This window comes from Novosphingobium sp. SG707, from assembly GCF_012275515.1.
GTDB lineage: Bacteria > Pseudomonadota > Alphaproteobacteria > Sphingomonadales > Sphingomonadaceae > Novosphingobium.
Genome location: NZ_JAAZQL010000011.1, coordinates 1 through 115,343 on the forward strand (window position 1 = coordinate 1; position 115,343 = coordinate 115,343).

The 115,343-nt window shown below is 60.3% G+C and carries 103 protein-coding genes and 5 pseudogenes (1 of these 108 running past the window's edge); 52 read left to right on the forward strand and 56 right to left on the reverse strand.

Annotation, left to right across the window (positions count from 1 at the left end):
* Window positions 1–98: 98 nt before the first annotated feature.
* A pseudogene (locus tag FHW92_RS22015) lies at window positions 99–303 on the reverse strand (transposase); the annotation flags it as partial.
* 327 nt (window positions 304–630) lie between these two features.
* On the opposite strand from FHW92_RS22015, the gene FHW92_RS22020 reads away from it, so the two are divergent.
* The 4 genes and pseudogenes from FHW92_RS22020 to FHW92_RS22035 all read left to right on the forward strand — a co-directional run.
* The gene (locus tag FHW92_RS22020) at window positions 631–3,636 is read left to right on the forward strand and encodes a TonB-dependent receptor (protein WP_168605447.1); all 3,006 of its coding nucleotides are present in this window, start codon (window positions 631–633) and stop codon (window positions 3,634–3,636) included.
* Window positions 3,637–3,731: 95 nt separating this feature from the next.
* A complete protein-coding gene (locus tag FHW92_RS22025; protein WP_168605448.1) occupies window positions 3,732–5,213 on the forward strand; it encodes a tannase/feruloyl esterase family alpha/beta hydrolase in 1,482 nt (493 codons plus the stop codon).
* Between the two features lie 4 nt (window positions 5,214–5,217).
* Window positions 5,218–6,810, forward strand: a complete 1,593-nt coding sequence (locus tag FHW92_RS22030) for a tannase/feruloyl esterase family alpha/beta hydrolase (protein WP_168605449.1) — start codon at window positions 5,218–5,220, stop codon at window positions 6,808–6,810.
* Between the two features lie 125 nt (window positions 6,811–6,935).
* Window positions 6,936–7,200 (forward strand): annotated as a pseudogene (locus FHW92_RS22035) (transposase); the annotation flags it as partial.
* 1,017 nt (window positions 7,201–8,217) lie between these two features.
* Here FHW92_RS22035 and FHW92_RS22045 read toward each other — a convergent pair.
* Entirely contained in the window at window positions 8,218–10,641 is a 2,424-nt protein-coding gene (locus tag FHW92_RS22045) for a TonB-dependent receptor (protein ID WP_168605451.1), read from the reverse strand.
* 20 nt (window positions 10,642–10,661) lie between these two features.
* Window positions 10,662–11,327 (reverse strand): EthD domain-containing protein, encoded by a 666-nt coding sequence (locus FHW92_RS22050; protein WP_168605452.1) that lies wholly within the window; start codon window positions 11,325–11,327, stop codon window positions 10,662–10,664.
* A gap of 181 nt (window positions 11,328–11,508) precedes the next feature.
* On the opposite strand from FHW92_RS22050, the gene FHW92_RS22055 reads away from it, so the two are divergent.
* From FHW92_RS22055 to FHW92_RS22070, 4 genes are all read left to right on the forward strand, one after another.
* Window positions 11,509–12,444 carry a LysR family transcriptional regulator gene (locus FHW92_RS22055; protein WP_168605453.1) on the forward strand — a complete coding sequence of 312 codons (936 nt, stop codon included), beginning with the start codon at window positions 11,509–11,511 and terminating at the stop codon, window positions 12,442–12,444.
* Between the two features lie 654 nt (window positions 12,445–13,098).
* On the forward strand, window positions 13,099–14,064 hold the full coding sequence (locus FHW92_RS22060; protein ID WP_168605454.1) for an AraC family transcriptional regulator: 966 nt from the start codon (window positions 13,099–13,101) through the stop codon (window positions 14,062–14,064).
* Window positions 14,065–14,185: 121 nt separating this feature from the next.
* Window positions 14,186–15,181 (forward strand): aromatic ring-hydroxylating dioxygenase subunit alpha, encoded by a 996-nt coding sequence (locus tag FHW92_RS22065; protein ID WP_210428652.1) that lies wholly within the window; start codon window positions 14,186–14,188, stop codon window positions 15,179–15,181.
* A 28-nt stretch (window positions 15,182–15,209) separates the two neighbouring features.
* Window positions 15,210–16,016, forward strand: coding sequence for an EthD domain-containing protein (locus FHW92_RS22070; RefSeq protein ID WP_168605455.1), 807 nt, complete (start codon window positions 15,210–15,212; stop codon window positions 16,014–16,016).
* Between the two features lie 145 nt (window positions 16,017–16,161).
* Here the strand turns inward: FHW92_RS22070 and FHW92_RS22075 are convergent, their stop codons facing one another.
* Window positions 16,162–17,166, reverse strand: coding sequence for a zinc-binding dehydrogenase (locus FHW92_RS22075; protein ID WP_168605456.1), 1,005 nt, complete (start codon window positions 17,164–17,166; stop codon window positions 16,162–16,164).
* Between the two features lie 14 nt (window positions 17,167–17,180).
* Window positions 17,181–17,843 carry a TetR/AcrR family transcriptional regulator gene (locus tag FHW92_RS22080; protein WP_168605457.1) on the reverse strand — a complete coding sequence of 221 codons (663 nt, stop codon included), beginning with the start codon at window positions 17,841–17,843 and terminating at the stop codon, window positions 17,181–17,183.
* 136 nt (window positions 17,844–17,979) lie between these two features.
* On the opposite strand from FHW92_RS22080, the gene FHW92_RS22085 reads away from it, so the two are divergent.
* From FHW92_RS22085 to FHW92_RS22105, 5 genes are all read left to right on the forward strand, one after another.
* Window positions 17,980–19,554 carry an NAD(P)/FAD-dependent oxidoreductase gene (locus FHW92_RS22085; RefSeq protein WP_168605458.1) on the forward strand — a complete coding sequence of 525 codons (1,575 nt, stop codon included), beginning with the start codon at window positions 17,980–17,982 and terminating at the stop codon, window positions 19,552–19,554.
* Window positions 19,551–19,763: a hypothetical protein gene (locus FHW92_RS22090; protein WP_172249376.1), complete on the forward strand. Its 213-nt coding sequence runs from the start codon at window positions 19,551–19,553 to the stop codon at window positions 19,761–19,763. The genes FHW92_RS22085 and FHW92_RS22090 overlap by 4 nt, the downstream gene beginning before the upstream one ends.
* Entirely contained in the window at window positions 19,760–20,530 is a 771-nt protein-coding gene (locus tag FHW92_RS22095) for an SDR family oxidoreductase (RefSeq protein WP_168605459.1), read from the forward strand. Before FHW92_RS22090 ends, FHW92_RS22095 begins: the two co-directional genes overlap by 4 nt.
* Before the next feature lie 124 nt (window positions 20,531–20,654).
* Window positions 20,655–21,686: an aromatic ring-hydroxylating dioxygenase subunit alpha gene (locus FHW92_RS22100; RefSeq protein ID WP_172249378.1), complete on the forward strand. Its 1,032-nt coding sequence runs from the start codon at window positions 20,655–20,657 to the stop codon at window positions 21,684–21,686.
* Window positions 21,687–22,147: 461 nt separating this feature from the next.
* Entirely contained in the window at window positions 22,148–23,119 is a 972-nt protein-coding gene (locus tag FHW92_RS22105; protein WP_168605461.1) for a LysR family transcriptional regulator, read from the forward strand.
* Between the two features lie 34 nt (window positions 23,120–23,153).
* On the opposite strand, the gene FHW92_RS22110 is transcribed toward FHW92_RS22105, so the two are convergent.
* On the reverse strand, window positions 23,154–23,297 hold the full coding sequence (locus tag FHW92_RS22110) for a hypothetical protein (protein WP_168605462.1): 144 nt from the start codon (window positions 23,295–23,297) through the stop codon (window positions 23,154–23,156).
* Window positions 23,298–23,348: 51 nt separating this feature from the next.
* Here FHW92_RS22110 and FHW92_RS22115 point away from each other — a divergent pair, with 51 nt between their 5' ends.
* The 8 genes from FHW92_RS22115 to FHW92_RS22150 all read left to right on the forward strand — a co-directional run bounded on the left by FHW92_RS22115 (window position 23,349) and on the right by FHW92_RS22150 (window position 33,411).
* Complete coding sequence (locus FHW92_RS22115; RefSeq protein WP_168605463.1) at window positions 23,349–25,541, forward strand: TonB-dependent receptor; 2,193 nt, start codon at window positions 23,349–23,351, stop codon at window positions 25,539–25,541.
* 256 nt (window positions 25,542–25,797) lie between these two features.
* Window positions 25,798–26,265, forward strand: coding sequence for a hypothetical protein (locus FHW92_RS22120; RefSeq protein ID WP_168605464.1), 468 nt, complete (start codon window positions 25,798–25,800; stop codon window positions 26,263–26,265).
* A 169-nt stretch (window positions 26,266–26,434) separates the two neighbouring features.
* A complete protein-coding gene (locus FHW92_RS26145) occupies window positions 26,435–26,704 on the forward strand; it encodes a hypothetical protein (RefSeq protein ID WP_168605465.1) in 270 nt (89 codons plus the stop codon).
* A gap of 33 nt (window positions 26,705–26,737) precedes the next feature.
* A complete protein-coding gene (locus tag FHW92_RS22130; protein WP_168605466.1) occupies window positions 26,738–27,676 on the forward strand; it encodes a LysR family transcriptional regulator in 939 nt (312 codons plus the stop codon).
* Between the two features lie 211 nt (window positions 27,677–27,887).
* Entirely contained in the window at window positions 27,888–28,361 is a 474-nt protein-coding gene (locus FHW92_RS22135) for a (2Fe-2S)-binding protein (RefSeq protein WP_349237735.1), read from the forward strand.
* Complete coding sequence (locus tag FHW92_RS22140; protein WP_168605467.1) at window positions 28,354–30,600, forward strand: molybdopterin cofactor-binding domain-containing protein; 2,247 nt, start codon at window positions 28,354–28,356, stop codon at window positions 30,598–30,600. The genes FHW92_RS22135 and FHW92_RS22140 overlap by 8 nt, the downstream gene beginning before the upstream one ends.
* Window positions 30,601–30,633: 33 nt before the next feature.
* Window positions 30,634–31,008 (forward strand): c-type cytochrome, encoded by a 375-nt coding sequence (locus tag FHW92_RS22145; protein WP_168605468.1) that lies wholly within the window; start codon window positions 30,634–30,636, stop codon window positions 31,006–31,008.
* A gap of 54 nt (window positions 31,009–31,062) precedes the next feature.
* Window positions 31,063–33,411 (forward strand): TonB-dependent receptor, encoded by a 2,349-nt coding sequence (locus FHW92_RS22150; RefSeq protein WP_168605469.1) that lies wholly within the window; start codon window positions 31,063–31,065, stop codon window positions 33,409–33,411.
* 339 nt (window positions 33,412–33,750) lie between these two features.
* Here the strand turns inward: FHW92_RS22150 and FHW92_RS22155 are convergent, their stop codons facing one another.
* From FHW92_RS22155 to FHW92_RS22275, 25 genes and pseudogenes are all read right to left on the reverse strand, one after another.
* The gene (locus tag FHW92_RS22155) at window positions 33,751–34,287 is read right to left on the reverse strand and encodes a helix-turn-helix domain-containing protein (RefSeq protein ID WP_168605470.1); all 537 of its coding nucleotides are present in this window, start codon (window positions 34,285–34,287) and stop codon (window positions 33,751–33,753) included.
* Window positions 34,288–34,874: 587 nt separating this feature from the next.
* A complete protein-coding gene (gene istB, locus FHW92_RS22160; RefSeq protein ID WP_168605471.1) occupies window positions 34,875–35,711 on the reverse strand; it encodes an IS21-like element helper ATPase IstB in 837 nt (278 codons plus the stop codon).
* Window positions 35,708–37,217 (reverse strand): annotated as a pseudogene (gene istA / locus FHW92_RS22165) (IS21 family transposase). The gene istB and the pseudogene istA overlap by 4 nt, the downstream one beginning before the upstream one ends.
* A gap of 200 nt (window positions 37,218–37,417) precedes the next feature.
* Window positions 37,418–37,776: pseudogene (locus FHW92_RS22170) on the reverse strand (transposase); the annotation flags it as partial.
* 160 nt (window positions 37,777–37,936) lie between these two features.
* Complete coding sequence (locus FHW92_RS22175) at window positions 37,937–41,653, reverse strand: conjugal transfer protein TraG N-terminal domain-containing protein (RefSeq protein ID WP_168605472.1); 3,717 nt, start codon at window positions 41,651–41,653, stop codon at window positions 37,937–37,939.
* A gap of 8 nt (window positions 41,654–41,661) precedes the next feature.
* Window positions 41,662–43,080: a conjugal transfer protein TraH gene (locus FHW92_RS22180; protein WP_168605473.1), complete on the reverse strand. Its 1,419-nt coding sequence runs from the start codon at window positions 43,078–43,080 to the stop codon at window positions 41,662–41,664.
* Window positions 43,081–43,333: 253 nt separating this feature from the next.
* Window positions 43,334–43,912: a conjugal transfer protein TraF gene (locus tag FHW92_RS22185; RefSeq protein ID WP_168605474.1), complete on the reverse strand. Its 579-nt coding sequence runs from the start codon at window positions 43,910–43,912 to the stop codon at window positions 43,334–43,336.
* On the reverse strand, window positions 43,909–44,796 hold the full coding sequence (locus FHW92_RS22190; protein WP_349237736.1) for a conjugal transfer protein TraF: 888 nt from the start codon (window positions 44,794–44,796) through the stop codon (window positions 43,909–43,911). The genes FHW92_RS22185 and FHW92_RS22190 overlap by 4 nt, the downstream gene beginning before the upstream one ends.
* The gene (locus FHW92_RS22195; RefSeq protein ID WP_168605475.1) at window positions 44,793–45,389 is read right to left on the reverse strand and encodes a S26 family signal peptidase; all 597 of its coding nucleotides are present in this window, start codon (window positions 45,387–45,389) and stop codon (window positions 44,793–44,795) included. Before FHW92_RS22195 ends, FHW92_RS22190 begins: the two co-directional genes overlap by 4 nt.
* The gene (locus FHW92_RS22200) at window positions 45,361–46,239 is read right to left on the reverse strand and encodes a type-F conjugative transfer system pilin assembly protein TrbC (RefSeq protein ID WP_246870362.1); all 879 of its coding nucleotides are present in this window, start codon (window positions 46,237–46,239) and stop codon (window positions 45,361–45,363) included. Before FHW92_RS22200 ends, FHW92_RS22195 begins: the two co-directional genes overlap by 29 nt.
* Window positions 46,211–47,305: a conjugal transfer protein TraN gene (gene traN / locus FHW92_RS22205; protein ID WP_168605476.1), complete on the reverse strand. Its 1,095-nt coding sequence runs from the start codon at window positions 47,303–47,305 to the stop codon at window positions 46,211–46,213. Before traN ends, FHW92_RS22200 begins: the two co-directional genes overlap by 29 nt.
* Window positions 47,302–49,230 (reverse strand): hypothetical protein, encoded by a 1,929-nt coding sequence (locus tag FHW92_RS22210; RefSeq protein ID WP_168605477.1) that lies wholly within the window; start codon window positions 49,228–49,230, stop codon window positions 47,302–47,304. Before FHW92_RS22210 ends, traN begins: the two co-directional genes overlap by 4 nt.
* A 313-nt stretch (window positions 49,231–49,543) precedes the next feature.
* Window positions 49,544–50,557, reverse strand: coding sequence for a TraU family protein (locus FHW92_RS22215; protein ID WP_168605478.1), 1,014 nt, complete (start codon window positions 50,555–50,557; stop codon window positions 49,544–49,546).
* Complete coding sequence (locus FHW92_RS22220) at window positions 50,554–51,147, reverse strand: conjugal transfer protein TraW (protein ID WP_168605479.1); 594 nt, start codon at window positions 51,145–51,147, stop codon at window positions 50,554–50,556. Before FHW92_RS22220 ends, FHW92_RS22215 begins: the two co-directional genes overlap by 4 nt.
* A gap of 46 nt (window positions 51,148–51,193) precedes the next feature.
* Window positions 51,194–51,430 (reverse strand): hypothetical protein, encoded by a 237-nt coding sequence (locus tag FHW92_RS22225; protein WP_168605480.1) that lies wholly within the window; start codon window positions 51,428–51,430, stop codon window positions 51,194–51,196.
* Entirely contained in the window at window positions 51,427–51,837 is a 411-nt protein-coding gene (locus FHW92_RS22230; RefSeq protein WP_168605481.1) for a hypothetical protein, read from the reverse strand. Before FHW92_RS22230 ends, FHW92_RS22225 begins: the two co-directional genes overlap by 4 nt.
* Window positions 51,838–51,895: 58 nt before the next feature.
* Entirely contained in the window at window positions 51,896–52,162 is a 267-nt protein-coding gene (locus FHW92_RS22235; protein ID WP_349237737.1) for a hypothetical protein, read from the reverse strand.
* Window positions 52,143–54,674 (reverse strand): TraC family protein, encoded by a 2,532-nt coding sequence (locus FHW92_RS22240; protein ID WP_168605482.1) that lies wholly within the window; start codon window positions 54,672–54,674, stop codon window positions 52,143–52,145. The genes FHW92_RS22235 and FHW92_RS22240 overlap by 20 nt, the downstream gene beginning before the upstream one ends.
* Entirely contained in the window at window positions 54,671–55,345 is a 675-nt protein-coding gene (locus FHW92_RS22245; protein WP_246870363.1) for a TraV family lipoprotein, read from the reverse strand. Before FHW92_RS22245 ends, FHW92_RS22240 begins: the two co-directional genes overlap by 4 nt.
* A 23-nt stretch (window positions 55,346–55,368) precedes the next feature.
* Window positions 55,369–56,697 (reverse strand): TraB/VirB10 family protein, encoded by a 1,329-nt coding sequence (locus FHW92_RS22250; RefSeq protein WP_168605483.1) that lies wholly within the window; start codon window positions 56,695–56,697, stop codon window positions 55,369–55,371.
* Window positions 56,694–57,470 (reverse strand): type-F conjugative transfer system secretin TraK, encoded by a 777-nt coding sequence (locus tag FHW92_RS22255; RefSeq protein WP_168605484.1) that lies wholly within the window; start codon window positions 57,468–57,470, stop codon window positions 56,694–56,696. Before FHW92_RS22255 ends, FHW92_RS22250 begins: the two co-directional genes overlap by 4 nt.
* Entirely contained in the window at window positions 57,454–58,089 is a 636-nt protein-coding gene (locus FHW92_RS22260; RefSeq protein ID WP_168605485.1) for a TraE/TraK family type IV conjugative transfer system protein, read from the reverse strand. Before FHW92_RS22260 ends, FHW92_RS22255 begins: the two co-directional genes overlap by 17 nt.
* Window positions 58,090–58,094: 5 nt before the next feature.
* Window positions 58,095–58,361 (reverse strand): type IV conjugative transfer system protein TraL, encoded by a 267-nt coding sequence (locus tag FHW92_RS22265; protein ID WP_168605486.1) that lies wholly within the window; start codon window positions 58,359–58,361, stop codon window positions 58,095–58,097.
* Between the two features lie 129 nt (window positions 58,362–58,490).
* Window positions 58,491–58,805, reverse strand: a complete 315-nt coding sequence (locus tag FHW92_RS22270; protein ID WP_168605487.1) for a hypothetical protein — start codon at window positions 58,803–58,805, stop codon at window positions 58,491–58,493.
* 205 nt (window positions 58,806–59,010) lie between these two features.
* Window positions 59,011–59,826: a DsbC family protein gene (locus FHW92_RS22275; protein ID WP_246870364.1), complete on the reverse strand. Its 816-nt coding sequence runs from the start codon at window positions 59,824–59,826 to the stop codon at window positions 59,011–59,013.
* A 374-nt stretch (window positions 59,827–60,200) separates the two neighbouring features.
* Between FHW92_RS22275 and FHW92_RS22280 the strand changes: the two genes are divergently transcribed.
* The 6 genes from FHW92_RS22280 to FHW92_RS22305 all read left to right on the forward strand — a co-directional run bounded on the left by FHW92_RS22280 (window position 60,201) and on the right by FHW92_RS22305 (window position 64,654).
* Entirely contained in the window at window positions 60,201–60,605 is a 405-nt protein-coding gene (locus FHW92_RS22280) for a hypothetical protein (protein ID WP_168605488.1), read from the forward strand.
* 150 nt (window positions 60,606–60,755) lie between these two features.
* Window positions 60,756–61,166 (forward strand): transcriptional regulator, encoded by a 411-nt coding sequence (locus FHW92_RS22285; protein ID WP_168605489.1) that lies wholly within the window; start codon window positions 60,756–60,758, stop codon window positions 61,164–61,166.
* A gap of 18 nt (window positions 61,167–61,184) precedes the next feature.
* Window positions 61,185–61,811: a GntR family transcriptional regulator gene (locus FHW92_RS22290; RefSeq protein ID WP_246870369.1), complete on the forward strand. Its 627-nt coding sequence runs from the start codon at window positions 61,185–61,187 to the stop codon at window positions 61,809–61,811.
* A gap of 154 nt (window positions 61,812–61,965) precedes the next feature.
* Entirely contained in the window at window positions 61,966–62,097 is a 132-nt protein-coding gene (locus FHW92_RS22295; RefSeq protein ID WP_168605491.1) for a benenodin family lasso peptide, read from the forward strand.
* Window positions 62,098–62,192: 95 nt separating this feature from the next.
* The gene (locus FHW92_RS22300; RefSeq protein WP_168605492.1) at window positions 62,193–62,864 is read left to right on the forward strand and encodes a lasso peptide biosynthesis B2 protein; all 672 of its coding nucleotides are present in this window, start codon (window positions 62,193–62,195) and stop codon (window positions 62,862–62,864) included.
* Window positions 62,864–64,654 carry an asparagine synthase-related protein gene (locus tag FHW92_RS22305; RefSeq protein ID WP_168605493.1) on the forward strand — a complete coding sequence of 597 codons (1,791 nt, stop codon included), beginning with the start codon at window positions 62,864–62,866 and terminating at the stop codon, window positions 64,652–64,654. The genes FHW92_RS22300 and FHW92_RS22305 overlap by 1 nt, the downstream gene beginning before the upstream one ends.
* Here the strand turns inward: FHW92_RS22305 and FHW92_RS22310 are convergent.
* The 4 genes from FHW92_RS22310 to FHW92_RS22325 form a co-directional block, all read right to left on the reverse strand.
* Window positions 64,642–66,801, reverse strand: coding sequence for a prolyl oligopeptidase family serine peptidase (locus FHW92_RS22310; RefSeq protein ID WP_168605494.1), 2,160 nt, complete (start codon window positions 66,799–66,801; stop codon window positions 64,642–64,644). The genes FHW92_RS22305 and FHW92_RS22310 overlap by 13 nt on opposite strands.
* A gap of 62 nt (window positions 66,802–66,863) precedes the next feature.
* Window positions 66,864–69,248 (reverse strand): TonB-dependent receptor, encoded by a 2,385-nt coding sequence (locus FHW92_RS22315; protein ID WP_168605495.1) that lies wholly within the window; start codon window positions 69,246–69,248, stop codon window positions 66,864–66,866.
* Between the two features lie 238 nt (window positions 69,249–69,486).
* Complete coding sequence (locus tag FHW92_RS22320) at window positions 69,487–70,566, reverse strand: FecR domain-containing protein (protein WP_168605496.1); 1,080 nt, start codon at window positions 70,564–70,566, stop codon at window positions 69,487–69,489.
* Window positions 70,563–71,135, reverse strand: coding sequence for an RNA polymerase sigma factor (locus FHW92_RS22325; RefSeq protein ID WP_168605497.1), 573 nt, complete (start codon window positions 71,133–71,135; stop codon window positions 70,563–70,565). Before FHW92_RS22325 ends, FHW92_RS22320 begins: the two co-directional genes overlap by 4 nt.
* 338 nt (window positions 71,136–71,473) lie before the next feature.
* Here FHW92_RS22325 and FHW92_RS22330 point away from each other — a divergent pair, with 338 nt between their 5' ends.
* Both FHW92_RS22330 and FHW92_RS25910 read left to right on the forward strand, forming a co-directional pair.
* Window positions 71,474–71,752, forward strand: coding sequence for a type II toxin-antitoxin system ParD family antitoxin (locus FHW92_RS22330; protein WP_168605498.1), 279 nt, complete (start codon window positions 71,474–71,476; stop codon window positions 71,750–71,752).
* A 117-nt stretch (window positions 71,753–71,869) separates the two neighbouring features.
* A complete protein-coding gene (locus tag FHW92_RS25910) occupies window positions 71,870–72,073 on the forward strand; it encodes a hypothetical protein (protein ID WP_349237740.1) in 204 nt (67 codons plus the stop codon).
* Window positions 72,074–72,309: 236 nt separating this feature from the next.
* On the opposite strand, the gene FHW92_RS22340 is transcribed toward FHW92_RS25910, so the two are convergent.
* Window positions 72,310–73,368, reverse strand: coding sequence for a MucR family transcriptional regulator (locus FHW92_RS22340; RefSeq protein ID WP_168605499.1), 1,059 nt, complete (start codon window positions 73,366–73,368; stop codon window positions 72,310–72,312).
* A 316-nt stretch (window positions 73,369–73,684) separates the two neighbouring features.
* Between FHW92_RS22340 and FHW92_RS22345 the strand changes: the two genes are divergently transcribed.
* Window positions 73,685–73,930, forward strand: coding sequence for a hypothetical protein (locus FHW92_RS22345; RefSeq protein WP_168605500.1), 246 nt, complete (start codon window positions 73,685–73,687; stop codon window positions 73,928–73,930).
* A gap of 194 nt (window positions 73,931–74,124) precedes the next feature.
* Window positions 74,125–74,319: pseudogene (locus FHW92_RS25915) on the forward strand (hypothetical protein); the annotation flags it as partial.
* Between the two features lie 521 nt (window positions 74,320–74,840).
* Here the strand turns inward: FHW92_RS25915 and FHW92_RS22350 are convergent.
* The 3 genes from FHW92_RS22350 to FHW92_RS22360 form a co-directional block, all read right to left on the reverse strand.
* Window positions 74,841–75,704: an SDR family NAD(P)-dependent oxidoreductase gene (locus FHW92_RS22350; protein ID WP_168605501.1), complete on the reverse strand. Its 864-nt coding sequence runs from the start codon at window positions 75,702–75,704 to the stop codon at window positions 74,841–74,843.
* A gap of 448 nt (window positions 75,705–76,152) precedes the next feature.
* Window positions 76,153–76,968, reverse strand: coding sequence for a hypothetical protein (locus FHW92_RS22355; RefSeq protein ID WP_168605502.1), 816 nt, complete (start codon window positions 76,966–76,968; stop codon window positions 76,153–76,155).
* 231 nt (window positions 76,969–77,199) lie between these two features.
* Window positions 77,200–80,046 (reverse strand): winged helix-turn-helix domain-containing protein, encoded by a 2,847-nt coding sequence (locus FHW92_RS22360; protein WP_168605503.1) that lies wholly within the window; start codon window positions 80,044–80,046, stop codon window positions 77,200–77,202.
* A 445-nt stretch (window positions 80,047–80,491) separates the two neighbouring features.
* On the opposite strand from FHW92_RS22360, the gene FHW92_RS22365 reads away from it, so the two are divergent.
* The 9 genes from FHW92_RS22365 to FHW92_RS22405 all read left to right on the forward strand — a co-directional run bounded on the left by FHW92_RS22365 (window position 80,492) and on the right by FHW92_RS22405 (window position 89,032).
* A complete protein-coding gene (locus FHW92_RS22365) occupies window positions 80,492–81,469 on the forward strand; it encodes a catalase (RefSeq protein WP_168605504.1) in 978 nt (325 codons plus the stop codon).
* Window positions 81,470–81,485: 16 nt separating this feature from the next.
* The gene (locus FHW92_RS22370; protein WP_168605505.1) at window positions 81,486–82,001 is read left to right on the forward strand and encodes a hypothetical protein; all 516 of its coding nucleotides are present in this window, start codon (window positions 81,486–81,488) and stop codon (window positions 81,999–82,001) included.
* 2 nt (window positions 82,002–82,003) lie between these two features.
* The gene (locus FHW92_RS22375) at window positions 82,004–83,350 is read left to right on the forward strand and encodes a peroxidase (protein WP_168605506.1); all 1,347 of its coding nucleotides are present in this window, start codon (window positions 82,004–82,006) and stop codon (window positions 83,348–83,350) included.
* Window positions 83,347–84,960, forward strand: a complete 1,614-nt coding sequence (locus FHW92_RS22380) for an MFS transporter (protein WP_168605507.1) — start codon at window positions 83,347–83,349, stop codon at window positions 84,958–84,960. Before FHW92_RS22375 ends, FHW92_RS22380 begins: the two co-directional genes overlap by 4 nt.
* Window positions 84,957–86,066, forward strand: a complete 1,110-nt coding sequence (locus FHW92_RS22385) for an HlyD family secretion protein (RefSeq protein ID WP_168605508.1) — start codon at window positions 84,957–84,959, stop codon at window positions 86,064–86,066. Before FHW92_RS22380 ends, FHW92_RS22385 begins: the two co-directional genes overlap by 4 nt.
* On the forward strand, window positions 86,063–87,448 hold the full coding sequence (locus tag FHW92_RS22390; protein WP_349237738.1) for an efflux transporter outer membrane subunit: 1,386 nt from the start codon (window positions 86,063–86,065) through the stop codon (window positions 87,446–87,448). Before FHW92_RS22385 ends, FHW92_RS22390 begins: the two co-directional genes overlap by 4 nt.
* Before the next feature lie 61 nt (window positions 87,449–87,509).
* Window positions 87,510–88,019: a hypothetical protein gene (locus FHW92_RS22395; protein WP_210428653.1), complete on the forward strand. Its 510-nt coding sequence runs from the start codon at window positions 87,510–87,512 to the stop codon at window positions 88,017–88,019.
* A 6-nt stretch (window positions 88,020–88,025) separates the two neighbouring features.
* On the forward strand, window positions 88,026–88,403 hold the full coding sequence (locus FHW92_RS22400; protein WP_168605509.1) for a hypothetical protein: 378 nt from the start codon (window positions 88,026–88,028) through the stop codon (window positions 88,401–88,403).
* A 221-nt stretch (window positions 88,404–88,624) separates the two neighbouring features.
* Window positions 88,625–89,032, forward strand: a complete 408-nt coding sequence (locus FHW92_RS22405; RefSeq protein ID WP_168605510.1) for a DUF2147 domain-containing protein — start codon at window positions 88,625–88,627, stop codon at window positions 89,030–89,032.
* Between the two features lie 322 nt (window positions 89,033–89,354).
* On the opposite strand, the gene FHW92_RS22410 is transcribed toward FHW92_RS22405, so the two are convergent.
* The 3 genes from FHW92_RS22410 to FHW92_RS22420 form a co-directional block, all read right to left on the reverse strand.
* Window positions 89,355–90,359 (reverse strand): aldo/keto reductase, encoded by a 1,005-nt coding sequence (locus FHW92_RS22410; protein ID WP_168605511.1) that lies wholly within the window; start codon window positions 90,357–90,359, stop codon window positions 89,355–89,357.
* A gap of 28 nt (window positions 90,360–90,387) precedes the next feature.
* Window positions 90,388–90,684 carry a putative quinol monooxygenase gene (locus FHW92_RS22415; RefSeq protein WP_168605512.1) on the reverse strand — a complete coding sequence of 99 codons (297 nt, stop codon included), beginning with the start codon at window positions 90,682–90,684 and terminating at the stop codon, window positions 90,388–90,390.
* 77 nt (window positions 90,685–90,761) lie between these two features.
* A complete protein-coding gene (locus tag FHW92_RS22420) occupies window positions 90,762–91,556 on the reverse strand; it encodes a type 1 glutamine amidotransferase domain-containing protein (RefSeq protein ID WP_168605513.1) in 795 nt (264 codons plus the stop codon).
* 118 nt (window positions 91,557–91,674) lie between these two features.
* Here FHW92_RS22420 and FHW92_RS22425 point away from each other — a divergent pair, with 118 nt between their 5' ends.
* Window positions 91,675–92,604 carry a LysR substrate-binding domain-containing protein gene (locus FHW92_RS22425; protein ID WP_168605514.1) on the forward strand — a complete coding sequence of 310 codons (930 nt, stop codon included), beginning with the start codon at window positions 91,675–91,677 and terminating at the stop codon, window positions 92,602–92,604.
* A gap of 304 nt (window positions 92,605–92,908) precedes the next feature.
* Here FHW92_RS22425 and FHW92_RS22430 read toward each other — a convergent pair whose 3' ends face one another.
* Both FHW92_RS22430 and FHW92_RS22435 read right to left on the reverse strand, forming a co-directional pair.
* Entirely contained in the window at window positions 92,909–93,718 is an 810-nt protein-coding gene (locus FHW92_RS22430) for a glycoside hydrolase family 75 protein (protein ID WP_168605515.1), read from the reverse strand.
* 121 nt (window positions 93,719–93,839) lie between these two features.
* The gene (locus tag FHW92_RS22435) at window positions 93,840–94,736 is read right to left on the reverse strand and encodes a hypothetical protein (protein WP_168605516.1); all 897 of its coding nucleotides are present in this window, start codon (window positions 94,734–94,736) and stop codon (window positions 93,840–93,842) included.
* A gap of 264 nt (window positions 94,737–95,000) precedes the next feature.
* On the opposite strand from FHW92_RS22435, the gene FHW92_RS22440 reads away from it, so the two are divergent.
* Window positions 95,001–96,113 (forward strand): DUF3800 domain-containing protein, encoded by a 1,113-nt coding sequence (locus tag FHW92_RS22440; RefSeq protein ID WP_168605517.1) that lies wholly within the window; start codon window positions 95,001–95,003, stop codon window positions 96,111–96,113.
* A gap of 15 nt (window positions 96,114–96,128) precedes the next feature.
* On the opposite strand, the gene FHW92_RS22445 is transcribed toward FHW92_RS22440, so the two are convergent.
* On the reverse strand, window positions 96,129–96,782 hold the full coding sequence (locus tag FHW92_RS22445; RefSeq protein ID WP_168605518.1) for a hypothetical protein: 654 nt from the start codon (window positions 96,780–96,782) through the stop codon (window positions 96,129–96,131).
* Window positions 96,783–97,108: 326 nt separating this feature from the next.
* Here FHW92_RS22445 and FHW92_RS22450 point away from each other — a divergent pair, with 326 nt between their 5' ends.
* From FHW92_RS22450 to FHW92_RS22470, 5 genes are read left to right on the forward strand one after another with little or no spacing between them, the layout of a single operon-like run.
* On the forward strand, window positions 97,109–98,272 hold the full coding sequence (locus FHW92_RS22450; RefSeq protein WP_246870365.1) for a hypothetical protein: 1,164 nt from the start codon (window positions 97,109–97,111) through the stop codon (window positions 98,270–98,272).
* Window positions 98,272–100,191 carry a hypothetical protein gene (locus FHW92_RS22455; RefSeq protein WP_168605520.1) on the forward strand — a complete coding sequence of 640 codons (1,920 nt, stop codon included), beginning with the start codon at window positions 98,272–98,274 and terminating at the stop codon, window positions 100,189–100,191. The genes FHW92_RS22450 and FHW92_RS22455 overlap by 1 nt, the downstream gene beginning before the upstream one ends.
* The gene (locus tag FHW92_RS22460) at window positions 100,184–101,284 is read left to right on the forward strand and encodes a hypothetical protein (RefSeq protein WP_168605521.1); all 1,101 of its coding nucleotides are present in this window, start codon (window positions 100,184–100,186) and stop codon (window positions 101,282–101,284) included. The genes FHW92_RS22455 and FHW92_RS22460 overlap by 8 nt, the downstream gene beginning before the upstream one ends.
* The gene (locus FHW92_RS22465) at window positions 101,281–103,218 is read left to right on the forward strand and encodes a hypothetical protein (RefSeq protein WP_168605522.1); all 1,938 of its coding nucleotides are present in this window, start codon (window positions 101,281–101,283) and stop codon (window positions 103,216–103,218) included. Before FHW92_RS22460 ends, FHW92_RS22465 begins: the two co-directional genes overlap by 4 nt.
* Window positions 103,219–103,243: 25 nt before the next feature.
* A complete protein-coding gene (locus tag FHW92_RS22470) occupies window positions 103,244–104,209 on the forward strand; it encodes a PfkB family carbohydrate kinase (RefSeq protein ID WP_168605523.1) in 966 nt (321 codons plus the stop codon).
* Here the strand turns inward: FHW92_RS22470 and FHW92_RS22475 are convergent.
* On the reverse strand, window positions 104,188–104,679 hold the full coding sequence (locus tag FHW92_RS22475) for an NADAR family protein (protein WP_168605524.1): 492 nt from the start codon (window positions 104,677–104,679) through the stop codon (window positions 104,188–104,190). The genes FHW92_RS22470 and FHW92_RS22475 overlap by 22 nt on opposite strands.
* 46 nt (window positions 104,680–104,725) lie before the next feature.
* On the opposite strand from FHW92_RS22475, the gene FHW92_RS22480 reads away from it, so the two are divergent.
* Window positions 104,726–105,109 (forward strand): hypothetical protein, encoded by a 384-nt coding sequence (locus FHW92_RS22480; protein ID WP_168605525.1) that lies wholly within the window; start codon window positions 104,726–104,728, stop codon window positions 105,107–105,109.
* A gap of 45 nt (window positions 105,110–105,154) precedes the next feature.
* Here FHW92_RS22480 and FHW92_RS22485 read toward each other — a convergent pair whose 3' ends face one another.
* From FHW92_RS22485 to FHW92_RS22525, 9 genes are all read right to left on the reverse strand, one after another.
* On the reverse strand, window positions 105,155–105,688 hold the full coding sequence (locus FHW92_RS22485; protein WP_168605526.1) for a hypothetical protein: 534 nt from the start codon (window positions 105,686–105,688) through the stop codon (window positions 105,155–105,157).
* Between the two features lie 185 nt (window positions 105,689–105,873).
* The gene (locus FHW92_RS22490) at window positions 105,874–106,290 is read right to left on the reverse strand and encodes a type II toxin-antitoxin system VapC family toxin (RefSeq protein WP_168605527.1); all 417 of its coding nucleotides are present in this window, start codon (window positions 106,288–106,290) and stop codon (window positions 105,874–105,876) included.
* A complete protein-coding gene (locus tag FHW92_RS22495; protein WP_168605528.1) occupies window positions 106,290–106,544 on the reverse strand; it encodes a type II toxin-antitoxin system prevent-host-death family antitoxin in 255 nt (84 codons plus the stop codon). The genes FHW92_RS22490 and FHW92_RS22495 overlap by 1 nt, the downstream gene beginning before the upstream one ends.
* Window positions 106,545–106,843: 299 nt before the next feature.
* Window positions 106,844–107,764: a nucleotidyltransferase domain-containing protein gene (locus FHW92_RS22500; protein ID WP_168605529.1), complete on the reverse strand. Its 921-nt coding sequence runs from the start codon at window positions 107,762–107,764 to the stop codon at window positions 106,844–106,846.
* Between the two features lie 41 nt (window positions 107,765–107,805).
* The gene (locus tag FHW92_RS22505) at window positions 107,806–108,207 is read right to left on the reverse strand and encodes a type II toxin-antitoxin system VapC family toxin (protein WP_168605530.1); all 402 of its coding nucleotides are present in this window, start codon (window positions 108,205–108,207) and stop codon (window positions 107,806–107,808) included.
* Complete coding sequence (locus FHW92_RS25590; RefSeq protein ID WP_210428655.1) at window positions 108,197–108,940, reverse strand: AbrB/MazE/SpoVT family DNA-binding domain-containing protein; 744 nt, start codon at window positions 108,938–108,940, stop codon at window positions 108,197–108,199. The genes FHW92_RS22505 and FHW92_RS25590 overlap by 11 nt, the downstream gene beginning before the upstream one ends.
* Before the next feature lie 48 nt (window positions 108,941–108,988).
* Entirely contained in the window at window positions 108,989–109,462 is a 474-nt protein-coding gene (locus FHW92_RS22515; protein WP_168605531.1) for a hypothetical protein, read from the reverse strand.
* A 50-nt stretch (window positions 109,463–109,512) separates the two neighbouring features.
* The gene (locus tag FHW92_RS22520; protein ID WP_168605532.1) at window positions 109,513–109,857 is read right to left on the reverse strand and encodes a hypothetical protein; all 345 of its coding nucleotides are present in this window, start codon (window positions 109,855–109,857) and stop codon (window positions 109,513–109,515) included.
* Window positions 109,858–109,920: 63 nt separating this feature from the next.
* Window positions 109,921–110,496: a helix-turn-helix transcriptional regulator gene (locus FHW92_RS22525; RefSeq protein ID WP_168605533.1), complete on the reverse strand. Its 576-nt coding sequence runs from the start codon at window positions 110,494–110,496 to the stop codon at window positions 109,921–109,923.
* Window positions 110,497–110,765: 269 nt separating this feature from the next.
* Between FHW92_RS22525 and FHW92_RS22530 the strand changes: the two genes are divergently transcribed.
* A complete protein-coding gene (locus FHW92_RS22530; protein WP_168605534.1) occupies window positions 110,766–111,260 on the forward strand; it encodes a sigma factor-like helix-turn-helix DNA-binding protein in 495 nt (164 codons plus the stop codon).
* A gap of 10 nt (window positions 111,261–111,270) precedes the next feature.
* Window positions 111,271–112,152 (forward strand): toprim domain-containing protein, encoded by an 882-nt coding sequence (locus FHW92_RS22535; RefSeq protein ID WP_168605535.1) that lies wholly within the window; start codon window positions 111,271–111,273, stop codon window positions 112,150–112,152.
* 52 nt (window positions 112,153–112,204) lie between these two features.
* Here the strand turns inward: FHW92_RS22535 and FHW92_RS22540 are convergent, their stop codons facing one another.
* Window positions 112,205–112,480 carry an HU family DNA-binding protein gene (locus FHW92_RS22540; RefSeq protein ID WP_168605536.1) on the reverse strand — a complete coding sequence of 92 codons (276 nt, stop codon included), beginning with the start codon at window positions 112,478–112,480 and terminating at the stop codon, window positions 112,205–112,207.
* Window positions 112,481–112,625: 145 nt separating this feature from the next.
* Between FHW92_RS22540 and FHW92_RS22545 the strand changes: the two genes are divergently transcribed.
* Entirely contained in the window at window positions 112,626–114,713 is a 2,088-nt protein-coding gene (locus FHW92_RS22545) for a ParB/RepB/Spo0J family partition protein (protein ID WP_168605537.1), read from the forward strand.
* Between the two features lie 364 nt (window positions 114,714–115,077).
* Window positions 115,078–115,343 carry the start of a strawberry notch family protein gene (locus FHW92_RS22550; protein ID WP_246870366.1) on the forward strand. The gene runs 3,886 nt beyond the window's last position, so 266 of the gene's 4,152 nt are visible here — the first part of the coding sequence; it begins with the start codon at window positions 115,078–115,080; its stop codon lies beyond the right edge, outside the window.

The window sequence follows — 115,343 nt, forward strand, 5'->3', positions numbered from 1 at the left end:
TATCTGACTTGAAAGTTCGTTGAAGCACTTTAACCTGTTGAAATTCGAAGGGTTAGCATACGGATTGAGGCTATGGTGGCCCAAGCCGCTGAGCTTTAGATGGATTGTTCCCAGTCCTTGGCGAGCTGACGGCATCGACCGAGCCATGCGAATGTGCGTTCAATGACCCATCGCCTTGGGAGCACTTCGAAACCTCGGGTCTTTTCGGATCGCTTGATGATTTCGAGGCTCCAGTCGCGGTTGCCTTGCGAGGCGTTTGCGGAGTTTGTCGTCCGCATAGCCGCCATCGGCAAAGACATGGCGCCGTACACCTCCCTGCGTCCGCCCGCCTTCCTCAAGGATCGACTTCAACCAGCGAGCCAGCGAAGTGCTCGTGGCCCGTCTCGCGATAGAGCATGCCCCAATGAGCGAAAAGATCATGCGGCAAGTCTTCAGACGCAATCCGTTTAGGAATTCCCGATCTGGTGGAAAAGTAGGCTGGTTCAGGGCGATCAGACCTTTGAACCATTGCAGGGCAGGGAAGGGCCCGATGGCAAGTTCCATATACGTCAAACAACGCACTAGGTGACTCAATAGTTTGATGCAAAACTATATGGCGAGTTAGGCAGGTGTCATAAAGGGGGAGGCGTAATGCGTAAGGAAAAGCAATCAAACTTCGCGAATTTGTATTGGTATAAAAATTATATAAAGACATCGGTTGGTACTATCCTTGTTTCATCAACAATCTTCGTGTCGAATGCTTCTGCCCAATCGGAAGGCGGCTCAAACATCGGTATTCAATCCCGAGAAGTATCTCAGGGCAGCGATGCAATCGTCGTAACCGGGTCAAGAATTTCACGGCGGGATTACACGGCCACAAGCCCAATCGTCACGGTTTCGGCGGAAGCCCTGTCGAAAAATGCGAACGCCGAGCTCGAAGCATCACTTAACAAAATGCCCCAGTTCAATGCCGGCCAGACAGCATTCTCGGCCTCCTTCAATTCCCCGGGCATCGCTACTCTTAACCTGCGCGGATTGGGGGCATCGCGCAATCTGGTCCTGCTCGATGGCAAGCGGCTGCAACCGGCTACTGCCGCCGTCGAGATTGACGTCAACACCATTCCATCAGTGCTCATCGGCAACATCGAGGTGATTACGGGAGGCGCATCCGCTGTTTACGGGTCCGACGCCATTTCAGGCGTCGTTAATTTTCAGTTAAGGCGCGATCTGAAGGGTTTTGTTGGGTCGCTTCGGTCGGGTGTCACCTCACGGGGAGATGGGCGTAATACCGATGTCTCTCTGGGCGGCGGCTTCAATTTCGCTGAAGGCAGGGGCAAGTTCATCGGCGCGGTCGAATATTACAAGCGTGATGGTATCTATCGCCGCGATCGTCCGTTCTTCCGGTCCGGCTTCAATGGCGGCGGGGGGGCCTCTTCCAACGTCACACCTTTGGGCACGCTGATCACGGATTCGAGCAATTTACCCTCTGCTGCCGCGCTCTCAGGTGTCTTTGCACGATATGGCTATTCAGGATCGTTTCCGGGTTCCGCATCCTATGGTTTTAACCCGGATGGCACACTGTTCAAGGCGAGCGGCGGGATCGTCAATTACCGAGGGCCGGGGGTTGATTCCGGCTACTCGACCAATGCTGCGGGATCGCTTTATTACAATCCGGATGCCGAGCAGATCCTTCAGTCGCCAATGGAACGCTTTGCCGCCTTTGGCCGGGCCGAATTCGATGTTGGCGGAGACATAACGGCTTATGCGCAAGGACAGTTCACCTATTACACGACGACCGTGAACGGTTCGGGTGCCTTGTCCATATCGCCGACAAACCCGATCCTGCCGGTGACCAATCCCTTCATTCCTAAGGACCTGGCGGCAGTGCTTGCCTCGCGCCCAAGGCCGACAGCCGATTTCGGTATCACAAAGCGCTTTACCGATATTTTGGGGCAGAGAACAGCGAAGAATGACACCTATACCTATCAGGTGATCGCAGGTCTGCGCGGCAAGATCAATGGCGGTGCGCTGACCTGGGATGTCTACGGTTCGCATGGCCATACGTCGATGACGGCGAACATGTACAATGGCGCCTTCAGCCTGCCGGCGCTCGAGATTTTGCTGAGGGCGCCCGATGGCGGTGCTTCGATCTGCAGCGGTGGATTTAACATTTTTGGTTCGGCAAGCGTTTCCCAGTCGTGCAAGGATTATATCCGCCGCTCTCTTATCAGTCGTACCAGCCTTACCCAAGACGTTGTGGAGGGCACCATTCAGGGCGGTCTCTTTAAGCTGCCCGCCGGCAATATGCGTTTCGCCGCCGGTGCAAGCTATCGGCGCAATAGTTACGCGATCGATCCCGATCCGGCGCTTCTGGACAATCCGCCGCTGGTGGTGGCTTCCTTGTCGATGGCCCCGACCAGGGGAAGCACTGCGGTCAAGGAAATCTATGGGGAACTACTGGTCCCGGTATTTGCGGACATGCCGGGGGTCAAATCGCTCGAACTGGATCTGGCCGGCCGCTACTCGCATTACGATACCAGCGGCACGATCTGGACTTATAAGGGTGATGTGAATTGGGCTGTCGCAGGCGGGTTCGCGCTACGGGCGGGGTATCAGCGCGCGGTTCGCGCGCCCAATGTCGGCGAGTTGTTCCTGGGGCGCCAGGCTGGCTCTGTGGGCACGAACCTTGGCAGCCCCACCAGCGGTGGTGGTGACCCTTGCGACGTGCGGTCATCCTATCGCCGGGGAACGAATGCCTCGCAGGTTCGCGCCTTGTGTCTTGCGCAAGGCGTGCCGGCCAGCTCGGTCGATAGCTATATTCTTGAGTACAACCAGATTACCGCTGTTGCCCAAGGCAATAAGGCTCTCAAACCTGAAAGTGCCGATACCTATACGGCAGGAATTACTTGGCAGTCGCCGTTCCACAGTGTGGGACTTAAAAACCTCCAGCTCTCGATTGATTACTATAATATCAAGTTGAAGGATGCCATCGGTGTCATCGGTGCGAACACCACGCTCTATAACTGCTTCAATGCTAACAACAGCAATCCGACCTATTCATCTGACAATGTCTATTGTCGTCTTGTGCCTCGTTATGCGGATGGAAGTGTCGCGGAAGTTAGCCAGACCTACCTCAACCTGGGTGGCTATCAGGTGAGTGGCGTCGATGGGCAGGTTAATTGGGCTCTCAACCTTGCCGATGCAGGGATTGCGAGTGCAGGTAAAATTCGGATTGGTTCTGTCATTTCCTATCTCGACAGATTCATCATCAGAGACCTGCCCACCGGACCGGGGCTCAATTATGCGGGAACGATACGAAGCGGCATTGGCAATCTTGCCAGATGGCGTGCCACCAGCACCTTCTCTTATGACCTCGAACAATTCGGCATCGGTGCGCGCTGGCGATATCTGTCGGGCATGAAGGATGTGACTGCGGTCACGACGCCGCAGAATGTGCAGCCTGGAGTTTCCGCCTATAGCATCTTCGATGTCTTCGGCAGCGTTACTGTCAATAAAAAGTTCAAGATCAGCGCGGGCATCGACAACATCACCGACAGAAGTCCCGAAGCACTGGCCGGGGTGTCCGGCTCCACTGACTCGGGTACCTACGATCCGCTAGGTCGGCGGTTCTATATCGATTTGCGATTGAATTTTTGATGCGCTGGCGCACCGTTTTCATCGCAATCTCTGGCGGCTCTCTTCTGGGGGCCGCCAGTCCTTGCTGGGCCAAAGGAGGGTCAGCGGCGCAGGAGGTGATCAATCCAGCGGACAAATGCTCGGCGCTTGCCGTCCTGACTCTGCGCGATGGCCGCGTCACGCAGGTTTCGCACCGCGCCGCCTCGGCGGGGCAAGCTGGGTTCTGCGAAGTACATGCCACTGTCGCGCCCGAGCATGATGTGATCGTGCGGCTGCCCGACCGCTGGCGGGGCCGCTATGTCCAGTTCGGCGGCGGCGGCTTTGATGGCTTCATCCCCTCGGTCTCCACACCCAGCAGCGGGATCATTGCCAGCGGGCATAATTTGGCGGAGGAGGGCTATGCTGTGGCAGTCTCCAACGGCGGGCATCGGCGCGAACATTTCGCGCAGGGCAGCTTTTCCTCGGATCGCGGCCTCTCGCTCAGCTATGCCACGGCCAAGATTTTTGACACCGATCAGGTCAGCCAGCAGTTGATCGAAGCTTACTATGGCTCGGCGGCGTCCTACCGCTATTTCGCGGGCTGTTCCAACGGAGGGAAGAATGCTTCGGTGGCGGCGGCTTATTTCTCCGGCCAATATGACGGGGTCATCGGCGGGGACGGTCCGTTGGGGCTGGCAGGAGACGAGGCGGGCGGGGGCGATCTGACGGGCTACACCGTCAAATGGATCGATACATTCCAGCAGGGCATGACCATCTCCCCTGCCATAGGCAATCTGATCTACGCCGAGCAATTGCGTCAATGCGATGGCCTTGATGGGCTGAAGGACGGGATCATCGCCGATCCGGCGCGCTGTGCCCGCCAGCTGGATCTGTCGGTCCTTTCCTGCAAGCCGGGCGGCGGCTCCGCTCTGTGTCTTTCGCCTCAGGATCTTGCGGTGATCGCGCGCAGACGGCAGCCCTACAGGCTGAACGGCAAGGTGGTCGGCGCGCCATGGGGCATTGATAATCCGGGCGAAACCGGCGGGCCCGAGGTTGCCGCAGCCAATGTGGCGATCGCCTTTCATCTAGCCAGTCCTGTCGAGTTGGATCGCTTCCCTGTCGCGGAGAGCTATGCTGACATAGCGGCAGGCCTTGACGGGGTCTATCACATGACCGGCGGTCTGGACGCGGTGGCGCGCTATATCGACCAGGGCGGCAAGCTGATGCTCTTCCACGGCTGGGAAGACACCGGTGTTCCACCACAGGGCAGCGTGGATTTCTACCGGAAACTGCGTCAGGTTGCCACCGTGAAGGGGCGTGACAATGCCCGCCTCTACATGGTTCCAGGCATGAAACACTGCCGCGGGGGTAATGGCGCGGATTCCGCCGAACTGCTGCCTGTCATGGCGCGCTGGGTCGAAGAGGTCATAGCGCCCGGCTCGCCGAATAATCCGATGCTGGCATGGAAGCGGCAGGAGGGCGTCGCTTCGGGCGATGTAGTGCGCAACCGGCTCGAACAGTCCGTCATGTCACGCCCGCTCTGTGCCTATCCACTCGTGGCCATCTACAAGGGGGGCGCCGTGATGTCCCATCACAGTTTTGTCTGCAGAAAGGACTGACGTCATGAGTTTATTCAAGATCATCAAACTGGGTATGGCGGTCAGCCTTGGCGCTATCGCGTGGAGCGGGGCGCAATCCTCAGTCGATGCACCAACCTCCGATCAGTTCAGACAGCGTTGCGAAACATTGTCGTCGCTGAAGCTTCGACACGGTACGCTCACATCGACCAGATACGTGCCAGCAAAAGGGGAAGCGGGCGGCTATTGCGACGTAGCGGCGACTGTAGCTCCTTCAACCGACATTGTGGTGCGGCTGCCCGATCGTTGGGCCGGACGCTATCTCCATCTCGGCGGTGGGGGGATGGACGGCTTTCTGCCCAAGCTCGATGTGCCGAGCAGCCCGATGGTATCGAGCGGGCGCAATCTCGCAGATTCCGGCTATGCGGTGATTGCCTCGAATGGTGGTCATCGGAGGGAGGATTTTCCGGACGCCAGCTTCGCAGGAGACCGCGGGCTGCTGCTGAGCTATGCCAACGGCAAGATTTATGACACTGATATGGTCGGCTCCGAGGTCGTGAAGGCTATTTACGGCGAAGACCCCAGATATCGCTATTTCGCAGGATGTTCAAATGGCGGGCGAAATGCCTCCACGGTGGCAGCCGATTATGGCGATTTCTATGATGGCATCATCGGCGGTGATGGCATATGGGGTGAAGCGGCTGACGATGTTGGGGGAGCTGACCTTGCTGGCGCGGTAACAAAATGGGTGCAGACAGCTCAAATCGGCAAGGTCTTCTCGGCGGCACAGGGCGCGGCGGTGGTACAGGAGCAACTGCGCCTGTGTGATCCGTCCGATGGGCTGAAGGATGGCATCATCGCAGATCCCGAGTCATGTCGCATCGATATGAGGCGCTTGCAGTGCAAGCCCGGAGAAGCTGGCGCCTGTCTGGGCGATGCACAGATCGAGGCCTTGAAGCTCTATAGGACGGATCTTGTCCTCAATGGCAAGATTACCGGCGCCCGCTTCGGACTCGTCGACCCCTCTTTTCTCAATGATGGGCTTGCCCGCTCACATCTCTCGATGATTTCTCAGGGCGGCGCCGGTTCTCGACCGGGCGACGTGGATCTGGCTAGGGAGTATCCCAATTTCAAGCGCTTTTTCGAAGGGATGCTGCATATGAGCGGCAGCTTGCCTAAGATTGCGCATTACCTCGATCGCGGCGGCAAGTTGATGATCTTTCATGGCTGGGATGACGCAGAAGTTCCACCCTATACCAGCGTGAACGCGTTCAAGGCCTTGAACAGAAGTTATCGAAAAGCGGCTGGGAATGCCCGACTCTACATGGTTCCATCGATGGCTCATTGCCGCGGCGGAGACGGTGCGGATGCTTCCGATCTGATCGGCGCCATGACGCTCTGGGTGGAAAAGGGTATCGCGCCTGGGACTGCTGCCAATCCCTTGGTGGCCTGGAAGCGCCCTCCGGCAGGGGCTACTCCGCGCCCGGGTATGGTCGGAGATCCGCTATTCCAGTCCCGCAGGACCGCAGTTTTGGAGCGGCCTCTTTGCGAGTACCCGAGGACCCCGCGCTACATTAAAGGCGACCACAATCAGGCCGCGAGCTTCAGCTGCGTCATGCCAAAGGGAACCGCGACTTGACAATGGCTTGTGCGATCTAATGCACCGGAATGTAGCGGCCCAAGCCACGGCCACCCTAAGGGTGAGGTGGTGCCGCTTTTCTGGCCAGGGTGATAAGCTCAGCCTGACCTGAGGAATGGATTGGAATAAAGACGACGAGAAAGCGCTACAGTGCGGAGTTCAAGGCCAAGGTAGCGATGGAGGCGATCCGCGGCGATCTGACGCTGGCGGAACTGGCGGCAAGCATGGCTACACCATACCATGATCGGCACGTGGAAACGGCAGGCGATAGAAGGCATGGCCAGCCTGTTTGACGGTGGCGACCAGGCGGCCAAGGCTGCTGGCGAGGCCGAGATCGAGAAATTGCATGCCAAGATCGGTCAGTTGCTGGTGGAGCGAGATTTATATGTGGGCTGTTTTGTCAATGAGGACGTAGCCGAATAAACAGCGGTCCCGACGGGGCCGCTTTGCCCGTGTGATGGAAATCAGCGGGGCGATCATCGGTGTGCAGTCGCGCGCCGGGCGCATCAACTTATATCCGGCAGTTCCATGACGGCTTGCCACAATCCTGTATGCACAGCACAGACGATCAAGGGAACGGTCTCATACTTTTTGCCGGTGCATGGCACCAATCGCGCTCTCGGGTCCCGTCTCCCCCGCATTCAGGCCCTGGCCAGGGCCCGAAACTCCAAAGCTCTCGTGTCCAATTCGACGCCGTCTGGTACCACACCGGCTTCAACGTATCGCCATAAGGCAATTGCCAACTTTCGGGCCATAGCTACCAGCATGATACGACGGATCCTTGGCGACTGCACTTTCGTGCGCGCCTTGTACCATTGTGTGAGTGGACTGTCCGGATGTCGGCTTTGCCATATCCATGCAATCTCGATGAAAATGCGCCGCGCCCAACTGTTCCCGGCTTTGGAAATGCCCTGACATCGAGATGTTGATCCTCTGTCAAACGCGCTGGGGGTCATCCCAAGGTAAGATCCCAGATGTGATCGGCTTTTGAACGTCCTGGCCAAAACCTCGCGAGCCATAACTGCGGCAGTTGTACCGCCAATGCCTGGTATCAAGCGGAGCATCTGGCGATTGGCTTCCACTCGGGGGGCCTGTGCGTCGGCAAGATCCCGTTCTTTCTCTACAGAACGGATTTGATCTTCCACACGGCAAGGCGGTCGTATTCGCGCTCAAATTCCTTGCGCAATCGGTCAGGTAAAGGCTGGCCTTCAGCGGTGATGAAGCATTTACACTCGCGGCATGATAACATCGGCCTGAGCTTAACTTCGCCGCAAATCTGTCCAGAAAGACGAGACCACCCCAGATGGACACATGGCGATCGTCGTTCATGAGCCCACCCCAATTTCGTCAAGCGGGACCATAAGCTCGGGAAAGGAAGCCATGATCGCCGCTTGACGATAGAAAAGATCAGAACTTGTAGCTCAAACGAACACCATAGGTACGCGGAGCCGAATTGATACCGGTGACGGTTGAGGTCGGCGAATTGTAGTAGCTAAGCACCCCGCGCCGCTTGTTCTCGATGTTGTTGGCGAAAGCCGAGATGCTCCATGCTCCGCCAGTTGGCTGGAAGGTCAGCCCGGCATTCGTTGTCCAATAGGCACTCTGGGTCTGCGAGGGCAGGTACTCGAAGCCGATGAAGCTCTTGCTCTGATAATGTGTGGAGGCCCTCGCGATCAGCTCATAATCGCCGATTTTGACGTTTTGCTCGCCGCCAAAGTTGATTGTCCATTGCGGCGCCTGAAACGCCGATTGGCCAGAGCAATCAATGGTGTAATTGGAGCCTGCGGTAAAGGCTGCCGGGGGCGTAACGCCGCATGCCACATAGGGCGGTGGGTTCGCGGTGCCGTTGGTGACGGCCGGAGATGTATATTTGAACGAATCGAGCTTGGTTTCGAGATATTGCACATCGGCAAACAGGCGTGTTCCCTGCGCGGGCTTGACCTGCAATTCAACCTCGATGCCCTTGTTGGTCGAACGACCGATGTTCTCGGTGTAGAAGGTTGAGCCCAGTTGCGGGTCGGGGCCGAGGTGTGAAACCTGCTGGTCTGTGTATTTCCACAGGAAGGCCTCGACATTGAGCTGGACGCGGTTGTTGAAGAAGCGGTTCTTCGAACCCAATGTCCATGCCCGAATGTTTTCAGGGCCGAACGTGGGGCGGAAGCCGGAAAAGGCAAAGCCGCCCGAACGGAACCCAGTATCATACGAGAGATAGAGCAAGGAGCTGGGCGCAAGATCATACTCAGCGCCAAGATGGTAGGTGAACCTGCCATCGGTGCGAGACTGGTCAAGCGTAGTCGTGCCTTGCAGAAAGATTGTGTTCGCAGCAGCTGCACTGGGTTGGATGTAAACCGCCGGGGAATTGGCCGTCGGCGGCGCGACCTGGATCAGCCCCAGTTGCGCAACCGTGTCAGCCACCGATGAGGCAAAAGGCAGCAAGGGCGCGTTTGCGCAGACATGGGTGGGCGAAGCGCAAACATCGAGCAAGACGTTCGCCGTCCCCGCGAAGGAGCGATGATCGTTGGTGTATCGGCCGGACGCAACCAGTCGGAAGCGGTCGGTAACCTTGAAGCCGAGGCGGCCAAATGCGGCCAGTGATTCGGTTTCGAGCTTATACTTCTGGAAGGAGTCGAGCACCTGCATGGTAACCCGGAAGTCGGGTGCGTCGACGGTGTCCTTGAAATAGAACCCGCCCACCAGCCAGGACAGCCGCGCGCTGGGGTCGCCCGACAGGCGCGTTTCGAGGCTGAATTGTTTGTCCGAATCGCGCGTATAATTGGTGAAGCCACCGCCACCTGTCGTGGCTTCCTGTTTGAATTGGCGATAGGACGGGATGACCGTCAGGGTGCCAATCCCGGTCTTCCACGTCAATTCGGCATTGAGGCCCCAGTTTTCATTGTTGACGCGTGGCGAGGATAGCAGCGGGCCAAGCGTCCGGCCCGAGACGCCGGAAAATGCCGTGCCCAGAAAAGCCGCCGCGCGGCTGTCAAACGTGCCGACCGAGCTGTCCAGTCCTGATGGAATGGCTGTATAGCTGTTATTGGCAGGATTGAAGGCAACGGCGTGGGTGAAGGTTCCGCCGCCGCCTTTACCGCGCTGCTGATAATAGTCCGCGGCGATGCGCAGGCTGAAGTCATCGGAGGGCTGGAACAGCAACTGGGGCCGAATTGCCCAGCCTTTGTCATCGTCAGTCCCGTCCGAATTATAGCCTTTGCGATCAATGCCCATGGCGGCGATGCGAAGCGCGGTTATCTGGCCAAGCGGCACGTTGATGGCACCTTGTACATTGAGCGCGTCGTAGTTGCCATAGCTTAGGTCGACGAAGCCACTCGTTTTGCCCAGTTCGGGGCGTTGCGGCAGCACGTTGATGGCGCCGCCCGTCGAGTTGCGGCCATAAAGGGTGCCCTGCGGGCCCTTGAGCACTTCCACCCGCCCTAGGTCGTAAAATACGCCCGATGTGGATGCGGGACGGGCCAGATACACGCCGTCATAGTTGAACGATACAGCTCCGTCCGTGTAAGAATTGGCGACAAAGGCGCCAACGCCACGAACATAAAAGCTCGCCGTTGTGCCGCCGGCGCTTGACGCTTGCAGAGCCGGAACGAGGGCCGCTAGATCTGTCGCCTTGGTTACCCCGGCGCGGACAATATCTTCACTGCTGACCACAGACACGGCGACGGCTGCACGTTGCAGCGGCTCGGGCCGCCGCTGAGCTGTCACGATGATATCAGTTAAACCCTGGCCTGGCGCCGTTGCGGGGTTTTCCTGCGCCAACGCAGGAAAGGAGCCAAGCGCGCTAATTAAGCCGGTTCCCAGGAAAAGGGACTTCTTCATTTTAATCCTCCCTATTGTTCTTATTTGAATATTACGGTGTTGCAGACGATGAGATTTTCGACCGGCTTGCCACCCGAACTGTCGTTGGCCGCAGCAATGGCACCAAGAAACGCGCGCAGATCCTCACGGTTGGCAAAGCTGATTTCGTCAAACTGGTTGAAGTCGCACGTAACCTTGTCCGAAGCCGCAGAGTTGATCACCAGTCTGTCGGGCTTGGGGATGGCGCCGGTTTTGATGACGTCATGAAGCCGGGCCGCATGTTCTGCGGCGAACGCCTTGGGGTCGCCAGCCACTTCGCGCAGGACGAATGCCTTATGCGTCTCGGCCTCGATACCATCGATAATGACGTTTTCGTCGACCATGAGCGCCTGCGAGCCCGCCTCATCTCGGAAGTTGTCTTCGTCGGGGCCCACAACTTCGATATAGGCGGTTGATTGCTTACTGGCGACCAAACCAGCCATGTCGGCGAAGCTGATCAGAGTGACCGCGCCTCTTTCCAGAGGGGTATAGCCGTCCGGAAGCGGAAAAGTTTCGTCGACATAATGATGGATGTAACGCTGGAACGGGCCTGAAACGTCCGGGTGTGCAAGGCACAGCGGTCCATGATGACGTTCAAGGTATTCACGCAATTGTGCATGCGACATGCCGCTGCGGTTCTGCGGTATGATTGCCAGTTTGATCGGCATCGAACTCCCCTTGTTTGGCCCTTCGACGGGACGATAGGCTGTGGCCCAAGGTCGTCACGGTGGCTTGTGGAGTCCGCATAGTTCGAATTATAGCATAACGGTAATGTATTTAAATTATACAATGCAATGAAAATTTGTGATACAGCATCGACGATGCAATAGGGTGTTGGGGATTAAGGGCATGCGTTTCAAGGGGCTGGACCTCAACTTGCTGCAAGCGCTGGACGTGCTGCTGACCGACCGCAGCGTCTCTTCCGCCGCCCGGAAGCTGGCGGTGACTCAGCCGGCAATGAGCGCGATCCTGGCACGTCTGCGCGAGTTTTTTGGCGACGACCTGCTAACCGTTCACAATCGGCGGATGTATCCCACCGCATTCGCGCAAAGCATTTGGCCGCGCGTTCGCGAATTTCTGTTGGTGGCGGATAGCCTGGTTTCGGACACGTCGCTTTTTGATCCGGCGACTTCTGAGCGAGCCTTTATAATAGGCGCCTCAGATTATCTCCAGCACACGCTTGTTTTTGAATGGATTCGTTCGATACGAGCTTCGGCACCTAATGTTCGCTTCGAGCTTTCCAGCATCGACGAGATGCTGCTGCGAAAATTCGAACTCGCCGAAGCCGACCTCATGGTTCTTCCCGAAGAGTACGCATCGGAACGGCATCCACTGCAACCTCTCTTTGAGGAGACCCATGTCGTGTTGGGCAGGTGCGACGATCCGCGGTTTGCTCATCCCATTACCGAAGAAGTTCTGTTGGAGGCGCAGCATGTTTCGTGCATGATTGGGCCATGGAGAAGGCCGTCGTTTGCCGACCGGAATTTGGAACACCTTCATAAAGTTCGGCGCATTGGGGTGGTCGTGGATACTTTCATGGCCGTGGCCCCAGCGGTGCTCGCGACGAATTGTCTCGCTATTGTACAGCGACGCCTTGCAGAGCGAATTTGCGAAATCTACCCGACCCTCTGGGTGCCATTACCATTCAAATTTCCCAGAATGCGCGAGGTCTTGCAGTTCCACCATAGCCGCGTCGACGACGAGGGTATTACTTGGCTGCGCCAGAGTCTCAAAGACGCAGCCGATAAGACAAGAATCGCGTCAGCCCATGTTAAGCTAGGGTGACAACCCATGCATAGATCTGATTTGGCTCTGGGTTGATCTGATCAAAGATCGCTCTTCCCATCAGATTATGTGATGAGCTAACGCCTTTATAATAATTTTAAATTTCTCGTTTGCCGACAGTGCGGGCAAAAACGCGGCGATTGGGAGGGGAGTGGATCGCATAAACACAGCCGTGCGGTGCCGCAGTATGAAGACCGGACACGGTCGGCGATGACGCGTCTATCAAACGCCGCAGCTGACGTCCAAGCCGAAACGGGAATCAGCGTCATTGCAAAAGCCATTATGTCGCTGTCGGTCTGTGTTGCGGTGTTCAGTGCCGATCGGCCGGCCCTGTTCTGGGCCATGGCACGGCGGGTATTCGATTTTTGCTGCAATGCTTCTCGAGGTTTTATACGGCGCTAGTCTCGCCCTTATCGTGACAATGCTTTCGCTCCGACAGGACTGGACTGCACGGAGCCACGTTTGCCATGTTTCAAAGACTTCTCCAAATCAAAATGGCCACTCTGCTATCGATATAGGCTCTAGAAGTGTCCATCTCGAATAGTCCGTTTTGTAATGAACTTTAACTCAACCGATGGAAGGGGTGCTTGCTGCACGCCGCTGATCGGTTAAGATTGTGCTTCTCATGCCAGGTCAGGAAATTGGCGGCGCAAGATGGATTTGCTTGGTAACGCTCTGCTGTCGATCAAGGTGCTTTCCAATTCGATTGGGGTGTTTGATTTCGGTGGCCAATGGGGCTTTGGTCTGACGCAGGTCATGCCTGATTTCGCCTGTAGCCTGACTGTGCTCGAAGGTCGTTGCTGGTTATGCACCGCGGGTTCGCCGGGCACGTGGCTGGGGGCGGGCGAAACCGCCATTGTGCTCAACGGCACGCCCCACAGCTTTGCCAGCGATCCTGATGCGCCGGTTCTGGCGCTGCTCGACTTGCTCTCGCGAAATGGTGCGGCGACGTTTAATCCCGCGACGCGCCGCGATGCGCCTTTGCACCTCACGATGGGGGATGGTACGCCGCGCACACGTATTTTGGCGTTAGCCTATCTGCTGCGAGAACCTGACCGTAACCCTGTACTTTCCGACCTGCCGCCCTCATTTGTTATCCGGCAAGAAGCGGAGACAATCTTCCCATGGCTGTCCAGCCTTTCCGCCTATCTTGTTGAGCAGAAGGGGGGGCATCTGCCCGGCTATACGGCGACTGCATCGCATCTGGCCGATCTGATGTTCACCAGCTTTTTGCGGTCCTGGATCGCCAGCGATTCGGGGGCGGGCACAGGCTGGCTCAAAGGCCTCTCCGATCCGCAGATCGGGCGCGTCCTGTCGCTGGTGAATGCACAGCCGATGGCGAAATGGACCGTGGCTACCATGGCACGCGAGGCCAACATGGCACGATCAACCTTTGCGCGCCGCTTTTCCGAACTGTTGTCTCAGCCTCCCATGGATTACGTGCTGGGCGTCCGGCTGAGTGCTGCGCGCGATATGATGCTGAGCCAGCGTCTGCCGATCGCGCAATTGGCCGAGAATGCCGGTTATCAGTCTGAACGGGCCTTTCGCTCCGCCTTTGTCCGGTGTTATGGCATGTCGCCCCGCGACTATCTGAAGGCACAGCATAAAGCGCAGGGTTGAGCGAATTGAGCCGATTTTAGAAAGTTTCGGGTATATAAGCCACCGAAGAACTGTGGCTATCTTCACCCCCAGCATAAAGTTTGGGAGAGTGAAAATGAGTTTTTTGCAAAATGCCTGGTATATGGCGGCCTGGGCAGATGAAGTGGGCCCAGATGCGCTGCTGTCGCGCACGATTCTGTCACAGCGCATCGTGTTTTATCGCGGTACGGATGGGGCGGTGCTTGCACTGGCTGATCGGTGCAGCCACCGTTTTGTGCCGCTCAGCATGGGCCAGCGCCACGGGGATGAACTGCAATGTCCCTATCACGGGTTGCGCTTTGGCCCTGGCGGGCAATGCACGCGCAATCCTCATGGCGACGGGCGCATCGCACCTAACGCTGCCATCCGTGCTTTTCCCACCCAAGAGGCGGGCTTGATGATCTGGGTGTGGATGGGCGATGCCGCTTTGGCCGATCCGGCTTTGATCCCGGACTATACGCTGCTGGCTGCCGCGCCAGAGACCGGACGCATGCGTGGTATGTTGCACGTCGCGGCCAATTACCAATTGCTTAGTGACAACATTATGGACCTCAGCCATGTCGATTATCTGCATGCCGACACACTGGGGGGAGGTTCGATCTCACGGTCCAACGCCGGGGTGAAGGAGGAGGATCGCACAGTAACGATCACTTGGCAGGTGGACAGCGACAGTGTGCCCCCCGCCTTCGCTCGGGAAATGCCCGACCCGGCAACGCCTGCCCGTCAGCGTACGCAGGTGACCTGGACCGCCCCCAGCGCCATGGCCCTGACCATCGAGATCGAGCGACCAGATGACAGTCCCGTGGGAGCCACGGCATTTCACATCATGACGCCCGAAACGCCCACCACCACCCATTATTTCTACGCCAATTGCCGCAGCTTTCGGCAGCATGATGCTGAATACAACGCCATCGTGACAAAGGTGATTACCCATGTCTTCATGGAAGAAGACAAGCCCATGGTCGAGGCACAACAGCACGCTATCGGCAGTGCCGAACTGATGGATCTTAAGCCGTTGGTTCTGTCGCCCGACACAGGAGCGATCCGCGCAAGGCGTAAGCTGGCCGCGATGATCCGCGCCGAGCAGGCTGCGGCCTGAAGGCGACTCTTCACCAACACCCGCTTTCTTGAGCCCATCCCACCCGATCCCAACCGCACCGGAATCATATCTGGCCGGTGGGAGCATTTATCAGGATCAACAAATGCTGAAAATCATCATTGGCGGTCGTCGCCGGGCTGGTATGACCCATGCCGAGTATTCGTACTACGCTGAACATTGCCACGGTGCGACCGTTGCGCACAATCCGGGCAGCATGGAGACATATATGCAAAACCACATCCTTGATGCCGCGTTTGGCACCAAGGAGGATGGCTGGATCTCTGGTGCCGATTTCGACTCATTTAGCGAGATCAGCTTTGCCGATGGCACGGCCTTCGCCCAATCGCTTGCCGATCCCTATTACCACGATACCATTCAGCCCGATGAGTTGAACTTCGTGTGCCAAAGCCGGGTTATCCTGTTGGCAACGCGGGTGGAGGAACAACCGGTGGCCCATCCCGGCACCGCGCGGTTGAAGTTGATGCGTTTTATCGCCAGCAATGGCAGGGCTGACGCGAAAAGCTTTGAGGCGCAGTGGCAAGCCGAGGCAAAGCGGATTGCCGACCATTCCGCCCTGAAACCGATGCTGCGTAGGATGACGCGCAGCATCAGCCTCGACGGCTTTGCCGCCCAACTTCCTGCCGGTTTCATCGCTAACGCCCCGCTCAGCTCCTATGTGGGCGTGGACAGCCTGTGGCTTGATGCACAGGATGCCGGTCAGGCTATCGCGGCCTATCGCTCGGCGATCGAGGAAGCCGAATCCACGCTGTTGCCGCTTTTGGAGCGCCGTTCGGAGATCCTTTTCATCGTGGAGGAACGCAGCATCGTTGCGTAATTCTCGCTGCGGCTAAATGGAAAGGGGCGCAAAGTTCAACCTTTGCGCCCCTCTTTTTGTCATGATAAAACGGATCGGCCACATCGTCGAACGCGCCCGGCGAAGAACCGAGGCGCGCCTCTACGTCATCTCGCGGTGGCCCGGATCACTGCGATGACACTTTCAGAACTATTTTGCCCGATGTGGTCCGGCTTTCCAGCAAGGCGTGAGCTGCTGCTGCCTCACCCAAGGCGAAAGAGGGGCCCAGCAGCGGTTTTACGCGGCCTTCCCGCCAGCGCTGGACGAGCCCGGCCAGCGCAGCACCCAGAACGTGGGGACGATGGGCGAAATAGGTGGCCAGAAAGAAGCCGGTAACGCTGATGCTGCGTTCCAAAAGACCACCGACAGGCACATCCAGCAGTTGGCCATCGGAAGAGCCGAACACAACCAATCGACCAAACGGCCCAAGCAGTGAAAGGCCAGCCAACATCGACTTTCCGCCGCCGCGGTCGAGGACGATATCCAGCGCTCGCCCATCAAGCATCCGAGTGATTTCGTCTGACCAGTCAGATTGAGATGAGTCGATCACGGCAGTAGCGCCCGCTGTCTGTGCATAATGACGATTCTGCTCGGAACTTGCCAATGCCACGATATGGCCTGCGCCAAGATCAGCGGCGATCTGCACGGCCAAAGAGCCGACCCCACCTCCTGCGCTTGGGATCAGCACCGCTTCCCCGGAGGCCAATTTCGCGGCTTCTGTGAGCATGAACCACGCCGTCAGGCCTTGGATAAACAGTGCGAGCGCAACCGCCGCGGGCAAATCCTCGGGGACAGATGCCAGTTGCACGGCGGGCACCGCGACATATTCGGCGTAACCGGCCCCCGGACAGGAGCCGATGACCCGAGTTCCCGTTTGAAGCGTGACGCCCGGGCCTACGCTATCGATCCAGCCTATGAACTCGCTGCCCGCGATAGCGGGCAAAGTGATGGATGCCGGATAATAGCCATGGCCGCGCTGCACGACGTCCGCAAAATTTACCCCCGCTGCCTCGACCCGGATCAGCGCCTGACCCGGACCGGCAATAGGGCGCTGGACTTCCTCCAGAATGAGGACATCAGGTGTTCCGCGTCGGTGGTAGCGAACGGCGCGCATATCTTTGCTCAAGGTCATTGGTTTCCATCCTTTTAGTCGGAAGGCGGGGCCGCAGCTGCCAGCCCGCCGGTAATGAAGGCCAAGAGATGATCACTCAATCGATCAGTGGCATGCTTGCTGCTGGTGGCGCCGGCAAAAAGTTGATCGATGAGTTCTGGATGGCCCAGTGTGAGTGAGTAGGCACCCAGCGCACCGAACATGCGCCAGGCAATTACATCGCGTGAGAGATCGGGACGGATCTGGGCGAGGACCTCAATGTAGCGTTGATCCACGACAGCGAGCGACTTGGACATCGTCTCTCTGATTTTGTCGTTGACGTCGGACCAGAGAACGAGCCCCATGAGATGGGTGAAAATGATTCTGTTTTCGGTGATCGCGTGATTTTCGAAAACCGGATCGAGCCATGCTCGCACAACGTCTTCGAGCATGGGGGCTGTATTCGCCCGGAGCAACGCTTCCAGCCGATCCGACCGAGCCGTCGCCACCTTCTCGCATTCAGCGGTAAAGATGTCGGCGAACAGGCTTTCCTTGCTTCCGAAGTGATAGTTGATCGAGGCGATATTGCTGTGAGCGGCAGCTGCGATCTCGGCTATTCGCACGTCGTTATAGCCTCGTGAAAAGAACAGCTTGGTAGCCGCTTCGACAATACGGGCGCGTGTGGTTCCTGGGCCTTTCTTCAGCCGATTGGCGGTCATGCTATCTCCCCCTTGGCGCAACCGATGTATCGTCCAACCTGCTCCCCGGCAATCTGAGATCGCGAAGTTGTTGCCTCGATTTAAACCATCATTTAAAGTGAGTCAACGAATCGATAGTGAACGGAGAGAAATGTCCATGGCGCAATATGATATCGTTGTTGTAGGGGGCGGGCATAATGGCCTGGTCGCTGCGGCTTACCTCGCCAAGGCGGGAAAGCAGGTCATCGTCCTTGAGGCGAAACCCTTCTTCGGCGGCGGCGTGGTCACACGGGAGTTGACGGTTCCCGGCTTCAAGCACGACCAGCACAGCATGAGCCACATCATGCTTCAGGCCAATCCGCTGATTGTGAATGATGAGTTGGGGCTAAAGTCGAAATTCGGCCTGAAATACAATTTCCCCAAGCGCCCGTTCGTGTCGATCTTCGAGGACGGTTCCTCAATCAGCATGTTCACGGACCCGGCCGCCAATGTGGCGGAGATCGCCCGTTTCTCTGCCGAAGACGCGCAGGCCTACGCGGAAGTTTCTGCTCTTGGCGCCAAGCTCCTGCCCATGCTTACGGCTGGCATGTTCGTCCCGCCGGCACCTTTTGGTGCGACGTTTGCGATGCTGGATCAAAGCCTTGAAGGCCGCGTGATGCTGGACATCCTGCAGCGCAGTGCCTGGGATCTGGTGAGCGATCGCTTCAAGAATGAAAAAGTCCGCATGCATTTCCTCAAATTGCTGAGCGAGAATCTGGCGGCGCCCTTCGAGCGTGGCACCGGGATTGGCCTGCTGTTTTTTGTCGCGGCCATCGAACGCTACGGGTGCGGCGCGGCGGTGGGCGGAAGCGGCGAATTGTCGCGGGCGCTTGCCGATTGCATCAAGAGCCATGGCGGCGAGATCCGCTGCGATACACCGGTTACCAAACTCATCGTCAGCGGCGGACGCGCAACCGGCGTGCGGACGGCCGATAATGAAGAAATCATGGCGCGCGATGCCGTCATCGGCGCGATCCACCCGCATCTGCTCGGTCGGTTCATCGATGGGCTCGACACAGGCGTTGTTCAGCGCGCCGAGCGTGTGCAGCAGGCGGCCTACAGTGCCTTCGCCGTCCATGCCGCGCTCAATGAACCGCTGCGATTCAAGAGCGACGAGAATGTCGACGATGGTTACGTGGTCGAACTGCACTCGGGTGGGATGGAGGATTTCCTGCGCAAGTTTGACGACATGAAATATGGTCACTTGCCCAAAAAACCTCTGATCGGGGCATCCTCACCATCGGTGGCGGATACTACCCGCGTTCCCGAAGGCAAGGCGACCTTCTATGCCTTTTCCTATGCACCATATGAGCTTGCCGATGGCGGCGCTGCGGCGTGGGATCGCATCAAGGAGCAGCATCAGCAGCATATCATTGAAGAAATTGGGCTGTTCTGTCACAACCTTGATGCTGACAACATCATTGCCGTGCATTCTGATTCGCCGCTCGATCTTGAACGCAGCTCGCCCAGCTTCCAGCGTGGCGATATCCATGGCTGCGCCCCCTATCTCAATCAGTTCGCAGCGCACCGCCCAACCCCTGACCTTGGCAATTACACCGTGCCTGGGGTTGAACGGATGTATCTTGTCGGTCCCTTCCTCCATCCCGGGGGCGGTGTGTTCGGCGCGGGCCGCGGTACGGCGATCCGCATGTTTGACGATCTGGGCATGGATTTCGACAAGGTGATCTCGTGAAGATACTCTCGCAGGACCGAAGCAGCCTCATGGAGGTGACGGCGCTCGATATTGCCTCGGGCGAGCTTGTGATCAAGGGCAAGGTTTTCGGCACCATGCCGATGTCTGCTCGCCTGTCGCCGGATGAGGCGCGGAAGGGTTTGAAGCTCCTCAGCCCCCGCATCCTCATCTTCTTGCTCACGTTCCTCTTTCGGAGTGGCAAGTCGTGACGGCCCCGGTATCAAGCCGGGTCGCGGCTATCACTGGGGCGGGTTCCGGGGTAGGGCGGGCGACCGCGCTGCGCTTTGCACGCGAGGGATATAGCGTGCTCCTGTGTGACCGCGTATCCTGCGATGGCGTTCTTGAGGAGATTGGCAGCTCCGGAGGCCGGGCCGAGGCCATAATGATCGATCTTGCGGATGCGCGTTGCGGAGAGATGATTGTAGGGCAGGCGTCCAAGCTGTTCGGTGGTCTGGATGTTCTGATCCACAATGCCGCAATCGGGACATCTGGCACGGTCGAGACGGTGCCAGATGTTGATTTCGAGCGCGTGCTGGATGTCAATCTTATGGCGGGCATTCGACTGGCACGCGAAGCGGTGCCGATTATGCGGGAGCGTGGCGGCGGGGCAATTCTGTTTACCGCGGCGCTCGCGGGACACCGCTACGTGCCCAATGCGGTTGCTTATGCGGTGAGCAAGGCGGCGTTGATCCACCTAACCCGTTGCATGGCAATCGATCATGGACCCGATGGTATCCGCACCAATTGCGTCACTCCGGGGCCCATTAACACGCCTATGTTGCACGAGGCGTCGGCGGTTTTTGGTATCCCGGTGGAAGCGATGCGCGCCGGAATGCCGACCGGACATATCCCGGAACCCGATGAGATTGCGGCGACCTTTGCGTTTCTGGCAAGCCCGGCCGCGCGGTCAATCAACGGCCAGGCGATCGGCATGGATGGGGGGATGTCAGTAGGATTCTTTTCGCCCAAGCCATAGTTTACGCATTAGGTCATTATAAAAAAGGCTGGCGCCGTCCCGCGGTGCAATGGCGACCATTCTGCCTTCTGGTGCAGTGGTCTTGTATCCGTCAACGAGCGCCAGCCAACTGGGAGAGAGCATCATGAACCCCAACTATATTCGTGAGGCGTGGTACCCGGTTGCCTTGGTGAGCGAGATTGAACCGGGCAAAATGATCTCGCGCGAGGTGATGGACGAGCCTCTGGTCTTGTTCCGAAATTCTCAGAATGGCATCAGTGTGCTGTCTGATGTTTGCCCGCACCGGTTTGCTCCATTGAGTATGGGGCGGATCGATAAGGGTATCATCACGTGTCCTTATCATGGGCTGGAATTTGACAGCAAAGGGCATTGTGTCCGCAACCCCCATGGTGAAGGGGTCATACCCAAAGCGGCGCCATTGCGAAGCTATCCCGTTAAGGCCGATCGCGGCATTGTCTGGTTGTGGACGGGCCTTGGCGATCCCACCAAGGACATTCCTGAACTGGATTTCCTCGATCTGCCGGCAAGCGCCGTTGCGGAAGGTTTGTTCAACTCGTCAGGCCATTATCAGCTTGTGATCGATAACTTGCTCGATCTGAGCCACGCCGATTTTCTGCACCCCGGCCTGCTTGGAACCGGCGGGGCGGTTACAGGGCAAACCCCTAAAATCACACGCGAAGGCAATAAAATCACCAGCCTTTGGACCTGGGAGGATAGTCAGGCGATGGCTCTGTTCGCCCCTTTCCTGCCAGAAGGCGGTGCGCATACAGATGGCTGGCTCAAGGTCGAATGGTCGCCCCCGGCGCGTTTGGTCATTTCATCGGGGGCATCATCGCGGCTTGATCGGACAACCAAAGAGCTGAAGATCGAGGCCATCCACGCCTTGACCCCGGCAACCCCCGATTCGACCCATTACTTGTTCCGGGCCGTTCGCAATTGGGCCCTTGAGGACCAGGCGATGACGGACATCACGACCCGTGCCGTGATGGCGGCTTTCACAACCGAGGACGGGCCAATGATAAGGGCCGTGCAAGACAATATGCGGGGCCGGGACTTTTGGAAACTTCGCCCTTGGTTACTGTCAGGCGACGGTGGCGCTGTGATGGCACGACGGGCGATCGAACGGTTGGTCAAGGAGGAGCAGGCGGCGCCTTGAACGCTCTGGCGCGGGGCAGGCGGCGAAGGGGCAAACTGGGCATGGAGTGCTTGGGACGCTTTCATTGTCGATGCTTGCCGGAGGTGGGAAATGGGCATGGCTCAGGCTCAAACTCGAAATTGATTTTGAAAACTCTCGAGCCCGTTGAATTTGGGATTCTCTGCTGATGCCGGAGGCTGTTTGGGATGTTGTGTTTGCTGTTTTGGTTGTCGGATCGGGCGTGCGCAGTGATCGGACCACTTTTGACTGATCGCCCGCCCGAAGCACCGCGGTTTGATGGCCGACATGTGATATCTGGTGTTATCCGCTTGCGCAGGCGTGTTGGCCGCTGGACCGACTGTCCAGTCAATGATGGCTCTCCGACGAGATGGAATTGCCTGGGCATCTGGACCCGCATTCTGACGGTTTTGACTGAAGAAGGCTGGATCGCACAGATCAGCCGTCTCAAGATCGCATAAATCATGTCTGCACCAGTCAATCTAGCGGGCGTTGACCTGAACCTGCTGCTCGCGTTCGAAGCCTTGCTGAAGCACGGGAGTGTAACACATGCCGGAGCCGCGATCGGTTTGAGCCAGCCAAGCATGAGCCATGCGCTCAAACGGTTGCGGCATCTCTTGGATGATGAGTTATTCTGTCGTGACGGTTCAGGGATGCAGCCGACCCCGCGCGCGCAGGAATTGGCCCCCTATATCGTAGAGGGGCTCGCGCTATTGCGCGCCGCAGTGAACCAAAGGATCGAATTCGTTCCCACCGAGTCTGATCGCCGTTTTATCCTGGGTATGTCGGATGTGGCGGCCTTTGGTGTGCTCCCTTTGCTGATGCCTGCATTAAGGCGGCTGGCGCCCAAGATGGACCTGATCGTCGTTGACCTCGCAGCGGCTGAGGCAACAGAAGAATTGCGGCTCGGAAAGATCGACCTTGCCCTGAACGCCTTCGTTGAAATTCCAGCCGAACTGCAAAGTCGTACGCTTTTCACCATTCCCATGACCTGCGTGGTGGATCGGCGCAATCCGCGATTGAAGGACGGGGCGCTGAGTCTGGAGGCCTTCAAGGAACTGCCACATGTTCAGGTCGCGGGGGCGCGGTCAGGTCTCGTTACCGATTATGAGGTGCAGGCGATCGGTATTCGCAGGAGGGTCGCGCTTCAGGTCCCCCATAGCCTTGCAGTGCCCGCCGCCGTGCTGGGCACGGATCTCATCGCGGTCCTCGATAGTCTCACCGCCAGTGCATTTCAGGATTGGCCTGACTTATGTTTTGTGCCGCCGCCCATCCCGATGGCGCCCGTTGGCGCGCTGGCCTTGTGGCATTCCCGCAATCAGTACGACTCTGGCCACAAATGGCTCAGGGAGCTAATATTTGAACTGCAAATGTGCAAGAGCGAGGAGCCGGGATGGTCACGTCACCAGCTGCAGCCCTTCCCATTAACTCGATGAATAGGGCCATACGGAATATCGATTTCCAGTATAGTCATCGCTGCCGTATGACAATTTTGAAAACAAGAGAGAAGACCGACCTGATGAACAGGCGGCCATTGTAAAGCGCCCCCTTTTTGATCGACTGCCCTTGCATCCATGGGATCAGGGCCGCGGCGGCAATGTCGGTGGCCGTCAACGCGGCCAACGTCAAAGAGCGGGCGGTTTATAACCATGGGAGGGAACCAGAATGAAAACTTATCTTTCACTGTCCACATGCGTGCTCGCATCGGCTCTGGCTGTTCCGGCACATGCCCAGACGGCGGCCTCAGCCAGGCCGGATACCAACGCCAAGCCAGCGACTGTGGAAGAAATTGTGGTCACGGCGCAGCGCCGTGCGGAAAACCTGCAAAACGTGCCTATCTCGGTCACCGCAGTAAGCGCAACGAGGTTGTCGAGCGCTGGTATCACCAATGCGCAGGCTTTGGCGACTGTCACTCCGGCGCTGACAGTCAATAACGCCTCGGGCTATTTCCTGCCCAAAATCCGCGGGATAGGCGCCTCCACATTTGGGCCGGGTCTTGAAAATTCCATCGCGGTCTATGTCGACAACGTATATTATGCCGCTTCCTCGGCCTCCCTGTTCTCATTCAACAATATCGAGCGAGTTGAAGTGTTGAAGGGACCGCAAGGCACGTTGTTCGGGCGCAACGCCACGGGTGGTCTCATCAACATCCTCACGAAAGATCCTTCCAGGACGCCTGGCGGCTCGGCCAGTTTGTCTTATGGAAATTATCAGACACTTTCAGGAAGCCTCTATCTCACAACCGGGCTCTCCGATAATGCTGCCATCGATATTTCGTTTGTGGGCAGCCATCAGGGCAAGGGCTTTGGAACGAATCTGGCAACCGGGCGCGACGTTAACAAGACCGACAGCGACATTGGCCTGCGCTCCAAGCTGTTGTGGGAGCCTGGACCCAATACGGCCATTCGATTGAGCGGCGACTATTCACAGACGCGCGGAAATAATCCCGCATTTCGGGATTTCCCGGGTGAACAACCACTATTTGGTCTGGCTAGAACAGGTTCGCCGTGGGATGCCAACACCAATGTCGAACCGAAACAGAATAGCAGCAGCGGCGGCGCGGCGCTGAGGATCGACCAAGGTCTGGGCAACATCCAACTCGTCAGTATCTCGGCCTATCGCAGCTCAACCACCAATTTTGCTTTTGATTTCGATCTCACTCCGGTCCCGGCGCTAGGCATTTTTGTCAAGCAGAACGATCGGCAGTTTAGCCAGGAGCTGCAGCTTCAATCGAATAAATCATCCCATATCAAGTGGGTCTTGGGTGGCTTCTATTTCCACGGGTACAGCGCCTATGCCCCCAGCGATCTCGTTATTGGTTTTCCATTAGACCAGCCGGGTTCTCCCTTCTTTCCATTTTCCCGGATGCGGACCACTGGGACTGTGAAGACCGATTCCTACGCGGGATATGGTCAGGTGACCGTACCGGTCGGACCTTCGACAAACATTACAGGTGGCTTGCGCTATACGTCAGAGCGGCGCAGCATTGACGGTATGAGTTCTGCACAGCTGCCTGACGGCTCCTTCATCGACCTCCTGCCCTCTGGTGCTGGCACTCAGTCCAAGCAGTTCAACAAGCTTACGTGGCGCGTGAGTGTCGATCACAAGATCGATGATGTCCTGCTTTACGCCTCGTACAATCGCGGGTTCAAGGCTGGCGGGTTTAATCTGGGCACGCCTGAGCAGCCTGCATTTGAGCCGGAAGTTCTCGATGCCTATGAGGCGGGGCTGAAAATGGATCTGCTGGACAGGCGGCTGCGTGTCAATCCCGCGATCTTCTATTATAATTACACCAATATTCAAGTGCCCAAGCCCCTTCCCACCGGAACCGTCGGCATTGTCAACGGGCCATCGGCGAAAATCTACGGCCTCGACATTGACGGTGAGGTTATCATTAGTTCGCGCCTGAAGCTGAACTTTGGCGCGACCGTGATCCATGACCGTTTTGGCGATTTCCCCAATGCACTGATGAATGCGCCCAATCCGGCGGGTGGTGTAATTCAGACCCTCTTCAATGCGCGTGGAAATCGGATCCCGGTCACGGCTGACTTCAGCACGAGCCTTGGCGGGCTCTACACCTTGCCTGTCGGCGCCGGGGACATGGTTTTCTCCGTCGATTGGAATCATAACGATGGATATTTTACCAATGTCGATAATCTGCGCAGGCAGAAGTCTTTCGACATGGTGAACGCATCGATCGCCTTCAACACGGCGGACGAAAGGTTTAGCCTTCGCGGCTGGGTCAGAAATATCGGAAACGAAGCGGTTCTACTCTATTCCAATTCCAGCAATACCAGCTCGGCGGCATCTTATGGGGCGCCGCGTACATATGGGCTGACTTTTCAAACTAAATTCTGATAATTTATAATTATCAACAAAATTTGAAATGTAGTTGTCGATAAATATTTGATAATCGTATGATTACTATTTTTGTACATATATTTTTCTAAAAAATATTTCTAGCATAAATGTAATTTAATTGAGAATAATTATATTGTGGAGAATATGATGGTGTGTCGTGCAACAAGAAATAGGTTGGGCGGTTTTCACGCGTGTCGTGGGTGCGACTTTGGCGAAGCGCTGTGCTGCGCATGTCGGACTGGAGTGTGAAACGATGACCAGTCTCCCTGCCATAGAAGCCTATGTTCGCAATGAAACCCGCATCAGTGTCGTGATAAACGCCGTTATCTCTGCGGTTCTATTTCTTGTCGTATTTGGTTTGGATGGGCCGGTGCAGCTTTGGGGTTTCGGGCAATGGATAGCCGATTTTCTGCCGCAAAGCTTCATGACCACATTTATGAGTGTTCTCGTTCCCGGCGCGCTCGCCCGTCGAAAGTTGAAGGCAGGGGCGCTGACGCGGATTGGTCATCGCTCTTTCCTGCCCGCCAAATTGCTGCCGCGGGGGCTGATCCTGGCGGTGGGATCCGCATTCATTGGCACGGCGTCGATCGCCGTCTTTGTCTGGCTGGTGGGAGCACCCTCGATCGCGCCGGTGCCTGCACTCGTTCTCAAGGCGATATATGGTGCGGGTCTGGCGTTAATTGTAACGCCTCTTTCGCTCCGCGCAGAACTGGCGTCGTGATGCGATCCTTCCCCGCTTTTGCCAAGGATTATCACTTGGGGATGATCGATGTTGCCTTGGTCGGCGGTTATTCACCTTAAGGTGGATCGATCAGGGGGGGGGCACGAGAGGCACTCTGGGGGCTTTTGTGGTTTATTGTGATGCTCGATCTGCCCTTCAAAGATCCCTCATGATGATCAAGGAGCAAGAGGCGGGGCTGCCAACTGAAGGTTTGCCGGCAGCACGGGCCGACTATCGCAACCTTTTACAAGCTGAAGGTCAAATATGGTGGTTCGAGCTGTCCAATGCCCGTCGTCTTTGTCAGGCATTGAGCCAGCCTATGCCACGCCAAGGTAACAACCCATGCGCGCGCCTTCGTCCCATCGGTTCTGACGCTTTTGACGCCGAGCCGCTTATCGGTAAAGCCAATAGAAATGGATTTTTATATAAGTCTTCATAAACGACACCGCGAAAATTATAAACGGAATTCGTGATGGCTGACCCTCTGCTCCGGATGGATCTAAATCTTCTGTTGGTGCTTGAAGCGATGTTCGAGGAACGCAGCGTATCGCGCGTTGCCGTGCGGCTTGGGCGCAGCCAACCGGCAATTAGCGCCTCTCTTACACGATTGAGAACTTTGTTCGACGATCCGCTCTTCATTCGCAGTCGTGCAGGCATGTCGCCAACGCCGCGCGCATTGGAACTCTCAGATAGTATCCGGCCTCTGCTGCCTAGGCTGCGCAGCGCCATCGAAGTCTCTTCCGACTTCGATCCTGCTCAGTCGACCCGCACCTTTACCATTGCCACGGTGGATGACCTTGAACCGTTTATGGGGCCGGCGATCATCAAACGTCTTTCGCACGAAGCGCCATTGGCTCGGCTGCGGCTGGTCAACAGCGATGGCTCGCCGCTCCCCTACAAGGATCGCGAAGACATTGACGTGATGCTCACGGTGCTGCCGGGCCAAGCCCCGAGCTGGCTGCATACTCAAAAGCTGGCTGATGCCGATTATGTCATGGTCTATGATCAGTCGATCATGCCCGGCAGATCAGGTGCGCTCGACGACTATATTAATGCGCGGCATTTGCTGGTCTCGTTCCGCGGCGATTTCCGTGGGGTTGCCGACAATGCACTAGCCTCAATGGGTTTAAAACGCCAGGTAACCATGGTGACGCCGCGATTTTCGTCTGTCTACTTCATGCTGCATGGCACCGATCTTGTCGCCACCCTGCCGGCCTATGTCGCCAAGGTCATCCCGGCGTCCTTCTCGCTGACGTCGCGTCCTTTGCCCTTTTATATCCCGCCTGTGGAATTCTTCATGTGCTGGCATAGGCGTACCGATGCAGATCCAGGCAATCGATGGTTCCGCAATCTGCTCGCAGAAATTTTTGTACAAAATTGGCAAGCGCACATGTCGGACGGCCCAAAATAAGAAAACAATCGCATCGGGGCGTGGGCCAGCGCGGGAGTAGAGGCGCGCGTCCTGCCGCGGCGTCATCTCTCTCCCAAAGAATGCGGGTGTGCCGATCGACGAGCGGCTTTGAGGACATAAAATAAACCTGATGGATATTGTAATATACTATATATAAATTTGTCTTATCTTTTTCACGATTTATGATGCCGCCTCAGGGAGGACGACGGAGGTGGCAGACATTATTACGGTGATCGTCAATGGTGAGCCTAGAGAGCTACGCGTTCCGCCGGAAATGCCGTTGGTGTGGGCGCTGCGCGAAGAGCTGGGGCTGACCGGAACCAAATTGTCATGCGGTATTGGCCTATGTGGCGCCTGTACGGTCCATGTTTCGGGCAAGGCCGTGCGTAGCTGTGTGACGCCGATTGGCGAAGTCTCGGGGCCTGTCACCACCATTGAGGGATTGTCTTCGCCCGGCGGTCTCCATCCGGTTCAGAAGGCATGGATCGAGAACGCTGTCGCCCAATGCGGCTTTTGTCAGTCCGGCTTCATCATGGCGGCTGCCGCGATGGTGGGCGAAACCCCGGGCGCGCAGCCTGCTGAGCTATTGCAGCAGATGACGAACATTTGCCGCTGCAGCACATTTTCCCGAGTTCGCCTTGCGATGATGGCGGCGGCCGGACATGGGGTGAAGAGCCATGACTGAAGCGCTGCAGGTTGATCGTCGGCGGTTTCTGGGCGGGGCGGGCGCTGTCGTTCTGACATTGGCCTGCGGCGATCGCGGGATCGCCCGGACTTTCGGTGTGCCAGAACCGGTTGCGACCGAACAGGTCTTTTCCGCATGGCTGAGCATCGACGCGCGAGGCATGGTTACGCTGGTCAACGCCGAGGCGGAGATGGGGCAGGGGACCAACACCGCCATGGCGATGCTGGTTGCCGAGGAACTGGAAATCCCCTGGGGCAGGATAACGACAGTCCCGATGACCGCCCGCCCGATCTATACCAACCCCGCCTTTGGCATGCTCAAGACCGGGGCATCGTTAAGCCTCAAGGGGCGCTATCTGCAATTGCGTCAATTGGGCGCGGCGGCGCGGCAGATGCTGGTGGAAGCGGCGGCTCAGGAGTGGAAAGTGCCATCGCAGGCATGCAAGGCGGTGGCAGGCGAAGTTCATGCTCCAGACGGGCGCTCAATGCCCTATTCCAGTCTTGTGGCGGGCGCCGCCAGTCTTCCCGTGCCGCAGGATGTTCCGCTCAAGCCGCGTGCCGACTGGGCCATACTGGGCAAACCGCAGGCCCGGATCGATATGGCCGACAAATGCACCGGCAAAGCCCGCTACGGCTTTGACAAGACCGTACTTGGCATGGTGCAGGCCGCGCTTGTTCACGCACCGCAGTTTGGTGCGCGGGTAAAGGCCGTGGATAGCAAGGCGGCGCTGGCCGTAGCCGGGGTGACGCGGGTGATCGCGCTCGACCATGCGGTTGCTTGCATCGCCTCGACAAGCTGGAGCGCGCTGCAAGGGGCTGATGCGCTGGTCATCGAATGGGAAAACCCGGATCCGGCGGCGGTGATCGATGACGCCAAGATCGATGCCATGCTTCGCGACGGCGTGGCGGGCAAGGGGCAGGGACGGAACGGCTTGATTCCCGCCCACAAGGTGGGTGATCCTGCCGCTGGTTTTGCCCAGCCTGGCGTCCTCGCGGTTTCGGCCGAATATTCCACCCCTTACCTCGATCATGCCTGCATGGAGCCCACCAGTGCGATTGCCCATGTGCGCCCGGATGGCATCGACATCTGGTCAAGCACGCAATCGCCAGCGATGATCTATCACGCCGCCAAGCTGCTTTACGGTTTCGAGGCCGACAAGGTGCGGGTGCATCAGCAGCCTATCGGGTCCAGCTTTGGCCGCAGGGCGCAGATCGACGGCGAGCTGGAAGCCATGGTCCTCTCGCGCATCATTGGCGGTCCGGTCAGAGCCATCCGCTCGCGTTCCGAAGACATTCAACACGGCTTCTATCGCCCCGCATCGCGCTCCGCCCTGCGCGGAGCGGTCAAGGATGGCAAGATTGTGGCGTGGAGCCATCGCTGCGCCAGCCAGTCCTTGCTCGACAATTACGCGCGCTATTTCCGTGAGTATGGCATCGATCTGAAAGAACTGGACAAGCTGACCGGCCCTGCCGGCGCATCCGGTTTCAATTTCGCGCCTTTCGACTTGATGAGCGTGGACGGGACGCCGTCCAACGCCGTCTATGCGATTCCCAATGTGGAGGTGGCGTCAGCGAAGATCGATGTTCCCATCCCGACGGGCTGGTTCCGTGGGGTAGGGCAGACCAACAACCTGTTTGCAACCGAGTGCTTTGTCGATGAACTGGCGTATGCCGCAGGGCAGGACCCCCTCGCGTTCCGCAAAACGTTGTTGAGCGGGCAGCCGCGCTTCCTTGCCGCTCTTGATTGTGCCGCGCGGGAGATCGGTTGGGACAAGAAAGCGGCCAAGGGTATCGGTCGTGGCATTGCCATAACCAATATGTCAGATGCGGTTACGGTGGCCATTGTCGAAGTTGCGGCAAGCAAGAGCGGCTTTGAGATACGCCGCGTTGTGCTGGCCGTCGACAATGGCATCGTCATCAACCCCGACGTTGTGGAAGCGCAGACTCAGGGAGGGTTCCTGTTCGGACTGGGCGCCGCGCTTTGGGGCCGGATCTCGATCGCCGAAGGGCGGGTGGAGCAGACCGGCTTTGCTGATTACCGATTGCTAACGTTGCAGCATTGTCCGGCGCTTACCGTCATCCAGATGCCGAGCGATGATCCACCCAGCACCATTTCCGAAGCGGCGGCGACCGTTGCCGCTCCCGCGCTGGCCAACGCGATCTTTGCGGCTAACGGGCGGCGTCTGCGTGATCTGCCTATCGCGCGTAACGATTTCGAGTGTCGAGCGACGGTGGCCTGAAATCAGTGAATGCGAGAGGAAGGGTAGAGGCAGATGAAAAAGCGGATGCGTCTGCAATTGTTTTTTGCGGCACTGCCGTTCTCTTCAACGGCCTTTGCGCAGACGCCGCCGCCTGAAGGTCGCGCTGTCTATCAATCCCACTGTGCATCCTGTCATGGAGGCGACAATGCTCAGGCAAGCTTTGGTCCTTCATTGGTCGGCGTATTTGGCAAGCTGGCCGCCAGTGTACCCGGCTTTGCATATTCTTCGGCGATGCGGAACGCCAAGCTGGTCTGGGACGCGGAGACGCTCGATCGTTTTCTAGCCGCTCCGACGAAACTCGTTCCAGGCACAAAGATGCCGGTGGCGCTGTCCCGCCCCGCAGATCGTGCCGAGGTTATCGCGTATCTCAAGCAACAAGCAAAATAACATACTCGGGCGCAGATTCAAAAATCGCGCTGAAAGAATCATGGGGGAGTTATCATGAAAAAGAGAGCATTACTTCTTGGTTGCGCGATGTTTTTGTTCATCGACGGCGTAGCATGGGCGCAGGATGCAAATGGTGCCAAAGCAGCTGCCACCGGCACGGCCAATCAGGGCATTCAGGACATTGTCGTAACCGCGCAACGCCGATCGGAAAACCTGCAACGCGCAGCTGTGGCCATCAGTGCGGTTTCAGGAGAATCGCTGAGAGCCGCAGGCATCTCGAAGCCTACAGAGCTGAGCAACATCGTTCCGGCCTTGGAGGTGATATCGGCAGGGGGCCCCTATTCGCTGTTCTATCTGCGCGGCGTCGGCAATTTCTCGGGTACGGCGCTTGCGGATGGAGCTGTCGCTTTCAATGTGGACGGGGTCTATTTGGGCCGTCCATCTTCGACGACCGGTTTCTTTTACGATCTTGAACGGGTGGAAGTGCTGAAAGGTCCTCAGGGAACGCTTTACGGCCGCAACGCAACCGGCGGTGCCGTAAACGTCATTACGAAAAAGCCCGTGTTGGGGGCGTTCGAGGGCTACGCTGACGCAGATTATGGCAATTATAATGCCCTTTCGGCAAACGGCGCCATCAATGCGCCCTTGGGAGAAAATGCGGCGTTGCGCGTTGCCGGCACATTTGTCCGCCATAATGGCTATATGAAGGACGGCAGCGACGATCAGAATGACCTGGGAGGCCGCGCGTCTTTGTTGTTGAAGCCGGTGAACAACTTGAGCATCACCATTACGGGTGATTATTTCCGCCAGCATAACATTGGCGTTGGCGCGATCCCGGTCCAGTTGGGCATCGATAACCGCTACGGTATCCAATCGCCGGAGGCGAGCGCCTACTATGCGTCCCAGCCGAGCCCCATACTGGGCCGAGTGTTCGATCCGATCTCGGCTGACCGCTTTCAGCGCAACAGTTTCTGGGGGATTGCATCCACCATCGAATACAAGGCCCCCATCGGGACGTTCACTCTCGTTCCGGCATACCGGCGCAGCAATATCGATCAATTGTCGGACGCCCCCGGCTTCTATCTGCGGCAGGTGGAGCACGACAGACAATTCAGCATGGAAGGCCGGCTGGCTCTGAATGATATCGGGCCTCTTCGGGCGATCGTGGGCCTATTCTATTATAACGAGAAGAATGACATTCCTCTGTTCAGCGTCAATGAGCAGGCGAATGCCACTTTCGAAAGCTACACGCAGAATATTTCGAGTATGGCTGCATTCGGTCGACTGACATGGGCTGTGCGAGAAAATCTTCGTCTGGGTGTCGGTGGCCGCTATACGACCGAAGACAAGAAATATAATGCGGTTTCTTACGGCACAACGCGTATCTGCCTCAACCCCACCAGCTATTTCCCCACTTATGTCCCGGGATGCCCGACGGCGCCGACTATTCCGTATAGTCTGACGCCACCCGCCGTGGATTTTAATCCGGCGCCGGATGGCACGATCACCGTTCCCACAGACATCAATTTGACCGGCGCGAACGCCAGGCGCGCCAGCTTTGACCGAGTAACATACCGTCTGTCGGCGGATTGGGACATGACGCCATCGAATCTGTTCTATGTGAGTTACGAGACAGGCTTCAAATCGGGGGGCTTTTTTACAACCACCGATGCCGGAGTTTTCCGCCCTGAATCAATCGGTGCCCTGACGTTCGGGTCCAAGAACCGATTTTTCAGGAACCGGCTGCAAATCAATCTGGAATTGTTCGACTGGCTTTACAAGGATCAACAGATTTCGCATCTGACGTATGATTCACAGGGCCACTCGATATTCGGGACAGAGAACGTCGGGCGCGCCAGAATGAGGGGCGCAGAGGTCGAGATGCGGCTGCGGCCCACTGCGAACACGCTGCTGAGCGCCGATGTGCAGTTTCTCGATGCCGTGTATAACAGCTTCGTTTATAATACGCCCAATTCGAACGGCGGCATCAACAACGGGACAGGATGTAGCACGGTTGGTGCGCCGACGACCGTCTATGTGGTTGACTGCTCGAACAAGCGGCCGCCCAACGCGCCCAAATGGAAGCTTGTTCTGGGTTTGCAGGAAACCATTCCCTTCGCCAGTGGAGCGCGTCTGGTTTTTGATGGCTCCGCGCGTTATCAGTCCGACACGCTCACCGGCCTGCAGTTCTTGGCGGAGCAATATCAGAAAGCCTATTGGATGGCCGATGTCCAAGGCATCTATCATGCTGCCGGCGATCGCTTCTCGATTGGCGGGTATGTCAACAATATATTCGATAAGACCGTTATGAATTCCACTTTTCCTGTGCCGTTCGGCCTCTTCAACACCGCCAATCTGCGCCCGCCGCGCACCTATGGTGTCAGGGTCGGCATGAAGTTTTGAGCCGGATGGGGGCTGCGGAGGCGAGGGTTCCTGGCCAAAGCTCCCATCCATTCTATTGTCCCCGAAATAGCGGATCACGTCCCCGCACGCGGGGTAGTATCCGAGGTTAGCGCTGCTGGCGGGCTGAGCGCATTCCATAGTAGGCTGTAGCGGCCAGCTGGCAGTGCGGGTTTTACCGTGATTTTCGGATAGGTATCTCTCGCAGTTCGGCGCGACGCGCCAACTGGATGGCACCTTGACCGATTACAGAAGCCGTCCAGGCTTTACAAAGCATGTGAACTGAGGTGGTCCCGCTTTGCTGGACAGGTTTGCGGCGGAGTTAAGCTCAAACCGGTGTCGTCATGCAGCGAGTTTGGTCATCAGACATGGGGGCATGCCCCCCATGATCTGATGTGCCGATGTGCCCATATGCCTCTGCTGGTGTTCTACCGGCGAGCGCGAAATGGGGCCGATGGTGGTTATAGTAGTGAACCAGGCGCGCCGCCGCGCGAGAACGTCGGGCCGCTCCTGCTCGCTGGCGTGCGCCGTTTTTTTTACGGTCATCGAGTGACGATCGAGAAAACGCCAGATCGTGCTCGGGGCGAACACGACACCATGTTCGGAACGGAGCAGTTCGGCCAACTCAACGAGCGTGATGTCCACCTGCGCTTCGATCGCGCCAAGTATGAAGTCGTAATACGCTTCAATCCGCCGCGAACGCATATCGCCGCCTTGAGGCTTAGCCCGCGTCGACCCTGTCTCCTGCCATTCGCGAACCCAGCGGACCGCGCTGGCTACAGCAATGCCAAAGCGCTCGGCTGCCGCGCGTCGTGAGAGCCCCCCATCAACCGCTGCAATCACACGAGAACGCAGATCCTCCGAGATGGACTTCGTCATGCCGCGCTGCCTCCTCATCCAGCAGGCATGATCAATCAAATTTGTACGCACAAGGGAATCCCCAGCGATTCCGTCAGGTCGGATTATGCTCTAGCTCCGCGATGGCGATTTAAATTGGTTTGGTATCAAAAAAATACTGCCGGTAGAAAGCCGCGTCTTGGCGGGGCTTGTAGAGGAGAAACTGCGCTCTCCATCCCGGATAACGTATCACAAATGTGTAATTATCATTAATTTTCAAAGAGAAATCATTTCCTGCAGTGATGGATCGACGATGCTATCAAAAGGTTGACATAAAACTAAAATAGTTTGATATCTAACTATAAGACTCACATGGTGCATGTGATCGAGACTCTTCGCCATGTAGCAACAGTCCGAAAGTCGAGGAGGAGGAAGGCATGAAGAAAAAGCTTTTGATCGAGGGGTCGATGATCGGCCTTCTCTATAGCGGAGCGGCGTCCGCTCAGGTTTGTCAACGGCGGAGCAAAAACCGGCCACTGTGGCGGAGTAAAAGTAGGCCACTGCCGTTGCGGCAGATGCAAAGCAAAGGGCCCCGATCGGGGCCCTTTGCTTTTGGCCGCTTTGAAGTGTCAGTTTTCGTCGGGGGTGGCCTGGTTTTGCTCCGCCCCACCGGCGGTGCGGCGGCGACTGGCTGACTGTTTGAGGCGGTAGCTGTCGCCAATCATGGTCAGGATACTGACGTGGTGTGTCAAACGATCCAGCAATGCGCCAGTTAGGCGCTCGGACCCCAGCACCTGCGTCCAGTCCTCAAACGGCAGGTTGGAGGTGACGATGGTGGAACCGCGTTCGTAGCGTTGGGAGAAGGTCTCGAACAACAGCTCCGCGCCCGTGGGCGAGAGCGGGACGTAACCCAATTCATCGATGATCAGCAGCTTCACAGCAGCCAGTTCGCGCTGCATCTTGAGCAGCCGCTTCTCATCGCGGGCCTCCAGCAACTGGTTCGCCAGCGCGGCGGCGGTGGTGAAGACCACGGTGAAACCCTTCTGGCAGGCGGCCAGCCCCAGGGCGAGTGCCACATGGGTTTTGCCCGTGCCGCTATTGCCCAACGCAATAATGTTCTCGCGCCGCAAGATGTACTCACACCGCGCCAGATCCAGTGCCAGCATCTTGTTGAGGCTGGGAATGGCGGTGAAGTCGAAGGTGTCAAAGCTTTTCACGGCCGGGAACCGGGCGGCGCGGATCCGCCGTTCGACGGTAGGCCGTTCACGGTCAATCAGCTCCAGTTCGATCAGGCGCAGTAAATAGCGGGGATGATCAACACCATCGCGTGCGCATTCACGGGCCACTTTCTCGTATTCGCGCAGGACAGTCGGCAGTTTTAGCTGTTTGAGGTGGTGGTTCAGCAGCACCTGTGGCGCGCCAGCGGTGGTGCCGGTGGGCAGGTTATCATCGGGCACCCGGCTCATGCTGCCATCCCCTCGGAGACGTTGGGGACCAAAGCAGCATAATCAGCCGCCTGCGTGACCTTCACATCCAGCCTGGGCAGATGAGGATAGGTCGCCAGGTCCAGCCTGGCTGGCCGCCGCTCAATCCTGGCCAGCGCGATCTGCTTGACCGCATCAAAGCTGGTAGCGCCCATGTGGATCGCCTGAGTGACCGCATGGGTCACCACCGCCATGGGCATCGCCTCCAGCAGGCGGAGAACCTGGATATATTCGCGCTTGCCCTTGCGGCCCATGCGCCCCTCCAACAATTGCCGCAGGTGGGCGAAGAAATCGGGCAAGGCCCAGTTCTGCAATGCCGCCGCCTGATCGAGAGCATTGGGCTTGGTCTCGATCAGCGCCAGATAATGCAGCGGATCGGCCACAAAATCGCCACTGCCATAGCTGCGCACATGGCGGGCGATCTCTTGTGCGCCGGACAGGATCACCACTTCATCCACGAAGCCCTTCACCACCACGTCCTGGAACCCAAACCTTGTGGGTACCGAGTAATCATTGCCGCGATACCGCACCAGCGCCGTCGATGACACACGGGCACTGCGCTTCTCGCAAGGTTCCAATGACACAGGCGGCAGTGGGCCCAGTGCCGCAATATCGGCGGTCAAGCGCTCGCCGATGGTCTGGGCATGGCGGCCGGCACGTTCACCCTGCCGCGCACGGCAGCGGTTCAAAAGGTCGGCGTTCAGCGCGTCATAGCTCGCCGCCTGCGGCTTGGGCGTCATGAAGTTGCGGCGCGCGTACTTGACCAGCCCCTCGACCTTGCCCTTGTCATTGCCTTTTCCGGGACGGCCAAACCGGTCAGAAAACAGGTAATGGCTGACCAACTCGCTGAAGGCCCGTGTCCGCTCACGCTTGCCATCCCCCAGGATCTTGGCCACCGCAATTGTCGTGTTGTCGTACAGGATCGACTGGGGAATGCCCCCAAAGAAATCGAAGGCCGACACATGCCCGTCCAGAAATGCCTCTGTGGTCTCGCGCGGGAAAGCCTTCACAAAACAGGCATCGGACTGCGGCAAATCCATGCACAGAAAGTGGATCTTCTGCTCCACCCCGCCAATCACACCGACGGCTTCACCGAAGTCCACCTGAGCGTGCCCCGCTGGGTGGGCCAGCGGCACAAATGTCTCGCGGCCACGCACCCGGCTCAGCCGGACATAGTCCTTCACCACCGTGTAGCCGCCGCCATAGCCATGCTCGTCGCGCAGGCGTTCGAAAATCCGCTTCGCCGTATGCTGCTGCTTGACCGGCGCCGTCCGGTCATCTTCTAAAATCGTCAACCACCGGCAGCAAAGGCCCAAGCTTGGGCTTCTCCACTGGCTTCGTACGCGTATAGCCCGGTGGCAGTGAAAACCGGCAAATCTTGCCAATTGTCTCCCGGCTTAACCCAAATACCCGCGCCGCCTCCCGCTGGCTGCGCCCCTGCACAAACACAAACTGCCGAACACTCGCATAAACTTCCACGGCATACATCCTGGCCGCCCTCAAAAGGGCAACCTTACCACTGGCCGGCTTTTACGCCGCCACGCTCAGCACCTCGCTGGCGTTCCAGTGGCTGGCTTTGTCAACGCCGTGCACAGAGCGCATCATTGCTCTAAATGCCGTCGTGGGTAACATTCTCGATGAGGCAACGAAATTGCCTGGGAACATTTTCATTGAGGCAATGCGACATTGGGATCGACACCAATCAGCCCGCAGGCCCGGCGTTGCGAGATCTCGTATTCCCGCAACACCCGCAGCACTGCGTCGCGCCGCTGCCCCGGTGTCGTCAGACTTTTCCCAGCAGATCCTTCAGGATGGCGTTGTCGAGCATGCTGTCCGCCAGCAGCCGCTTCAGCTTGCCGTTCTCGTCCTCAAGCTGGCGCAGGCGGCGGGCGTCGGATACCTCCATCCCGCCGTATTTGGCCTTCAGCTTGTAGAACGTCGCCGCGCTCAGCCCGTGCTTGCGGCAAACCTCCACGGTCGGAAGCCCCGCCTCCTGCTCTTTGATCATCCCGATAATCTGCGCCTCGGTGAAACGGCTCTTCCTCATGCGTCTGCTCCTTCTCGTAGACAGACTCTACATCAGAATGAGGGATCTTTCGGGGGGCAGGTCAAGAGCATTATGGTTGGGCGGAAATCGAGGAATGAGTGGTCGACGCCGTTGAGCAAAATACAGCGCTGATTATTTTTTTGATAATTGACACTTTTCATCAAGGATCACGGCGGCTTTTGAAACTGGAATCTCCATCAGTTGCCCCATTATCCCGATCAAGCGGCGGTCGACCGGACTTGAGCAGTTGAGACTGCTCGACAGATGTTATAGGCCCGGTTCCATCCACAGTACCTCGCCCGGCGTCGGCCTGTTCGAGATACCGGTTGCGCAGTCCGTCGTTTCCCAGAACTTTCTCGCTGAATTCCCTGGAAAAAGCCTCTTCCGGATGCGGTGAGCGGGCAGCCGCTTTCTCTGCTGATGCAATTGCCTCCCGGACATCATAGTTCACAATATCGATTGATGACCGCGCAACAACCGCTGAAATTCCTCGATCCGAAATCTCCGCGCTCAATCTGCCGCTCAAAGAGCCCTTGGCACTGCCTTTGCCATCCGAGCCAACCCCCCGCGTCGCTGAAGCCGTGAGATCACCGGAGATGCTTTGGCTGTTTGCTGTTGAATGCTCTGCGGACCTTGACAGCGATCTTTGCCATCCTGTCTGTACCATGATCGCCATGACGTCGCGTTCAAGCGTATCGGCCACCTGTGGCTTCAGCCGCCAGTGACCCCGGCGATCCATTTCAAACCCGCCCCTGAGCCAGTTTGCCATCATTGCCTGCCCCTGGGCGCCGCTACCAAGAAAATGCTCAATCGTGTCCGGTCCCGCCTGCTTGCCGGCTTCGAACCGAGTGCTGGTGTCACTCCGGCCAGACTGACTGAAACCGGTGCTGCTGGAAACCAGAAGATCGTTGTGGGCAAAGCTGAACCGCGCATGCCCGCCATTGGCGACGGCCCCAAGCTGGTTCTGATTGATCAGCCCGCCGCGCCACATTTCGGCGGCAAGTTGAGGGGTGAGATTGAGGCTGACATCGCCGTTCTGATCCATCGCGATCTGGCGTTTCGACATGGCAATGCCATGGTCTTGCAGTAGGGTTTGAATTCGCGACAGCCGCTCTTTATCGACAATGCCCGTCAGACGTTCATTGCGCGCGCGGTCAGCAATGCCTGTTGCCCCTCCTTCTGCCATGTCGAGCTTGTTTCCGGCGGTGCCTGCCAGCGCGCGGAGGAAGGAATCCAGCCGCGCGGCTTCGCGCACAGACGTACCTTCTGCTGCCGCGCCTTGCGCAAAGCCCGCATTATCAGCCTGACGGCGCTGTTCCCCGATCCGCGCTGAGCTGCGCGTGCCATCCGGCCCGACCTCGCGCTGGGCATCAAGCTTCCCCGATCTTTCAGCAAAATCATAACCGGCTGCCACTCGCGTCCGACCATAGACGCTGCTGCCTTCACGTCGCGCCTCCGCCGTCACGCCATCAGCCGTGCCGACCTGGCTCGCGACATTGTAAGCCTCCAGCGCACGAAAGACCTGCCCCTCGCTGCGTCTTGTGGCATGCGCAAGCTGGCTGACAGCGCTCGAACGTGCTTCGCCCGAAAGCGCGTTGATGAACCCGATACGCCGACTGGTTTCAGTTACGGAAAGGCCAAGCATTGAGGCGGCTTGCCTTTGCCCCTGATTGTGCCCCGTACGATGCGCCTGCTCGGTCGCAATATTGTCGCGCTCGACACTGGCCACGCTTTCGCCCGCATAATCGCGCCTGCCTTCCATTGCGCCGACCTGAATCTGCGCCCCTGTAAGATCGTTGCGCAGCATCTGCTCCTGATCGAAGGCATTGGCGGTCAGCTTGGCAAAAGTCGTATCGGCCGAGGCCTGCGCAATGACGGTCGAGGCCTTGAGGTTCGCATCTCTGGCGGAATAGCCAGTTCGTTCAAAATGCCGCTGGGCGCCAATAAGCATCATGTCATAGGCCCGATTGTCGCCAAACGCTTTCCACTGCACCATGTTTTGCGCAAAGGCGGCAAAGGCCCGTTCTCCCGCTTGCCCTTCGCCGAAGTAACTGGTGCCCAGTTTGCGCAGCGCGTCGCCGTGCGCGAAATTATGGATCGCCGATGTCGCGGCATTGGCGCGAATGGCGTGGGCCGTTGCCGGATCGCTCAGATCACGACCGGCAAGGGCTGGGGCAAGACCGCCCAATTCCCGCGCGGCATCGGCCCGCCCGAGGCCGGAGGCCGCTGTGCCGGGCGCGCCGCCGCCATGCTCGCCCAGCACCGAGCCCGAGGAGGCAAATGCCCGATCCAGCCCAAAACTGCTGCGCTCGCCAAAATCCCCGAAGCTGGAAGCTCCAGAGCGACGCGCCATGGTGCCTGTCGCCGAACCCTGCGCCTCAAGAGCATTGGCATAGCCTTCACTGGTCCCAGCTGTTGCGGCTGCCATGCTGCCCTGGCTTTGAACCTCGAGCGAACCTGAAGTGAAAGCCGTGAACACATTGCCGCTGAAGCGGAACACGGTGAAGACAAAGGCCCCGGCAAGACCGGCCGCGGCGGTGCGGAATGAGCCGAAAATAGCAAGCGCCTTCATCGCTGCCGAAGGCGCCAGAATCCATGTATCAGTCGCGACCTTCGTTGCGTGCAACTCGGCCAGCACCCCCATCGCCCGGCCAAGCGTGAGTTGATAGATCCCGGCATCGATCACGCCCCAAAGCGCTACAAAGACGAACAGACCAAGGGCGAAACTGGCAACCCGAAGGTTGATGGGTGTCAGAATGAACAGCAGCGCGATCGGCAGCATCATGAGCATGATGGCAAAGACGGAAGCTCGAATGCTCGGCAGCCATTCATTGGCCGTCGAAAGCGTCGCCAGACCATTGGACTCGATGGCGCGATTGGCCATTACGCGCGCGGCGGCAGCCGGCGAATCCTCGAACAGGACATCGCCGACTGTCTGGCCAAGAAAGACATTGGTCAGGAACTTCTGACGGCTCATCGACTGATTGAGCATCATGCCGCCCAGCGCATCTATCTGGTGGCGGCACCGGTCACGCTGCGTGGTCTGGGTTACATCAAAGCCGGTGCGCGCGCAGATCTGATCGCTATAGGCGTCGAACAGAGTGGGATCAGCAAGCTTGTCGGCAATATAGGTCCATGCAGCCTGGCAGGACATGGTGGTTCCCGCCTTATCGCTGGCGCTATAGACAGTCGAGAAAGTGGCAGGCCCCGCCATCGCTGAAAAACTTGCGGGCAGGTCGGTCGAGGTACGGAAGAGTTGGTCGTCATCGACGCCATAAGCTGGCGAGACCCGCGCCACCGGATAACATTGCCGGACATAGTCTTTCACCGTCGCGTCGAGAAAGGAATCGACGATGGGGCTGCGCGGCGAGACAGCGTTGAGGAACAGATCGAAACTGTGCCCGCCCGCGCCGAACTCCAGCTTGGCATTGGGATCGCCGGTGTTGTCATCGATCGTCTCGGCCAGCGCGCGTTCCAACAGATTGGTGACACCTGCTACCAGCACGATGAGGTTAGGCACACCGCCGACAGGCTGATAAGCATTGCGGACTCGATCATAGACATGGACGGTGCCGGTGGTGGCGATCATGCCAGCGAACAGACCGATCCCCACGAGCATCTGAAAGCCAAAGGCAACAAGGCCCATGCCGGAACCGCGAATTCCGGCGAGGACGGCTCCGAGCCCAATACCGGCGACAGCGATGATCACCACCAGCGTCTCATAGCGCGGATCGCTGAAGATCAGGGCCACGATCCGGAAAGCATCGATCGTTTCGGAAAAGCCGTCCCAGGTATGATAGCTCGCATCCACCGCCCATGCGGGTGTGGCGATGACCATGCCGAGCAATGCAAGCAGGGTTCGGAGCAATCTGCGCATCAGACACCTCATTGTTTGTGGCTGGCGCCTGCGGCATTGCGGGCATCGTGATCGCGCTCGCGAACCACCCCGGCGTAATTGGCCGAGAGGTTCGCCTGGCTCATGGCGGCCATGTAAGACTGGCGCATCTGCGCGCGCTGGCGCAGCACTTCCTCGCGCAGGTCGCGAAGCTGCTCGATCCCTTTCGAGAGGATCCGCGTCTGGCAGATATTGGCGCTTTCGCTATCGGATGCGCCTGCTGTCGTCGTGCCACGCTCGGCATTCTGGAGCGCGAAGTCGATCGAGCGCGTCAGGTCATTGAGCATCTGATAGGCAAGCGTCAGCGCCACCAACTCATCGGTGTCAGCGATCACACTGTCGATCACGCCCTGCCGCACACCCCATTCGAGCAGGCGGTAGACCGGTAGCGTCCTGACATTGGCGACGAACTGCTTTTCTTCCGCAGAGAGCGCCGAGCGGGTGCGGATCTTGCTGGCAATCGTCTCCATCCTCTCGCGCGCCAGCACGAGCGCACCGCGCCCGGAACCGTTCACGGAACAGTCTGCAGCGGTCGCGGGAATATTGAGCGCCCGCGTGGGCACACGCCCTGTCAGGAAATCATTGGCGCTCTCTGTATCCTGATGCGGGCAGGAGGGGATGGCCGAGAACAGCGGCACTTTGTCACTCGTGTCCCAGCGCATATAGACATCGCCGACCCGGGCACGCATCACCCCGGCCCAGTCCGAGGCGCCGACCCGCGCCGCAGCGTGCTGGAGCAGAGATCCCGTTTTGAAGATGTCCGTGACCTCGGTCGGGCAATTGGCCAGTGCTTCCTTTAAGTCCTCGGTCGGGTTACCCTTGTTCGACTGAATCTTCTCGCGGCTCTGCTGCCAGCTTTTGGCAAAGCCTTCGCGTACCGATTTATAGCCGGTCATCTCCTCGACGATGCCCGACATATTGTCATCACCCTTCGCGATCTGCACCATGCGGTTGGCAAGGCGGCAATCGTTTACCTGGATCGAGTTCAGGAAATTGGTGGCTGCCTCCATCTTCGAAATAATATTGCCCATCTTCTCGTCGAGCGTTTCGAGGAGATACTGGAAGGCGACCGCCGGGGCCGCCTGAAGGATGGTCTCAAGCTTTTGCACCAGATAGTCCGGGTCGAGAAACGACATGCCGCCAAGGAACATGTCGATGCCGCCGCAACCCGCTTTCACCTTGGGCAGGCTCAAGGACATCAAATAATCGTCATGAACATCAACGCGGCCTGACATGCCTCCTGCGGTGACATAGCCGCGGGTCTGGTCGGCAAAGGTGCCGGGCGAGCTATAGGTGACATTGTCGAACCAACTCTCCGCCCAGCTCTGGGCATGGGCCGGCACAGTTGCCCCGCAGGCAGCGAGGATCAGACAAAGCGCGAGGCTGAAACGGCTGGCAATAGGGACCATGACGGGCTTCCTGTTATGGGAAGGCAGGACAGGCGGCCCGTCGCGCGCTTGCCTTGCCGGGTTAAGAGGGGGCAGGGGGCATTGGTACACCCTCTGCGAGGCGACCTGCTGCCATCCCCCGATGGCGCGCCGGTCACAGCAAGTTTGAAGAGCTTGAGATGCTCTTGTAATTTATAAAAATGGCTGGCTAAATTACACATCCAAAAAGGAATTATTGTGCATTTGACTACGCGTTGACGATGCCTGACGCCAGTCATCGGGCAGGGCTCACGATTCCGGTAAATTTTGCCATCGCCCGGACGCCAACAGCAACGCGCACGCCGGTCAGCATTTTTGCGGCCAGATAGGTGTTTCGCGCGAGATTGACGCTATGATCGGTGCCGATGGCGACCGGCACCATGCGATTGAGATCGACGATTGGTCGCACCCATGCAACGGGGTTTCCAACCCAGGGAAGCCCAAGTCGCCCGGAGCGGAGCATGGCCTCCTGCGCGCCAATCGTCCGGACTTGCCAGCCATAGCGCGCTCGTAACGTGAGCAGCTTCCCCCAAAGATCGGCGCAGGCGATGCAGCCGGGCGCCGTGCTCATCTCGATCACGTAAAGCGACGCGTGCCCGCGCAGCACGGCTTCGAAGTCGGGTGGAAAGTCGCGCGTGACCGGAACGCGAGCGAGCCATGCCCGGGCTTCAGCAAGCGTGCCAACCGGATGGATGGCCGCGCGCAAGGCGGCCTCACGGGACATCGGCGGCTGCGCTTTGGCCGATGACGTGAGCAAGGTTCCGGTCAGTAGAAGGCCAGTCCATCCGATGACGAGACTTTCCCGGGGGCTCATGGCTTCCTGCCTCCCCCTGCGATGAAATTGCTTCCGACCACGCGCGGATCGCCTGGCGATACCGGTCCATTGGCGAGGGCATCGAAGAAGCCGTCTTCTTCGCCCGCTCCGGTCAGCCATTGTTCGGGGCGTATGTCGCCAGTGAGCAATTTGATGGCCTGATAAGCCATTTGCAGCAGATTAGGATAAGTCTCGATCCCGGTCGCGATCACCATCCGCTGCTGGCTGCCGCGCCGGATCACCATCGTGGTCGGCGTCACTTCGACGCCGAGGCGCTGGCCAAGGCCGGGGCGCTGTTCGAGATCCATTCGGCTGACCTGCCAGCCCATTTCCTCCTGAAAACGCTGGAGGATTGGCCATTGCACCCGGCAATAGCCGCAGGAGGCCCGGTCGAACATCACCAGCGCGAATTCATTCCCATGCGCGCGCAGATACTGGCGGCGGATATCGTCCTTATGCGCGCCCAGCGCATCGCGCGCCTCGCCGACCAGCGGGTTGGCGGCTCTGGCGTTCAGTTCAGGATGCGCCAGCAGCGCCAGCTGGGTAACGCCGGCAAAGGCGCGGGCCTTGCGCCTTGCAAAATCCTCCAGGCGCCAGAAATCGGCGACCGCATCCACCGTCAGGACGGTTGCTGCATAATCGCGTTGCTGCTCGATCAGTCTGGCGATCCTGGGAGGCGACCATTTGACCAGTTCGGCCATGGGCGGAATGGCGGGTTTGGCAACTGCGTCCATCTCTGCCTTGTCGGGCGATACCAGCTTTGGGGCTTCATACCACCAATAGCCGCGCGCGACGGTGGCGCCCTCGGCAGCGGTGGCAGTCTGGCCCCATGCTGGCGCGGGTGATAGCATCAGACCGATGGAGACGATTGTGCCCAGCCTCACAGCAGTTTCTCCATGCGGGTCAGCCTGTTGATCTCGACCGGCCCATAATAGCGGCTGTCAAAACCATCGGGGGATGCGGAGCCAACGAAGATCATGCCCGCCGGAATGATCTTTGTCGCGGGATGCCAATGGGTGAGGGGCCGTCCGTCCCGGGTCCGAGGCTTGCTGATACCGAGCAGACGGGCGTTGCAGAAATACCAGCCGTCGTAGGTTTCGCCCATGGCGGACGGCTTCTCGACCATGGCGATCCGTTCTCCAGGCAGACAGAGCGCGTATTTGGTGACGCTGACCGGTTTGGGCCCGGCAATCGGATCGGACAGCGTGAAGGAGACGAGGTCGCCGGTTCGGATCTGGTCGGGCGCTTTGTAGATCACGAAGGCATCGATCGAGGGCGTCGCCACTAATGCGAATTGTGGCATAGCCCACCAGACCAGCAGCCCGATCGGCAACACGATCCCGCAAGCCTTGAAGAGCTGCATTGGCTGGGCAGGCTCGCCAAACCCGCCGGCGCCCAGCGCAACCGCTGCGCGAAGCGGCAGGTCTTTGAGTTCCAAGGCGGCGCGTTTACTGGCGCGCCAGATGAGCGAGAGCATCGCGTACCTCCTCTTTACCGCGGAGACGGCGATATTCCTCGAGCAGTCCGGAAAGTGCAGCATCGCCGTAGATGACATGGGCAGCGCCGGGGCTGTTCTCGTCGCGCTCGCAATAGGGCTGTGTGGGATCGCCGGGGATCATCGCCAGCGCGGGGACTTTCGTCACGCCGTGCTGGCGGAAGATGAGCGGATCGACGATGATCTGCACATCGCGCATCGCGCAGGCGGGGCCTTCACAGCCCGGATCGAGCCGCAATACCTGGGCTGACAATTTTGCCATTGGCTCCACTCTGGCCATACCGCCTGGCATGCCGCGAAAGGCCATCACCCCGCCGACGCGAGCCAGACCGGCCGCATAGGTGCGCAGCACTTCGACCGGCATAGCGGAAGACACGAAGAGAACAGGAACCCAGCTTTTTTTGAGGCTTGCGGGAGCGGCACCGGCCAGCGCAATGGCTTCGGGTTGTTCGAGACCTAGCGCCTGCGCTATGCGCTGACTTGCCCTCTCCCGCTCGGCGGCCAGCGCTTGCCGGGCCGCCGCAATATCCATCTCGGCGCGTTTTCCAAGGGCCGGATCGCCCTTTGGGCGGGACAGTCCTTCAAAGGCGCGCCGCTGCAATAGGGGATCTGGTTCGGATCGTGCCGGTATCGCCGGGGCGGGGCCGTCGCTTTGCCGCGCCGCTGTGATCACGCGTTTCAGGCGCTCCATGGCGGCATTGCCTTCGGCTTGCACCTGCCAGCGCGCCTTCTCGGCGGGCGCGGGACTGCCGGCCCAGCCAGGCTTAGGCGCCAGTATCAAGCCGGCAAGGAGCCAGGCGCAGCTATTGGCGGATCGTTTGCTGATAGGCATCGATCTTGTCCTTCATGTCGATCTGGATTTGGGATTGGGCGCGCGCTTCTACCTCCGCGTAATATTCGGTGAGGTCCATTTTCGAGAAATCGAGCGCCTGAAACTCTTCCGGAGTGAGGCCGCGGCAATAGGGCTGTTTGGGCGTTCCCCAGCCCACGGCGTTGAACGATTGAAGCTGCGGTCGGCCCTGTTCCTGAATGATCCTGCCAAGTTTGGTGTTGAAGCAGCAATGGCCGACCGATTTTTGCAGGCAGATGCCGAGGATCTTCGAGCTGCAGTAGCTGCCGACTTCATGGCACATGCCCGAGCCCTTGAGCATGCCGACTTCCATGTCCTGGCTGTCGCAGCCCTGCAGCAGCACCTCGATCATGAAATTGATGGCAAGGCTGATGGCGATGGAGGTCGGATCGAGCCCGACGATGATAGCATTCGCGCCTGCTCCGGCGGCCTGGCTTGCTGTCGCGCCCACCTGAAAGGCTGCATAGGCTGCCTTCATGCCGGTAAACACGCCCTTGGCGATGGCGATCTTGGTCGAGATCGATGAGATCGAGCCGCCCATGCCATCCTTGATGATCTTGCCGCGATCCTTGCAGCAGTTCTGGAAGGTGGTGAGCAGGCCCGCCGGACGGCAGCGCGCGGCGCGGCCCGCAAAGATCTCGATGGATCCGAGGCAATGGCCATCGGCATCGACCGAGCCATCGGCTTCAACGCCCGGATCATCGACGACCGGGTCGGTCTGGATAGGATTGGCGCTGGTGTCGATGCAGGCATTGGGTGAGCAGGAGGCGGGACCTCCGGCAGCAGGCGTGACGCAGGCATATTGGGACCCAAGCGGGCATTGCTGCGCGCCGCCTGGACCGGTGGCGCAAGGCGTTTCTCCGATCGGGCACATCCAGCCTCCACTTGCCGTCAGCTTGCAGCCGGCGGTTTCCCCTTCGTCGGCTGCATCGCCATTGCCGTTAAGATCGGCGGCGCACATCTGCTGGGCGCTGGCAATGCCGGGCATTACAGCCGCGCCGCTGCAAAGCAGGGCCGCAAGGGCAAGGGAAAGCCGACGACCCGTCATCGCACCGTCCTCGTGCAGATGAGGTCGGATCCGCCCAGACGCATCGACTGCATCATCACCACGGCTTCAGGGAAATCGTCGATGCAGCCGCAGCCTTGAACCAGTTCCTCGCCATCGCCGACCGGACAGACATTGTTGTCCTGACACGCATGGTAGAGATAATCCCAGCCCACCGGCGTATTCTGCTTGCTGCCGGTTACGCCATCGAGCGCAGCGGCGGTGTTCCGTTGCGCCTTTCTGGTCTTGCAGACAGGCTCGCAGGCATTGACCGTGCCGCGCTCCGGCAGGGCGAAATTGCGCGTGGTGAGTGAGTAGCTCCCGTCATTCCCGGCTAGTCGGTCAGCCAGCAGCGTTTCGGTCGAATGATCGATTATATAGGCGCCGCGGCTGATGTCGGGATCGGCTATCCCCTTGTCGATCGTGCAGCTGTAGCGCCGGTCCTTTTCGAAGAAGTCGCGCGTCAGTCTAACCGAACAGGTGCTGGCGGTGACAATACGGGTCTGGGCGATCGGTTTGAGCCCGGTGTGGATGCCGTTCAAAACCGTGGTGACGCCATCGACCGTTTCGCCGCTCAGGCTGCAGGCGGCATTGGCGGCATAGCCGACGCAACCATCGACGAGATTTTCCCAGATGCGGCAGCTTGTGTCGAGGGTAGCGTCGATCTGGGCGAAGACTTCGCCATTGCCGCCCACCGCGACCCGCAGCTCGATATCGTGGTCGCCTTTGGTCAGCCATGGTTTGAGATCGAGATTGGCCCAGCCCGACCAGTTGGTCTTGCGATCGCAGCTGGTGGAGGGAACGCCGCTTCCGGACCAATTCGCGGGATCGGCAAAGACAAACTGCCCGTCGATCCAAAGCTGGATCGAGTCGTCGAAACGATATTGGGTGAGCCGCACATCGGTGAGGCGTTCGGGATCGCTGATGCGCAGAGTCATGTGGTAACCAAACAGGCTGCAGCCACCGCCATTGAGACTGTTATCGGCGGGCGACCCCATCATGAAGCTGATCTGATCGCTATTGTTAGCCACCTCGCCATAGCCTCCCGCGATCCGGGAAATGATGTCCTGCTGGGCGGGGCTGGAGAGCGTGATCTGACGCTCGATTTTGCAGGTACGGGTCTCGATGACGCGCGAGGTCGCGGCGGGCGAGGCGGAGAGCATCTGAAAGATCGAACTCGACGCTGCTGCAGAGCTCGCGTCGCCGGCGATGGCGGTCGGGTTGGAACGGTAGGCGACCTGTCCGAGGCTGGCGGAGGAGGCGCAACTGGTGCTTTGCGCTCCGACATAGGCAATGACGGGGCCTTCGATCCTGGCCTGGGTGATGCCGTAGCGCGGATCGCTGGTGGTGAGCGCTGCCACCACGCCGCCGCCAAGATCCTTGAGGACCGTGGGCAGATTGGCCAGCGCCAGCCCGTTGCCGCAACTGTTGTTGATGCAATAGCAGCCGGCCAGATCACTCATGGCAACGGCTTCCAGTTTCGGCGCCTGCGCGGCATCGACCGCCCACCTGTAGAAATGGCAATTGTTCCAGGTGCCCGTGTCGCAAGAAATGACGCCATTGGCGCAGATCCCTGAAACCGGCACCGGCAGGGTGGCGCCGGCATCGAAGGTGCCATCAAGATTGGTGTCCCGGCTGATGCGAACCGCGGTGAGATCACCGCTGGCCGAAGGCTGGGCCAGCACCTCAAGCAAGGTCGCGGTCTTCCGGCAGGCGATATCGGGGGTAAATTGGCGGCTGGCATCGACCGTCGAAACCGGCTGACCGCTCAGGCCCGGCGTCAGGTAGTTGTTGAGCAACGTATCGCTTTCGCCAGATTTGGCGCGCGAGGATTCGGCGGCGACGCGGGCGCGATCTTGCACACTCTGCGCCGCGAGCGGCAGCGGCAGGGTGAGCGCCGCGATCAGCAGGAGAGCCCGGCTTCTCATGGCAGAATCTCCTGCGGGACCACCTGGCGCGAGCCGTTCGCCAGGCGGAGCAGCAGGATCCGATTGTCTGGCGGTGGCAGAATCGCGTGGAACACGGCCTGTCCTTCGAAAACGGTCAGCGTGGCCACAATCGGGCGCCGAGGGGAGAGGAACCCGGCCCTGATGACTGCGGCCACGCCGACCGCCGGAGCGCTCCCATCGGGGGCAATGGGCGCTGCTCCTGCCGCAGGGGAATTGCCGGGGCCAACAGTCTGACGGGTAGGCCATCGGTAGACCGGCTGCATTCCCATGCGGTATGGGGGAAACGATCCGATCATGGCACCGCGATCCCGGCGCAGCAGATCGTTTTTTCAAAAAGCATGAACTGGGCATTGTCCTTGCCCGGCGCGTGTTTGGCGCTGGTCCACAGGGAGCCTGGCCGCCCGACATTGACGCACTGGCCGCCCTTGACCGGTTCCATGAGCTGGAGCTTGTAGCGGCTCTTGGTCCAGATTGGCTGGGGAATGAAGGAGCAGCCATCCGCAGAGCTGATGGTGAGCGAGCCCAGCCGCCCCATCATAAAGATGCCGCGCGCGGCAAGGCCGGCCCAGGCCTCGACGCTGTCGTCGAAATGGATGTCGCCGGCAATCGGATAGGTCGAGCCCCAGGAACCCATGCACCAGAACAGAGGATCGACGACCTTGCCTGCTGCAGCGGCTGCGCTGTCGCTCATACAGGCAAGGCCCGCCGCAGGGTTACCGAAAAGAATGGCTTCGGGCTGGATGATCGCGCTCAGCGTTGCCGATTGCCAGGTCGAGAGCACCTCGGTGATCAGTGCGACATCGAAACCGTCGTCCTCAAAACAGGGAAGGTCGGTGAACATGTCGAGCATCTTCCAGACCGGCGAGATGTAATAATGCATCTGGGCAAACATCTTGCGCGTGTTGGTGCCGTCGGCGATGGAGGACTGGCTGCCCTGCAGCCTGCCATGCGTGGAGAGGATATCGGCGCCGAGCGCCATCATGCAGCCCGGCTCTGTCACCACATCGACCATCCGGTTGGGCGACCAGAAGCTGACCTTGACGCCAAACCAGAACGTCACGCCCTTGCGGCAGGCGCACAAAGGTTTCGAGACCGATTGCGCATCGAGAGCCTTGCCCAGCGGATCATGCGGGCCGATCCTGACCCCGCCGATGGTGATAGGGAAGATGCAGGACCAGCGCACTTTGGTGATCGGATTGAAGATCGTGCCTGCCTCGCATTTGGAGGCGTGGGCGGGCGAGGCAACGGCAAGCGTCAGGCAGGTCGCGGCGAGGGCGAGCGCTTTGGGCAGGGAAAGGCCTTTCATCGGGAAGCCCTCCGTGTGGTTTTTGATGCATCCACTTCGGTCAGCACCAGGTGCTGTCCCGATTGCGCGACGATCACCGGGGCGACGGTCAGACTGAGCCGGGTCTTGATGCGCTCCTCGAGCAGGAAAATCGGGCGTTTCAGCCGCTCGCTGGCCGTAATCGGATCGGTATCGCCGGGGGCACCAGCCGCGATCAGGATGAAGTCGGACGGGCCAGCGTTGCGCATCGCCCAATCGAGTTCAGTGGGATGAACGATCACCAGCCGCTGCGGCAGCGATACATATGCGAGCGGGTTGAAAGTGGTGCCTTTGGCGTAAAGCAGTCGCCCATCAGGCAGCTGAATGTCGGAATCGAGCGTGTAAAAGGGAACCACACTGCGCTCACGGTCGATCCGAGCCTTTCCCAGAGACGCAGGTTTTATGGCCGACCAGCCCGAGCGGGGGCCAAAGGCGGCTTTCATGTCGGGCATATGGGCGCTCCGGCCTTCGATCTCGGTCAGCGCATCCGGCTCGGCGATCGGCCATGTGCGTCCGATGGTGGATGTATCGGCGCGGACGGCCGTCGGCGCCATCAGGGCGGCGAGGAGCATCGCCAGCGCCGAAACCTCACTGCGACGATCAGGGAAGGATGGGGGGCTAGCGCGCATGACGGCGCCTCCACCAGCGCTCACCCGTTTGCGGCTTCTCACCGGCAATGGCGGCGACCAAAGCGGCAAGCGCAAGCAGGCCGGTCACCGCGACCAGCATCCGGAACAGGCCCGGTATGGCAGGCAGATACCAGGCCATCAGCGATTGCATCAGCAGCAAGCCCTGGCTGCCCACGATCAGCCGGATCGGTCTTGGCGCCGGCGTTGAAGAAAAGATGCCGTTCATGGCTTTCCGCCCTCCGCAGCTCGGGTGGCAGGCCATGGCATGCGAACATAGAAGTTCACGGCCATCTGGCTGAAGACCGGCGCCATATAGACCAGGCCGACCCAGACCGCGCAGTCGATAAAGAAGCCGCCAAACCAGATGGCCGGAAAGATCAATGGCGCGACGCCGCAGCAGGTCTGTACAATCGTGCCGACAAGCGGGACGTGTTCGGCGTCACGGAGCATCTTTGCGATGAGGCCATCGGCCACTTCAAGATCACGGTTCAACCGATTGTTCTCGTCTCGCAGGAACCCGACGAGCCGAACAAGATAGTCCTGCGTGCCTTCGCCGGGGTGACGGCAGCATCTGCCGATGAGGGCAAGATCATCGATCAGTGCGGGCGTTATGGTTTTGGTGGTGCCGGTCATTTCGACCTCCACTGACGAAAGCGGGACGCCGCGATGCCGCAGGCCGCCGAAACCCCGATCAGCAAAAGGCCGCTGGCAAAACAGGCCGCTGCAACGATGGTCCCGGCGCGCAGAACCTCGAGCCCGGGGCGGCCAAGCACCAGGCCTCCGGCGATGACCAAGTCCCCATAATGAAAGTCTCGATGATCATCAGGCGAAGGCGCCATTGGAAGGCTTGGCTCTGCGCGCGCTCGGCCACCCTCTGTTCGATCATTGCCTCGATATCCGGGTTCCTGATCCAGTCGAGCTTCAACGGATCGGTATGGTCAACGTGATGGCGTGTCATGCGAACCTCCCATGAGATGAGCGGTGCCAAACACGTCCTGCGGATCGACGCCTGCCAGTTCGCACACCGCTTCGAGCGGACTGCGTCCGGCGCGGACCAAAGCTTCGAAGGCGGCGACCTCATTGGGAGCGGAGGTGTTGATCCAATAGCTGAAGGGATCGACGACCAGCCGCGCGATGCCGAGCCCGAGCGGACTGTCGATGAAGACCTCGGAATAATGAGGCTTGGCGTTGCGGACCGATTTAAGCAGATCGAGGACGAAGCCCGAATAATCGAGAATCTTGTTGTCGACCGCCTTGTCATAGGTCGAGCCCTGGAGCAGGAATTTGGTCGCGGCATTTTCGAGGATCACCTGACCGGTGCCGCCAAAGAGCGCCAGATCGTTCATGCTCTGTAGCACGATGCCGAAGCTGCCCTGATATTTGCGCGCGCGGCGATAGCCCTGCCCGAAAGCTTCAGCGAGCCGTGAAAGATCCTGCCCGTCGCTGCGGGTCATGAATTGGGCGGCCTCGTCGCACAGCACGAAGCGGGGCTTGTCGCGGGCCGAAAGGTACAGCTCCTGGGTGACCGCGTTCACGACCACCATCACGATCACGTTGAAAAGATCGGGCAGGGCTTTGAGGCGCTCGAGTTCGAGCACGACGAACTCGTCGCGGGAGATGTCGAAGGTCGAAGGTCCGTTGAAGAAATGGCCATAGGCGCCATCCGACCCGAAATCGCGGAGATTGAAGGCCAGTTCGCGCGCGACAGGTACGAGATGATCGACGCGGTCGAGGTCGGAACTGGTGTTTTCGGGATAGCGCCCAAGCCAGGCCCGCACCGCATCGATGCCGTCCTCGCCGCGCCCGCCATCGACCGTCCATTGTACGGCCGATTTAAGCAGGTTCCATTCCGAGGTGGTAACCGGCTTGCGGGTCGAGGCATTGGCCATTTCGGAAACAATGGCGACCGCCATGGCAATGGCGGACTGCTTGTCTTCACCATCAAGCGCCAGTCCCATGTCGAAGGGATTGAGGACCAATCTTTCCTCGCCAATGTCGATATAGCGGCCCGAGCAAAGCGTGCAGAGCTTGCGGTAGCTGCCGCCGATATCGATGATGCGGATGAGGGAGCCTTGGGCATAATATTGCTGGCACAGGTTGTTGAGCAGGAAGCTTTTGCCCGCGCCACTTTCGGCTGAAACGATGAAATTGTAATTGTTGATGCGCGGATCGAAGAGGTCGAGCGTGACGAGCTGGCCCTTGCGCCCGACATAGAGCAGGGCTGGGCGTCCGCCCCCGCGAAAATCGGTCTGGACCGGCGCCATCAGCGCGGCGGCTTTGACCGGCATGCGAAAATCGCGTTCCAGCAGTTTGAGCGTGCGCTTTTCCGGGTAAAGGCCGAAGGGCAGACTGGCGGCGAGCAGGACGGGGAGCAGATAGCTTTCCTCCTGCACCATGAAGGGCAGGGGTTCCGACTCCCACAGCCGCTTGGCGCGGGCCGCCATCTCGCGGGCCTGCGCGCTGTCGCGCCCGAATACCCACATGGTCGGGATCACCGAGACAAAACGGCTGTTCGAAGCCTCGTCGAGGATCCAGCCGATTTCCTCGATCTGCTTGCCGACTTCCACGGCAAAGCTGCCGGCGGCCTTTTGCGCAGAGAGAATTTGCGCGCGCTTGTGAATTTCGAACTGGGAATGATCGAACAGGACGGTGAGGCAATAGAGGAAGGGGCCGCCGATCTGATCGCTGTCCTCGGCGCTCCCGCGCATCCCGCCCATCAGCCGATTGGCGCGCTCGGCGGTGATCCTCCGTGCGGGCGCTTTGGGGGTGAGGCAGCGTGCGACCTGATTGCCGAGAAAGACTTCGGGCCCTTCGAAACAGAGATCGGGACCTGCTTCGATGATCTGGCGCGCGATGGGCGGGGCAGGCATGCCCCCGATGCTGTCTCCCAGAAACACGCCGGGTGCAGTGGCAAAGACCCCGTTGAAGATGCGCCGGTAAAAACTCACCAGTTCTTCGGGCGCCAGACGCCGTATCCCCATCTTCGCGAGTTGCTCCTCGACCTGACGGCGAAGATCCGCACCGAGCTTTACCCTCGTCTTGATCGCCAGGAACAGACGGAAATCGCGGACGGGAATGCCATGGAGCGCATCGAGCCCGCCGGTGCCGGCGCGCAGATAATCGGCCATGCGCCGTGCTGATGCCTGCACCAGCGGATCGGGCCGGAATTTGAGATCGAGATAGGCATCGAGCGCCGGGTCGATCAGCGGATCGGCGAAAGTGATGAGCTGGAGGACGGTGCCTTCCGGGAAATGGATATTGAGCAGGCCCTGCAGCGCCTGACTGACATGGGCGAACATATAGGCGGAAGGAACCAGTTCCCATGCCTGCCCCCAGCCATCATCGATGCAAAGGAAGGCTTCCTCCTCCTCGACCCAGGCGACCATCGGCAGGAAATCGGAATAAGCATCGCGCTCGACAGCGGCGCGCAGACGGCGGACTGTCAGGCCCGGGCGACCCGCCGCGCTCACGGGCGGGGCTCCGCCAAAAAGGCAGAGGTCACCTTGTCATCCTGCGGCACCTCGGCGGGCATGGCATCCTTATCCCGCGTCGAGCGCAAGACGGGCGGCGTCGGCACGCGGCCGGCAGGTTCGACCAGATAATCTCCGACCACCCAAGCGGGCTGGTCGATGATCGAATAGACATAGCGCGCCATATAGAGCCGGTCGGGCCGCTGCCGGTCGGCATAGGGCAGAATGAGCGTCCGCAAGGTGCGCGAGGGTTTCAGCATCGGGGTGGCATGACCGGCCGCCAGCCCGCCCATGTCACCGGCCGAGGGTTTTGCCGACAGGCCTGCCACGATTTGCGCAGAGCCCCTGGCTTTGCCTGACGGCTTCAGCGCCTTGTCCGGCATCTGCCCTTTTGCCGGAGCGGCGACGGGCGCTGCAATCTGCTCCGGCGCAAGGAGCTTGCGGTCATTGGTCACCGCCGGATCGGATTTGGACGGGCGACCGGCAACGGCATCGGCCCAAGCCTTCTCGGGATGAATGCATTGGCCATGGTCGCTGTTCTTGCAGGAGAACTTCTCGCTGTAGGGCGACATCATCGAACCTACCGCGGCGCAGCCTGAGAGCGCGATGAGCGGCAGGCCCAGCAGGATCTGGCGGCAGGGTTGCATGAGGGGATGAGGCTGGATCATCATGTTGTCTCCGGTTGAGGCGCGCATCAGAACTTCACTCCCGCGCCGGGTTTGATTTCGAGGGTGACGCCTTCCTGGATCACGACAACGACATCCTTGGCGGCCCCGACTTCGACGATGGGGCTGGCCTGACGCGCGAGGTCGAGATAGAAATCGGTCAGTTTTTCCGAGGATTTGGACAGGCCTCCGGCAATGCCGGTTTTCGCTGCGTCTCCGGCATCAAGCGTTCGCACGCTGCCGAGCGCCGAGGTCGAAGTGCTGCCAAAAGTGCCTTCGACCGATTGCGAGATGCCGCTGACCGTTCCGGCGATGAAGGCGCGCGCAAGCGTTGCCCCGGCCCGCGTCACCACCTTGCCTGAGAGACCCTTCTTGCCGTCGGCATCGACAAAGAAGCCTTTGACGGGTTGATCGACGACCGAATGTTCATCGAAATCGACGCAGGAAATCGAGACGAGCTGGATCTCGACCCGCTCCTTGGCCAGACTTCCGGTGGCGTTGCCGATGACAAAGCAGCCGGCAAGATTGGCCTTTACCTCATTGGGCAGCACGGCGGGCGCCTGAACCCGGGCGATGATCGGTTCGGGGTTGCTCGTCGCGTCCCGACTGGCGAGAGCGTCGATCCCCGTCAGCAGCCGCGCCTTCATGAAACCAGGCGGCAAATAGATCGTCCGATTCTTTTTTTTGGCAAGGGACGCGGCATCGCTTGATGCCTGCGGGACGAGCTGGCTGGTTGCCGAACCGATCGCGCCCACGGTTTTCTCGACAGGGGGAGCGGGCGGCGCGGGCGGTGCCATCGGCCCGGTGGGCGGTGCGGGCAGTTTGTCGGCAGCGGCGCCGATATCGCCTGTCACCGGAGGCGAGGGCAAATGCGGCGCACTGCCGGGAAGAGCAGGGGGCAGATCGCCATCGCCGGCCGAGCTTGCTCCACCTGCGGATCTGGCGCCCGGCGTAACCTTGCCCTCTTCAATCGCGCTGACGCGATCGCCGAGCAATCGCTGGCCATCGAGCACCTTCTTGAGGTCGCCTCGCAGCTTTTCCTCAAGGCTGTCGCCGCGCAGGCCCGCACCCATGTTGAGCGAGGTGGATTTAGCGACCGGCTTGGCCTCTTCCTTGTGGCTGGTCGCGGTATAGAGCCCAAGACCGAGTACACCGACGCTGAGAGCGACAGCCAGTTGCCGTGCGCGCAGTTTTTGGCGCGCGGAGAGGCTTTCCCAACGGGTCTTCCAGTCCTGTGCTGAAGGAGAAGCGTCGCCCTTCCCGGAACTATCCTGCGCTGCCTGACGGGCGAGGTGCGCCTGATAGGTCGAGGGGCGTTCACTTTCCTGGCCCGTGTCCGGATCGACCTCGCCGCTCATTGCGCGGCTTCCCTGCGAATGACGATCAGCCGGGCGCTTTCACCGGCCGCGAGACGGCCACGATCAAAACTGACCGCGAAAATGTGTTCGCCCAATGCCGGATCGATAAAGGTGCGTTCCTCCAGCGTGATGGGCGCGGAGGCGCGAACCCAATATTCCGAAGCGGAAAGGCCCGATCCTTCGATCGCAAGCCGGCGGTGTTCCGCGATTGTGACCGCCGGAACCCCGGAGAGCCGAATGGCCGCTTCGGAAGGCGCGATCTCAGAGAAGGATGCGGGGATACGGTTGCCCAGGATCGCCATAGTGATCGATACCGCACGATCTTCGTCGGCCAGCGGGGCGAGCAAATCGCTATTGGCTTTGGCGCGCTGGCGCGCTCCCGGCGCCAGCGCCACGGTCTGTGCAGGAATGTCGGCGGGTTCGGCATAGAGCGGATAGGTCGCGCCGTTGCAGGTGATGAAGAATTCGGAAGGCTGCGTCACATAGAAGCGCGTCACCTGTCCGGCATCGTCGATCTGCCTCACGAGAAATTTGATCCAGGCATCCGAGCCGCCCTTCTCGACCGCCAGCCCCTTTTCCTGCGAGAATTTGACGTCCTCGATATCGCCGCCCTCGCAGACGACATGGTTGATGTCGTGGTTCGAGAGGCGGATGCGGCTGGTCTGGTCGGGAAGCGCGCGGATGGTCTGGGCGCCCGCCGGCATGGCCATCAGCAAGGCTATGGCTGACAAGATTGCGTGCGACGGCGTGCCGGGCTTAATGGGTTTCGGCATCGAACTGCTCCTCGGAAAGGCGCGTCAGCCAGAAGCGACCGTTCTCGATCGCGTAGCCAATGTGCAGATTGCCCCGGAATTTGCGGATCACGCCGCCGATCACGCGCACCTTCTCGACCGGCACGGTGATCATGCTGGAGGTCCAGATGACGGGCTGGTCGTTGCGGATATAGGTGGCGATCGAAAGCGTCGGATTGTCGGCCAGATCGTCGAGCACGCCATTGAGGCTGTCACGCATCGCATTGTAAGCCGATGGGTGAGCCAGCCCGAGCAGCTCCTGAAACTGCCGGTCGGCTGAATAGCCCGAGTAGGTGCCTGAAAGCCCTACGATGTTGCGAGTCATCGCGACCAGATAGGCCTGCGAAGGCTTGTTGCCCGAGACATAGAGATCGCCGGTGGCGCCGAAGGGCACCACCACGGTCCGCGCATTCTGGTTGGTGGTGTAGATCACCATGCCGAGTACCGCGGTCACGCCGAACATGCCGGCGATGGCCGCTTTGAGCAGACGGTTCTCCTCAAACAGATTGGCGGAGCCCTGCAGGTAGCGGTGGATCCCGAAACTCGCCGGTTTGCCGAGCAGCGGGTCGGTGCCGGCCTCTTTGCGTTGGAACAGTCCCATGGCGCCTACTCGAAGAAACGGGTTTGGGTCGGACCCGGATAGTGAGGGAAGGAGACAAGGCCCCAGCGCCACGCCAGATGGGCTAAAAACCCGCGCGGCTTGCTGCGCTTCCAGGGAATAAAAAGGAGAAGAGCCAGGATGAGCATCCATCCGAGCATTCCGCCCACGATCGCCGCCACGAACACGCTCGAGGTGGCCAGCATGAACTCGTCCGATCCGAACCACAGGATCTGAACCGGTCGATGGAGATATTGCGGAAGGCGCTCGTCCATGGCCCTTCTCCTCCTGCTTCATGACACCTGCGAAGGTGTCGGTTTCCAGGAACCGACCATCGGTCCCCAGCTCGTTGGCGGCAGCGCTGCGCTGATCGGGTCACCCCTGACGCAGGCGCGCCGCATGGGTCAGACGACCATCCCGAAGGTCTGGAGAATGCTGTCGGCCTTGATCAGGCAGACAGCGGCAACAATGGTCGGGATGCCGATCATGATGTTCGAAAACAGGCGGCTGACCCCGAACAGGAAGGCGGCGACACCGCCCACAAAGCCAAGCGGCCCCTTCACGCCCTTGTTCACGACGATATCGTAAATGTCGTAGCCGAGATCGCCCTGAGCCGGTGCCTGGAAGGCATGGGCGGGACCGGCGATCAGGGTCATCACGGCAAAAGGGAGGCCGAAATTGGCCAGTGCAAGCGCGCGCGAACCATATTTGCGCATCATGGTACTACTCCTTGGAAATGGAGCCGCCCGCGATATGCCTGCCGGCATCGATGACAGATCGGTGTCGGCCGGGGCGTCGGTGGACGGCTCCGGGAGCCCGTCGCCTCCGGCATCCTGGTTCATCCGCCCGTGCCGCGCGGCACAGGGCAGGACGCCCGCCAGAAAGAGTGTGTGCGACCGGCTGCAGCCCTGATGCTGCACGCGATCAGCGCGCTGCATCGGAAGCGGCCTTGAGCGCAGGTTTGGCATGCCGGTCGAGAAAGGCTTCGAGTTCGGCCTGCTGAAATCCCGAGATGAGCTTGCCATCGACGATCAGGGTCGGCGTGCCGGAAATGCCGACACGGCCGACCAGCTCGGCATCCTGCGCCACTCTGGTGTGCCCGGCCTCGCATTGCCGCAGGATCGGCGGTGTTTGGCCCGAATAGGCAGCGCGGAAAGCGGCCTCCTTATCCGGCGAGCAAAGGATATGCTCGGCTTTGGCAGCCGCGGTGGGATGGATGCCGCTCACGAAGAAGACGAGGCGGCGCACCGGTTTGCCCTCAGCAGCTTTGGTGTTCCAGAAGCGTTCGAGCGCCTGACAATAGGTGCAGTCGGGATCGGTGAACTCGATCACCGTCGGCGCGCCTTCTGGACCGATCGCCAGGGCTTTGGCCGGGTCGATGGCCTTGAGGCGGCGCGAAGCGCCCTGTTCCTGCGCCAGCGCCGTCAGATTGACCCCGTTCTTATCATAGACCGAGGCGAAGAGCAGATGCTCGCTTTGCGGCGCGTAATAGATGATCCTGCCACCGGCATTGGCCTGATAGATGGGGCCATGGACCGGCGATGGCCCGAAATCCTCGAACTTGAGGTTCGTGAAGGTCTGATGGAGCTGTTGCTGGGCAGCCTGCGCGGCCAAGGCCAGCGCCTTTTCGCGGTCGGCTTTGCCGGCATGCGTGTCTTGCGCCCGGGCCTCAAAGAAAGGCATAGTGCCGATTGCGAAAGCGACGAGCAGGCTCACGCGACGGATGCGCGTTTTTGACATGAGCGAAACCTCCATTGTGGTCCCTCAAGGGACTGCCGGGGTCGAAACGCGTTGAGCTGGATCTGCCGATCGTTTGGGCTGACCGCTCAGGTCTGTCGTTTCGACATGGACTTGAGTGCCGACATCGGCCCCCGCCCCGCAAGAGAGGGGGCAATGGAGTTCCGGTTTGAGGAAATCCATTGCCGGTTATCGGCAATCCATTTCCGAAAACCGGAAATACACTTCCGGTTTCGTCCTTTGTTCTTTTGCAGGATTTTGCGTGGCGGCACAGAATCGCCCTGTGCCGACGAGCGCTGTCTTCGGGAGGCAGGGGCGCGTCGTCAGTTGGAGAGTGAAAATTGGCAAACCCGCGATCGCGAGCCTACAAGCTGCAATTGTCGCAAAGCGGCATTCACTTATTCCTGCGCTGCCATAGCCGACTATGCGGCACAGTCGGGGATTTCCTGCCCTATGGCAGCACGCTGTATGTCGCCGCTTCCTTGCTGCGTCTGTGCCCGGAGCAGGATCTGCCCGGGGAATTGCTCGCCCTGGATATCGAGGCCTATGGGGGCCGCCTTGTCCGTTATGTCGGGACGTCGCCGACCCTGTCCGGCGTGGTCCAGGAGATTGCACGGCGCATTGAGGAAAGCGGGCTCGTTCATCCCGCGCCCCAGACCTGGAAAATCTTCCTCGCCGCCCTCAACCATATGGAAACTGCTTCCGATCAGGAGCTTCTTCGCACCTTTTGCGCCGTTGCCGGTGAGATCGGTCGTCCTCCCGGGCGCATGGGCAATCCATAGGTACGCGCGTACGACCATTTTTCTGGCGTGACGAAAAATGCTGCCGTTTACAGGAGCTTCTCCTCATTGACGGGCGGATTTTAATGCAACACTCTTCACCTATAGGGCAATGCGCTTGGGCCTTTGAGACGCTGTCAGGGGGACCTGCAGATGACGCTTCAAAGTCCGCAAGCGACTGATGTTGAAATATTCGCCTTGATCAAGGAGCTTTCCGGCAAGCTCATCGAACGACGCCGACGCCGCGAGCACGTCTCGCAGCAGTTTCTGGCAAAAATTGTCGGACGCAGCGAAAGATGGCTGCGCGAAATCGAAGGCGGTGTCGCCACATCGAAGTTCGAAGACCATGTCCGCTGCGCTCATGCGTTGCGGATGACGACGCCGCATCTGTTCATTCCTCTCATGGCAATGGAGCACAAGATGGCCGTTCCGCACGAACTTCTGATGCAGGACGATCTATGGGATCTCGAACGCGAGATGCTTGCGGCGGTAGAGCGCCATCAGGTCTCGGCGCTTGCGCGTCTGGCCAGCAAGCCTGTTCAGCCGGGTTCGCGTGAGCGATAAAAGGCGGGACAGGTCATGATGTCACCCAGACCTGTTGCGGCGGAGCGAGCCTACGGCCTTTTGAAGGGCGATGTTCTCTCCGGTCGGTTCGCTCCCGGATCGACGGTGATCGAGCGCCTCATGGCCGAAGAATATGGCGTATCGGTCTCGCCGTTTCGCGATGCGGCGCAGCGTCTGGTCGGCGAGGAGCTTCTCGAGATCGGCACGGGCGGCGGCTACCGGATTCCTGCGATCAGTGCCGATAGTCTGCTCGACCTCTATCACTGGCACAGCCATCTGGTTCGCCTCATCCTCAAGGTGCAAAAGCCGGTTCAGGCCATGCCCATTTCCTCTTCTGACATGGCGCTGGTCGATCTCGCTCAGATCCCTTTGGCGATGACGAATTGCTTCCGCATGCTGGCCAAGGCAGCACCGAATCGCGAATATGCCCGGGCGCTCAGACTGGCGACCGACAGGCTTTATGTCGCCCGGCTCCATGAGGGCGCGGTCCTTACGAATCTTGGGCCTGAGCTGCAGATGGTCGAGACCGCGACCGCTTCGGGTTCGGGTCTCGACCGCTATGAGATCCTGTGGGCCTACCATCGGCGACGGATCAGGCGGGTCGGCCGGATCGCCGAACTGATCAATTCAGCAAAAAACCGATAGATTTCAGAAACTATTCTCTGGCCGGCTGACCGCCAGCGGGCCTGCCGGTCCGAGATAGGCGCTTACGCGGGATCTAATAGATTCGGCGGCGCCAGGCCTTCCACCGTACCTTGATCGGGCTGCAATGGTGCAGCGTTGAATGAAGGAGATGGCAATGGAACGCGAACATCTGAGTGATGAACTCATCGTTCTCGGTGCAGTCACCGAGGAAACCAAGGGCATTTCCAATGTGCCCCAGCTCGACAATCAGGGCAATTTCGGCGGCGGGGGTCTCTCCGACGACTGATCCTTCCGGCGGCGCGTTGTTTTTCGGCGCGTCGCCAACTTCCATGGGCGGCAATTCCTTTGGCGCCCGATCGAAATCCCGATGGGAGAGGATGGATGGGCTTGTCCCTTGGCGAGAAATGGTCGTTCTGCGTGCCCGAGGACCAGGTCATCCTCATGGATATCGCAAGCAACACCTATGTGATGTTGCCGCCCTCGCTGGCCTCTTCCTTTGACCGGTTGCGCATGCATGAACCCCTCGATGGCCGCGATATGCCGGGCATGGCGAAGCTGCTCCAGGCGGGCATCATCGCCCAGCAGGAGGAGCAAGGCGCGATCCTCCCTTGCTCGCTTCCGGTCGAACCAACCTGCGGATTTGACGATCGGGATCTGTCTGGCTGGTCGGCCCACGATCTGCTTCAGGCAATCCTTGCTCTGGGCAGGGCCCGTTATGCGCTGCGACGGCATGATCTTGCGGGAATATTGGCTCAAATACGGGACCGGAAGCAGAGCTTCACCGGCACGGAGGTTGCAAGCGCACATCGCCGCGCGCGAGCCATTGCTGCGGCCTTTTACCGGCTCAATGCCCTGGTCACCCGCTACGATCAGTGCCTGCTGCGATCGCTGGCCATGATGCGCTGCCTGCTTGCCCATAGGGTGCCGGCCAATCTGGTCTTCGGGGTGGCGACGAGGCCCTTTCGCGCCCATTGCTGGTTGCAGCATGGCGGCCTTGTGCTCAATGACACACTTGAGGGAATTGGAAATTACACACCAATTCTGGTGGTCTGATGCGCGCCGACTATCTTGTTGCATGGAGCTTTGCTGCCGGCCGCGGCCATGATGACCTCAACCGGCTTGGCGGAAATCTGGGGCTGGGTCTTGTTCATCAGGGGCGCCAATTATCCCTCTTCGCCAGTCCCGGGCAAGTGCTTCAACTTGATCCCGACAGCGGCCTTCTGGTCATCGGGCGATTGTTCAAGGGAACCAATCCTGTCCAAATCATCGATCGCTTCAGTGCCGGGGAGTGGCAACGCCTATCGTCCACTCGGGGCGAAGCCCTGATCGAGGATTTCTGGGGAGCCTATGTCGGGTTCGTTCCGGACGGCGAGGGGGGCAGCCTGCAGGCGATCCGCGATCCATCCGGGCAATGCCCATGCTTCTATCGGCTTGAGCCGGACCGCATTCTTTTCAGTTCGCGCGCTGATATTCTTGAGGCCGCTTCGGGGCATAAGGCAGACATAGATTGGGAAGCCCTTGCCGCTCATATCGTCTGGCCGATGGTCCGCGCGCAGCAAACGCCTGTTAGCCAGATCCATGAAATCCTGCCCGGGATGCGGCTTACCGCCCAGCGCGGAAACGTATCGAGCAGCCTTGCCTGGTCGCCGTGGAAGTTTACGCGTCAGGCCCGTTCGCTGCCTAGCCGGGAAGAGGCGGTGGCCACGCTTCGCCGTCGCATCATTGCCTGTACCGATGCCTGGGCGTCGGAGGCCCGGCATACACTTCTCGCCGTTTCGGGTGGTTTGGACAGTTCGATCGTTGCGGCAGCGCTCGCAGCTTCGGGCCGGAGTTTTACATGCCTCACGCTTTATACCGGGCAGGCGGCGGGCGATGAACGTCCCTATGCCTGGCAGCTGGCCCGGCACCTCGGCGTCGAATTAAAGGAGGAACCGGAACGCGTCGACTTCGTCGATCTTGCACGCAGCGAAGCCAGACATCTTCCGCGTCCGATATCCCGCGCTTTTGCCCAATCGGGCGACCGCGCGCATCAGGAACTGGCGGCAAGGCTCGGCGCCGACCAGTTCATGACGGGCGGGGGCGGCGATAATGTGTTCTGTTTCCTCCATTCGGTTGCCCCGCTTGCTGATCGCCTGATCGTGGCGGGCTCGCGCCTTGGCAGTCTGCAAACCCTGATGGATGTCGCGCGATTGAATGAGGTCAGCGTCCTTACCGCGCTATCGGGCGCGCGTTCCAAGATCCGGCAGGTTGGCCAACCGCACCGCTGGCCCATGCGAACAGGCTTCCTGTCCCGCGATCTCGTGCGGAGCCTCGCAGGGCCACCGTCGCACCCATGGCTGTCGCCGCCGGGGGATGAAGTCCCCGGGAAGATCATGCATACGGCCTGGCTGGCCGGGATCCAAAATCATCTCGAAGGGTTTGGCCGGGAGTGGCTGCATCCTTTGCGCGCGCCGCTGATGGCGCAGCCGGTGGTCGAACACTGCCTTACTATTCCATCCTGGATGTGGTGCAGCGGCGGGCAGGACCGCGTCCTTGCGCGGGAAGCCTTTGCCGACCTTCTGCCGCCCGCGATCGTAACGCGGCGATCCAAAGGCACTCCGACCGGCTTTGCGATGCAGCTTTTCGAGGCCAACCTGCCGGCGATCAGAGCATTGCTGCTCGAGGGCATGCTGGCAGGACAGGGTATTGTTGATCGCTACGCCCTCGAGGCCTTTCTCGCGCGACCTGATCCGCGCGATGTCGTGGCTTATATGGAAATCATGGCGCTGGTGGACGTCGAGGCATGGCTCAGAGCCTGGGCCATGCCATCGCCGCATATATCGCGCCGCGATCATGTGCCGTGAGGCTTGGGGGCGGGTAGCTCGCTCTTTAGCTCCCTCCAATGCACGATATCGGCGGCGCTTGCTGCATTGTCCGATGCGTGATCGAGCAGCCAGAAGTCGAACCAGTCGATCGAGCGCCGCATGCGGGACAATTGGTGGGCGGGCTCGCGGGTTATCAGGTGGCCCTCATTGGGGTAGATATAGAGGTCCGAAGCGCCGCCGGCATGCTGGATCGCCGAGAACAGTTGCAGGGCCGAAAGATATTCGTTTTCCGGGGTCTGGATCAGGAGCGAGCCTTTGATCTTTTCGGCGTTGAGGGCCGGAGAGATCGCCTTCCACCTTCCATCCTTGTCATCAAGCGGATGGGGCACGTTCAGAACGTCGAGCAGCCCGGTGTTCCAGCCATGGCGAGCCGGATCGATGAACATCATCGTGGCCGGGTCGATGGTGATGCCGGTGCCGATCACGACCGTCTTGAACAGGTCGGTGTGGCTGAGCGCATAAGCGCCGACCATGCTGGTAAAGCTGTGTCCGGCGAGCCCGACCCGCGTGGGATCGATGAGCTTCTCAGCGGCAAGCTGGTCGATGATGGCCTTGTATCCGGCAATAGCGGCGAGATGCGGGGCAAGGGTCTGCAGCTTGCCATCTGGCGTTGCGGTCATTCCGACGGAATTGTTGTGATTGACGCACAGGGCAGCCATTCCTCGCTGCGCCAGCATTTGCTCGGGAGCCAGCGAGGTAAACCCTCCGCGAAGCAGGCCGCGGCAGCGATAGCTGGTGATCACCAGCGGCACCGGCCCATTTTGATGGCGCGGCGTTACAAGAAAACCGGTGAAATTGTCCCCGCCCGCGCTGCGCCAGGTGACAAAACGCGCAGGATTGAACTGGCGCTGCCGCAGGGCAGGATTGGGATCGAACAAGGTTACCGTTTCGCCTCTCGTTGTATCGACGCGGACAAGACGGGGCGGTGAAGTGGGGCCTGCATGGATGCAAAACAGATAGGCGCCTTGTGCCGAGCAAGGCCTGTTGCTGTAGGTCGATCCACCATCGAGCGAGCCGTCGGCAGCGCGAATGACCCGCGTGGTTCCGCTCTCAGGCTTCCAGCCATACAGCGCCGTCCAGGTGGAGTAATCGGCCTCATGCGCGATGACGAGTTCGCGTACAGCCGGGTTCCAGCTGACGCCGCGCAGGGCGGCCGAATGGGTGAAACAGAAGGCTGCGCTGCATGCGCGCTCGCTGCCGTCGGGCAATTGGGCAACCACCTGATAGGTCGGCTCCTGCAGGAATTTTCCGGGCGGCGAGGTTTGAACCAGACGCGCCGTCAGCTTGCCTGACGCGATCGAGATTGTGCGGTCGGCATCGCCTTTGCCCGCCCCCGACAGGACGGGATTGGATTGCGTGCCGGTTGGAGCCACCATCAATGGCGCGCGCTTGAAAGTCCCTCGCAACGGCACCAGTTTCTGCCGTAATTCGCCGGAAAAGGCCTCCCGCGCGCTATTGCCCTGGCCGACATAGCGCATGGTCGACCACCGATGGCCGATGAGGAAATTGCTGGTAAGGCGGCTTCCTTCCAGCGATACGGATCGATCAATGTGAATGCCGTCCCGGTGTTCCTGTGCCTCGGCCTGATCGATTGATTGCCGTGATGCGCGAACGCCGATCTCGGCCTGGCGCTCGCCGGGCAAGATCCTGAATGTCTCAATGTCGGCGCCGTCCGACAGTGCTACCTCGTCCCCTCCTTTGGGCGCGATCCGGTTGATCGTGACCCTATTGCCCCGCAGCGTCTGGACATAGAGGGATTTGCCGTCTTCTGCCCATTGCGCCTGACCATCGAGGATCGTGTCAAACATCGGTTGCCGCAGCGGCAGGCTCGGATGTCCAAGCGGGACCGCTGCCTTGTGGCTTCCACGCAGTTCGACCCAGAACCACTGGACGGTGACGCTGTTGCTTTTGAGGGACGGGGTAATCACCCGGAAGGCCGCCAATCGACCATCAGGCGAGATGGTCACGCTGTCGAGGGTGCGCGTCCCCACCAGATCCTGCAAGGTGACCGGCGCGGCGGTGGGCGCGTCAGTTTTTCCGACTGCCGGCATGGAGCCCATTGCCCAAAAAAGTGCGACGGGCATAAAAGCGATTTTGTGCATTTTAAAAATCCAGATGGCGAGCATAGGCGGCTGCCGCCCAGCGGTACGGCAGCGCGATGGGTGGGGAGCTAAGGTCGTGGGAGGCGTTACCAGTTCTTGCGAATGCCAAGGCCGATGAGCCTGCCGACCGGCGAGTAATTCGTCGTGTCATAAGGGGCGTCATAAGCCGCACGGGTACGGGTGATGTCCGGGCCGGCGTTCGTGATGTTCTGGGCCGAAAGCGCGATGTCAACGCCATCGAGTGCGCCGCCTGCAAGACGCAGACGACCGCTCAAATCCAGCGTTGCCATCCCGCTGACCGGCGTTGCCGGTGTGTAGCGGGTGTCGCTGACTCCGCCGATGTAATTGACGAAACCGGCAAGAGAGGCTCTTGACGAGTCCCAGGCCATACCGACACGGCTGCGGAAATGGGGCGGGTTATAATAGGTTCCTGCCAGGGTAATCGTGCCCGCGCCGGGAAGCAGTTTCTGCTCGCTGTCGAGATAGCTGGCGGTTGCCGACAGCGTGATGCGATCGCCGTTACTCATCGCATGCTGATATTCGGCAGAAAGGTCGATGCCGCGCAGCTTCTGCGTTGCAATGTTGAGATTTCGATCATCGACGATCGCCACCACATTGGCCGGATTGAGGGCCGCGCCCGAGTAATTGTAGACGACCTTGTCGGCGAGCGCATTGGTGACCGCCGATGTCGCGGGATTATAAGTCAGGACGCTGGCATAGGCCGGATTGGAAAGCGACTGCTGCGGCAGGGAAATGGGCATGATGACCCGATTACGATACCTGATATCGAAATAGCCCAGCTCGATTTTGAGGCCGCGCACCCGCGCCGGGTGGAAGGCGAGGCTCGTGGTCCAGGTGTCAGCGCGTTCGGGCGACAGGTCGGGCCGCCCGCCCAGCAGAAAGATCGCGGTCGATCCGGCAGGGTATCCGCTGCCGCCCAATGTACCGACGGCATAGACGCTGGCGCTTTGCGCGGTATATCGCTGAAACAAAGTGGGAACCTTGAAGGATTGACCCCATGATCCGCGCAGGTCAAAATCCCCGCTCGGCGCGTAAGCGAAGCCAAATTTGGGCGTGACGACCTCGTCAACGCCAGGATAGTTGTCATATCGGGCTGCCGCGCTCAGCGCGAGCGAGCGGATGAAGGGAATATTCTGCGAGGCTCCCACCAGCGGAATGTGCAATTCGGCAAAACCATAGCGCTCCGCCTGACTGGCTTTGAAATTGCTGGCGGCATACATGCTGTCCTGTCGGAACCGATCCCGGCGATAGCCGCCGCCCACCGCCAGTTTCGCCATGCCGCCGGGTATTTCGAGGAGCGGGCCGTCGGCCTTCAGCTCAACCGATACGGCGGTGTTGCAGGTGCAGGTCAGTTGCGTTGTCGAGGTGGTTCCGTTGCTCGTCAGTTGCTGAACCAGCCTGGCCCGGTCTTCTCCGTACATGCCTGAGAGAGAAATCAGCCAACTGCTCGAGGCTGCCCATTGCAGCGTAGGGGCTGCAAAAAAGGACGATGACCGGACGCGCGAATTATAGGCCGCGGCATTGGCTGCGGTGCTCAGCGAATAGCCACGCTGATCGGTGCGCCAGTTATAGCCGCCATCGACGCTGAATGTGAGGCTTTTGGCGATATCCTGATGGAGGTTGATGATCGCGCTCTGGTGCTGGATGAAAGGGTAGAGAGTCAGGCCGGGATTGGTCACGGCGGCATAGGAGCGCTGCGAGGCGAGGATGGCGGTGTCTTTGCCATATTCATACGAGACCACCGCGCCGCCATTGCGCCAGCTTTTTCCGGCAACGATATCATACTGCTGCTGCCGGTCACCACCCTCCGTGGCAAGGCCGAAGCGCGCGCTGGTTGAGAGGCCCTGATAGTCGCGCTTGAGGATGACGTTGGCGACGCCCGCCACCGCGTCGGAGCCGTAAAGCGCGGAGGCGCCATCGGTGACGATTTCGATCCTCTCGATGGCATCGATGGGGATCGCGGAAATATCGACGCTCTGGCGATTGCCGCCATTGGCCACGCGGTGCCCATTGACGAGGGTCAGCGTCGCATCCTGCCCGAGGCCGCGAAGATTGATCGAAGTTCCCGAACCAAAATTCTCGCCATTGGCGACCGGAATGCCAATTCCGATGCCCGGATTTTGGCCTCCGGTGAAATTCTGGGGTATCGATCGCACCACATCGCCCAGATTGCCATAGCCCGATGTTGCGATCTGCTGGCTGGAGATCGTGATCAACGGCCCGGTGGCGGCTGTGCCGCGGATCTGGGACCCGGTGACGACAATGGCGGAACTGCCCGCATTCACTTCTTTGGATGTCTGGAGAAATCGCTCCCCGATGAGGATACTTCCATCGCGACTGGTGGCCGTCAGGCCGGAATTGCGCAGCAGGATGTCGACAGCTTCGCCTGGCGTATAGGTGCCATCGAGCGCTGGGGCTCGTTTGCCTTTGACCGATCGCCTCTCGAACATGATTTCCTGATGCGATGCGCGGCCGATGGTCCTGAGCGCGGACCCGAGATCCTGCTCGGGAAGATGGTATTCTTGTCTGTCGTCTGGCCCGGCCATCGTCGGCGAGAGCACCGCGATGGCTGAAAGGGCAATTGTGGAACTCAGGATGTACTTTCGAACATTTGCCATACTAACCCCCATGGCGCCGATTGCCTTGAAATTCGGCGTTCAGGGGGGAGCGACAATCAGCGGGGCATGTTTATGAGGGGGGCTGGCAAATATTTTGCGGGCCCGCCGGACACGAGCGGGCGAGGGACAAGCTGTTGGGAGAGGCAACGAGTGTCAGCCCCAGAAGTCCTGCAAGATTTTGCGCAAGATGCTTCGTATCCGTTACCCGAAATGTACCCGAGACCCGGATTTCGTTCACATCGTCTGAGCCGGCAACAAGAGGCTGGCCGGCGTAGCGATTAGCATCAGCGATCAGATCACCCAGCCGGACATTCTCATAGTCGCGCAAGCCATCCGGCCATTGCGCATCGCCATTGTTCGTGTCCGAAGCCTGCGCCAATTGCAGCACGCCGCCTTCCTCAAGCGAAATTTGCTGACCGGGCGTAAGACGAAGCGGAGGGCCGCCCGATTGCCCTCTGGCGTCAGCCATGGCGACATCGACAGCTCCGCGTAGGAGGTGCACCTTGATCCGGCGATCATCGGCCACGGTCACATCGAAGATGGTGCCGCGCGCGGTCACGGTGCCGCCGCCTGCGGACACGACGAAGGGGCGGGCTTCGTGAGCCACTTCAAAACGGGCATGGCCGCGAACCAGGCGCAGGTCGCGCTCAGCCTTGCTCAGCGAGACCAGCAGCAGGCTTCCTGTATCGAGCGTGACGGTTGAGCCATCGGCAAGTTTGAAGGAGCGAATTTCGCCAATGGCGGTCGCGAGTTTTTGGGGCTGGGCGCCTGACGGAAGTGATACCGCAATCGGCGGCGATGAAACGAGGTTGCTGGCAGGAAAGTCGCTATGCCAGTGAAAGGCCCCGATTGCGGCCAGCCCGACAAGAGCGGTGCCGACAAACGCGAGGTGCATCCCGCGACGGTTTTCTCTTTGGGGTTTCGGCAGATCCGGCTTCTCGGTTTCGCGGGTTTCATTTAGAAATTTGCCCAGGCTGAAAGTCTCGGCAATCCGGTTATACGCCATTCGGTGCAGCGCGCCGCGCGCCAGCCAGGCTTCAAATTCCTGACGGCGGGTCTCGGCCTCGGGACCGCGCATGATGGTGAACCAGTCGGCCGCCTCATCGCGCAATTGCCCGTGAGAAGGCGGTGTTTGAGCTTCTTCCATCATTCCTGTTCCAGGGCAGCGTCAATATGCGCGAGCGCGCGTGCAACATGATATTGCACGGTCGGGATGGAAAGGCCCAGCCTTTCTCCGATTTCCCTATAGGGGAGCTCTTCGACCCGGTGAAGGAGAAAGACTTCTCTGGTCTTGTCAGGAAGTTCGCTCAAGGCCTGCCGATAGATCCGCATCACATCTGCCACCTCGAGACGGTCACCCTGGTCCGGAGGCATTGCGTGCTCATAGCCATCGTCGAAGGACACGCGGAAGCGTCCAAGCCTGTTTTCCAGCCGCCTTGTTCGATTGAAGAGCAGATTGCGCGCGATGCGCTGCAAATAGGCTGCCGGTCGCTCCGGAATATCCTTCGCCATGGCGCCGACCAGTCTGGCAAAGGCTTCCTGCACGAGATCGCTGGCGTCATCTCCGCTGCGCAGGCGCGAGCGAAAATAGCGCCGAAGTCTGGGTGCCTCCACAGCATAGATTTGACTAAGGTCTGTGGTCTCTGCCTCGTGGTCATCACGGCGGACAGGTTCATTCACCTGCCGCGCCCGATCGGGGCGTTCGGTATAGAAAGACATGAAACCACGGATCCTCACGGCACGGCAGAGATCTCCCCGGAAGCAACCGGAGATCATCTTGGGTGAGGTGGGCCGCGTCGTCGCCTGATCGGACGACTGGCGCCCGACCCGTGGGTCGAGCTTCGATATACCTGACAGGACTATCCTGCGGGTGGCTGCCAGCGTTCCGGCCCGCGTGCGTCAATATGTGACCAATCGGGGACTCAATCAAGTCGCTGGTATTGAAGAGCGCTTAATACGTACAAGGGAGCAAACGTCATCGCTGATGATGCACGATCAGGCGCTTGAATTGCACCTTTGATAGGATTAAATCCTATTGACACCTCAAGGATGGTTCCATGCGCACAACTCAGCAACTCAGCATCACACTGCCGATGGAAATGGCCGCGCAGGTCCGTGCCAAGGTTGCTGCGGGCGAGTATGCCAGTGAAAGCGAAGTGATCCGTGACGGCCTGCGGGCCCTGCAAGCCCGAGACAAAGCCATTGAAGCCTGGCTGCGCAATGAAATCGCGCCTGTCTATGATGCGCTTAAATCTGACCCTGCTCGCGTAAGATCGATCAGTGACGTGAAGGCCGCGCTGGCCGCCGAGCATCATAACGACCCCAAACCGCGCTGATCAATGCCGCACCGGGTCGTATTCGCGCCGGAGGCAGAAGCCCAACTGATCGCTCTATATCGCTATATTATGTAAGAAGCGTCGGGAGAAATCGCCGGGCGCTTTGCGAATGCGATCATCGAGCATTGTGAAGGGCTTGCCGCTTTCCAGCATCGCGGGACACCACGCGATGACATTCGCCCAGGCCTGCACACCATTCCGTTTCGTCGCCGAGTCATCATCGCCTATGCGGTGGATGCCCATCAGGTGGCGATACTCGGTGTCTATTATGGTGGTCAGGACTTCGCTGCCGGTTGGGCTGGCGATGAACAGCAGCACTGATCCCAATGTGGTGAGTCCTGCTGAAATAGTCGACTGTCGCGGACCCAATAGAGAGTGACCATTGGCAACTTGATCGTTGAATGACCAAGATCCGGTGCCAAAGGCGTCGAGCTGCAGGCCCCTCGGAAGACACCGTCTAGCACCGGTCGTCGTTCTTGTTTATTCAAGACCTCGAAGCAAAACGGCGCCCGTCCCTTCAGGGGCAGGCGCCGCTCCGTATCCATCCATTCCGCGCGTCACGCTTCCTGTGCGGCAGGAACCTCGGTTTTCGCAGTCGATTTTTTCGTTTTGCCATGGTTGGCGGGGGCAGGAACTGATTCGAGCGTAACTGCCGGTTTCGGATTCGCCACCTTGCCCTTAACCGTTTTCGCGGCGGCGGCCTTCGCCTTGGCTGGCTTAACGGCGTTGCTTCCGGTGGCCTCAACTTCGGTCGACGAGGCAGATTTTGCCTTTGCCGCGCTACGCTTGCGCACGCTCGTGCCGTCCGGGATCGGATCAGCAACAGGCGCATTGGATGCGCGAATGGCGCTTGCAGCGGCCTCGGGTTCACGCGCCATACGCCGCTTTCTGGTCGCCACCGGTTTTACCGGTTCGGCAGGCACAGTCGCATCGACGGGCGCCGAGGCCTCTTCCTTGACTTTCCGAGAGGGACGCGCGGGTTTACCCTTGGTCTCGGCGACAGTTTTTGCCTCGGCAAGCGGCGGCGAGGCCGTAGTTGAGGCAACAGGAAGCTTTTCGGTTCTGGCCTTTGACTTGCGGGCAACGCTCTTTGCCGTCACGCTCGAAGCGGCATCTTCTTCCGTCGCCGGAAGCGCCGCCTCTTGCGTCTCTGCAGGAACGGCGACCGTTCCGGCGGCATCATTGAGGCGAGCGGCACTCTTGCGGCCAAGCCCGATCTTTTCGGCGATCTCGCGGCGCATCGCAGCAAAATTCGCCGCGACCATCGGGTAATCGGGCTTCAAACCATAACGCACGCGATATTCATCGGGCGTCAGTCCGTTGGTCGCAAGATGCCGTTTCAATGTCTTGTATTTGCGTCCATCGATCAGACTGACAAGATAGTCTGGCTTGATCGAGGAACGCACCGGTACCGCTGGTTCGTAAGCAACGACTTCGGGTACAGGCTCGGCTGCGGGCGCTTCGTCCAGCCCGACAATCGCCAGATGCATGGACTTGAGGAAAGCAGGAACATCCTCGGCAGCAGGATTCACATTGGGGTTCTGGAGCCAAGCGATGGTAATATCGCCGGCCAGTTCGATGAAGTTGGGCGCACCTTCGGAATTGTTCTCGGCCATGATCGTCCTCATGCAGATGAGGGCCGCGAGGGTTAGACCTCTTGCAGTATCAGGTCAAATATTTGTCACACAAAACGCTATATAAGCCCCTTGGGGATCGGGATAAGCGATATCAAGCAAACGTAGACCGACTTCTTTGCGTGTACAGGGCATTGGTCAATCCCATGCTAATGCGCAAAGGCGGATGCAAAGGTGGCGCGGCAGTTGAGGACCGTCGGGGATGTATCGCCTCCGCTGCCCTTTTCCTGCTGGTCTTCCACCGAGCGTCGGGTATGGCTGATGCAAGACCCGATCATACCACTGATGGACATTTCCGATGAAAACCAACCGTGCCCTTGAAGCCGCCCGAGCAAGGGAAAATCGGGAGAAATGCCGCGACTGGCTGATCCTGCATATGAGCGACGGCAAGCCCAAACTGCACACCAAGGATAGCTATCGCGATCTGGCCCGTCAGCAGTTCAGCTGCTCGAGCGCAGCCTTCAACGATGCCTGGATCTGGGCGGTGGAGGACACAGGCCGTCAGGACTGGTATGAAAGCAGGGGGCGCAACGAAGAAGCCTGATACGGTCGTCCAGCGCTAACCTAAGGCACCATCATGCGGCGCGGCTGCCTTCCGATCGCCCACCTCCCAGCGCAATAAGTGGGCGATTAGAGACTTGATTAGGCTTACCCATAGCGGTCTCTGGTTCAAAAAGTTGGGGCTATTTCTGCTTAGGTATAGACCCACGAGCGCCTATGAAGGTAGCGGCACAAACCATGAGTATCATAGCAACCATCATGAATTCGTCGACGGGCTTGGTCATTCAGAAGATGAAGTTCGAGCGCATGCCCAAGCCGTGGGTGACGCTCCATCTCGAATCAGGTGAACAGGTTACGGCCGACCGTGTCCATGTCGGCAAACCAGCGCCGGGCAAGTTCAGCACTCCGGTTGGAGTCTGGGTAACGCCAAAGGGAAAATCACGAGCTGCCGTGCTTGGCGGGAAGCATTGCCGTCAAACCGGACATTCAGGGCCCTCAGCCAGCACAACCGGCCATTCATTGGCGCCGCCTTGAATGGCCGGTCCTGGTAAAACGGAGCTCCGGCACCGAGTTGGCAACCTATCATCTCAAATTACCTGTGCGGCAGAGATGCGCCTGGTATCTTACCGGTTACAGGTTCCCTGGCGAGATTTCTTGTGGTGCGCCCGTAAGCCTGGCCTGGATGACACCTCGTGACGAATTGGAAGTATCTCGGAATGAGATTCATCGCCTTTACAATGTCGGTGGCCGGTCAACGGGCGCCGGACTTTCGCACTTCACCTGGCATCGACGCTGCCCACGAGCCATTTAGGCAAGTAGGTCATGTCGCATGGTCTGACCGGCGTTAAATCGATCGGACCGGCAAGGATCACGGCTAGGTGCTGACCTTGCTGGCTAGTCGACGCCTGGATCCCGCAGATCAATTCATATGCAGTCAGTCGCGGGCCTGCACCTCAGGCCGTGTGGACGAAATCCACACCGGTTGCGCTCGTTGCCGTCTGCTCGATGGCGGGATCGACGCTGCTGTGATCCGGATTGCGTTGCTTGACCATTTGATCGACGCGGGCGCGCATTTTGGGTTCGACATGACTGGCGTGAGTGAGAATCCAGAACTGCCCATCGATGATCGCGTCGAACGTGACACGGGCAACGTCTGCCGGGTCCATCGCGTCCGGGGAATCCAGAACGGATACCTTCTTCCCGTCGACCTCGCGAGTCCCGGCGATCGCCGTTCGCACGAGTGCCGGACAAAGAACCGAGATTCCGATGCCGCTCCTGTCGGCCGACAGTTCGCGATAGAGCGTTTCTGACAGACCAACGATTGCGTGCTTGCTCGCAACATAGGCGGCGTTACCGGGCATGCTCAGGAGTCCACCAACCGAAGCCGTGTTCAGGATATACCCCGATTTGCGCGCGCGAAGGCCCGGCAGGAACGTGAGAAGCCCGTTCACGACACCCCACACGTTGATGTCGATCATGCGGCGCCAGTCAGCTTCACCGGTTTCCCAGGTAAGGGCGATCTTGGCGATGCCGGCGTTGTTGCACACGAGCCAGGGCTCGCCGAGCTGATCGATCGTCTCCTGCTCGAGGTGTCGGATCTGGTCGATATCGCGGACATCGGTCTTCACGGCGATGGCCTTGACCTTCAAGGCTTCGACCTGAGCCTTGGCTTCGAGGAGTGCCTCTTCTCCGATATCTGCCAGTGCGACGTGCATGCCGCGGCTCGCAGCTTCCAGCGCAAGTGCGAGGCCGATGCCGTTCGCTGCCCCGGTGATCACAGCGACACGGCCTTCCAGCATGTTGGCATTCGACGTCATCACGCACCTCACTAATTTCGGAACGAGATGCCTATAGACAGCGGATGGCGGCTTGTGAGGTGACGAAAGGTGAGCACGGCGTGGTCACTGTGAGCTCTCCTGCAGTAGAGCAGCCCGATTAGCTTCCGGATCGCGACCACATTTGGTCAGTCGGCTGAAACTGACTGTCTCCCACTTCAGGCCTACTATATTTGAGTCGGGAAGGTATAGGCCGCTAACGCCCAGCTATCCCCCTGTCCCTTCTGCCATTATCCGGGTTCCATTACGACGGGCTTGTCGCCGGACACATCGGCTGACCGCCGGCTGCCACTCCCCCCATATGCCGGTGAGGCAATGCGCCGGCCGCCCGCATCTTCTCCGCCCTCCCCCCGCGCGGCGGTCGGCCATTGCTGGAAAGCGGTGGCTCAACCGTCCGAATATCCATAATTGCAGGCGAGCAATGTGCTGGTCAGGATATGGCCGCGATCATTGGCCTGTCACGGATGTTTGGGCTGATAAGCCAGGACGGCATTCGAGAAATAATTTCGCCGGCCAGCAGTTCCTGAAGGGCGATATCCTCTGCAGTCCGTTGGTCAATCTGGGTGGACCATGTGACGAAACCCTGTTCATCGCACATCTCGACCGTAACCCTCGTGCAACCCCCGTCTGATCGACACGTCCCGTAGAGCATTGCCCCGGCTCCCGTATGCTGCACTGCTTCAGGCACCGTGAATGCGCGATCCTTATATTGGAATACCATCATTCGCGGCGCCAGTTTTAACCTGGTCCGCTTGCTCAGTGCGAATATGAGTTGATCGGTCAGACCATCAGCGAAAGCATTCGCATGTTCGCTCCTCGACAGGGCCCGGAACGGCATGATCGCAAGATCGACCGACAGACGCTTCACCACTTCATCGACTTCATTGGCAGCTTCGGATCGGGCGAACCTGGAAAGGATCTCGAAAGAGGGCACATAGCCGCCGGTCGGAAGGGTCACCCGGACGGGATCGCGCTTTCCCGCCCCTTGATAATGTTCGCTCAGCTTGCGCCTGAGTCGACGAGCCTCGACTCGCACAGCAGAATCGATCCTTGGATCATAGGGCGCGGATCGACCGTAGAGGGCGTCTCCGATCACCAGCTCTTTCAGAGTGTCACCGCGCCCCTCCAAGGTCTCGCTGACCACATATTCCAGCAGCATATACAGGCCACTGCTCTTCGCGAACGCGGCACTGGTGCGCAGATCCTCGAGATGGCCCTGTATAAGGGATTTGTCCTTGTCGGTCATCGCCGCCTCCAGGCATAGGAGTCATACGTGCATGCTAAAAGGCAGCGATCATCACCGACGATTTAATAGTTCCAAAAAATTCCAAATCAGGCCGGCTGCCGCTCACGCAATCGGGTGATCGCTGGGGACGACGCTGACCGCGGTGACAGATTTTCGACTCATTTTGCGAGCCCCGGAGCAACCTCGCGGCAGCGCCATGAGGGCACCTGAGGCGTCAGGCAGCTGAACCGGTTACCATCGGGCGAAGGCTTCCCGCGCAACAAGCTCCGGGGTTACCAGTCTTTCCAGATCGTCCCGTGCCTGGCGGGCCTCCGACGTCCGTTGACGCCCCTCATAGAATGCCGCCAGATCCGTGCCGGCCCGCAAATGCCAAAGCTGCGCGCCTTGACGAATCGCCTCATCGCGGGCGGCGCGAAGTTCGACTTCCGCCGCGGCCGTATTGCCCGTCAAAACGCTCAACAGGGCCTTGCGGCGGCCATATTCCGGTCCGCAAAAGCCGTTCTGCGTCACACGTCGCCGCTCAAATTCAGACATGCTGTCGCGAGCCTCGCCGATCCTGCCGAGTGTCATGAGGCTGCTTGCCATCACGCCGACAAAGAAGGGGTCAAACGGGCCGTAACGCGCATTCTCAAGCTCCGACAGGCCGGCCTTGAGACGTTCCACCGCGCTTTCGTGCCGGCCCGACGCGGCTGCCAGACAGCCCTTAAGGCATAGGGCGACGCCGTAATGGCTGAACAGCGAATGGTTCTTCGAGGTCTTCAACATCTCGTCGACCAGCGGCGTCAGCACGCGAGCCGGCAGATTCATGAGCAATATGCTGAAGCAGGACCATTGGAGCGCCTCGCAGATAGGCAAAGCCTTCCTGGTTAACCGCGCCTCGGTGATGGCTGTCTGCGCGTCGGCCAGCCCCTTGGCGACATCGCCCTGGAGGCACTTTGCGATCGACAGCAAGCCGTAGACATCGGATCGCCGATCAAATCCGGTGATGGTCATGAAAAACGCCCGCATGGCCGGCGTTTCCTCGACAAGGAATTTCTCCAGATGAACGCGCGCCGTGGCGAGATCGCCGATGTGATGCACCGTCGTGCCTCGCGCCCACGATGCCGTCGCCCCCAGATGGGCGCGATCGACCAGGAAGGCGAGGGGCACGTCGTCCGGATTGGCGATCGCGGTCATCTGCGCGAGACTTTCCAGCTCGCGGGCCTGTTGATCTGCCAGTTTATAGTCCGGCATCCGGATGTTGTATGTCCAGCGGCCCAGGAGAAGGCGCACACGCTCGAGCAACTGGTCACGATCCATCGCGTTCTGCTGACGCTCAGTCCAGTCCTGATAACTGGTGTCGCGCGCTCCAACCGTAAAGATCTCTGTCGCCTGGATCGCGATGTCTATCGCCGCGCCGTAGGGCGACTCCCGCAAGGCTGGATCGAGCCCATCCATCAACGCATTCATCCGCGTACCGCATTCGGTCAGAAGCGAGAGACCAAACCAGATGGGAAGCGCACCGGCGCCGATCGCCAGCGCCACGGCGATATCGCCCTCCGCCGAAGTCGCCCAGCGCAAGGCGGCTCGAATGTTGTCCAGCTCAAGCACAAAGGGGAGGTGGTTCTCGCTCGCCGGCGCAAACTCGCCCGACCCATGCAATGCGCGTGCGAAATACTCGGCGTGAAGCCGGTTGGCCCGTGCGGTTTCGCCTGCTCGATCGAGTGCCCCGATGGCGAACGCGCGCGTTGTTTCGAGTAGATGGAACCGCAGTCGGGAATCGCGCAGATCGGGAGTGACAAGCGATTTGCGAACCAGGCGCACTATTATTTCCGCCACCACGGTATCCTCGCCGCCGCCCGCGACGGCAGCGGCTGCCTCTATCGTGAATCCCCCGCTGAAGACTGCGAGCTGCCGGAATATGCGCTGGTCCTCCTGTTCGAGAAGCTGGTAACTCCAGTCGAGGGCGGCCGTCAGGGTGCGGTGTCTTGGCAGGACGTTGCGATGACCGTCAGACAAAAGCCTGAGACGATCATCCAGGCGTGTCGAGAGGCCTTTCAGCCCGAAGATCGGCACCAGCGCGGAGGCGAACTCGATGGCAAGCGGAACTCCGCCGAGCTTGCGGCAGACAAGTGATGCTGCGAGCGCATCATCGTCGGCCAGGGTGAATTCGCTGTCAACGGCCCGCGCGCGCTCACACAGGAGCTGGACCGCCGAATAATGAAGAGCCTCCTGCGCCCCCACCAGCTCATGCTCCGGAGGCACGACAAGCGGCTCCAGGCGCAGCACCGTCTCGCTTGGGATCGTCATCGGCTCCCGACTGGTGGCCAGGATCGACACCGAGCGGGCGGATTGCAGGATACCGTAGGCGATTGTCGCCACGGCCTCGATCACATGCTCGCAATTGTCGAAGAGGAGGAGCATTTGCTTCTCCGACAGTGCGCTGAGGATCGCAGGCATCGGATTGTTGGATCGCACTTCGAGACCCAGCACGGTCGCAACCGCCGATGGAACGAACTCGGCGTCCGTCAGTGCTGCAAAATCTGCGATCCATACGCCGTCGCGCCACCGGCTCAGTTCCCGCTCGGCCACATTGAGCGCGAGCGCGGTCTTACCCACACCTCCGGTCCCGACGATGGTGGTAAGCCGTTGTGCCGGGAGCCTTGCCCGAAGCGCATCGATGACATCTGATCGGCCGATGAGCCGGGTCATGAGCAACGGCAGATTGCTGGGCCGATCGCTTTCTGTGGCAGGATGTGGTGAACGGTCGGCTTCGACGATGATCGGGGCCACGAAACGATAACCGCGGCCCGGCACGGTCGCGATATAGGCAGATGATACGCTGCCGTCATCGAGCGCGCGGCGCAGAGCGCTCATATGGACCGAAAGGTTGGCCTCGACGACGATCGTGTCCGGCCAGACCTTGCCGATGATGTCCGCCTTCGTAACCAGACTGCCTGCATTGCGGACCAAAAGGACCAGGATTTCGGTGGCTCGACTTCCGAGCCGCACCGGTTCGTCGTGTCGAAGAAGAACCCCGCGATCCGGTAACAGACAAAACGGCCCAAATCTGATCTGTTCTGTCGGTGGATGATTCATCGGCGCTCCTGTAGGGTTGGATCCTATCAACTCTTGCCTTTCGTACCCAGAGACGTGCTTTCGCTTATGAACACCATTGAAGCGCGCGTGCGTTGATGATGGCGGGTGATTGGGCATCCGCGCCCCATGTGCGCGACAGGACGGTTTGAAGGACCTCTGGTTCAGCGAAACCCGCCTCGTCATCGCGTCGCTTGGTTACGGTTCGCCCGCTTCTGAATGGCACGCGTACCAGATTATTGACGGCGAACCCATACGAGTGTTTCGAACCCTCCGGCTTGCTCCCGCACCTCCTAGTCAAGGCGGGCGCGGGCGCCAGAGCGCATCAGTGACTGAGGCAGCTTACAGTAAGATCACCCAGGCTCGCTTCGACCGACCTGCTCTTGCTCCTACACGTCACCGTGCTCGGCCCCGGTCTCGAGGCTCCACCATCCCATGGAGGGCACGCATGACGCAACACAGCCAACATCGCCTCGCAGGCGAGATGATAGCCAAGATCCACGCCGTGTTGGGAAAGCATGACGGCTATCGGACGCTGCATGCGGACGGTCGCTTTTACCGGGGCATCTTTCAGGCACTTCCCGCCGCGGCCGCTTACTCCCGCGCCATCCATCTCCGGGGCGATGCCATCCCCATAACGGTCCGCTTCTCCAAAGGCGGAGGCGATCCCCTCGCTCATTTCAGCGCGACCGTCGGTATGGCGACCCGTTTCTATCTCCCGGACGGCCGCGTGACGAACCTCGTCATGCTCAGCCAGAAGCTTTTCGTCGCCCGCTCGATCGACCAGTTCATCGCGCTGGTCGATGCGGCCGCACCCTTGGCGCCGGGAGGCCCGCCCAACTTCGATGGCCTCAAAGCCATCCTGCCTGACCATCCCAATGCCGCAGCCGTGCTGAAAATGCGTGCGGAGTCCCCCGCGCCGGTAAGCTTCGCGCATACGGCTTTCCATGCAGTCCATGCCTTCAATCTCGTCAATGCCAAGGGCAAGGTGACGCCTGTGCGGTTTCATTGGGAGCCGGTCGCCGGCGTCCAGGGACAGGCTGTCGAAAACCTTGCGGCCGCTGACATATCGATTCTGTTCAACGAGCTGGACCTTCGCCTCGCAACCGGCACGGTCGCCTTCGATCTCGTGATCGAATTGGCCGAACCGGGCGACATCCTCGACGACGCGACCCATCTGTGGCCCGAAGGCCGGACCAGAGTCGTGATCGGTCGCCTGACTCTCAAGAGCCGGACGTCCGAAGACGAGATCGGAGATCCGGTCATGAACCATGATCCGAGCATGCTGGTCGATGGCATCGAGGCTACCGACGACCCGATCCTGCAGATCCGCCGCGGTGTCTACGAAGCCTCGGCTGCGCTTCGCAGCGGGGGATGGCGTCGTGGTTCCGCCATCGCGTCGGCGAGCGAACCAAACAATTCGTGATTTCGAGGAGGCCGCTATGACCGCTACATTTACCCCCAACGAGCGCACCCAGGACAACCCTGAGGTTCGCCAGCAGCCTGATGGCCCTGGCCTTCGTTACGGCAAGCGCGCCGAGGTCACGGCCGTCGTGGCGATCATTCCCGGTTCGATCAACCTTTTCCGCGAGCGCATCGCCCAGTTCCAGGCGGAATCGCGCTATTATGAAGGACGCATCGGCACTGTCCATGAACTTCGCATCATACTCATCAACGACAATGCACAGGCGCTCGTGACCGTCACTTACGACGGCGACTTCAAGCCTTATCTCGAGGACATCCTTCGCGAGGGAGGACCCTGGTTCGACGCCCTCTTCGCAGGTGTCTGGGAAGGCTACGGCAAATCCTCCGAACCGGAAACGCGAGGCCTCATTCTGGGCTCGCTGGTCACAGCCTCGATGTTCTATGTCAATCACCACGACCTTTCGGTGAAGGACGTCGCCCGGTTGAAGCGCCAGAGCGCGGCGCTCACCGAATTGCTCGATTCCGTCAACTGACGATGGCCGTCACACTTGATCTCGCGGAGATTCAGGGAACGGTTCTGCGCAACCGCCCCATGCCCTATTATGGCGCCTATCTCCTGTTTCGCGTCGACGACGCCGCGTCTGCACGCGAGGGCGTGAAACGACTGTTACCGCACGTTACCTCCGCGAAAGACTGGGAAGCGCCGGCGGATCAGGCCTGGATCAACATCGTGTTCACAGCCGAGGGGTTGCGCCGCATCGGCGTTCCCTCCGAAATTGTCGATGGCTTCCCGATCCCTTTCGTTCAGGGGATGGCCGCGCGGAGGGTGTTCCTGGGCGATGTCGGGGATGCGGATCCCGCCAACTGGGACTGGCCGCATGGGGGCAACGGCTTCCATCTCGGTCTGTTTCTCATGGGGCAGAGCGAGGAGGCGCGCGCTGCAAAGCTCGCCTTGGGCCATGAGGCGATGCGGGGCCTTCCCGGTCTTCGTCTTCTCGCTCATCTCGATGTAGGGATTCCCCCGACGATGCGGGAGCATTTCGGCTATGTCGACGGCCTGAGCCGGCCCTTCATCGAGGGAGAGGGCGGCGAGCCCCTGCCGGGACAGGATGTTACCAAGGCGGGCGAGTTCATCCTGGGTTACGAAAATGAGCTTGGACATATCGCAACCGGTCCCGGCCCCGAGATTTTCTGGCGCAACGGCACCTTCCTCTCGATCCGCAAGATACGCCAGAACGTCGCCGCTTTCCGGCGCTTTCTGCGGGAGAATGCCCAGACCCCGGAAGGTGAGGAATTCATCGCCGCCAAGATGATGGGCCGCTGGCGGAGCGGGTGCCCGCTCGCACTATCCCCGGACCGGGACGACCCCAGCATCGTCGCGGACCCGCTCCGTCGCAACGATTTCAAATATGCTCAGGACGATCCGGATGGTCATAGAACACCGGTGGGCTGCCACATTCGCCGGATCAATCCGCGCGATGCGCTCGACGGAACCATCTCGGATGCACGAACGCACCGGCTTTTGCGGCGCGGCGCCGCCTACGGCCCCGTGCTGCCGGAAGGCGCGATGGAGGAGGATGGTGAGGATCGAGGGATCGTTCTTGCGCTCATCAATGCCGACCCGGCCCGTCAGTTCGAGTTCGTCCAGTCGCAATGGATCAATGACGGCGATTTTGTCGGCGAGGGGTCGCGCGCCGATCCGATTGTGGGGCGCAGGGATCTTGCCGACGATTACGCCTATCCTGCCAAACCTGTCCGGAAACGCCTCAAAGGCCTGCCGGACTTCACCGTGGTGCGCGGCGGCGAGCACGTCTTTGTCCCCAGCATCTCCAGCCTGCAGTGGATGGCCGGGCTCTCGGGCGGGATCGGCAATTCGCCATGACCGACGGCCACGCCTTTCGCCCGGAAGAGAGGCCCTTGTTCGCGGGTTCGCCCTTTTCTCCTGCCCACACGGGGATAAGGCGGCTCGCCTATTTTGCCTTTGGGCTCTTTCTCGGTGTGACCTCGACCTTCGGGAACGCGCTCACCACCGTCAACACCGGGGTCATCGCGGGTTCGCTCGGCCTTTATGCCGCTCAGGCTGCCGCGCTCCCGGCGATCTATGTCGCCATGAACGCGACCGCCAACCTGACGCTCGTCAAGGCCCGTGCCCAGTTCGGCATCCCCGAAACGACCTGCGCGATGCTCACGCTCTACGCGCTCGCCGGCATCATCCAGTTTTTCCATTCGAGCTTCGTCGCCACGGCGATCCTGCGCGCATGCAGCGGCCTTGCCGCCGGTGCGATGATCACCCTGGGCGTCTACTATCTGATGCAGGCGCTTCCGCCCAAGGCAAAGCCGCTGGGCGCGGTCATCGGCATCGGCCTGCCCCAGATCGGGACGCCGCTCGCCCGTATGGTCCCGGTGGACGTGCTCACCCGGCATGGGCTCTGGGGGCTCCACGCCATCGAGGTTGCGTTGGCGCTGTTCACGATCGCGGTCATCCTGTTCCTGCCGCTCCCGCCGAGCGAGAAGAGCAAGGCGTTCGCGCCCCTTGATGCGCTGACGATCGTCCTGTCGATCGCCGGTCTTTTCCTCCTGTGCCAGGTGCTGGGGCAAGGTCGCACGCTCTGGTGGACCGATACAGCATGGCTGGGAATGGCGCTCGCGCTTGCGATTCCGCTGCTCGCGGCCGCCTTTCTGATCGAGATACACCGAAGGAACCCGCTCGTCCATTTCGAGTGGCTCGGCACATGGGGCATATTGCGCTTTGCTGCGGTTGCGCTGGTCATGCGTCTGGCGCTCGCCGAGCAGACCTACGGCGCGGTCGGGCTGCTCACGCTTGGCGGCCTCAATAACGATCAACTGCGGTTTCTGTTCTTCATCGTCGCGATCGCCATGTTCGCGGGCATCATCACTGCCGCGCTCACCATCTCCCAGCGCAGACTCCCCTGGCAGGTCCTTGTTGCGGCGCTGATCATCGCAAGTGGGGCATGGATCGACAGCGATGCGACCAACCTGACACGCCCCGAGCAGCTCATTCTGAGCCAGGCCATGATCGGCTTCGGCACCACGCTCTTCGTCGGCCCGGCACTGCTCTACGGCTTCCTGCGGATGATTCAGCGGGGAGGTGACCACCTGGTGAGCTTCGTGGTCACCTTCAGCATCACCCAGAATGTCGGCGGACTCATGGGGTCCGCTTTGCTCGGTACGCTTCAAAACATCTGGGCGCGCAATGCCACCAACGTCCTGGCGGCCGATATGTCGACCGGTGACCCGCAGACCGCTGCCCGGATTTCCGGCGGGGCCTTGTCTCTGGCTGGCGCGCTCGTTGACCCAGCGCAGCGTTCGATCCAGAGCGCCGGGCTGCTCGCACAGGCAATGGGGCGCGAAGCGGCGATCATCGCCTTCACGGACACGTTCCGGTTCGTCGCGGTGCTCGCGCTCGCCACCGCCATCTTCATCATGGTGAACATCTGGATGTCACGCCACCGCAAGGGAGATCCCGCTTGACCGTCGCTGCTCAAACCTCGCAGCAGTCCGAGGAGACGCAGGGAACCGCTCCCGGCCACTGGCAGCCCGCGCGCCGCCGCCCGCTGACGATCCTCGTAACCTGCATCCTCGTCGTCATTGCCTTGCTGCTCGTTCTCGCCGCATGGGGTCTGCCGCCCTTTTCGGCTGGGAACGAGAACACCGACAACGCCTATGTCCGGGGACGTACGACCGTCATAGCGCCGCAGGTCAGCGGCTATGTGATGCAAGTCCTGGTCCGCGACTATGAGACGGTGAAACCTGGCCAGCTTCTCGTGAAGATCGATGATCGCATCTATCGCGCACGGGTCGAGCAGGCCCGTGCCAATCTCGCTGCCGCGGAAGCCGCGCTCGCCAATTCGACGCAGGCGCGCGCAGCGCGGACCGCGGGGCTTGAAGGTCAGGTTGCCGGTGTTGCCAGCGCGCAGGCGCAACTCGTTCGCGCCCGTGCGGATATGGACCGTGCCAACGACCTCGTCCGCGATGGCTCGATCTCCTTGCGCGAACGCGATCAGACCCTCGCGGCGCTGGCCCTTGCCCAGGCGCAGGTCCGCCAATCCCGGGCGTCGACTGAAATCGGCCGGCAGGACATCCGTACTGTTGATGTCGGGCGAGGCGGCCTTGAGGCGCAGGTCCAGGCCGCGCGTGCGCAGCTTCACGCGGCCGAGATCGATCTCGAGCATACGGTGATCCGAGCGCCGGAAGGCGGGAGGCTCGGCGAGGTCAGCATCCGGGTCGGGGCCTATGTGACCAATGGTACCCAGCTTCTCGCGGTCGTGCCGCCGGAACGCTGGATCATCGCCAATATGAAGGAGGCCCAGACCGGACATATCCGGCCCGGCCAGTCCGTGAGCTTTACCGTCGATGCACTGGCAGGCGAGACATTCGTCGGTCGTGTCGAGCGGCTTGCGCCCGCAGCAGGCTCCGAGTTCGCCGTGCTCAAGCAGGACAATGCAACCGGCAATTTCGTCAAGATCCCGCAACGGATCGGCGTGCGGATCGCGGTCGATCCCCGTCAGCGCGCCGCCGCCCGTCTGCTGCCTGGCATGTCGGTCGAGGTCAGCATCGACACGGGCTCCTCGTCGTGATCCGGCGCCTGGCCGCAGTTGCCGGCTTCCTGATCCTTGCCGGCTGCGCCGGCCCGCGCCCCGCGATCCCGCCGCGCGCTGCCGTTGCTGCGCCGGGCGCATGGCGCAGCGGCGGGGAAGGGGCAGACGCGGCGATCGATGAGGCATGGTGGACCCAATTCGGGGATCCGGAACTGGCGAGTCTCGTGCGCGATGCGCTGCGCGACAATGACGACCTGGAGATTGCGGCAGCTCGCGTCGAAGAAGCCAGAGCACAGCTTGCCGCCGCGCGGGGCACGCAGCTTCCTGTGCTCCAGGCTGCCATGTCAGGCGGTCGGACGCGGAGCGTCAATCCCTTCGGCATCGACGTGAACCAATGGGCTGCGCAGGGCGAACTCCAATCCTCCTTCGATCTCGATCTGTTCGGTCGATTGAGAAACAGCACGGCCGCCGCCCGCGCCAACCTGCTGGCAACCGGCTACAGCTGCGATACGGTGCGGCTCGCTGTGGTGACGGCCGTCGCCAGCACCTATGTCCAGCTCCGTGCCGCAGATGCACGTCTCGACCTGCTCAGGCGGACGCTCGATGGGCGCGGCGGCACTCTCAGGCTCATCCGCCGGCGAGCCGAGGCGGGCTACGGGTCGCAGCTCGATCTCGCCCAGGCGGAGGCTGAATATGAAGCGACCGCGCAGGCCATCCCGCCGGTCGAACTGGCGATCGCGAAACTGGAAAACGGGCTCAGTATCATTCTCGGCCGCGCACCGGCGCCGATCGTGCGCGGGAAGAGCCTGGATAAGATCACTCTGCCTGTCGTACCGATGCAGTTGCCGGCAGCCATTCTGCGCCGGCGACCCGACCTGGCGGCGTCCGAGCAGCAGATTGTTGCCGCCGATCGATCCCTCGATGCGGCGCGCGCCGCTTTCATGCCCAACATCAGCCTCTCGGCATCGGGCGGCTTCGTATCCTCCTCGCTCCTGCCCGACGACCCGCTGTCGATCTATTCGCTTGGAAGCAGCATCCTCGCGCCCATCTTCAACGGCGGCCGGATCAAGGCGCAGGCCGACAGCGCCGCCGCGCGGCGAGATCAGGCGGCTTTCGCCTATCGTCGGGCAGCCTTGACCGCCTTCCGTGAGGTCGAGGACGGTATGGCCTCGGTTCAGCGGTTGCGGCAGCAAGAGGACGCGCTGGCCCGTCAACGCGATGCTCTCGCCCGCACCCAGAGCCTGGCCTTCCGTCGCTACAAGGAGGGATATTCGCCCTATCTCGAGCAACTTGATGCCGAACGAAGCCTGCTGTCCGCAGACCTCGCTCTGGTCCAGAACCGCAGTGATCGCTTGATCGCGGCAATCTCCCTTTTCCAGGCGCTGGGCGGCGGGTGGCAACCCGCATCGGTGAGCAAGTAGGGTACGATGGGGCGTCTCCTCTTGTTTGCTCTCGTATTGGAACCGATCGTCCCCCACGACAATGTTGTGGGCAGCGCCGGAAATCGGCGCGTCAACCTCACCCCAGGCCGAAAAGCCTGACATGGGCGGATCGGGATCCATCTTGACCGCGATGGTGGGTCTTGCCGGTGCCGCGGTCGGCGGTTTCGGCTCGTTCATGACATCCTGGCTGACGGTTCGCGCGCAGCTCTCACAAAAGGTCAGGTCGGAAGCGCGCAGCCGACGCGAGGAAATCTATACCGACTTCATCAAGGAAGCGACGCGTCTTTTCGGTGATGCTCTGGGCCACGAGCGAGAGGATGTCTCCGATCTCGTGACGCTTTATGCACTCGTCGCCAGAATGCGGCTGATCGCCGCCAATGAGGTCATCGAGCGTGCCGAACACGTCCTTGAAGCGATCGTCAGCGCCTATCTTGGCCCGAACCATACCCTGCATGAACTACGGCAGTTCGCGAGCCAGGGCGGAATGGACCCTCTTCGTCAATTCAGCGAGGCCTGTCGCGCTGAGCTCAAACGCTTTGGCGAAGCCTGAAACATCATGCTGCATGACAGCATCACACCGGGATCCAAGAGTGAATCCTCCAGCGGACAATTATCGCGACTGGAGTTTACAATCATCATGCTCGCCGCGCACCCGCAGGAGTGGCCGCCGCCCGCCGGTCGCATTGCTCGTTTGTTATGGCGAGCGCGCTATGGTTTCAGAGTGAAACCGCTGGCGAATACGCGCCTTGAGGCGCTCCGCGTGTTGGCAGCCTGTCTCCATTCGGGCCGTGACCACGAATGGCTCGTCAGCGCCGAGGCGCTCTTCCTCTGCGCGGGGTGGTATCCAGGTGACATTCCGAGGGTGCGGGCGGCTGTCCATCACTTAAGGCGCGATTTCGCGCAGCCTTGCTCCAATTTTGCAAGCGTCCGGTGATGCGTGTCGATCAGTTTCGCATCTAAGCCCAGGTTCCCTTGAGCCCATTGCATACGCGGTTTTGGGTGTCGGAGGATTCGTTGGTCCGCTTCGCTGCGTATGAATTCGGTGTCTATGCCCTCACAGAAGCGCCACGTAGCCTGCAGCACTAACGGCTAATCACTCTCGAACTTCCGTCCGCTGTGCTAACGTTGCCAATCTCTGTGCCATTGGGGGATAACGTGACTGGCTTCAAGAGCGCGACATTTCTGCTGAGTCTCTGTCTCCCTGCGGCCGTCGGCGGTGCCAGCACGGACGGCACCGGCGGCGTGTGGCGCAATCCCCAGAACAGCGTTCACGTCGAGGTCCAGCGGTGCGGTGCGGGGATGTGCGGAACGGTGGTCTGGGCCAGTGAAAAAGCGATTGCCGACGCGAAAAGAGGAGGCACCGACAATCTCATCGGGCTTCAGTTGTTCAGGGATTTCACCCAGGATCGCAGGGGAATTTGGCACGGGCGTGTGTTCGTTCCGGATATCAATAAGACATTTTCAGGAACTGTTGAGGCTTTGGACGCGAACACACGCCGCGGATCGGGCTGCCTGTTTGGGCGCTTTGCATGCAAATCGCAGGACTGGGTACGAGTTAAATAGCTCATCATTATAGCGGGTCATTCAAGCTGGCGGTTCTGAAACAAGGCGGCTGCGCAGCATCACGGCGAGGAGGCGATTTCTCCCAAGGGCTTTCACATGTGCCGTCACCCTTCTTTCATGTGCACGGAAGCATCGACGCGACGAACCGCTGGTTCGAGAGATGGCGCTCGGCAGAATCCATGGCGCCGATGCCAGGATCGGTCGTCAAGCCCGTTTAGGTTGTCTCAGGTCGGTGCCGCCTGAGCGGACTGAGTCTAGGTCGGATGCAACAGTTCCGATTATCGATTGCCTGAGACCGACAATGTCTCAGGCAATCGAATATTCAGAGCGGCAGCGGGGCTTTCATGCTGACGAGACCTGCTTCACGAAGTTCACGCCAGAAATCGGCGGGGATCGTTTCGTTCAATGCTGCGGTATCCTCGGCGATGCGCTGTGGCCGGCTGGCGCCCGGGATGACGGCCGCCACAGCGGGGTTGGCGAGCGGGAACTGCAACCCGGCCGCCTTCATGCTGATGCCGTAGCGGTCTGCGATCGCCTTGATCGCCGCAACCTTGGCGATGACCGCGGGCGTTGCGGGCGTATATTCGAAGTTCGGACCGCCGACCAGAGCGCCCGAGCTATAGGGACCGCCGACGACGATTCCCAGACCACGTTCGGCGACCTTCGGCATCAACCGTTCGAGGGCCCGGTCATGGTCAAGCAGCGTGTAGCGTCCGGCGAGCAGCGACCCGTCCGGCCGTGGGCCATCGAGATCGAGCAGCAGTTCAACCGCTTCGACCCGGTTCACACCGAGACCCCAGGCCTTGATGGTGCCCTCGTCGCGCAGTCGGTCGAGCGCCTTGAATGCACCAATGCGCGCTTCCTCGAACTTTGCCAGCCATTCGTCGCCATAGAAATCCTGTGCCACGTCATGGACCCAGACGATGTCGATATGGTCGGTCTTGAGGCGCTTCAAACTGTCTTGGATCGAGCGCAGCGTCGCATCGTACGAATAATCGTTGATCACTTTGTTGCGTCGCCCATGGGAGAAAACGTTGCCCTTCTCACCGTTGTCACGGGGGGCCTCCTCGACCTCGTCGAGCACGATGCGGCCGACCTTGGTGCTGATCACATATTGGTCGCGAGGCTTGTCCTTGAGCGCTTCGCCCATGCGGATCTCGGCAAGGCCCGCACCATAGAACGGTGCATTGTCGAAGTAGCGGATGCCGTCATTCCATGCGGCCTCGACAGTCGCCAGCGCTTCCTCTTCAGGGATCGCGCGGAACATATTGCCGAGCGGGGCAGCGCCGAAGCCAAGCTTCGACGGGAGGATGTCCTTGAGTGCCATGATGATGGTCCTTTTTCGGTATTGATGTTCAGGCGACTGCCAGCGCGTCGAGCGTGAACGCGCTGCGTTCGGCAAGGTCGTTGATGGCGGCAAGATAGGTTTGGAAGTGATCGCTCGCACGGTGGGCGGCAACGGCGTCGGCATTTTCATACAGTTCGTCCAGGACGAACCGGCCCTGTACTGCCTGATCGGCCCAAAGATCATAGCGCAGATTGCCGGGTTCGGCGCGCGAAGGCCCGATCATGCCGTCGAGCAGATCGCGCAACGCATCGGTCTTGCCCGATCGGGCTGTAAGGACGGCGATAATCTTGACATGGCTGGTCATGGTGATTGTTCCTGTTTGCAATGGGCGGGTGGAAGGGGCGGAGCGCCTGCGCAGCGCCCCGCCGGTCATCCGGGTTTTCATGCCTGCCGGGCGTCGAGCGCCTGGACCAGCGCCGCAGCGATCGGATGGTCCGAACGCGGGTTCTGCCCGGTGATGAGCTCACGGTCGATGACCACGTTTGGCGCGAAGTCGACCGGCGTGGTCTCCACCCTCCCGCCTGCGGCGGCCAAAGCCCGGGGCATGTCGAAGTACATCCTTGCATGCAGGATGTGATCCTCGACCACCTTCTCCTCGCTCGCGGAGAAGATTGTCATGCGATAGCCGGCATAGGGCCAGTTCTTCGCCCATTCGCTTGCCTTGTCGTCGGCACCGGCGATCAATGCGGCGCGGAAGGCACGGGGATCGTCGATTGCTGCGGCGAGCGCGATCGGGCCGTGGCAGAGCAATGCGGTCGGCTTGCCTGCGTCGTGGAAGTGGCGAAGGATCTCGCCGACTTCAGCGTCCTGCATCAGATCAACCACCGGAGCCTGGCCGCCGGGGAAGAACACGCCGGCGAACCGGTCAAGCCCGTCATCGATCACCGAGCTCAGGGTGCGGGGCGCGTTCATGGCCGGGCTGTTGTCGTAATAGTCCCGGGCCGCGCGGTAGGCGGATTCGTCATTGTCGAAATGGGCCGGCGCGTCAGACGCGGCGTCGATCGTCGGCTTCTCCCCGTTCGGTGTCGCCAGCACGAGTTCGTAGCCAGCCGCTTCGAGCGCCATCGCCGGCACCACGGTTTCGTTGAGATACTGGCCGGTCGCACCCCACTTGTTGCCCTGCACCTCGATGCGGGTGGCGTTGGAGCCGATCACGAGAACCTTGCCTTTGGTCATGGAAACCTCCTGTCGTTGCAGTCGCGTCCGCGTTCCGGACGATCAGAAGATGCGCGTTCAACACTCATTGCAGAAGTTTATTTCTTGGATTTTAGATATACGTATGAGAGTATGACTGATGCGCTACGACCTCAACCTGTTGCCGATCTTCGTGGCGCTCATGGAAGAGCGCAGCGTCACCCGCGCGGCCGAGCGGCTCGGCATGACGCAGCCCGCACTGTCCAACGCGCTGGCGCGGCTGCGGTTGATGCTGAAGGATCAACTGTTCATTCGCGAACGCTACGGTATCCAGCCGACCCCCATTGCGCTGGAGCTGGCGCCGGGGATCGCCGACGCGCTCGCCAGTCTGGACGATGCGGTGTTGGGGCAGCAGGACTTCGATCCCGCTTCTGCGGAGCGGCTCTTCACGATCGCGCCCAATGGCTATGTCGAGTTCGTGATCGTGCCGGCATTGGTGGCCAGGCTCGCCGAGTTAGCACCCGGCATCAAGCTGCGGCTGACGCCCTACGGCAACGACCTGGCCGAGACCGGGGTAGTGTCAGGCACAACTGCGATGGTGCTCGGGCGCATCACCGACCCGCCTGACAATCTGGTGGTCCAGCACCTGATGGACGAGGGTCTCGAATGCGTCGTGCGCGCCGATCACCCGGAAATCGGCAGTTCGATATCCCGCGAGCAGTTCGAAGGCATGCGCCACGTCAATGTGGTGCCGCCGGGCCGTATGCGCGCCGGCTTGTTCAAGGCCCTGGCGCAGCAGAATTTGAAGCGCGAAGTCGCTCTCTCGGTCACCAATTTCTTCGCCGTGGCCGAGATGATCGCGGTTACCGATTACGTCGCGACTTTACCGCGGCTGATCTGCAGGCGGCTCTCACATGATCCGCGCCTGCGCGTCCTGTCCGCGCCGGTCGATCTCGGCAGCTTCCCGGTCGAGATGGCCTGGCATGTCCGCTACCGCCATGACCCTGCGCATCGCTGGCTGCGTTCGCTTGTCGGGCGTGTGGTGGGCGAGCTCACGAATGGAGCAGGGGCCGGCCTCGCGGTCGACTAGAAACAGCACGCCGGGGCGTGTCGGCGGCCGCCATGCTTGCTGCCGAGGGTGACTGCCGAACAATCGGAAAGCACTGCCCGAGGGACCGACGAATCGCGGCAGATTCAGCGCGTCCTCTTTGGATTAGCGGACTGACTGCCCCTGAGTGTCTGAAAATCGGCGCCGAGTGTCCAGTCTGGATCGGTATCGCGGGATGCGAACGCCGGATCGTGGGACAAAACCGACATTCCGCATCGACTGGGCGAATGACAGGGACTGTCAAAAGCATCCTCTTTTAGCCCGGTGTCGGGGTTGGCGAGACCGGTCAAGTCCCGCATTTAGTTAGCGCTTTTTCCCCGCCTACACCTTCCAGCAACCGCCCTGCAAGGTCAGCAACGGCTTTCGGGGTTGCGGGCCACCCCAGAGTTTTGCGCGATCCGGGAAACACGACATAGCGCATCACCCCCGGAGCAACCCCAGCACCATTGCGTGCGTCAAGATTAATGCCGCCAAGCGCTGCGAACAGGGCGATAGATCCTTCCCCGAGGTTGGCGTCGGCCCCTCCACCTGTGTCGCCGATGACAAATGGCGTGCTTTTTCCGTTTGCGAGGTTCCATACTATGCCAACGTCGCCGGGCGCGCCGGTCCCTTTCAATTTCGGGAATGCGCTGCCCGGAAGGACCATATAGGGAATAGTGTTGGAGTCAGTATAAGTCTTTGGATCTGTTGGAACTCCGCCCCTCACGCGAAGGGCGGTTTGCGATACGAAATAGCCGGCAAACGGCCCGCTGCGCTGAACATATGGTCGACTGGGGTGCTCTGGCTCTGCCACCAGAACGTCTGGCCACCAACTTGCGTGGCTGTTCAAGCCCCAACCCGCGTTGGCGGGGTTGTCCAGCCCCAAGTATGGCGCCTTCTTTCGCTGCAGGTCGGCGGGATGATACGCATTGGGCGCGCCATCGGCGTCGATACGGCTATGCTTGGTGGCATAGCAGTAAGCACCTGAATTGGCATCCCGCCTCAGCTTTGTATCTTTGAAACTGGCGTTAGGGAAATCCTGCCAAGGCGTAAATTCCGCCGCAACGGCGCTCTGAGCGCCGATCAGACATATCATTGGTGCAATCAAAGCGCGCATAATTCTTTCCCCCAAGTTCAAATTGATGCCTTTTGACGCCCCCGTGACCTTCCCGTCCCGATTAGCGGGTCCGGAGCCCAATCAAAATGACGATCTTTTGATTTGTTGTTAGCTGCGATTTTCATGTCGAAGGCCGAAGGCACTTGCGAAAGTCGCGAGCAAAGGCTCCTGTTATGTCTGCGTTTGGTGACCCAGGATTTGTCGTTGCACGCGCGGCCGTCCACTGTGGTTGCGTTTGGTCGAGGTAATAAGAGACCGGTTTTCGACTGCCAAACCATCCTTTCAGCATCCCTTCGATCAGGATGCGCGCGGAGGTGGGCGGATCGAGTGCCTTGTCCGGGTCAGCGATAAGATTGCTTCCAACCAAGTCGCCCGCGCGCTTGTAGGACGCCGGTCCAGTGAGCTGATTGAAACCACGCCCGTAATAGCGAAAACCAGTTGTGTCGACCTTTGCGTAATTTGCGCTGACGGGTAACGGAGGAAGTCCTTTCAATTGCCGCTCAGCATTACGCTTATTAGCACGCCCCTGAAGCAACCGGCCGATTGCCCGCTCACGACAATCTTCGTCGCTGCCACATTTCGGCGCCTCACGGATCGGAAAGAACGTGCCCGCCGATTCTCGGCGGGCCGTTGCGAGTACATAGGCTAAATGGTTTGGGTCGCTGTCCCCATAGAGAGACCATGCATCGAGCACGATAGTTGCGCCTTGCTGCCTCTTTGCGTCGAATGTCCAGCCGCCTCGCCGAATGGCAGTCCCATATGGCTTGTCCACTTCATACCCATTCATCTTTGCACAAGTACTGAAGAGATAGTTCCGATCAGGTTGAAATACCTGATTAAGAGAGGATGAGCTGATTATGAGTGCGGCCACAGCAATGATGGACTTCATATCATCCCCCAAGACAATATCGCCGCGCCATGTATCAATTAATATTACGTCAGAGTCCATAGGTTGAATTGCGGCCGTTCTCATCAGGTGGGAGGGTCCGGCGCCTCGATCAAACGGCACGAACGTCATGCTTGTACCAGCAATGATCAAGTGGGGGAGCTAGGGGAAGTGACAAGTGTCAATCTAAGCCGCCGTCCACGACAATGCATCGGAATGACGGCGTGTGGTTGGCAACGCCTATGCAGGAAGGTGGGCGTTGCCGCCCTCAGAGCTGACATTCGAACGCTTAGTACGACGCCCTCAAACCTGCCCTCTGTTCATCAGGCTGTACCGTGCGGTCCCATCGGCAAAAGGCCGCTCGCCCTCTCCGGCAGCAACCTGTAAGTATTCTGTATGTCAGAGCGTATCGACATCGACGTGAACGAGCAACGCGATCCAGCGATCTTGCTCTATGGCCTGTCCGCCACCGATAGCCCGCGGACCTTCTACTACGACGAGACCAACAATCATCGACTAGTCTACCTGACGGACAAGGGTTTCAACGTTCCTGATCCCCGCCCGTTCGTCCTCGGGGGCGTCGTCCGTCCGCGGGAGGAGAGGCCGATCGACCTCGCGGAGTTAAGGCGCTTGATGGGCATCCAGCCCAATGCGCCGGAACTGAAGTGCGCCATGGTCGCCAAGGGCGAATTCGCAACCATGCTGGGTTCGAGGAAGCTCGCCGTATTCCTCGACTGGATCGCGCACGAGGGCTACCTGCTCCATTTCATCGCACTCGACCCGGTCTACTTTTCTTACGTCGACATCATCGACTCGATGCCTGAGATCGGGATGTTCGATCTAGATGGCCGATTCATCCTGAAGAATGACCTCTACCGCGTCCTCCGCCGCGATTTGGGTGCGACGCAGGCGATGCTGCGCCGCCATTCCTATCCCGCGCTGGTGGATGGCGACGTCAGGGGGTTTCTCCGCGAGTTGATCAGCCTGGTGGAGGACGGCGAGGATCTCATGCCTCACTTCAACCTAATGATGCTCAAGGGAGTCCTCCAATCGGGTAGGGCCCTCTCGTCCCTGCCTCTGCTCGACGACACCCCCGGCCTGATCATGCGGGACTTCGCTTCCATGTTCACGCACCGCCTGTGCCTGTTCAAGGACAGTCGGCACGTTCTAGACAGGGAGGATAGGGTCAGCAGGGTCCTGGAAGGCTACCGCTTCGTGGACGCGGGCCAGCCGCTCGATCTCTACCGGTTCGCCGATTCCAGATCCGAACCGGGAGTGCAGCTCGCCGATGTCGTCGTCGGCCTGCTCGGCGCGTGCCTGGCGTGGCTGAGGGGAATGTCAGGCGAGGATGTTCTCGCTGCTGTAGAGAGCTTGACGCTAGCCCAGAACGGCAATCGCCTCCGTCTTGCGGACCTTGTCGATCGGTCGATCAAGGAGACAGGCGCCTTCGTTCAGAAGGCGATCAGCCTCGACGACATGCAGGGGCTCGAGCTGTTCCTTGAACGATGACGACGTCGTCCGGCGTCACGATCGTTCCGGCGTAGCCGCCCCGCCCGATGTTTTCTCCTTTGCTGCCTCCGCGATCCTCATCTCCCACAGTTCTCGGCTTTTGAGCATGATGGGCCATTGCGTCAGGTATTCCGACGGCACCGGGTGGTCGATGAAGTTAAACACCGCGGACATGTGGGACGCGATCCGCTCGAGCTCCTCGGCGCCCTTGTTGATGCTTTCAGCGTTCAGGTTGTTGAGGCGCTTCTCGGTGAGGGTCCGGTGCCGGGCCTTCACGATCTCGAAGGTCCCGTCCCAGGGGTCTTGGTCGAAGTGGCTATGCGCCAGCACGTTCCGGGTGCCGTTCAGTTCGTGGAGCCGTCCGTCGCCCACGTTCCCCAGAGCGAGATGAGGTGCGGTGTGCATCAGCAGCTGCAGATTCGTGGCTCTCGTCGCGAAGTCGCCCAGCGCAAGGTTTGCAAGGCTGCCGTCCGGCGCGAGCATCCTGACCGCCTTCGATAGAATTCCGGTCATCCAGAAGTCCACTTCGTTGTGGGCCATGATGAACCTGCCGAGCGCCTCACGGTATCCGGCCCTGATGGCGGGGTCTGCGATCGGCTCATCGAAGTCCGGCTCGTCGAAGCCGTTGTCGTACCGGTCCGCTGGATCATCGTCGGCATCGTCACTCATCGCGCACCTGTCTGTTCGGACGGGAGGTCTTCTTCACGACCCTGCCGCGCAAATTGCGCGAGTGCCAGGTCTTAGACGCGTATACAGCGATCTTCGACCAAACCGGTCATGACGTCGGGCAAGCCCCAGACTCGCCATCGAGAAGATATGTGCCGGTTCGCCTGAACATTGAAAATGGTTACACCTCCGGAGCGGACAAAATTTTTTGTGTTTCCAAGCGTCGGAGCGATTGGCTGCTTCCGTCCGCCGTCGTATAGTGCTGCGGTGCGTGAAGAAACTTGTCCGAATAGCCTGATGGCGTCATGTCGCATGGGGGGGGCGCTCACATGTTGAACGTCCTCGCGCTCGAGCTCATCGCCGACGTCATGAAGTGGGAGAACGAGGAGGCCACTCGAGAATACGCCTGGCTCCGGCTCATCTCTTCGATGAAATACGACGGGTATTCCGATTTTAGGGCCGGAGTGCGCTTTCTGGAAAGCCTGGTTTCCTGGCTCAGGCAGTTCGACGAAGCTGACAGGGCGGCTGCCTACTCGTTCGTCAAGGAGAGGCTTGTCTACATCTCCGGCCTCGAAATGCAGCGGGTCATCGAGACGTTCATCCCCGAAGTGGTCTTCCCATACCTGCGAGTCTCGGTTGCCGAGGAGTTCGGGATCAAGCCCTACGAGGTCTGGCGGACGAAGGAGACGGCAGCGGCCTTCGGTCGACGCCTCCGCCGCTGCCTCTTCGTGGGACTGAGCGACGGAAGCCGGATCGATGTGCTGCGCCGGGCCAACGCGGGCCGACTGTCGCAGGAGCAGGTCATCCCGATGATGAACGTCGACGATGAAAAGTGGAAGAGTCTCGCTGAGGACCTGATGAAGGAACTCGGCGATGACGCCCGCTTCGACGACGTCTACCTCATCGATGACTTCACGGCGTCGGGAACGACCTTCATCCGGTTTCCGGACGGCAAACCCAAAGGCAAGCTGCACAAGTTCGAGAGCATCGTGCAGCACGCGAAGGAAAGGCTCGTTGGCGCGGGTGAGGCCTTCCCGCTGTCGGACCACTACACCTTGCATATCCACCACTACGTCTCGACGATGCAGGCGCACGATGCGCTGGTCGAGCGGGTGACGGAAGCAGACCAGAGGCTTGTCGGAAAGAGCTTCGGCAATTGGAAAATCACCGAGGGTATGCTCCTGCCGTCCGATATCCGCGTCGCCACGATCGACAAGGAGACGAGGGGTGCCACGGCCATATGGCCGACGGATGGTCCGATCGTCGAGCTTTGCAGCCGGTATTACGATCATGAATTGTTCGAGCGGCTGGAGAAGCATTGCAGGGAGGCGGGTCAGAGCGACATGAAGTATGGCTACGCGGACTGCGCCTTGCCGCTCGTCCTCGAACACAACACTCCGAACAACGCCGTGCCTCTCCTGTGGGCAGAGACCAACGGCAAGGCTGGGAATCCGATGCATCCGCTCTTCTTCCGGCGCGACAGGCACGGCTGATGGCGAACCCATTCCTCCGACGCGCAACTGAGTATGTCCGGGATGACGCCTCGTTCCTCTCGATCGTTAGTCCTGCTCCGCTCACGACGTTCCTCGCGACCAGCAAGAGCAAGGAAGACATGTTTGAGGTCCCGGTCCGCATCATCGGGGCTCCGGGCAGCGGCAAGACGATGCTCGCGACCCTGGCCGAGTTCCACATGGTCGAGACGATACTGAGGGATGAGACGAATCCCACCAATCGGACCCTCGCGGACGCGCTCGCGCAAGCCGGATTCCTTCGAGACGGCAAGCCCAGCGTCGCCGCCGTGCGGGTGCCGATGGAGTCGGAGTACCGCGACTTCTGGGAGCTCTCCTACGATCCGCTGGTAAAGACGAAGCTCGCCTTCTGGCTCGTCCAGGCCCGCGCGATGCTCGGCCTCATCCGCAACCTGACGGCGAACCGGACGAGGAGCATCGAGGCAATCGAGTTCGTGCCGCGCGCCAACTACGAAGCGCATCTGGAGCAGATCGGCGGGCTCACAGCGGTCGGCATCAGGGACCGTGCGCTGGCGGTCCAGCGTGCGATCTATTCGGTCGGGGCGGGCCTACGCGAACCAAAGCTGGAAGACCTGCCGGGCGACGCGACGGCGCCGTATGCTCCGTTTGACGCGATCAGCGGAATCCGCGTCGAGTGGCAGGGCGAGATTATCGAGATGAACCCCCTTGTCATGCTGGACGACGTGCACGCGCTGCATCATGACCAGCTCGAGGCGATGTTCGGCATGCTGTCCCACCGCGAGATGAAGTTCGGTCGTTGGATGATGATGCGGCTCGACGCCCTCAGCCCGGGAATGGTCATGCGCTCGCCCGCCAGCCAGCCGACCCACAATCGTGCGACCGGTCGAGACTTCCGCGACATCCGTATGCAGGGCGACGGCGACGAGAAGAAGGACAATTCGCGCAAGCAGTTCCGAACGATGGCGCGGGACATGGCCAAGCGCTACCTGCCGATGGTCGAGGGCCTGCGGAACCGCAACGCCACGGATATTGATCGTCTCGTCCCCGGCCAACCGCCCAGGATGACGCCGGGCCAGCTAAGGGAGCTGGAGGACCGCGTGGCGAAGGACCAGAACAAGCTGAAGATCGGTCCCAGCCGCCGCAAGGAGATCGACGCGATCGCCGAGGACTACATCCGGCGCACGAAATCCTATGACGACGGTCCCGAGGTGGCGCTCGCGATGAAGCGGATCCTGCTTCATCGCTACGCCGTCCGCATCGCCCGGTCGACGCCATCCCTTTTCGAGGACATGGATCCCGAGCCGAAGACTCCCCTGAAGGCCGACTCGGATGTCGCCCACGGTGCCCGGCTCCATCTCCATCACGAGTTCGGCCGCCCCCTCCACTACGGGATCGACGACGTCTGCGACGCGAGCAACGAGAACGCTGAAATCTTTTTGCAGTTCGCCGGCGATCTCGTCGCGAATGTAGAGACGAGGGCGATCAGGAACAATGCTCTCGCTCTCCCGGCGCGGGAACAGCAGTCGATCCTGATCACGAAGGCGAAGTCGATCATGGACGCTTGGTCGTTTCCCCATGCCCAGCGCGTCCGTGACCTCGTCGACGCGATCGGTCGTGACTGCCGCGAGGAATCCCTCCTGCCGAACGCGCCGCTCGGCGCGGGTGCAAACGCGGTTGCCATCACCGAGGAGGAGATGGAAAGCCTCTCGCAAGATGACCATCTGGCAAGCGTACTCAAGTATGCCATTGCCAACGGCGCGATCACGATTGAGCGCAACTACGGCCAGGGGAGCAAGCTATGGGCGCTCATCGAGGTGACCGGCACGGTCGCTCTCGTGTATGGGCTCACCTTCAACAGGGGTGGCTTCCTGCCTCAGAAGCTGGATTACCTCCGCCGGGCGTCGGGCCTGATCGATGCGTAGGCATTGGGAGAACTGCATCACCAACTTCGACGAGGACGTTGACGGCTTCGTCGCCGACTACTTCTCGGATCCTGATCGTCGCGTGCTGCTCGTGGCGGCCGCCGGCTTCGATCCGCGGTCCCAGCGCATATCCCGAATGCTTGCGACTGCGCTCGGGGATCGCCTCTCTGCTTTTTACATCCGCGAGGAGAGGCATGGGGCCTCCGATGCGCTCGTCACCAGAGCGGACGAGAACGAGGCGGCGCTGAAGGCGATCGTGCCGGATAGCGAGTTCGTCAGGATCGACGTGTTCGCCGACGATGGAGCGCCGGTGGGCGGGGCCCGCATCGCGGCACGCCTGAGTCAGCATCCCGTGCCCGACGCGGTTACCGACGTGATCCTCGACCTGAGTGCCCTCTCGATCGGCGTTGGCTTCCCGGCGGCGCGCATGCTGCTCGAGGATTGCGAGGCGACAAACCATTGCGCGTTCCACCTCATGATCGTCTCGAACCCCGAGATGGACGACCGCATATCCAGCGTGCCGTCCAGCAGGCCGGGATCCGTGAGGGGTTTCTCGCCCGCCATCGAGGCCGAGGGGCAGGGACTGGCGCAGGTCTGGATACCCCAGCTCGCCAAGGGGCGCGGGTTCGCGCTCACCCAGATCGGGGCGAACATCCCGAGGCGCTACAAGATCTGCCCGCTGATTCCCTTTCCCGCGCGCAACCCGCGCCGCGCCGACGATCTGCTCGCCGAGTACCAGACCGAGCTCGTGAACGAATGGGCGGTGGACCCGAGGGACGTGGTCTACGCATCGGAACGCAACCCGCTCGACTGCTATCGGACCCTGTCCACGCTCAAGACGCGCTTCGATCGCACCATGAAGGGGACCTACGAACCTCGAATGGTCCTCTCACCGGTCGGCAGCAAGGTTCTCGCCGCGGGAGCGCTGATGGCGGCAATCGAGCACGACATGGCGGTCCACTACCTCGAGACGGAGAGCTATCTCTTCGAGGACTCCGGGCCGGCGCCGGGAGATCTTCCGGACATGACTGTCCATCTGATCCTCTCGGGGCCGCTCTACGCGAGTTTCGACGAGCCGGCCGCGGAGTCATGATCACTCCGGTCTTCAGCGAGAAGTTGGACTCGCTTCCCGGCACGCTCGACGAGCTCAGGTCGTTTGACGCGAGCGGGATGGCGAACGCGCTCGCGGGTGGCGCGAGTCGGCATACGGTGGCGGTCGGTTCCGGCGGCTCCGCGATCGCCGCCGAATATCTCGCTCGCTGCAGGGAGACGCTGGGCTTGGGGCCGACGACGGTCCAGACACCCATGGGTGTGGTCCTGGACGAGCGCGCGCTCACCGGAAGCGATGTCTGGCTGTTCAGCGCCGGCGGCGACAATCCGGATGCGGTCGCGGCCTGCCGCGCTGCCTTCGACCGGAAGGCGAGCTCAATGCACCTGGTCACGAGAGGCACGGACGGCGCCGCGGCCGATCTGATCAGGAGATTGGGAGGCACTATCCATCTGGTGCCGGTCTCCGATCGCAAGGACGGCTACCTCGCCACTCATTCCATCCTCGCCATGATGGTGGGGCTGCTGCTCTCGTGCGACCTAGTCTCGGGCGAACCCACCGGCGCATCGGCGCTGCTGGACGTCGTGGCAGCGCGTCTTGTCGAAATACGGGATGCCGAGGTGAGGGACTTACGCTCGGCCGCCCTCTCGGGCGTCCGGCGCGGTGACACCGTGTTGGTCGTCTCCGATACGCGGCTGGCCGCAGCCTCGGTCCTCCTCGACACGTCCATCTGGGAAGCGTGCCTATGCCATGTGCAGAGTACGGACTTTCGGAATTTCGCGCATGGTCGGCACAGCTGGCTGCACCATCGGGCCGATGAGACGGTGCTGGCGGCGTTGACCGGAGGTGACAGCGCTGGCGCATGGTCGGTCATCGACGGACTGCTCCCACTGTCACTGAGGCGGATCGGTATGGATTATGGCGCCTGCGGCCGGCTCGAGAACGTCATTGCGGTCATCGACTGCCTCGGGCTTGTCGAGGCGATCGGCAACGCCGTCGGGATCGATCCCGGGAAGCCTGGGATCGGTGAATTCGGTCGTCCGATCTATGAAGGCCGGTCGCTAGCGGAACTGGCTGAGACGTTGCCCGCGAATGTCCGCCACAAACGGGCGGCCATGGCGAAGGCGGACAGCTGGGACGGCTGCGGCGACCCACTCCATATGGTAGGCGATGCGCGCCTGAGGACCCTGGCGGACGCCAGGATCGGCGCCGTGGTCATGGACTATGACGGCACCGTCGTGACGACGGACGGCCGCTACAGACCTCCGGACCCTCAGATAGTGGAGGAGCTCGTCCGTCTGCATGGTCTGGGTCTGCGCATCGGCTTCGCGACCGGCAGGGGCGGCTCCGCCGGTGAGGAGCTGCGGAAGGTCCTTCCGGCGGAGATGCTGACCGCCGTGCCCATCGGATACTACAACGGCGGACATTTGCGCGCGGCTGACGTGGACATTGATGCCGACCCGGCGTCTGCCGACGAGGCGATCGCGGCAACGGCGGGCTGGCTGCAGGAACGCGGCGACCTTTTCGCGGATCACCGCTTCAAGCACCGCGCCATCCAGATCACCGTTGATATGGATTGCCTGCGGCACCCGTATCGCTTCGCCGCCGATCTGCGCGACTGCCCGGCGTTCGCCGACGGCAGGGTCCGCGTGACCGGCTCCGGCCACAGCTACGACATCGTGCCGGCGTCGTCGTCAAAGCTCGCTGTGGTTCGGGAGCTCAGGGACGGCATGCCGGCGGGTGCCGAGGTGCTGTGCTTCGGGGATAGCGGTTCCCGGCCGGGCAACGACCACGCGTTGCTGTCCCATTCGTTCGGCATCAGCGTGGGGGACGTTTGCGCTGCGGCGGACGGTTGCTGGTCCATGTTCGGCGCCCATCCCGTCGGCCCCGAAGCCCTTCTCCGAATCCTGAGGAGTCTGGTAGCATCGGACGCCGGGGGGATTCGCCTCGACCTCGCGTCACTGGGTCTCGACAGGTGACGCCAAACGAGTGCACAAGGTGAACATGAGCGCCGAGAAATATTTAAACGAGAATCGGATCGACGTCGCCGGAACCGGTTTCACGGTGCTCGACCGGGTCTACGCCGATGGCGACTTCGCAGGCGAGGCGTTGGGGGGATCCTGCGGCAACGTCCTGCTTTCGCTCGCCATGCTCCATCGCCAGGTCGCACCCGTCTTGCTGCTGGGGGACGACGATGAGGGTGGGCGGCTCGTCGATGAGTTTATGGAGGCCGGTGCCATCACGGACTTCATTAGGCGTCGCGCCGATCTGCGCTCGCCGGTCCTGGCGCAGACGCTGGACACCGGCCTAGGCCAGCATGACTTCAGCTTCGTGTGCCCGGAGACGAGCGAGGAGTTCCCGCGGTACGAGCCCATCGGTGTCGAAGAAGTCTCGTCGGCCCAATCGATGCTCGCCCAATGTGCCGTCTTCTATGCGGACCGGCTGTCGGAGAGCATACTGGTGGCCATGAGGACGGCGGGAGCGGCCGGCGCGGTGGTGTTCTTCGAACCTTCGGACATCGAGCACGACGATTTGTTCGACGAGGCGCTTCGGATCGCGACGATCCTCAAGTTCTCCGAGGATCGCCTAGGCGGACTGCTCGCGGACCGTCTCTACGACTGCATCATGATCGTCACCCACGGAGCCGATGGCCTTGAGGTGCGGGATGGCGAGCAGACGATCTGGTGCGACGCGATCGACGCACCGGAGGTTCTGGACACCTGCGGTTCAGGCGACATGGTCAGCGTCGGAGTGATCGACTGGGTGCTCGCGAACGGTTTCGGTACGGCGCGGCTCACGGCGGGGGCGCTCCTTGGAGGCGTCGTGGCCGGGCAGCGGCTGGCGGCGGAGAACTGCGCCTACGCCGGTGCGCGCGGGCTGTTCAGGAAGCGCGGCGCCGAATACGTCCGCGGGATACTCGGCGCCGGTGCGAGGCCGTTGTCAGGGGATCACGCGGCTGCCACGATGTAGGCGTCGAATCCCGGAGCCTCGTTGCGCAGTTCCGCGCGGAGTTCCATCAGCATCGCGCCCAGCATGTTGCGCCCGACGCCGTTGACCTCCCCCCAGAGGCGGTTGACCTCGTTGTCAACCGTGGCCGTCTCGATGAGCCGCGCATCGCCGGTCGAGAGGAGAAGGTCGCGCAGGTCCGCGTGCTGGGTGAACTTGGCGCGCAGCACCGCCCTCATGCGGTCGAACTTGCTCGTGGACCAGCCGGGGGCAACGTCCCAGTAGTATAGGCCATGGGCCGCCATCGCCAGGAGCGAGGGCGACGGAGCCTCCATCAGCCACTTCTTGACCTCGGCCTTCCGTGCCTTCCCGGCCTGATAGGCGTGCTCGCTCGTCGGGTAGAGCTCGCCCTCGAACTCTATTTCGCGGCGGTAGAGGTTGCTGAAGGCGCCGAAGGGCTTCTCGCTAGCCCGATAAAATCGGATCTCGTCCATCGATCACTCCTTGCAAATTTGCATCGATATAATCATGCTAATTTGCATGAAGCCGACAAGCAAGCAGTTAAGTGCCCTCCAGAGGAGAATTGCGGACAGGTATTCGGCCAGCGGGCGCAGCAATGCCGAGATCGGGCGGCTCGCGTCCGTGCATCCGAGTCAGGTCGGGCGCATCTGCTCCGGGAACTTCAAGACCGTCAGCGCCAATGTGGTGCAGGTGTGCCGCGTTCTGGGGGTCAAGGTGCCCAAGATGTCGGAATCCGCGCGGATGGATCCAGATTGGGCAAAGGCGAATGCCACCCTGCGTCGGATCTGGGACCAGACGCCGCAGGGCGCGGCGACGATACGCAGGGTGCTCGACGCCATTGCGGATTTGCACGTTCCGGAAATGCCCGCCGATAGCACCCGTTCGGAGAAGCAGGGCGCGTAGACGCTCTGGGGCGCGGAGATGGTTCCGGGTGTTGGACTCCGCGGGCTAGGTCGTCCGATCCCAGCGCAACGCGTTGCGTAGCTGCCCCGTTATCATCCCCGTAGCGAACGCCAGTTCCGCGACCTCGCGGAGGATCACATCCATCCGCGGCCTGCTCAACTCCTCCTGGTCGAACGGCCGGTCCGGTTCTCCTCGCGTGCGCACGCTGCGTATCGCCGGGAGACCGTGCTCCAAGCCTTCCATCAGGAACTGCGAGTGCATAATGCGGTTACGCCGGCGCCTTTCCTCGTGGAGCTGTGCGGCGACGCTCTCCACGCGGGCCTCCCAACCCTCGATGCTCCCGACGAGCGGAAACGCACCGGTGTCGATCGCCGCCACGGCCGCGGCCTTAACCTTGGCGTTGTTGTCCATCCGGGCCAGCCGGTCCTGGGTGTCCCCCCAGTTCTCGAACCCCGCAGCGTAGAGGATGATCAGATCGAGTTCTCCCTCGATCCACTGGAAGGTCGAGAGGTACAGCCCGAGGAAGGTGAACAGCGGATCGGAATCGCGCGCCCAGTCATGTTCTGTTAGATTCGCCATCAACCGCTTTCGTACAAACCTTACAACCGAATAAATGGCAGAAAGCTGCCTGCGCAAAGCTTATCGAACATCCCAAACGTCCAGCGACAACGCCCTTTTCAGTCCAGTTGAATCCACATGAACGATGGGCAGATTACCGCTACCTCGCCCCGATTCCGGTCAGTCGCAAAGGTCCGCTCTCAACGTCATTCCCAAGGATTGAGCAGCGCCACGCCTGTTCGTTCAAAATCCGCGATATTGCGCGTCACGACGGTAAGCCCATGCTCCAGCGCAGTTGCGGCGATCCAAGCATCACGCTCACTGGCGGGATCTGGCACATGCAGCGCGGCGCACCGTCGAGCGACACCCACTCCGGGTTCGAGCACCCTGTCGGCAAACCCCGGCAGAACTATGGTTTCGAGCCAACGCCGTAGTGCCTGACCCTGCGCGGCATCCTGTCTCTCCTTCAGCCGAACGCCCAGTTCCAGTTCAAAAACCGTGAATACGGAAAGGAAGGTCTGTGCCGGTGAGGTCGCCCGAAGCCATCGGACCACATTCTCGTCTGCCTTGCCCGAATGCAGTTTACGGCTTTCAGAAATCACATTGGTGTCGAGCAGGAACATCAGTCGAATTCAGCCGGTCTAAAGCCCGGCATCGCGTTGGGAAATTCCATCGGGAAGTCGAGATCCTCGGCCGGCATCAGCATATCGGCAAGCGACCGGCTCTGACCAGCAAGACGCTCATATTCCTCGATGCTGAGCACGACGAGCGCAGGCTTACTACGCTCGGTCACAAAGACTGGGCCTTGTTTTGCCGCACGCTTGGCGCGCGCGGGATCACGATTGAAATCGCGGGAAGAAAGAAAGGACACGGTCACGGCACAGCCTCACTTGTCGTTACGATGCGACATAGCAGAAAAATGGCATGCTGTCATCTGATCTCTTCGCAGCCCGATGGTCGCCCGGCTGTGGACTGGCGTCGAGAGTAACCCCGAAAAATGGCAAAAGATTGCGAATTGTATGCGCCGATCAGCTTCCAAATCTCATGCTGATCCGTAGGCTGACCGAATTGTCGGCCCTTGCTGCCCATAGACCTGCAGCACCGACTGTATGGCGTTGCCGGAAACAAACACACAGCCAACGGCCCCCATCCAGATGCGCGGGTCGTCTGACAATCTTAAACTTCAGCTGCCTGTTTGAGCTTTGCGATATGGGCGATGCAGATCTCCTGAACTTTCTGCCCCAGCACTTGAATCCGCTCCCGGAGCCAGTTCAATTCCTCCGGAGAAATGTCGAAATGCTTGGAGTGCTGGCCTTTGCGGTAAGCGTCCTTGAGCTTCTGGTACATTGCACGTTGTGCGCGAGTGCCACGAGGCCAGGCATCATAGAGTTGCGGCATGATTTCTTCCGCAAGGCCTCGTAAAAAGAGAATGTTTGGATTTCGTGGGGCGTAAAACGTGAGTGTCAGCAGAACGCAGCGATAGAGGCAGTCAGCCGATTGATTGAGCAGATATGCGGCATTCTTATGGTATGTCTTTTGAAGCGATATATCCGCCAGCTCATACCACCTCATCGCATCTGCAAATCCATCTTCGAAATATTCTTTCGCCGTATCATAAGCTTGCTTTGGAGTTTTTGGCTTGGGCTCCGCCAGCAAGCGATCATCGGACTGGTAGAGGATCACCCCGTCCTTTGCGATCTCCATGAACAGAAGCCGCCCATGGGACAGGCCATCATTCACCTGCTGAAGCGAATGAACGATAAAATTCACCGGCGTCCGAATGATCTTTTCGACTTGATAGGCGTCGAACAACCGCTGCTCGGTTTCCTCCCAATATTCCGCGCGATCCGTCAGCTCCTTCTGATTGACGATCACAAGGATATCGTAGTCGGAGGTATATTGGTTTGCGTCAAAGGGCGCATCGACCCAATCGCCCCGGGCATAGGAGCCGAACAGGATGACCTTCAGGATCCGGGCTGATTTGCGGCGCCCAATCGCCTCCTGCGTTGCTTCACGAAAGCCCTGAAACAGGATCTCGACCACGCGGTCGAGTTCGCGCTGTTTGACGGCCGGAAGATGATTGAGGTCACTGCGCATCTATTCGTTCTCAATTCCTGCAATTCGGGAGATTGCGCCGTTCACCGCACCACCTCGATAGAAACCCCTATGCCGAGATCTCCCCAGAGCCGATCTGCCGTGACGGCCACGGCCTGACGTGATCGCGCCAGAGCGAGGCAAGAGCGCTCCCCCAAACCCAAGCCGACACCGCGGATCAGTGGATGGATCTCCCCGCCAATATCGGCCTGATCACGATCCACCGCGATGACGTCGATATCGAGCTCTGCCAACATAGCTTTGGCTTCGGCTGCTTCGATGCCGCGATCCGTCAGCTTGGCCAGCACTTCATGGTAATTCACAGCCGATACCAAGGCCCGGGTCAAGCGGGCTTCAACCCGATCAGCTCCGGGTTCGTCGAACAACAGGCAAAGCAGCGCCGAGGCATCGAGGACAAATGTAGGATTGGGGGAACTATCGGTCACGCGCTGCCTCAACGCGTCGCTGGGCGATCAGTTCCTCCGAGACCAACCCTTCCTTCGGGGCAAAGGCCTTTAGCCGCTCCTGAACCCGCTTGAGCGCGGACCTGGCCGGTCGGATGCGTACCTCATCACCCTGCAATTCAAAAAGGACCGTATCGCCATTTTGCAAGCCGAGAGCCCGGCGCATTTCTGCGGGCAGCGCGATACGCCCACCGGCAATGACTTTACCTCGTGCGATATTCATGCCCATCGTCCCGGATCGAGTACTGATTGGCATATGGTACCATAATGGCATGCCTCGTAGCAAGTCGGTCTCGTCTCCCCGATCTTGACGGAAGGCGATTGCAATTTCGGCGCTCGCGGCAACAATCGTGTCGATCACGCGGTCGAGGGCGGACCGGCTGCCCCATGTGAGTTGGAGATCCGTTCGGCGATGATCCTCGAGACTGGGCTCGCGAGTGAGCGCTCCCAGTTGAGCCAGTCTGGCCGAGCGGCGATGCGGCTTCGACACGATTTCATCGGTCGACAGACAGGCCTGATAGAGCGTCTTCCCCTCGATTTCGGCGAGATAGACCTCGAAGAGGAGTGCAACATATTGCCTCGCGGAAAGCAGCGGCCCCAGGCTTTCGAGGATGACCTTCTCGACCCGCAGGAAGGCCCGGCATACCAGTGCGCGTGAGCTTGCCGACCAAAGGCTGGCGGGCTGGACGTCGTTCGAGTTTGGCATCACCGTCATAAGGACACTCCGCTTTTGTCGATATCGGAACGGTCGCGGGCAGGGGGATCAACCTCGCTGTATGGGAGGCCGGGATGCTGGGCACCCCTTCCAGGATGCATCGCTGCCTTGTTGTGCGAGGCGCTGACGATGGCGCCAGGTCGCGACGATCAGGACGATCTGCGTAACCCACCCCCATACCGCCAGGGCATTCATGTAGGCTTTCCATCCTGCCGCTGGAACAACGATCTGGCCGACATGGATGAACACTTCGGCCTGCAGCAGGGCGGCCACCCATATGGGCCAGAATCGCGTGCTGCGAATGGCAAGCCATAGAAAAATGGCCAGCAGCACCATGTCGATTATCAGGATTCCGGTCTCGAGCTGGCGAAAGTGTGCTCTGGTCGGATCGGCCGCCATCACACTTGCCGATGCACCGCCAAACAGAGCAGCCGCCCCGATCTGCTCGGGTCGGCCACCCCGGATGGCCGCGTAAAGACTGCTGACGATCAGCAGGATGAGGAATGCGACATGTCTCGTCATATCGAACCTGAACCATTATGGAAATCGGTGTCAGGGAACCCTGACAGGCATCAGGCAACCCGCAGATGCTGTCCCACATCAAGGGGTTCCACCTTGCCCGGTTTGACCAGATCGCCATAGCTGACTTCGCGCAGGCCGATGTCGTCGCTCGCCTGTTTGAGATTGGCATGGGTCGCGACGATCTTTTCGCGGGTTTCAGCAACGAGCATCATGGCAGATGCAGAGCTCAGGATAGCTTCCTGTCCGACAATGGCGGATATCCCTCCATCGAGCCGGGCAAGCGGGATGGCGGCATTGAGTTCCGCAATACGGGCGAGAGCGATATCAAGGGCCGTCTCTGCGGCAAAGAGCCGCTGGGCTACTGTTTGGGCAATGGCTAGGCGTTGAGTACGCATGGTTTCTCCTCCCCGTTCCCGCTGAAGGAACGGATTGTGTTGGATGATAATGGAAGGGCTGGCCTATGGGCGAAGCAGGCTGCTCAGCCCGGAAAGCAGCGATACAGCGGAACCGACCGTAACAATGATACCGACGGTTACGGCTGCGATGACGATGAGGGTTTTACTCGCACTCAGATCATTGGCTTTTCTCCCGTTCAGACGGAGCGGCACCAGATCGAGCATTGCCGGCCTGAGAACAGCAACGGAATGTATGTCCTGTTGCTGAGCCGGCGGGGCGTCGACGATGATGGTGTCGTCCGTGTCATTCGAGACGGGATCAGAGAATGCTGAATCGGCCGGTTTGGGAAGTTCCAGAAAATGGGCGCCCATTGACTGCCCCCCTGCAGAAGGGGTGGCTTGTGCCTCCCATTCGGCAAACACCCGGCCGGCTTCGCCGCGGTTTTGCACGCCCAGATGGCGGCAGGCGGACAGGACATGCTTATAGACCCGGCTCTCCGAGATACCGAGCATGGCCGCAATTTCCTTGGTGAGATACCCCTTGGCAACCAGGCGCAGGCAATCCTGCTGACGCGAAGTCAATTGCTGCAATCGTTCCCTGTTGCTTTCTACGAACAGCTGAATGCGGTCAGTTTGCATCGCGCCCTCCTAAGCCGGGAGACCAGACCGCTGAGGGCGACGAGCGCTGTTGGCGAAGTCATTTACCTGGCCTCGCGGGGCAGGCCCAGAGCGATCATGACATAAATTCAATGAATTGTTTGTGCTGCATTACAGCAATTTGACACTCTTGCGCAATTGTCTGATCGCGATGCCGCACGCTTTGGGCGGCGCGGTTTAGCGCATTGCGGCAGAATGAAGGGGAGAGGGGAGGAGCCGCCGTAACTCGCATGGCGACGGAGTCCCTGAACATGACCACCTCTGAACTGCTCACCCTCTTGCGCGAAATTGGCGCGGCCATGGCTACCCATCAACCCCAACGGTCGGACAGCAAAGCGCAGCTATGGTCAGAGCTGCAATCGCGTCTTGAAACCGTTCTTGGCCGCTTCGAGGGCGAGCCGCATCCTGCCATCGCGGTCGCGCGAGGCAAGGTGGCTGAAACATTGCCTTTTCGGATCGATGCTGACGAACGAATCGTCGAAGAGGCAAAAAATGCGGTCTGGGTCAGGGGCTGGGTGCGGGTCGATTGGCAGGACATCGAGGCGAATCTGGCCTTGAGGATCGATAAATTGGGCCGGGCCATCGAAGCTCTTTCGACGATCAGGCAGGCGGTTTTTCTCGCCCATGCACGCGATGCACTGCTCTATGATGCCATTGCAGATCGCCTCGGGATTGCCCTTGCCGATGTCCAGCGCGAACTTGCGGCAGCCCTGGCCTTGATCGATGCCGCCGTCAACGAGGACTGAGGGCTGCAGAATGTCCGACAGGTCTCTCCTGCTCGACTCGCATGGCGCGCAATTGGTCAAGGAACTGGGCGGCCTTTGGCGAAACGGGCAGGGGCTATGCCTGTGTCCCGCGCATGACGACCATAACCCCAGCCTTTCGATCCGGGTCGGCGAACGTGCCTTGCTCTTCAAGTGCTTTGCCGGTTGCGACACCGTCAATGTGCTGCGTGCGATCCGACGGATGCATTTGCCCTTGCCGGACAGCTGCCTTTTTTCGTCATCAATGAATGCCTCGCGGATCGAGGCGACATCCGGCCTTGCCCAACGCCTATGGGACGCCTCCCTTCCTCTGACCAGAAGTCTGGCGGAGGCCTATCTGTCCAACCGCCTGCTCAGGCCACCCTGGCATGACCTGCGTTACAACGCGCGCACGCCGCTGGGCCGAGGCCGTGCCGTCGTTTTTCGTCCGGCCATGATCGCAGCTGTAAGGGAGGGCAATCGGATCACGGCGGTCCACCGCACCTTTATCGAGCCTGGAACAGCGTCGAAAGCGAGGGATCTCGCTACCTCTCGGATGATGCTGGGGCGTCCCGGTCGCGGCGCGGTCCAGCTTGCGCCGGCAGCCTCGTTGCTGGGGCTGGCGGAAGGCATAGAAACCGCGCTTGCGGCCATGCAACTCCATGGCATAACGGTTTGGGCGACGCTTGGCACCGAACGGGCAGGCCATCTATTGCTGCCGCAAGGGCTCGAGCGCCTCATTCTCTTGTTCGACCACGATGCAGCGGGCCTGGAGGCTGACCGGCAGGCGCGCCGTGCTTACCAGCGCCCAGGTCTGGAAATCGAGAGCTTATGGCCGCCGGCGCCGCACAACGATTGGGCGGAGGTTTTGCTGGCCAGATCTCAGATGGCCTGATGAATGCGATGGGCGCTGCCCTGCACTGGATCATGCAGGGCAGCGCAAGCCATTAGCCGTTGAGGCGGTCCTTGACGGCCTTGGCGGGCGTGAAGCCCAGCTTCTTCGAAGCCTTGATCGTGATAGTCTCGCCGGTCGAGGGATTGCGGCCTTCACGCTCCGGCGTTTCCTTGACCTTGAACTTTCCAAAACCGCTGAGCGCGATCTCGTCGCCATTGGCAGCCGCATCGGCGATCACCCCAAACACGGCATCGACCAGCTTGCGCGCGTCGGCCTTGGTCAGCCCATTGGCCCCGGCGACGGCTTCGGCGAGTTCGGCATTGTTCATTCAAATTCTCCTGCTTTTTTGATTCTGCGGCTTTTTAGCGAGCAGGCTGCCCGGCGTCACGGCGCAAACGTCGCGATCGAAGGGGGAAGGGGGAGGGGCCAGACAGGCGGTTCGATGTCCGGGTCGCCACACCGGAGTTCATGGTATGTCTAAGTCCATCATCTTCCTACCGGCAGCCAATCTTGCCAAATCGCCGGTCAATGTGCGCAAGCGGACCGATCCCCGCGCCGATGCGGAACTGGAAGCCAGCATCGCCAGCCACGGTCTTTTGCAGAATCTGGTGGCTGTGCCAGTCGCGCGCAAGAAGGGGCAATATCGGATCACGGCGGGCGGGCGCCGGCTCGATGCCATTCACCGCCTTATCGAAAAATCCCTGCTTCCAGCCGATTACGAGGTTCCCGTTCAAATCCTGTCCAACGCCAAAGACGGGCGCGAGATCAGTCTTGCTGAAAATTTTGATCGCTTGCAGATGAACCCGGCTGAGGAATGCCGGGCCTTTCGTGATCTGCTCGAAGTCGAGGGCCGCACCCCGGCCGAGATCGCCAAACGTTTCGGTATTGAAGAGCGCTTCGTCCTTGGGCGCCTGCGCCTCGCCAATCTGGCCGAACCGATCTTTGACGCGCTCGAAGGTGACGAGATCACCCTCGATATTGCCAAGGCCTATGCGACGACCGCCGATACAGGCCGCCAGACAGCGGTCTGGGAACTGCTGCGCAACAGCTATTCGCGCGACAACGTTAATGAAATCAGACGCTCGCTCAACGGATACAGCTACCGCGCGAGCGATCCCAAGGCGCTGCTGGTCGGCCGCGATGCCTATATCGCCGCCGGCGGGCGCGTCGAGGATGCGGATCTGTTCTCGACAGCCGCCGACGAGCGTTGGATCGATACCCATATCCTTGATGAGCTGGCCGAGGCCCGGCTTGCCGCCGAGGCTGAACTGATCCGGCAGCGCGAAGGGATCGGCGAGGTTCGCATCGTTACCGGCCAGCGCATTCCCTATATGGAGACCTATGCGCTCGAGCCGCTCACTGGGGTTGCTGAACCGCTGACGGATGAGGAGGAAAACCGCAAGCAGGAGATCGAGCAGGAAATCGCCGTGATCGAGCAGCTTTGCGAGGACGCCGATTATGAGCCCGAGGCCGACGATGAAACGCGCTACACCGCGCTTCAGGACGAACTGGCCGCGATCGTCGAGCGGGTTCCGGTGGTTGCCCCCGAGCAGAAGGCCTCAGCGCTGGCCTATGTCATGCTGGGCGCCGACGGAACGCCGCATGTGCATCACCAGCTCTATGTTGCGCCGGTTGCCGAGGAGGAAGGTGATGGCGCCAAGGACGGCAACGAGGAAGACGGCGATGAAGAACCGGTCGATGGGGAGCAGGATGCCGACACCGCCGAGGATGATCGGCCTGCCATCAGTCAGCGTTTGCGCGACATGCTGGCCATGATGAAGACCGAACTGCTCGCCGTCCATGTGGCAAGTGACCCGGCCTTCGCGCTCGATCTGGGCACGTTCATCATGGTGGACCGGGAATGCCGCTATGCGGCCTATGACGTTCCGAGCGAGCTTCGGGCATCCACTGCGCCTCGGCTTCTTGGCGATTTTAAGCCGGAAACATCGGCCGCTGCTGAATGGGCCAGACTGGATGAGGCGCTGGATCGGAGCTGGGCCGCGCATAGAGCCATCGAAGAGCGATATGATGCCTTTTGCGCGCTGGACGATGAGGCGCGGGCGGCCTGGCTCGGTTGGGCCATCGCGCGCACGCTCCATGCCGTTCCCGACGGTCGCAATGGTACCGGCTTCCTCAATCATCTTGGCCGCAAGCTTGGCATCGACGTCGCAGCCTGGTGGCGGCCGACGGCGCTGACCTTTTTCGACAAGCTCACCAAGCCGGGTATCCTTGCCTTGTTCGAAGAGATCGGCGGGGTGGAACTGCGGGCCCGCTACGCCGGCTCGAAAAAGCATGACCTTGCCGCATCGGCCGAGCGGCTGTTCAGCGGAAATGTCGTCGTCGAGCATAATTATCTGAAGCGCGCGCTCGCGTGGCTTCCCGATGGCATGCGTTTCACTCCGGCAGAGGCTGAAAATGACGGCATGATCTCTGCCGAGATCGAGGGTGGCCTGTTGATGGCGGCGGCTGATGAAGCCGGCGAGGTCGCAGAGAACCTGTCGATTATGAGCGATGAGGACGATGGCGCCGCCGACGACACCGAGCTCGTGCAGGCTGCGTGAATCCATCCCCGGGGGCAGGAGGTGACACTTCTGCCCCCGGTTTCAACCTGACCCTGGGCCGCAATGGCCATCCAAGGTCGATTTCCAGCCATGCCCTTCTCCGCAAGCTTTGTAGCTTGCCGTCCCTCGTTTTTGTCGAGCGCAGCTCTGAGGGTTGCGAACGCTTCGCGCTCGCATGCCGGTGGGTGCATGCGGCGATGAGAGGTGAAGGGCATTGTGTCTTTCCGAGGTGTCTATGAATGTTCCCCAACTTGTTCTGTTGCCGACAACCGACACGGCGTCGCGTTTGTATGCGGTTGCGCAGTCCCTCCACCAACGATGGCGCAGCGGCGAAACGGTAACGCGCCAGTCTCTCAAGCGTCTTATGATCGAGGCCTTCGGCTCTGACGATGCCGATGGCATCTGGTCGATGCGCGATGCCTATGACGCATTGGAAGCCGCCCAGGTGCTGATGCTCGCTTCGCCCGATTGCCCGTTGATCGGCGACGCGTCTCCGGCGGACACCTTTGCAAAGCTGACCGCTTTCGAACGCTCCCTGCCAACCCAGACCTATCGATCAGAGCATCAGGTGGAATTTCAGCAATTCAGCACGCCGCTCCGCCTCGCCTGGCTCGTCGCGCTTGCCGGGCA

Excerpts from the sequence above, each read along its gene's own strand:
- FHW92_RS22020 (WP_168605447.1), top strand. The coding sequence starts at position 631 with ATGCGTAAGGAAAAGCAATCAAACTTCGCGAATTTGTATTGGTATAAA.
- FHW92_RS22030 (WP_168605449.1), top strand. The coding sequence starts at position 5,218 with ATGAGTTTATTCAAGATCATCAAACTGGGTATGGCGGTCAGCCTTGGC.
- FHW92_RS22045 (WP_168605451.1), bottom strand. The coding sequence starts at position 10,641 with ATGAAGAAGTCCCTTTTCCTGGGAACCGGCTTAATTAGCGCGCTTGGC.
- FHW92_RS22050 (WP_168605452.1), bottom strand. The coding sequence starts at position 11,327 with ATGCCGATCAAACTGGCAATCATACCGCAGAACCGCAGCGGCATGTCG.
- FHW92_RS22055 (WP_168605453.1), top strand. The coding sequence starts at position 11,509 with ATGCGTTTCAAGGGGCTGGACCTCAACTTGCTGCAAGCGCTGGACGTG.
- FHW92_RS22060 (WP_168605454.1), top strand. The coding sequence starts at position 13,099 with ATGGATTTGCTTGGTAACGCTCTGCTGTCGATCAAGGTGCTTTCCAAT.
- FHW92_RS22065 (WP_210428652.1), top strand. The coding sequence starts at position 14,186 with ATGGCGGCCTGGGCAGATGAAGTGGGCCCAGATGCGCTGCTGTCGCGC.
- FHW92_RS22075 (WP_168605456.1), bottom strand. The coding sequence starts at position 17,166 with ATGACCTTGAGCAAAGATATGCGCGCCGTTCGCTACCACCGACGCGGA.
- FHW92_RS22080 (WP_168605457.1), bottom strand. The coding sequence starts at position 17,843 with ATGACCGCCAATCGGCTGAAGAAAGGCCCAGGAACCACACGCGCCCGT.
- FHW92_RS22085 (WP_168605458.1), top strand. The coding sequence starts at position 17,980 with ATGGCGCAATATGATATCGTTGTTGTAGGGGGCGGGCATAATGGCCTG.
- FHW92_RS22100 (WP_172249378.1), top strand. The coding sequence starts at position 20,655 with ATGAACCCCAACTATATTCGTGAGGCGTGGTACCCGGTTGCCTTGGTG.
- FHW92_RS22105 (WP_168605461.1), top strand. The coding sequence starts at position 22,148 with ATGTCTGCACCAGTCAATCTAGCGGGCGTTGACCTGAACCTGCTGCTC.
- FHW92_RS22115 (WP_168605463.1), top strand. The coding sequence starts at position 23,349 with ATGAAAACTTATCTTTCACTGTCCACATGCGTGCTCGCATCGGCTCTG.
- FHW92_RS22120 (WP_168605464.1), top strand. The coding sequence starts at position 25,798 with ATGACCAGTCTCCCTGCCATAGAAGCCTATGTTCGCAATGAAACCCGC.
- FHW92_RS26145 (WP_168605465.1), top strand. The coding sequence starts at position 26,435 with ATGATGATCAAGGAGCAAGAGGCGGGGCTGCCAACTGAAGGTTTGCCG.
- FHW92_RS22130 (WP_168605466.1), top strand. The coding sequence starts at position 26,738 with ATGGCTGACCCTCTGCTCCGGATGGATCTAAATCTTCTGTTGGTGCTT.
- FHW92_RS22140 (WP_168605467.1), top strand. The coding sequence starts at position 28,354 with ATGACTGAAGCGCTGCAGGTTGATCGTCGGCGGTTTCTGGGCGGGGCG.
- FHW92_RS22145 (WP_168605468.1), top strand. The coding sequence starts at position 30,634 with ATGAAAAAGCGGATGCGTCTGCAATTGTTTTTTGCGGCACTGCCGTTC.
- FHW92_RS22150 (WP_168605469.1), top strand. The coding sequence starts at position 31,063 with ATGAAAAAGAGAGCATTACTTCTTGGTTGCGCGATGTTTTTGTTCATC.
- FHW92_RS22155 (WP_168605470.1), bottom strand. The coding sequence starts at position 34,287 with ATGACGAAGTCCATCTCGGAGGATCTGCGTTCTCGTGTGATTGCAGCG.
- istB (WP_168605471.1), bottom strand. The coding sequence starts at position 35,711 with ATGAGCCGGGTGCCCGATGATAACCTGCCCACCGGCACCACCGCTGGC.
- FHW92_RS22175 (WP_168605472.1), bottom strand. The coding sequence starts at position 41,653 with ATGCGCAGATTGCTCCGAACCCTGCTTGCATTGCTCGGCATGGTCATC.
- FHW92_RS22180 (WP_168605473.1), bottom strand. The coding sequence starts at position 43,080 with ATGGTCCCTATTGCCAGCCGTTTCAGCCTCGCGCTTTGTCTGATCCTC.
- FHW92_RS22185 (WP_168605474.1), bottom strand. The coding sequence starts at position 43,912 with ATGAGCCCCCGGGAAAGTCTCGTCATCGGATGGACTGGCCTTCTACTG.
- FHW92_RS22195 (WP_168605475.1), bottom strand. The coding sequence starts at position 45,389 with ATGCTCTCGCTCATCTGGCGCGCCAGTAAACGCGCCGCCTTGGAACTC.
- FHW92_RS22200 (WP_246870362.1), bottom strand. The coding sequence starts at position 46,239 with ATGCCTATCAGCAAACGATCCGCCAATAGCTGCGCCTGGCTCCTTGCC.
- traN (WP_168605476.1), bottom strand. The coding sequence starts at position 47,305 with ATGACGGGTCGTCGGCTTTCCCTTGCCCTTGCGGCCCTGCTTTGCAGC.
- FHW92_RS22210 (WP_168605477.1), bottom strand. The coding sequence starts at position 49,230 with ATGAGAAGCCGGGCTCTCCTGCTGATCGCGGCGCTCACCCTGCCGCTG.
- FHW92_RS22215 (WP_168605478.1), bottom strand. The coding sequence starts at position 50,557 with ATGAAAGGCCTTTCCCTGCCCAAAGCGCTCGCCCTCGCCGCGACCTGC.
- FHW92_RS22220 (WP_168605479.1), bottom strand. The coding sequence starts at position 51,147 with ATGCTCCTCGCCGCCCTGATGGCGCCGACGGCCGTCCGCGCCGATACA.
- FHW92_RS22225 (WP_168605480.1), bottom strand. The coding sequence starts at position 51,430 with ATGAACGGCATCTTTTCTTCAACGCCGGCGCCAAGACCGATCCGGCTG.
- FHW92_RS22230 (WP_168605481.1), bottom strand. The coding sequence starts at position 51,837 with ATGACCGGCACCACCAAAACCATAACGCCCGCACTGATCGATGATCTT.
- FHW92_RS22235 (WP_349237737.1), bottom strand. The coding sequence starts at position 52,162 with ATGACACGCCATCACGTTGACCATACCGATCCGTTGAAGCTCGACTGG.
- FHW92_RS22245 (WP_246870363.1), bottom strand. The coding sequence starts at position 55,345 with ATGATGATCCAGCCTCATCCCCTCATGCAACCCTGCCGCCAGATCCTG.
- FHW92_RS22250 (WP_168605483.1), bottom strand. The coding sequence starts at position 56,697 with ATGAGCGGCGAGGTCGATCCGGACACGGGCCAGGAAAGTGAACGCCCC.
- FHW92_RS22255 (WP_168605484.1), bottom strand. The coding sequence starts at position 57,470 with ATGCCGAAACCCATTAAGCCCGGCACGCCGTCGCACGCAATCTTGTCA.
- FHW92_RS22260 (WP_168605485.1), bottom strand. The coding sequence starts at position 58,089 with ATGGGACTGTTCCAACGCAAAGAGGCCGGCACCGACCCGCTGCTCGGC.
- FHW92_RS22265 (WP_168605486.1), bottom strand. The coding sequence starts at position 58,361 with ATGGACGAGCGCCTTCCGCAATATCTCCATCGACCGGTTCAGATCCTG.
- FHW92_RS22270 (WP_168605487.1), bottom strand. The coding sequence starts at position 58,805 with ATGATGCGCAAATATGGTTCGCGCGCGCTTGCACTGGCCAATTTCGGC.
- FHW92_RS22275 (WP_246870364.1), bottom strand. The coding sequence starts at position 59,826 with ATGTCAAAAACGCGCATCCGTCGCGTGAGCCTGCTCGTCGCTTTCGCA.
- FHW92_RS22285 (WP_168605489.1), top strand. The coding sequence starts at position 60,756 with ATGACGCTTCAAAGTCCGCAAGCGACTGATGTTGAAATATTCGCCTTG.
- FHW92_RS22290 (WP_246870369.1), top strand. The coding sequence starts at position 61,185 with ATGTCACCCAGACCTGTTGCGGCGGAGCGAGCCTACGGCCTTTTGAAG.
- FHW92_RS22295 (WP_168605491.1), top strand. The coding sequence starts at position 61,966 with ATGGAACGCGAACATCTGAGTGATGAACTCATCGTTCTCGGTGCAGTC.
- FHW92_RS22300 (WP_168605492.1), top strand. The coding sequence starts at position 62,193 with ATGGGCTTGTCCCTTGGCGAGAAATGGTCGTTCTGCGTGCCCGAGGAC.
- FHW92_RS22305 (WP_168605493.1), top strand. The coding sequence starts at position 62,864 with ATGCGCGCCGACTATCTTGTTGCATGGAGCTTTGCTGCCGGCCGCGGC.
- FHW92_RS22310 (WP_168605494.1), bottom strand. The coding sequence starts at position 66,801 with ATGCTCGCCATCTGGATTTTTAAAATGCACAAAATCGCTTTTATGCCC.
- FHW92_RS22315 (WP_168605495.1), bottom strand. The coding sequence starts at position 69,248 with ATGTTCGAGAGGCGATCGGTCAAAGGCAAACGAGCCCCAGCGCTCGAT.
- FHW92_RS22320 (WP_168605496.1), bottom strand. The coding sequence starts at position 70,566 with ATGATGGAAGAAGCTCAAACACCGCCTTCTCACGGGCAATTGCGCGAT.
- FHW92_RS22325 (WP_168605497.1), bottom strand. The coding sequence starts at position 71,135 with ATGTCTTTCTATACCGAACGCCCCGATCGGGCGCGGCAGGTGAATGAA.
- FHW92_RS22330 (WP_168605498.1), top strand. The coding sequence starts at position 71,474 with ATGCGCACAACTCAGCAACTCAGCATCACACTGCCGATGGAAATGGCC.
- FHW92_RS22340 (WP_168605499.1), bottom strand. The coding sequence starts at position 73,368 with ATGGCCGAGAACAATTCCGAAGGTGCGCCCAACTTCATCGAACTGGCC.
- FHW92_RS22345 (WP_168605500.1), top strand. The coding sequence starts at position 73,685 with ATGAAAACCAACCGTGCCCTTGAAGCCGCCCGAGCAAGGGAAAATCGG.
- FHW92_RS22350 (WP_168605501.1), bottom strand. The coding sequence starts at position 75,704 with ATGACGTCGAATGCCAACATGCTGGAAGGCCGTGTCGCTGTGATCACC.
- FHW92_RS22355 (WP_168605502.1), bottom strand. The coding sequence starts at position 76,968 with ATGACCGACAAGGACAAATCCCTTATACAGGGCCATCTCGAGGATCTG.
- FHW92_RS22360 (WP_168605503.1), bottom strand. The coding sequence starts at position 80,046 with ATGAATCATCCACCGACAGAACAGATCAGATTTGGGCCGTTTTGTCTG.
- FHW92_RS22365 (WP_168605504.1), top strand. The coding sequence starts at position 80,492 with ATGACGCAACACAGCCAACATCGCCTCGCAGGCGAGATGATAGCCAAG.
- FHW92_RS22370 (WP_168605505.1), top strand. The coding sequence starts at position 81,486 with ATGACCGCTACATTTACCCCCAACGAGCGCACCCAGGACAACCCTGAG.
- FHW92_RS22375 (WP_168605506.1), top strand. The coding sequence starts at position 82,004 with ATGGCCGTCACACTTGATCTCGCGGAGATTCAGGGAACGGTTCTGCGC.
- FHW92_RS22380 (WP_168605507.1), top strand. The coding sequence starts at position 83,347 with ATGACCGACGGCCACGCCTTTCGCCCGGAAGAGAGGCCCTTGTTCGCG.
- FHW92_RS22395 (WP_210428653.1), top strand. The coding sequence starts at position 87,510 with ATGTTGTGGGCAGCGCCGGAAATCGGCGCGTCAACCTCACCCCAGGCC.
- FHW92_RS22400 (WP_168605509.1), top strand. The coding sequence starts at position 88,026 with ATGCTGCATGACAGCATCACACCGGGATCCAAGAGTGAATCCTCCAGC.
- FHW92_RS22410 (WP_168605511.1), bottom strand. The coding sequence starts at position 90,359 with ATGGCACTCAAGGACATCCTCCCGTCGAAGCTTGGCTTCGGCGCTGCC.
- FHW92_RS22415 (WP_168605512.1), bottom strand. The coding sequence starts at position 90,684 with ATGACCAGCCATGTCAAGATTATCGCCGTCCTTACAGCCCGATCGGGC.
- FHW92_RS22420 (WP_168605513.1), bottom strand. The coding sequence starts at position 91,556 with ATGACCAAAGGCAAGGTTCTCGTGATCGGCTCCAACGCCACCCGCATC.
- FHW92_RS22425 (WP_168605514.1), top strand. The coding sequence starts at position 91,675 with ATGCGCTACGACCTCAACCTGTTGCCGATCTTCGTGGCGCTCATGGAA.
- FHW92_RS22430 (WP_168605515.1), bottom strand. The coding sequence starts at position 93,718 with ATGCGCGCTTTGATTGCACCAATGATATGTCTGATCGGCGCTCAGAGC.
- FHW92_RS22435 (WP_168605516.1), bottom strand. The coding sequence starts at position 94,736 with ATGACGTTCGTGCCGTTTGATCGAGGCGCCGGACCCTCCCACCTGATG.
- FHW92_RS22440 (WP_168605517.1), top strand. The coding sequence starts at position 95,001 with ATGTCAGAGCGTATCGACATCGACGTGAACGAGCAACGCGATCCAGCG.
- FHW92_RS22445 (WP_168605518.1), bottom strand. The coding sequence starts at position 96,782 with ATGAGTGACGATGCCGACGATGATCCAGCGGACCGGTACGACAACGGC.
- FHW92_RS22450 (WP_246870365.1), top strand. The coding sequence starts at position 97,109 with ATGTTGAACGTCCTCGCGCTCGAGCTCATCGCCGACGTCATGAAGTGG.
- FHW92_RS22455 (WP_168605520.1), top strand. The coding sequence starts at position 98,272 with ATGGCGAACCCATTCCTCCGACGCGCAACTGAGTATGTCCGGGATGAC.
- FHW92_RS22460 (WP_168605521.1), top strand. The coding sequence starts at position 100,184 with ATGCGTAGGCATTGGGAGAACTGCATCACCAACTTCGACGAGGACGTT.
- FHW92_RS22465 (WP_168605522.1), top strand. The coding sequence starts at position 101,281 with ATGATCACTCCGGTCTTCAGCGAGAAGTTGGACTCGCTTCCCGGCACG.
- FHW92_RS22470 (WP_168605523.1), top strand. The coding sequence starts at position 103,244 with ATGAGCGCCGAGAAATATTTAAACGAGAATCGGATCGACGTCGCCGGA.
- FHW92_RS22475 (WP_168605524.1), bottom strand. The coding sequence starts at position 104,679 with ATGGACGAGATCCGATTTTATCGGGCTAGCGAGAAGCCCTTCGGCGCC.
- FHW92_RS22480 (WP_168605525.1), top strand. The coding sequence starts at position 104,726 with ATGAAGCCGACAAGCAAGCAGTTAAGTGCCCTCCAGAGGAGAATTGCG.
- FHW92_RS22485 (WP_168605526.1), bottom strand. The coding sequence starts at position 105,688 with ATGGCGAATCTAACAGAACATGACTGGGCGCGCGATTCCGATCCGCTG.
- FHW92_RS22490 (WP_168605527.1), bottom strand. The coding sequence starts at position 106,290 with ATGTTCCTGCTCGACACCAATGTGATTTCTGAAAGCCGTAAACTGCAT.
- FHW92_RS22500 (WP_168605529.1), bottom strand. The coding sequence starts at position 107,764 with ATGCGCAGTGACCTCAATCATCTTCCGGCCGTCAAACAGCGCGAACTC.
- FHW92_RS25590 (WP_210428655.1), bottom strand. The coding sequence starts at position 108,940 with ATGACGGTGATGCCAAACTCGAACGACGTCCAGCCCGCCAGCCTTTGG.
- FHW92_RS22515 (WP_168605531.1), bottom strand. The coding sequence starts at position 109,462 with ATGACGAGACATGTCGCATTCCTCATCCTGCTGATCGTCAGCAGTCTT.
- FHW92_RS22520 (WP_168605532.1), bottom strand. The coding sequence starts at position 109,857 with ATGCGTACTCAACGCCTAGCCATTGCCCAAACAGTAGCCCAGCGGCTC.
- FHW92_RS22525 (WP_168605533.1), bottom strand. The coding sequence starts at position 110,496 with ATGCAAACTGACCGCATTCAGCTGTTCGTAGAAAGCAACAGGGAACGA.
- FHW92_RS22530 (WP_168605534.1), top strand. The coding sequence starts at position 110,766 with ATGACCACCTCTGAACTGCTCACCCTCTTGCGCGAAATTGGCGCGGCC.
- FHW92_RS22535 (WP_168605535.1), top strand. The coding sequence starts at position 111,271 with ATGTCCGACAGGTCTCTCCTGCTCGACTCGCATGGCGCGCAATTGGTC.
- FHW92_RS22540 (WP_168605536.1), bottom strand. The coding sequence starts at position 112,480 with ATGAACAATGCCGAACTCGCCGAAGCCGTCGCCGGGGCCAATGGGCTG.
- FHW92_RS22545 (WP_168605537.1), top strand. The coding sequence starts at position 112,626 with ATGTCTAAGTCCATCATCTTCCTACCGGCAGCCAATCTTGCCAAATCG.